General features: G+C 66.3%; 87 protein-coding genes, 1 other RNA gene and 1 riboswitch (2 of these 89 running past the window's edge). Of the genes, 47 read left to right on the forward strand and 41 right to left on the reverse strand.

Going from position 1 to position 115,343, the window contains the following annotated elements; genetic code table 11:
• Together EO141_RS16530 and EO141_RS16535 are read right to left on the reverse strand one after the other, a co-directional pair.
• Positions 1 to 2,096 carry the 5' portion of a PAS-domain containing protein gene (locus tag EO141_RS16530; RefSeq protein WP_127169778.1) on the reverse strand. 550 nt of this gene lie to the left of the window's left edge, so only the first 2,096 of its 2,646 coding nucleotides appear in the window; it begins with the start codon at positions 2,094 to 2,096; the stop codon falls past the left edge of the window.
• Between the two features lie 217 nt (positions 2,097 to 2,313).
• The gene (locus EO141_RS16535; protein ID WP_127169715.1) at positions 2,314 to 3,486 is read right to left on the reverse strand and encodes a porin; all 1,173 of its coding nucleotides are present in this window, start codon (positions 3,484 to 3,486) and stop codon (positions 2,314 to 2,316) included.
• Between the two features lie 286 nt (positions 3,487 to 3,772).
• Between EO141_RS16535 and EO141_RS16540 the strand changes: the two genes are divergently transcribed.
• Positions 3,773 to 5,119, forward strand: a complete 1,347-nt coding sequence (locus EO141_RS16540; protein ID WP_104584014.1) for a dicarboxylate/amino acid:cation symporter — start codon at positions 3,773 to 3,775, stop codon at positions 5,117 to 5,119.
• A gap of 198 nt (positions 5,120 to 5,317) precedes the next feature.
• A complete protein-coding gene (locus EO141_RS16545; RefSeq protein WP_104584015.1) occupies positions 5,318 to 7,627 on the forward strand; it encodes an NADP-dependent malic enzyme in 2,310 nt (769 codons plus the stop codon).
• A 322-nt stretch (positions 7,628 to 7,949) separates the two neighbouring features.
• On the opposite strand, the gene EO141_RS16550 is transcribed toward EO141_RS16545, so the two are convergent.
• Complete coding sequence (locus EO141_RS16550; RefSeq protein ID WP_127169716.1) at positions 7,950 to 11,312, reverse strand: GH92 family glycosyl hydrolase; 3,363 nt, start codon at positions 11,310 to 11,312, stop codon at positions 7,950 to 7,952.
• A gap of 314 nt (positions 11,313 to 11,626) precedes the next feature.
• Here EO141_RS16550 and EO141_RS16555 point away from each other — a divergent pair, with 314 nt between their 5' ends.
• Genes EO141_RS16555 through EO141_RS16565 form a run of 3 tightly spaced genes read left to right on the forward strand, consistent with a single transcriptional unit; the run spans position 11,627 to position 14,262 of the window.
• Positions 11,627 to 11,824 (forward strand): zinc-finger domain-containing protein, encoded by a 198-nt coding sequence (locus tag EO141_RS16555; RefSeq protein ID WP_006451050.1) that lies wholly within the window; start codon positions 11,627 to 11,629, stop codon positions 11,822 to 11,824.
• Positions 11,825 to 11,834: 10 nt separating this feature from the next.
• Positions 11,835 to 12,947: a glycosyltransferase gene (locus EO141_RS16560; protein WP_127169717.1), complete on the forward strand. Its 1,113-nt coding sequence runs from the start codon at positions 11,835 to 11,837 to the stop codon at positions 12,945 to 12,947.
• Positions 12,928 to 14,262 carry an O-antigen ligase gene (locus EO141_RS16565; RefSeq protein ID WP_127169718.1) on the forward strand — a complete coding sequence of 445 codons (1,335 nt, stop codon included), beginning with the start codon at positions 12,928 to 12,930 and terminating at the stop codon, positions 14,260 to 14,262. Before EO141_RS16560 ends, EO141_RS16565 begins: the two co-directional genes overlap by 20 nt.
• Before the next feature lie 60 nt (positions 14,263 to 14,322).
• Here the strand turns inward: EO141_RS16565 and EO141_RS16570 are convergent, their stop codons facing one another.
• Entirely contained in the window at positions 14,323 to 15,243 is a 921-nt protein-coding gene (locus EO141_RS16570) for an LpxL/LpxP family Kdo(2)-lipid IV(A) lauroyl/palmitoleoyl acyltransferase (RefSeq protein ID WP_104584018.1), read from the reverse strand.
• A 76-nt stretch (positions 15,244 to 15,319) separates the two neighbouring features.
• Here EO141_RS16570 and waaA point away from each other — a divergent pair, with 76 nt between their 5' ends.
• Positions 15,320 to 16,636, forward strand: a complete 1,317-nt coding sequence (gene waaA, locus EO141_RS16575; RefSeq protein WP_104584019.1) for a lipid IV(A) 3-deoxy-D-manno-octulosonic acid transferase — start codon at positions 15,320 to 15,322, stop codon at positions 16,634 to 16,636.
• 265 nt (positions 16,637 to 16,901) lie between these two features.
• Here the strand turns inward: waaA and EO141_RS16580 are convergent, their stop codons facing one another.
• The 3 genes from EO141_RS16580 to EO141_RS16590 form a co-directional block, all read right to left on the reverse strand.
• A complete protein-coding gene (locus EO141_RS16580) occupies positions 16,902 to 18,284 on the reverse strand; it encodes a TolC family outer membrane protein (RefSeq protein ID WP_104584020.1) in 1,383 nt (460 codons plus the stop codon).
• 26 nt (positions 18,285 to 18,310) lie between these two features.
• A complete protein-coding gene (locus EO141_RS16585; protein ID WP_104648815.1) occupies positions 18,311 to 18,967 on the reverse strand; it encodes a protein-L-isoaspartate O-methyltransferase in 657 nt (218 codons plus the stop codon).
• A gap of 128 nt (positions 18,968 to 19,095) precedes the next feature.
• Entirely contained in the window at positions 19,096 to 19,749 is a 654-nt protein-coding gene (locus EO141_RS16590; RefSeq protein WP_104584022.1) for a TetR/AcrR family transcriptional regulator, read from the reverse strand.
• 267 nt (positions 19,750 to 20,016) lie between these two features.
• On the opposite strand from EO141_RS16590, the gene EO141_RS16595 reads away from it, so the two are divergent.
• A complete protein-coding gene (locus EO141_RS16595; RefSeq protein WP_164739268.1) occupies positions 20,017 to 23,028 on the forward strand; it encodes a ligand-binding sensor domain-containing diguanylate cyclase in 3,012 nt (1,003 codons plus the stop codon).
• Positions 23,029 to 23,064: 36 nt separating this feature from the next.
• Here the strand turns inward: EO141_RS16595 and EO141_RS16600 are convergent, their stop codons facing one another.
• The gene (locus EO141_RS16600; protein ID WP_104584023.1) at positions 23,065 to 23,949 is read right to left on the reverse strand and encodes a LysR family transcriptional regulator; all 885 of its coding nucleotides are present in this window, start codon (positions 23,947 to 23,949) and stop codon (positions 23,065 to 23,067) included.
• Between the two features lie 120 nt (positions 23,950 to 24,069).
• Between EO141_RS16600 and leuC the strand changes: the two genes are divergently transcribed.
• The 3 genes from leuC to leuB all read left to right on the forward strand — a co-directional run bounded on the left by leuC (position 24,070) and on the right by leuB (position 27,377).
• The gene (gene leuC, locus EO141_RS16605; RefSeq protein ID WP_127169720.1) at positions 24,070 to 25,509 is read left to right on the forward strand and encodes a 3-isopropylmalate dehydratase large subunit; all 1,440 of its coding nucleotides are present in this window, start codon (positions 24,070 to 24,072) and stop codon (positions 25,507 to 25,509) included.
• A 71-nt stretch (positions 25,510 to 25,580) separates the two neighbouring features.
• Positions 25,581 to 26,228 carry a 3-isopropylmalate dehydratase small subunit gene (gene leuD / locus EO141_RS16610; protein ID WP_104584025.1) on the forward strand — a complete coding sequence of 216 codons (648 nt, stop codon included), beginning with the start codon at positions 25,581 to 25,583 and terminating at the stop codon, positions 26,226 to 26,228.
• Between the two features lie 75 nt (positions 26,229 to 26,303).
• Positions 26,304 to 27,377 carry a 3-isopropylmalate dehydrogenase gene (gene leuB, locus EO141_RS16615; RefSeq protein ID WP_127169721.1) on the forward strand — a complete coding sequence of 358 codons (1,074 nt, stop codon included), beginning with the start codon at positions 26,304 to 26,306 and terminating at the stop codon, positions 27,375 to 27,377.
• Positions 27,378 to 28,492: 1,115 nt separating this feature from the next.
• Here leuB and EO141_RS16620 read toward each other — a convergent pair.
• The 5 genes from EO141_RS16620 to ilvC all read right to left on the reverse strand — a co-directional run bounded on the left by EO141_RS16620 (position 28,493) and on the right by ilvC (position 34,252).
• Positions 28,493 to 30,055 carry a 2-isopropylmalate synthase gene (locus tag EO141_RS16620; protein WP_127169722.1) on the reverse strand — a complete coding sequence of 521 codons (1,563 nt, stop codon included), beginning with the start codon at positions 30,053 to 30,055 and terminating at the stop codon, positions 28,493 to 28,495.
• Positions 30,052 to 31,170, reverse strand: a complete 1,119-nt coding sequence (locus tag EO141_RS16625; protein ID WP_104584029.1) for a threonine dehydratase — start codon at positions 31,168 to 31,170, stop codon at positions 30,052 to 30,054. The genes EO141_RS16620 and EO141_RS16625 overlap by 4 nt, the downstream gene beginning before the upstream one ends.
• A 75-nt stretch (positions 31,171 to 31,245) precedes the next feature.
• Positions 31,246 to 31,503, reverse strand: coding sequence for an ACT domain-containing protein (locus EO141_RS16630; RefSeq protein ID WP_104584030.1), 258 nt, complete (start codon positions 31,501 to 31,503; stop codon positions 31,246 to 31,248).
• Positions 31,487 to 33,208 (reverse strand): acetolactate synthase 2 catalytic subunit, encoded by a 1,722-nt coding sequence (gene ilvG / locus EO141_RS16635; protein WP_115677366.1) that lies wholly within the window; start codon positions 33,206 to 33,208, stop codon positions 31,487 to 31,489. Before ilvG ends, EO141_RS16630 begins: the two co-directional genes overlap by 17 nt.
• A 42-nt stretch (positions 33,209 to 33,250) precedes the next feature.
• Positions 33,251 to 34,252 (reverse strand): ketol-acid reductoisomerase, encoded by a 1,002-nt coding sequence (gene ilvC, locus EO141_RS16640; protein WP_024940100.1) that lies wholly within the window; start codon positions 34,250 to 34,252, stop codon positions 33,251 to 33,253.
• A 644-nt stretch (positions 34,253 to 34,896) separates the two neighbouring features.
• Here ilvC and ggt point away from each other — a divergent pair.
• The gene (gene ggt / locus EO141_RS16645; RefSeq protein ID WP_127169723.1) at positions 34,897 to 36,606 is read left to right on the forward strand and encodes a gamma-glutamyltransferase; all 1,710 of its coding nucleotides are present in this window, start codon (positions 34,897 to 34,899) and stop codon (positions 36,604 to 36,606) included.
• An 80-nt stretch (positions 36,607 to 36,686) separates the two neighbouring features.
• A complete protein-coding gene (locus tag EO141_RS16650) occupies positions 36,687 to 38,525 on the forward strand; it encodes a methyl-accepting chemotaxis protein (RefSeq protein ID WP_164739256.1) in 1,839 nt (612 codons plus the stop codon).
• 9 nt (positions 38,526 to 38,534) lie between these two features.
• Here EO141_RS16650 and EO141_RS16655 read toward each other — a convergent pair whose 3' ends face one another.
• Positions 38,535 to 40,508, reverse strand: a complete 1,974-nt coding sequence (locus EO141_RS16655; RefSeq protein ID WP_127169724.1) for a prolyl oligopeptidase family serine peptidase — start codon at positions 40,506 to 40,508, stop codon at positions 38,535 to 38,537.
• A gap of 649 nt (positions 40,509 to 41,157) precedes the next feature.
• A riboswitch (TPP riboswitch) is annotated at positions 41,158 to 41,255 on the forward strand.
• A 115-nt stretch (positions 41,256 to 41,370) separates the two neighbouring features.
• On the opposite strand from EO141_RS16655, the gene thiC reads away from it, so the two are divergent.
• From thiC to EO141_RS16675, 4 genes are all read left to right on the forward strand, one after another.
• A complete protein-coding gene (gene thiC / locus EO141_RS16660) occupies positions 41,371 to 43,248 on the forward strand; it encodes a phosphomethylpyrimidine synthase ThiC (protein ID WP_102585234.1) in 1,878 nt (625 codons plus the stop codon).
• Between the two features lie 423 nt (positions 43,249 to 43,671).
• A complete protein-coding gene (locus EO141_RS16665) occupies positions 43,672 to 46,005 on the forward strand; it encodes a winged helix-turn-helix domain-containing protein (protein ID WP_127169779.1) in 2,334 nt (777 codons plus the stop codon).
• 110 nt (positions 46,006 to 46,115) lie between these two features.
• On the forward strand, positions 46,116 to 47,009 hold the full coding sequence (locus EO141_RS16670; protein WP_127169725.1) for a helix-turn-helix transcriptional regulator: 894 nt from the start codon (positions 46,116 to 46,118) through the stop codon (positions 47,007 to 47,009).
• A gap of 48 nt (positions 47,010 to 47,057) precedes the next feature.
• The gene (locus EO141_RS16675; RefSeq protein WP_164739257.1) at positions 47,058 to 49,946 is read left to right on the forward strand and encodes a TonB-dependent receptor; all 2,889 of its coding nucleotides are present in this window, start codon (positions 47,058 to 47,060) and stop codon (positions 49,944 to 49,946) included.
• A gap of 343 nt (positions 49,947 to 50,289) precedes the next feature.
• Here the strand turns inward: EO141_RS16675 and EO141_RS16680 are convergent, their stop codons facing one another.
• Positions 50,290 to 51,438 (reverse strand): HDOD domain-containing protein, encoded by a 1,149-nt coding sequence (locus EO141_RS16680; RefSeq protein WP_164739258.1) that lies wholly within the window; start codon positions 51,436 to 51,438, stop codon positions 50,290 to 50,292.
• 113 nt (positions 51,439 to 51,551) lie between these two features.
• On the reverse strand, positions 51,552 to 52,088 hold the full coding sequence (ppa, locus tag EO141_RS16685) for an inorganic diphosphatase (RefSeq protein ID WP_002804918.1): 537 nt from the start codon (positions 52,086 to 52,088) through the stop codon (positions 51,552 to 51,554).
• 198 nt (positions 52,089 to 52,286) lie between these two features.
• Here ppa and EO141_RS16690 point away from each other — a divergent pair, with 198 nt between their 5' ends.
• Entirely contained in the window at positions 52,287 to 52,775 is a 489-nt protein-coding gene (locus EO141_RS16690) for a hypothetical protein (protein ID WP_104584040.1), read from the forward strand.
• A gap of 273 nt (positions 52,776 to 53,048) precedes the next feature.
• On the opposite strand, the gene EO141_RS16695 is transcribed toward EO141_RS16690, so the two are convergent.
• Positions 53,049 to 55,076, reverse strand: coding sequence for a sodium-translocating pyrophosphatase (locus EO141_RS16695; protein WP_127169727.1), 2,028 nt, complete (start codon positions 55,074 to 55,076; stop codon positions 53,049 to 53,051).
• A 248-nt stretch (positions 55,077 to 55,324) separates the two neighbouring features.
• On the opposite strand from EO141_RS16695, the gene EO141_RS16700 reads away from it, so the two are divergent.
• Positions 55,325 to 55,846 (forward strand): hypothetical protein, encoded by a 522-nt coding sequence (locus tag EO141_RS16700; protein WP_127169728.1) that lies wholly within the window; start codon positions 55,325 to 55,327, stop codon positions 55,844 to 55,846.
• 443 nt (positions 55,847 to 56,289) lie between these two features.
• Complete coding sequence (locus EO141_RS16705) at positions 56,290 to 56,961, forward strand: hypothetical protein (RefSeq protein ID WP_127169729.1); 672 nt, start codon at positions 56,290 to 56,292, stop codon at positions 56,959 to 56,961.
• A gap of 163 nt (positions 56,962 to 57,124) precedes the next feature.
• Here EO141_RS16705 and EO141_RS16710 read toward each other — a convergent pair whose 3' ends face one another.
• Positions 57,125 to 58,381 (reverse strand): 6-phosphofructokinase, encoded by a 1,257-nt coding sequence (locus tag EO141_RS16710; protein WP_127169730.1) that lies wholly within the window; start codon positions 58,379 to 58,381, stop codon positions 57,125 to 57,127.
• Positions 58,382 to 58,538: 157 nt separating this feature from the next.
• On the opposite strand from EO141_RS16710, the gene EO141_RS16715 reads away from it, so the two are divergent.
• The 4 genes from EO141_RS16715 to EO141_RS16730 all read left to right on the forward strand — a co-directional run bounded on the left by EO141_RS16715 (position 58,539) and on the right by EO141_RS16730 (position 62,443).
• The gene (locus EO141_RS16715) at positions 58,539 to 59,102 is read left to right on the forward strand and encodes an adenylate kinase (RefSeq protein WP_104648828.1); all 564 of its coding nucleotides are present in this window, start codon (positions 58,539 to 58,541) and stop codon (positions 59,100 to 59,102) included.
• Positions 59,103 to 59,450: 348 nt separating this feature from the next.
• Entirely contained in the window at positions 59,451 to 60,821 is a 1,371-nt protein-coding gene (mpl, locus tag EO141_RS16720; RefSeq protein ID WP_206514815.1) for a UDP-N-acetylmuramate:L-alanyl-gamma-D-glutamyl-meso-diaminopimelate ligase, read from the forward strand.
• Positions 60,818 to 61,414: an LON peptidase substrate-binding domain-containing protein gene (locus EO141_RS16725; protein ID WP_104584045.1), complete on the forward strand. Its 597-nt coding sequence runs from the start codon at positions 60,818 to 60,820 to the stop codon at positions 61,412 to 61,414. Before mpl ends, EO141_RS16725 begins: the two co-directional genes overlap by 4 nt.
• Positions 61,415 to 61,558: 144 nt before the next feature.
• Positions 61,559 to 62,443, forward strand: a complete 885-nt coding sequence (locus EO141_RS16730) for a bestrophin family ion channel (RefSeq protein WP_104648831.1) — start codon at positions 61,559 to 61,561, stop codon at positions 62,441 to 62,443.
• A 226-nt stretch (positions 62,444 to 62,669) separates the two neighbouring features.
• On the opposite strand, the gene EO141_RS16735 is transcribed toward EO141_RS16730, so the two are convergent.
• Positions 62,670 to 64,757: a bifunctional DedA family/phosphatase PAP2 family protein gene (locus EO141_RS16735; RefSeq protein WP_127169731.1), complete on the reverse strand. Its 2,088-nt coding sequence runs from the start codon at positions 64,755 to 64,757 to the stop codon at positions 62,670 to 62,672.
• Between the two features lie 143 nt (positions 64,758 to 64,900).
• On the opposite strand from EO141_RS16735, the gene EO141_RS16740 reads away from it, so the two are divergent.
• From EO141_RS16740 to EO141_RS16755, 4 genes are all read left to right on the forward strand, one after another.
• On the forward strand, positions 64,901 to 65,560 hold the full coding sequence (locus tag EO141_RS16740; RefSeq protein ID WP_127169732.1) for a serine/threonine-protein kinase: 660 nt from the start codon (positions 64,901 to 64,903) through the stop codon (positions 65,558 to 65,560).
• A gap of 128 nt (positions 65,561 to 65,688) precedes the next feature.
• Complete coding sequence (locus EO141_RS16745; protein ID WP_104584049.1) at positions 65,689 to 66,504, forward strand: NAD(P)-dependent oxidoreductase; 816 nt, start codon at positions 65,689 to 65,691, stop codon at positions 66,502 to 66,504.
• Positions 66,505 to 66,722: 218 nt separating this feature from the next.
• A complete protein-coding gene (locus EO141_RS16750; RefSeq protein WP_127169733.1) occupies positions 66,723 to 67,712 on the forward strand; it encodes a YiiG family protein in 990 nt (329 codons plus the stop codon).
• Positions 67,713 to 67,821: 109 nt separating this feature from the next.
• A complete protein-coding gene (locus EO141_RS16755) occupies positions 67,822 to 68,763 on the forward strand; it encodes a YiiG family protein (protein WP_232099115.1) in 942 nt (313 codons plus the stop codon).
• A gap of 586 nt (positions 68,764 to 69,349) precedes the next feature.
• Here the strand turns inward: EO141_RS16755 and EO141_RS16765 are convergent.
• Complete coding sequence (locus tag EO141_RS16765; protein ID WP_127169734.1) at positions 69,350 to 70,222, reverse strand: ion transporter; 873 nt, start codon at positions 70,220 to 70,222, stop codon at positions 69,350 to 69,352.
• A gap of 72 nt (positions 70,223 to 70,294) precedes the next feature.
• On the opposite strand from EO141_RS16765, the gene EO141_RS16770 reads away from it, so the two are divergent.
• Positions 70,295 to 71,521 (forward strand): acetylornithine transaminase, encoded by a 1,227-nt coding sequence (locus EO141_RS16770; protein WP_127169735.1) that lies wholly within the window; start codon positions 70,295 to 70,297, stop codon positions 71,519 to 71,521.
• A gap of 480 nt (positions 71,522 to 72,001) precedes the next feature.
• Here the strand turns inward: EO141_RS16770 and EO141_RS16775 are convergent, their stop codons facing one another.
• Positions 72,002 to 72,619, reverse strand: coding sequence for an HAD-IA family hydrolase (locus tag EO141_RS16775; protein ID WP_127169736.1), 618 nt, complete (start codon positions 72,617 to 72,619; stop codon positions 72,002 to 72,004).
• Positions 72,620 to 72,916: 297 nt separating this feature from the next.
• Here EO141_RS16775 and EO141_RS16780 point away from each other — a divergent pair, with 297 nt between their 5' ends.
• The 6 genes from EO141_RS16780 (at position 72,917) to azu (ending at position 79,626) form a co-directional block, all read left to right on the forward strand.
• Positions 72,917 to 75,199 (forward strand): TonB-dependent receptor, encoded by a 2,283-nt coding sequence (locus tag EO141_RS16780; RefSeq protein WP_206514818.1) that lies wholly within the window; start codon positions 72,917 to 72,919, stop codon positions 75,197 to 75,199.
• Positions 75,200 to 75,286: 87 nt separating this feature from the next.
• Entirely contained in the window at positions 75,287 to 76,894 is a 1,608-nt protein-coding gene (locus EO141_RS16785) for a flavin monoamine oxidase family protein (RefSeq protein ID WP_164739259.1), read from the forward strand.
• The gene (locus EO141_RS16790; protein WP_127169738.1) at positions 76,891 to 77,316 is read left to right on the forward strand and encodes a cytochrome c; all 426 of its coding nucleotides are present in this window, start codon (positions 76,891 to 76,893) and stop codon (positions 77,314 to 77,316) included. Before EO141_RS16785 ends, EO141_RS16790 begins: the two co-directional genes overlap by 4 nt.
• Positions 77,317 to 77,348: 32 nt before the next feature.
• Entirely contained in the window at positions 77,349 to 77,852 is a 504-nt protein-coding gene (locus EO141_RS16795; RefSeq protein WP_127169739.1) for a RidA family protein, read from the forward strand.
• Positions 77,853 to 77,882: 30 nt separating this feature from the next.
• The gene (locus EO141_RS16800; RefSeq protein ID WP_127169740.1) at positions 77,883 to 79,085 is read left to right on the forward strand and encodes a pyridoxal phosphate-dependent aminotransferase; all 1,203 of its coding nucleotides are present in this window, start codon (positions 77,883 to 77,885) and stop codon (positions 79,083 to 79,085) included.
• Between the two features lie 91 nt (positions 79,086 to 79,176).
• Complete coding sequence (azu, locus tag EO141_RS16805; RefSeq protein WP_127169741.1) at positions 79,177 to 79,626, forward strand: azurin; 450 nt, start codon at positions 79,177 to 79,179, stop codon at positions 79,624 to 79,626.
• Positions 79,627 to 79,932: 306 nt separating this feature from the next.
• Here the strand turns inward: azu and EO141_RS16810 are convergent, their stop codons facing one another.
• A complete protein-coding gene (locus EO141_RS16810; RefSeq protein ID WP_127169742.1) occupies positions 79,933 to 82,701 on the reverse strand; it encodes a LuxR C-terminal-related transcriptional regulator in 2,769 nt (922 codons plus the stop codon).
• Between the two features lie 489 nt (positions 82,702 to 83,190).
• The gene (gene hemL, locus EO141_RS16815) at positions 83,191 to 84,480 is read right to left on the reverse strand and encodes a glutamate-1-semialdehyde 2,1-aminomutase (protein ID WP_127169743.1); all 1,290 of its coding nucleotides are present in this window, start codon (positions 84,478 to 84,480) and stop codon (positions 83,191 to 83,193) included.
• A gap of 307 nt (positions 84,481 to 84,787) precedes the next feature.
• On the opposite strand from hemL, the gene EO141_RS21430 reads away from it, so the two are divergent.
• A complete protein-coding gene (locus EO141_RS21430; RefSeq protein ID WP_164739260.1) occupies positions 84,788 to 87,964 on the forward strand; it encodes a TonB-dependent receptor plug domain-containing protein in 3,177 nt (1,058 codons plus the stop codon).
• A 1,065-nt stretch (positions 87,965 to 89,029) separates the two neighbouring features.
• Here the strand turns inward: EO141_RS21430 and thiE are convergent.
• On the reverse strand, positions 89,030 to 89,653 hold the full coding sequence (gene thiE / locus EO141_RS16840; protein ID WP_126947491.1) for a thiamine phosphate synthase: 624 nt from the start codon (positions 89,651 to 89,653) through the stop codon (positions 89,030 to 89,032).
• Positions 89,654 to 89,676: 23 nt separating this feature from the next.
• Here thiE and EO141_RS16845 point away from each other — a divergent pair, with 23 nt between their 5' ends.
• A complete protein-coding gene (locus EO141_RS16845; protein ID WP_047124717.1) occupies positions 89,677 to 89,916 on the forward strand; it encodes a rubredoxin in 240 nt (79 codons plus the stop codon).
• Positions 89,917 to 90,014: 98 nt separating this feature from the next.
• On the opposite strand, the gene EO141_RS16850 is transcribed toward EO141_RS16845, so the two are convergent.
• The 8 genes from EO141_RS16850 to EO141_RS16885 all read right to left on the reverse strand — a co-directional run bounded on the left by EO141_RS16850 (position 90,015) and on the right by EO141_RS16885 (position 94,421).
• Positions 90,015 to 90,896 carry a SirB1 family protein gene (locus EO141_RS16850; RefSeq protein WP_104584728.1) on the reverse strand — a complete coding sequence of 294 codons (882 nt, stop codon included), beginning with the start codon at positions 90,894 to 90,896 and terminating at the stop codon, positions 90,015 to 90,017.
• A 40-nt stretch (positions 90,897 to 90,936) separates the two neighbouring features.
• Positions 90,937 to 91,386 carry a DUF192 domain-containing protein gene (locus tag EO141_RS16855; protein ID WP_026064588.1) on the reverse strand — a complete coding sequence of 150 codons (450 nt, stop codon included), beginning with the start codon at positions 91,384 to 91,386 and terminating at the stop codon, positions 90,937 to 90,939.
• 163 nt (positions 91,387 to 91,549) lie between these two features.
• A complete protein-coding gene (rpiA, locus tag EO141_RS16860) occupies positions 91,550 to 92,197 on the reverse strand; it encodes a ribose-5-phosphate isomerase RpiA (protein ID WP_104648848.1) in 648 nt (215 codons plus the stop codon).
• Positions 92,198 to 92,294: 97 nt separating this feature from the next.
• A complete protein-coding gene (locus EO141_RS16865; protein ID WP_164739261.1) occupies positions 92,295 to 92,765 on the reverse strand; it encodes an EVE domain-containing protein in 471 nt (156 codons plus the stop codon).
• Positions 92,762 to 93,352, reverse strand: a complete 591-nt coding sequence (locus EO141_RS16870) for a 5-formyltetrahydrofolate cyclo-ligase (protein ID WP_104648849.1) — start codon at positions 93,350 to 93,352, stop codon at positions 92,762 to 92,764. The genes EO141_RS16865 and EO141_RS16870 overlap by 4 nt, the downstream gene beginning before the upstream one ends.
• A 270-nt stretch (positions 93,353 to 93,622) precedes the next feature.
• Positions 93,623 to 93,807, reverse strand: a non-coding RNA gene (gene ssrS, locus EO141_RS16875) — 6S RNA.
• A 96-nt stretch (positions 93,808 to 93,903) separates the two neighbouring features.
• Positions 93,904 to 94,203: a cell division protein ZapA gene (locus EO141_RS16880; protein ID WP_115677338.1), complete on the reverse strand. Its 300-nt coding sequence runs from the start codon at positions 94,201 to 94,203 to the stop codon at positions 93,904 to 93,906.
• Positions 94,200 to 94,421, reverse strand: coding sequence for a TIGR02449 family protein (locus tag EO141_RS16885; RefSeq protein WP_024938110.1), 222 nt, complete (start codon positions 94,419 to 94,421; stop codon positions 94,200 to 94,202). The genes EO141_RS16880 and EO141_RS16885 overlap by 4 nt, the downstream gene beginning before the upstream one ends.
• A gap of 237 nt (positions 94,422 to 94,658) precedes the next feature.
• Between EO141_RS16885 and EO141_RS16890 the strand changes: the two genes are divergently transcribed.
• On the forward strand, positions 94,659 to 95,201 hold the full coding sequence (locus EO141_RS16890) for a YecA family protein (RefSeq protein ID WP_024938111.1): 543 nt from the start codon (positions 94,659 to 94,661) through the stop codon (positions 95,199 to 95,201).
• Between the two features lie 13 nt (positions 95,202 to 95,214).
• The gene (locus EO141_RS16895; protein ID WP_104584740.1) at positions 95,215 to 96,585 is read left to right on the forward strand and encodes an aminopeptidase P N-terminal domain-containing protein; all 1,371 of its coding nucleotides are present in this window, start codon (positions 95,215 to 95,217) and stop codon (positions 96,583 to 96,585) included.
• A 155-nt stretch (positions 96,586 to 96,740) separates the two neighbouring features.
• Here the strand turns inward: EO141_RS16895 and EO141_RS16900 are convergent, their stop codons facing one another.
• From EO141_RS16900 to rph, 8 genes are all read right to left on the reverse strand, one after another.
• Positions 96,741 to 97,139 carry an XVIPCD domain-containing protein gene (locus EO141_RS16900; RefSeq protein ID WP_127169746.1) on the reverse strand — a complete coding sequence of 133 codons (399 nt, stop codon included), beginning with the start codon at positions 97,137 to 97,139 and terminating at the stop codon, positions 96,741 to 96,743.
• 28 nt (positions 97,140 to 97,167) lie between these two features.
• Positions 97,168 to 98,493, reverse strand: a complete 1,326-nt coding sequence (pepQ, locus tag EO141_RS16905; protein WP_127169747.1) for a Xaa-Pro dipeptidase — start codon at positions 98,491 to 98,493, stop codon at positions 97,168 to 97,170.
• Between the two features lie 65 nt (positions 98,494 to 98,558).
• Entirely contained in the window at positions 98,559 to 98,906 is a 348-nt protein-coding gene (locus EO141_RS16910; protein WP_104584744.1) for a PilZ domain-containing protein, read from the reverse strand.
• Positions 98,903 to 101,335: a DUF1631 domain-containing protein gene (locus tag EO141_RS16915; protein ID WP_127169748.1), complete on the reverse strand. Its 2,433-nt coding sequence runs from the start codon at positions 101,333 to 101,335 to the stop codon at positions 98,903 to 98,905. The genes EO141_RS16910 and EO141_RS16915 overlap by 4 nt, the downstream gene beginning before the upstream one ends.
• A gap of 221 nt (positions 101,336 to 101,556) precedes the next feature.
• Positions 101,557 to 102,714 (reverse strand): radical SAM family heme chaperone HemW, encoded by a 1,158-nt coding sequence (hemW, locus tag EO141_RS16920; protein ID WP_127169749.1) that lies wholly within the window; start codon positions 102,712 to 102,714, stop codon positions 101,557 to 101,559.
• Positions 102,715 to 102,730: 16 nt separating this feature from the next.
• A complete protein-coding gene (gene rdgB / locus EO141_RS16925) occupies positions 102,731 to 103,330 on the reverse strand; it encodes an RdgB/HAM1 family non-canonical purine NTP pyrophosphatase (RefSeq protein WP_164739262.1) in 600 nt (199 codons plus the stop codon).
• Positions 103,327 to 103,719 (reverse strand): VOC family protein, encoded by a 393-nt coding sequence (locus tag EO141_RS16930; RefSeq protein ID WP_126944401.1) that lies wholly within the window; start codon positions 103,717 to 103,719, stop codon positions 103,327 to 103,329. Before EO141_RS16930 ends, rdgB begins: the two co-directional genes overlap by 4 nt.
• On the reverse strand, positions 103,716 to 104,441 hold the full coding sequence (rph, locus tag EO141_RS16935; protein ID WP_024938119.1) for a ribonuclease PH: 726 nt from the start codon (positions 104,439 to 104,441) through the stop codon (positions 103,716 to 103,718). Before rph ends, EO141_RS16930 begins: the two co-directional genes overlap by 4 nt.
• Positions 104,442 to 104,550: 109 nt before the next feature.
• On the opposite strand from rph, the gene EO141_RS16940 reads away from it, so the two are divergent.
• The 9 genes from EO141_RS16940 (at position 104,551) to EO141_RS16980 (ending at position 114,639) form a co-directional block, all read left to right on the forward strand.
• The gene (locus EO141_RS16940; RefSeq protein ID WP_024938120.1) at positions 104,551 to 105,411 is read left to right on the forward strand and encodes a YicC/YloC family endoribonuclease; all 861 of its coding nucleotides are present in this window, start codon (positions 104,551 to 104,553) and stop codon (positions 105,409 to 105,411) included.
• Between the two features lie 112 nt (positions 105,412 to 105,523).
• Positions 105,524 to 106,135, forward strand: a complete 612-nt coding sequence (gene gmk, locus EO141_RS16945; RefSeq protein WP_104584754.1) for a guanylate kinase — start codon at positions 105,524 to 105,526, stop codon at positions 106,133 to 106,135.
• Between the two features lie 127 nt (positions 106,136 to 106,262).
• Positions 106,263 to 106,562 (forward strand): DNA-directed RNA polymerase subunit omega, encoded by a 300-nt coding sequence (rpoZ, locus tag EO141_RS16950; RefSeq protein WP_002812428.1) that lies wholly within the window; start codon positions 106,263 to 106,265, stop codon positions 106,560 to 106,562.
• A gap of 127 nt (positions 106,563 to 106,689) precedes the next feature.
• Positions 106,690 to 108,861 carry a bifunctional (p)ppGpp synthetase/guanosine-3',5'-bis(diphosphate) 3'-pyrophosphohydrolase gene (locus EO141_RS16955; protein ID WP_104584756.1) on the forward strand — a complete coding sequence of 724 codons (2,172 nt, stop codon included), beginning with the start codon at positions 106,690 to 106,692 and terminating at the stop codon, positions 108,859 to 108,861.
• A gap of 277 nt (positions 108,862 to 109,138) precedes the next feature.
• Positions 109,139 to 109,519 (forward strand): RidA family protein, encoded by a 381-nt coding sequence (locus EO141_RS16960; RefSeq protein ID WP_042597620.1) that lies wholly within the window; start codon positions 109,139 to 109,141, stop codon positions 109,517 to 109,519.
• A 29-nt stretch (positions 109,520 to 109,548) separates the two neighbouring features.
• A complete protein-coding gene (gene recG / locus EO141_RS16965; RefSeq protein ID WP_127169751.1) occupies positions 109,549 to 111,693 on the forward strand; it encodes an ATP-dependent DNA helicase RecG in 2,145 nt (714 codons plus the stop codon).
• A 173-nt stretch (positions 111,694 to 111,866) separates the two neighbouring features.
• Positions 111,867 to 112,805: a nucleoside hydrolase gene (locus tag EO141_RS16970; protein WP_115677324.1), complete on the forward strand. Its 939-nt coding sequence runs from the start codon at positions 111,867 to 111,869 to the stop codon at positions 112,803 to 112,805.
• Positions 112,806 to 112,876: 71 nt separating this feature from the next.
• Complete coding sequence (locus EO141_RS16975; protein ID WP_024938126.1) at positions 112,877 to 113,119, forward strand: type B 50S ribosomal protein L31; 243 nt, start codon at positions 112,877 to 112,879, stop codon at positions 113,117 to 113,119.
• 230 nt (positions 113,120 to 113,349) lie between these two features.
• Positions 113,350 to 114,639: a citrate synthase gene (locus EO141_RS16980; RefSeq protein WP_039409911.1), complete on the forward strand. Its 1,290-nt coding sequence runs from the start codon at positions 113,350 to 113,352 to the stop codon at positions 114,637 to 114,639.
• 103 nt (positions 114,640 to 114,742) lie between these two features.
• On the opposite strand, the gene EO141_RS16985 is transcribed toward EO141_RS16980, so the two are convergent.
• Positions 114,743 to 115,343: the 3' portion of a hypothetical protein gene (locus tag EO141_RS16985; RefSeq protein WP_127169752.1), read on the reverse strand. Its footprint extends 50 nt past the window's final position; 601 of the gene's 651 nt are visible here — the last part of the coding sequence; its start codon lies off the right edge, out of view — the gene reads right to left on this strand; its stop codon occupies positions 114,743 to 114,745.

Genomic DNA, 115,343 nt, shown 5'->3' on the forward strand with positions numbered 1-115,343 from the left:
AGACCGGCGCCGCGGTCGTTGGCCACGCCGTCGTCCAGGCGCCGGAATTCTTCGAAGATCTCGTCCTGCAAGGCCTCGGGAATTCCGGGCCCCTGGTCATGCACTTCGATGCGCAGCCAGCCGCCGCGACGACGGCAGCCGATCAGCACGCGCCCACGCGGCGTGTAGCGGATGGCGTTGGACAGGAAGTTCTGCAGGATGCGCCGCAGCAGGTTCTCGTCGCTCAACACCACCGCAGAGGTGGGCACCCAGTCCAGCACCAGGCCGCGGTCTTCGGCAAGGATGCCGAACTCGCGGGCCAGGGTTTCCAGCAGCGGGGCGATGGCGAAGTCGCGCACCCGGGTCTTCAGGCTGCCGGCCTCCAGCCGCGAGATGTCCAGCAGGCTGTTGAGGATGGCGTCCTGTGCGGCGAGCGCGCCTTCGATGTTGTCGACCACGCGCGCGCTGCCGGCCTCGCGCACCTGCCCGCGCAGCACCGAGACGAACATGCGTGCGGCGTTGAGCGGTTGCAGCAGGTCGTGCACGGCCGAGGCGACGAAGCGGGTCTTGTAGCGGTTGGCGCTCTCGGCCTCGCGCTTGGCCGCGGCCAGGTCGCGGGTCCGTTCGGCCACGCGGTGTTCCAGCGCATCGGCCAGCGAGCGCAGTTCGCGTGCGGCGTTCTTGTAGCTGGTGATGTCGGCATAGCTGGTGACGAATCCGCCATCGGGCAGCGGATTGCCGCGGATTTCCAGCACCGTGCCGTCTTCCTTCTCGCTCTCGCGCATATGCGGCTTGCCGCTGCGCAAATGGTTCAGGCGGCGCTCGATCGCCGCTTCGATCGGCCCCGGTCCGAGCAGGCCGCGGCGTGCGTTGAAGCGGAACAGGTCTTCGATCGGGCGGCCGATCTTGAGCAGTTCCGGCGGGAAGCGGAACAGTTCCACATAGCGCGAATTCCACGCCACCAGCTTGAGCGCCTCGTCGATCACCACCACGCCCTGCGGCAGGTGTTCCAGGCTGCGGCTCAGGCCGGCATTGGCCTGTTGCGCGGCAGTGACCACGCCATCCTGCGCGGTCCGCAGCTCTTCGGCATGTTGTTGCAGCAGCGTTTCCAGCTCGTGCCGGCTGCGCTGGCGCAGGGTGGACAGGCGCCGCCGCTGCTGCACGAACAACCACAGCAAGGCCAGCGCCAACCATGCACCGGCGGCGGCGATCGCAGCGGCGCGGCCGGCCGCCGCGCTGGCGCGGGTGTCGTGCAGCAGATGCAGGCGCCAGCCGCTTTCGGGCACCTCCAGGGTCTGCCACAGCACCGGGCCGGCGAGCGGTGGGTCGCTGACCTCGGCCAGCACGCCACCGTTGCCGGTCTGCTCGATCAGCCGGCGCCGCAGCGGCAGCAGGCCCTGGTCGGCGTATTGGCGGGTGCTGCGCAATTCGCTGCGGTCGCGCAGGCTCAGCGGCGCCAGCATGCGGTAGCGCCACTGCGGGCGGCTGGCCAGGAACACCACCTGGTGCGCGTCGGAGGCCAGCACGATGTCCGGGGTCTGCAGCCACTCGCGTTCCAGCGCGGCCAGCGCGATCTTGATCACCACCACGCCCTGCACCTGGCCGCCGGCGTCGACGATGGCCTGCGACAGGAAGTAACCCGGCTCGCTGGTGGTCATGCCGATGCCGTAGAAACTGCCGCTGCCGTTGGACAATGCCTGCTGGTAATACGGGCGGAAGGCGTAGTCCACGCCCACGTTGCTGCGCGCCCCGCGCCAGTTGCTGGCAGCCAATGCCAGGCCGTCGCGGTTGATGAGCGTCAGCGTGGAGGACTGGGTGACGTTGTTGGCGCGCTCGAGTTTGCGATTGAGCCGTTCCACCTGCGCGGCCGACAAGGGCCCGGAGACGGCCGCGCGCAGTTCCGGGTCCAGCGCCAGGATCTGCGGCAGGGTGCGATAGCGATCGACGCGTTGCTGCAGGGCCTGCGCGTACAGGCGCAGCTGACGCCGCACGGTGGCGCTTTCCTCGTGCAGGGCGTTCTGTTCGACGAAGTGCCCGGCCGCCACCATCGCCACCAGCATGCCGCCCAGCACGATGGTCAGGGTGAGCAGCAGACGGCGGCGTTGCGAGGCGTACATGCCGACAAGTATGGCGGTGCGCCGCTGCATCGTGCAGCTATCGGCACAGGGCCTGCGCCAGGCGCCGACACCGCCGCAGCCACAAACGCCTGCGGCCGCCTCCCCGAAAGGAGGCGGCCGCAGGGGCACGTGCGCTGGTGTGGGTTGCCGCCTTGGCGCGTCGAAGCGAAGGCAGCGCGCGGCCGACCAGGCCCGGGTTAGCTGTGCGCCATCACGCTTAGAACTGCACCTGCGCGCGCAGCTCCATCACGTGCGGGGTTTCATGCACGCCGTTGCGGGTGGCATCCACCCAGCTGTAGTTGGCCTGGAACTTGAAGTGGCTGGTGAGGTACCAGTTGGCGCCGATGGTGGTGTCGTGCTGGCGGCCGCCGCTGACGCGGTTGTCTTCCAGGTCCAGGCGGCTGTAGCGGGCGGTCAGCTCGACCGCGCCGTAGTCGTGCGCCGGCTTGATGTTGCCCGGTACGCCGCCGGCATAGCTGCGCGACTCGCCGGTCAGCGTCCAGGTGCCGTAGAGGTACTGGCCCTGCGCGATGTAATGCGGCTGGTTGTCGTTACGTGCCACCTCGGCGCGCAGCGCTTCGCTCTGCAGCGAGAACGGGCCGTGGATCCACACCGCTTCCACGCCGGCGCGGATCACGTGGTCCACGTCGAGAATGGTGCCGGTTTCGATCAGGCGCACGTCGGTCAGGCCGGCCTCCGGGCGGGCACGCAGGCGCACGCGCGGGCTGAACGACACGCCGCGGCCGTCGCTGAAGCCACGCGGGTTTTCCACCGAGCCGGCCAGGCCCAGGTGCAGCACATTGCCTTCGGCCTTGAACGGGGTCCAGGCGGCATGCACGGCCTGGGTGGTGCCCGGGTTGTCGCCCTGCAGATCCTTGCCGCCGTACGCGCCGGCCTGCAGCAGGTACTGCTGGCGCTCCAGCGTCCATTCCACGCCGGTACGACGGCCCTGGAACACCGCCTGGACCGGCAGGCCCAGTTCCATGAAGCTGCCCGCACGCGAGCTCTGCACCGCTTCCAGGCCCACCGGCACCTTCATGTAGCCCAGCCGCACGCGACCGTAATCCTGGCCGAACACGGCCTTGGTCTCGACGCGGAAGAACACGTCCAGCCACAGCTTGGCTTCGAAGTCGAAATACACCATGGCGTCGTAGACGCCCTTCTTCTTGAGGGTGGCGCCGAACTCCTTGCGGCGGAAGTCGGTGCGGTCTTCCAGGCGGTCGTCGCCGGAGAAGTTGTTGTCGTCGTAGGCGTAGTTGCCGGTCAGGCCGAGCTCGGTGCCATCACCGAAGGTGTACTTGGTGGGCCAGTTTTCCAGCGAGGTGGCCGCATTGGCGGCTGCGGGCGCGGCGGCGATGGCCAACGCGAGAACGAGCGGATTGAGGCGCATAGGTGTGGTCTTCGGCAAGGAGAAAGGGCCGGGCGTCCTGCCATGGCGGTCGCACTGAACAGCTTCAGCAAGCGCGCAGGTTCCGGACGGCCAACGACACAACAATCGGTGTCTGCGTTAAATGGAATTAACGGCCGGTGGCGACGCCGCTGAAGTGTAAGGCGACGTTCAGCCCGGCGACAGTGCGTAGTACCAATGGGCTATCGGCCCGGGCTGCGACGTACGGCCAGAATGCCCGCACCGGGTGCCTGCTCAGGCCCCCTCTATGTTCCCTCGGAGTGGTGTCATGCACATCAGCAAGCCTGCCGGCCCCTTGCCGGCGCCCGTCCCCTTTTACCGTCAGCTGTATTTCCAGGTGGTGGTGGCGATCGTCCTGGGTGCCCTGCTGGGCCACTTCGAGCCGGCCTTCGCCGAAAGCCTCAAGCCGCTGGGTGATGCCTTCATCAAGCTGGTGAAGATGATCATCGCCCCGGTGATCTTCCTGACCATCGTCACCGGCATCGCCGGTATGACCCACCTCAAGACGGTGGGCCGGGTCTTCGCCAAGTCGATGACCTACTTCCTGTTCTTCTCCACGCTGGCGTTGATCGTGGGCATGATCGTGGCGCACGTGGTGCAGCCCGGCGCCGGCATGAACATCAATCCGGCCGAGCTGGACCAGAGCGCGGTCAACACCTACGTGCAGAAGTCCCACGAGCTGAGCCTGGTCGGCTTCCTGATGGACATCATCCCGGCCACGCTGGTCAGCGCGTTCGTCGATGGCAACATCCTGCAGGTGCTGTTCGTGGCGGTGCTGTTCGGGATCGCGCTGGCCCTGGTCGGCGAGCGTGGCCAGCCGGTGCTGAGCTTCCTGGAAGCGCTGACCGCGCCGGTGTTCCGCCTGGTGCACATGCTGATGAAGGCCGCGCCGATCGGTGCATTCGGTGCGATCGCCTTCACCATCGGCAAGTACGGGGTGGAATCGCTGGTCAACCTGGCCTGGCTGGTGGGCTCGTTTTACCTGACCTCGCTGTTCTTCGTGCTGGTGATCCTGGGCATCGTCTGCCGTCTGTGCGGCTTTTCGGTGCTCAAGCTGATCCGCTATCTCAAGGCCGAGTTGCTGCTGGTGCTGGGCACCTCCTCATCGGAGTCGGCGCTGCCCTCGCTGATGGAGAAGATGGAAAAGGCCGGCTGCGAGAAATCGGTGGTGGGCCTAGTGGTGCCGACCGGCTACTCGTTCAACCTGGATGGCACCAACATCTACATGACCCTGGCCGCCTTGTTCATCGCCCAGGCCACCAACGTGGACCTGACCCTGGGCCAGCAGATCACCCTGCTGGCGGTGGCGATGCTCAGCTCCAAGGGCGCGGCCGGCGTGACCGGCGCCGGCTTCATCACCCTGGCCGCCACGCTGTCGGTGGTGCCGGACGTGCCGGTGGCCGGCATGGCGCTGATCCTGGGTGTGGACCGCTTCATGAGCGAGTGCCGCTCGCTGACCAACTTCATCGGCAACGCGGTCGCCACGGTGGTGGTGTCGCGCTGGGAAAATGCGCTGGACCGCGATCAGCTCAAGCTGGTGCTGGATGGCGGCTCGCCGCCGCTGCAGGCACCGGTGGCCTCGACTGACGTCGTCGCCCCGATCAGCGCGCGCTGATGCTTCCTACGGCCCTGCATTCCGTCGGCGCTGCCGGCGGGATGCAGGGCCGTTTCCACATCCAGCCAGCACTGGCCGCAATGCATGCCGCGTTGTGGCATGCGATCTTCCTGCCGCCGCGACAGCTGCGCGACAGGCCCATGTTCAGGCAGGGGGGTAGAATTCAGCCCTCCTGCGCCTTCGAGACCCACAACGCCGATGTCCAACGACGACTTCAAACAGGCCGCCCTCGACTACCACCGCCAGCAGCCGGCCGGCAAGATCAAGGTCACCGCGACCAAGCCGATGCTGACCCAGCGCGACCTGTCGCTGGCGTATTCGCCGGGCGTGGCCTTCGCCTGCGAGGCGATCGTCGAAGAACCCACCCAGGCCAGCGAGCTGACCGCGCGCGGCAATCTGGTGGCGGTGATCACCAACGGCACCGCGGTGCTGGGCCTGGGCAACATCGGCCCGCTGGCGTCCAAGCCGGTGATGGAAGGCAAGGGCGTGCTGTTCCAGAAGTTCGCCGGCATCGACGTGTTCGACATCGAGATCAACGAGAACGACCCGGACAAGCTGGTCGACATCATCGCCAGCCTGGAGCCGACCTTCGGCGGCATCAACCTGGAAGACATCAAGGCGCCGGAGTGCTTCATCGTCGAGCGCAAGCTGCGCGAGCGCATGAACATCCCGGTGTTCCATGACGACCAGCACGGCACCGCGATCATCGTCGGCGCCGCCGTGCTCAACGCGCTGGTGGTCACCGGCAAGAAGATCGAAGAGGTCAAGCTGGCCACCACCGGCATGGGCGCGGCCGGCATCTCCTGCGTCAACATGCTGGTCTCGCTGGGCCTGAAGCCGGAGAACATCCTGGCGCTGGACCGCGATGGCGTGATCCACACCGGCCGCACCGACCTGGATCCGGACAAGCAGCGCTACGCGCGCGACACCGACAAGCGCACCCTGGCCGAGATCGTCGAGGGCGCGGACATCTTCCTGGGCCTGTCGGCGGCCGGCATCCTCAAGCCGGAAATGGTCGCCACGATGGCGCGCCAGCCGGTGATCTTCGCGCTGGCCAATCCCAACCCGGAAATCACCCCGGAAGCGGCCAAGGCGGTGCGCCCGGACTGCATCATCGGCACTGGCCGGTCCGACTACCCGAACCAGATCAACAACGTGCTGTGCTTCCCGTACCTGTTCCGCGGTGCGCTGGACGTGGGCGCCACCGGCATCAACGAAGAAATGAAGATCGCCTGCGTCAAGGCGATCGCCGCGATGGCACGGCGCGAGGCCTCCGACCTGGGCGCGGCCTATGGCGGCGAGACCCCGAGCTTCGGCCCGGAATACCTGATTCCGCGTCCGCTGGACCCGCGCCTGCTGGTGGAGCTGTCGTCCGCCGTTGCGCAGGCGGCGATGGATTCGGGCGTGGCCACGCGCCCGATCGCCGACATGGAGGCCTACCGCGACAAGCTCGGCCAGTTCGTCTACCGCACCAGCCTGATGATGAAGCCGGTCTACGACCGTGCGCGCGCCGACAAGCAGCGCGTGGTGTATGCCGAAGGCGAAGAGGAAGTGGTGCTGCGCGCGGTGCAGAACGTGGTCGACGAAGGCCTGGCCTTCCCGATCCTGATCGGCCGCCCCGACGTGATCGAGGCGCGCATCGAGCGCATGGGCCTGCGCCTGACCGCCGGGGTGGATTTCGAGATCACCAACATCCTTGACGATCCCCGCTTCAACGAGTACTGGCAGTACTACCACGCGCTCACCGAGCGTCGCGGCGTGACCGTCACTGCCGCCAAGGAGCTGATGCGTTCGCGTCCGACCCTGATCGCCGCGGTGATGGTGGCGCGTGGCGAAGCCGATGCGATGCTGTCCGGCGTGGTCGGCCGCTTCCACAAGAAGCTGGGCTACGCACGCAGCGTGATTCCGCTGGAACCGCGGGTGAGCTCCACCTCGGCGATGACCGGCGTGATCAACCAGCTGGGCGTGTTCTTCTTCCTGGACACGCATGTGCAGGAAGACCCGACCGTGGAGCAGGTGGTCGAAGCGACGCTGCAGGCCGCGTACCGCCTGAAGCTGTTCGGTATCGAACCCAACATCGCGCTGCTGTCGCACTCCAACTTCGGCAGCCACGACTCGCGCGATGCGCTGAAGATGCGCCAGGTGCGCGAGGCCCTGCTCAAGCGCAAGCCCGAGCTCAACATCGATGGCGAAATGCAGGGCGACACCGCCTGGGACGAAGCACTGCGCAAGCAGATCATGCCCAACAGCACGCTCAAGGGCCGCGCCAACCTGTTCGTGCTGCCGAACCTGGAAGCGGCCAACATCGCCTACAACCTGGTGCGCGTGTTCACCGACGGCGTGGCGATCGGCCCGATCCTGATGGGCATCTCCAAGCCGGTGCACATCCTCACCACCAGCGCCACCTCGCGCCGGGTGATGAACATGACCGCGATCGCGGCGGTGGATGCGCAGATCCGCCGGCAGCGCGATGCCGAGAAGAACGCCAGCGAAAAAAATAGCGGTTGAGATCCCCCCACCGGGAAAACATCAAAGACCGATCCGCTAGCGGCACCAGACGCACCGCGCCCAACCCCTCTCCCCTGGGGCGACAAGGCACTGCTTGCGCGCCACTGGCACGCGTGCCTTGAAGCGCCCGCGCCGCAAGCGCGGGCCGGGGCGCGGAGCGGGGGTTGGGGCGAGGGTACGGCTCACCAGCGCGGCTGACATTGCGGTGAGACCTCGCTCCGGCAGCACCCGTGCGAATCCGTCGATTGCGTGAGCGGGTGCCTGCAGCCTGCAGTCGCCTGCCTGCAGAAAGCAGCACAATCAGCGCTGCGAGACCGGCGCCTCAACGCACCGCAGGTTCCGCCCCCAGCAACTCGATCTCCGCCAGCTGCACTTTCGCGGGCGCACTGAATCGCAGCCGATACTCGGTATACGCACCAGGCGTGGCAATACGAAACGGCCGCGTCTGCAACGGCCAGTCGAACGCTTCCTCACGGCGCTGATCGACCACCGTCCACGCACCATCGGCCGTACGCGCTTCCAACGTCCAGCCACTGGCCGCAATGGCCGCGTTGCCGTTGGTCAGTGTGTAGAGCGTCGGCGTGCCGCGCGCCATGCCACTGAGCGTCAGCGTCGATGTCGATGCAACTGCAGCGACGGTTCCCGCATCGTCGTCATGCAGGGCAGCGACCTCGCCACCATCGGCCAGCGTGATGCGCGCCGTGTCTCCGAGCACATCACGTAACGGGGCAGGGCGCTTGCCCGCAGGGGTCAGCGACGGTGGCGCATCGTTCGGTCCGGTGCCCCAGCGCGAGGGCGCAGGCCCCATCACGAAGTCCAGCGTCGCCCCCCTGGCGATGTCCGCATGCGGCAACCATGTCTTGCGCCAGGGCTTTCCGTTGACCTTGAGCGATTGCACGTACACGTTCTGCGGCGAATTCTGCGGCGCATTGACCGTCAGCGTCCCGCCATCGGGCAACCGCACGCTGGCATGCTTGAACAGCGGTGAGCCGATCACGTATTCCGGCGCACCCATGCGCAACGGATACAGGCCCAGTGCCGCGAACAGATACCACGCCGACATTTCGCCGTTGTCCTCATCACCGGGATAGCCCTGGCCGATCTCGCTGCCCAGGTACAGGCGCGCCAGGATCTCGCGGGTGATGCGTTGCGTCTTCCACGGCTGCCCCGCGTACAGATACATCCAAGGGATATGGTGGGCGGTCTGGTTGCTGTGCGCATACATGCCCATCCGCACATCGCGCGCTTCGGTCATCTCGTGAATGGTGTTGCCGTAGGAGCCGGCGAACCTGGCCTCGGCGGTCTCGGGGGTGGCAAAGAACGTATCCAGTTTCGCTGCCAGGCCCGCGCGTCCTCCATACAACGCCGCCAGGCCTTCACCGTCGTGCGGTGCGGTGAATGCAAACGTCCAGCCGCTGGACTCGGTGTAATCGTGGCCCCACACGCGCGGGTCGTACCTTGCCGCGTCCACGCGCCAGTGGCCGTCCGGTGTGCGGCCCTGGAAAAAACCGATCGCCGGATCGAACAACGCCGAATAGCCTGCCGCGCGCTGACGAAAATACACCGCCTCGGTCGTGTAACGCTCGCGCGCCGTGGCCGTCTTTGCCTGCCCGGCCAGCGCCTCGGCCATGTTGGCGATACCGAAATCGTTGAGGGCGCCTTCCATCGACCACGACATGCCTTCGTGCGTGTCGGTATCGGCATAACCGCGAAAGGTCGAACGCGCCATGCCCTTGCGGCCGACGTGCCTGTCGGGCGCCACCACGGTGGCGTTCTTGCGCGCGGCAACGTATGCCTCGGCCGGATCGAAGCCCCGCGCGCCCTTGCGCCAGGCATCGGCAAACGCCACGTCGGAACTGGTGCCGACCATCAGATCGGCATACCCCGGTGACGACCAGCGCGCCACCCAGCCGCCCGCGCGCGACTGCTCCAGAAAGCCTTGCACCAGCGCGCCGGCAGCGTCGGGGGCGAACAAGGCATACGCCGGCCACGCAGTGCGGAAGGTGTCCCACAAGCCGTTGTTGACGTAGACCCGGCCATCGCGGATCGGCGCGAAACTGCGCACCGCGCTGCCGTCGATGTTGTCGTCCGACCAGCTGCTCTGGCTGGCATAACGCCAGTCCGGGGCACTGGCGCTGCCGACGTTCTCATGGCCGGAGTTGGGATACAGGTGCAGCCGGTACAGGTTGGAGTACAGCGTGGTCTTCTGGTCGGCGGTGGCATCGGGCACCTCCAGGCGTCCCAGCAACGCATCCCAGGCGTCCTGCGCCCGCGCGGCAACCTGCTCGAATGTCGCCTGCGGCGCGATTTCCAGGGCCAGATTGTGCCTGGCCTGATCCAGCGAGATCAGCGAGGTGGCAATGCGCATCTGCACTTGCCGGGTGCTGCCTGGATCGAACTTGATCCAGCCGGTGGGCCGGCCGGTGTCGCTCAGGCCGCTGGTTTTCCACGGCGTGTCGAAGCTGGCATGGACATACATGCGCGTGGCCCCGGTCGACAGCCCGCTACGCACATCGGTGTAGCCGGAGAGCGTCTGTGTTGCCGCATCCAGGCGCAGCCCGCCACGCGCGTCCACATTGTCGAACACCAGATTGGCATCGCCCTGCGCCGGGAAGCGAAAGCGGAACAACGCGGCATGGTCGGTCGGCGCAATCTCGGCCTGGATCCCGTTGTCCAGCTGCACCGCGTAGCGATAGGGGCGGGCGGTTTCATTGGCATGCGAAAACGCCAGCGCACGCTGTCGGCGATCGGTTGGCGGCACGCCGGCCGCCAGCGACGGCATCACCTGAAAGGTCTGGCGGTCGCCCATCCACGGGCTGGGCTGATGGCTGAGCGACAACGCCTGCAGGCGCGGGCGATTGTCCGCATCGTTGTGTTCGTTCCAGCGATATAGCCAGGTCAGCGTGCCCGCATCGGTCACCGGCGTCCAGAAGTTGAAGCCATGCGGCACCGCGGTTGCCGGGAAATTGTTGCCGCGCGAGAACGTGCCATTGGACTGCGTGCCGCGCGTGGTCAGCACCCAATCCGACGGACGCGTTGCCGGCGTGAGCGGTACCTCGGCAATGGCGATATCGTCGATCCAGCCGGCACCGGGCGCGCCTGCGGGCGGTGCAACTTCCAGCTCGATCGCACGCACATGGCGCCCACGCAGACCGGCCACGTCACCCAGCCGCACCGCCTTGCGCGCCCATTGCTGCGGATACAGCGTCTTCGACTCGCCTTGCGCCCGCGCACCGAGCGCGACGCCATGTTGATCCCGCGCAGCACTGGCCGACACGCGTGTGCCGTCGTCCAGCAGCAGGTCCAGCGACACATAGGTCGATGCCACATGCTCGCCACCCACGCTCTCGGGCAATACCAGCCAGGACAGCGTGGTATCGGCACCGATCGGGATCTCGCCGGTCAACAAGGTGCGCCGCCCACCTGCGCCACGACTGTCGTACCGCAGGGCATGCGCACCGCTGTAGCCGGCGTTCGGCTTGGCCGCATACGGCGCGGCCGGACCGGTGCCGATGGCAATCTGCACATCGCCCGCCGCCGCGCTCACCGGCAACGGCTGGCCGGCTTCGAACGAGGTCGACAACCCGGTCGCCGCACTCACCGACAACGGCGCAGCGACGCTCAGGGCAACGACCAGCCGGAACCACAGGTCACGCGGATGCAGCAACACAACAGACGAGGTCACGTGGCGATGTCTCCTTGGGTGCGATGCCGCAGGGCAGGTCCGGCCTGCCGAGGTATGCGAGCCGGGCACGCGCACGCCGGGGCGGTGCGCCATTGTCCGGCGATGATAAGCGCGATGTCCGGGTGTGGCTGCCTGGCGCTGCTGGGCCAGCAAGGCCAGGCCAGCCAGGGCTGCCGCATCGCTCCCCGACGCTGCCAGCGCCCGGGCGGCTGTTGAGAGCATCACCACCCGAACCGGTATGGCCGGTCAATGGGCCGATCACCACGCAGGCTGCTAGAATCCGCGCTCTGCCTTGTCTCTACGATCGTGCCGCCATGAGCCAGACCGCCACCGCGCCCGCCAATGCCGAATCGCGCTACACCGTGCATCGCGGCGATCTGCCGCTGAGCTGCCCGACGCCGCAGATGGCGTTGTGGAACTCGCATCCGCGCGTGTATCTGCCGATCGAAGACGAGCCCAACTGCGAAGCCAAGTGCCCGTATTGCGGCGCGCTGTTCGTGCTCGCCGACTGATCCTGGCCGGATGCACCGCCTGACCGTGGTGCAACTGCTGCCGGCGCTGCAGTCCGGCGGCGTCGAGCGCTCCACCCTGGAAATCGCCGCTGCGCTGGTGCGCGCCGGCCACCGCGCGGTGGTGGTCTCGGCCGGCGGCCGCCTGGTCCAGCCGCTGCTGGAGGCGGGCGGCGAACATCTCACCCTGGATATCGGACGCAAGTCGTTGCTGACCTTGCGCCATGTGGTCGGCCTGCGCCGGCTGTTCGCCGAACTGGGGGCCGACATCGTGCATGCACGTTCGCGCCTGCCGGCCTGGCTGGGCTGGTACGCGTTGCGCGGCATGCCGCAGGCCACCCGGCCGCGCTTCGTCACCACCGTGCACGGGCTCAATTCGCCCAGCCGCTACAGCGCGGTGATGACCTATGGCGAGCGGGTGATCTGCGTCTCGCAGACGGTGCGCGAGTACGTCTGCACGCACTATCCTCAGACCGACACCGCGCGCCTGCGCACGATCCCGCGCGGCGTCGATATCGCCCAGTTTCCGCGTCGCCCGCGGCCGGACCGCCGTGCGCGCAGCTGGGCACAGACCGTGCTGCCCGGCTTGCCGGCCGATGCACCACTGCTGCTGCTGCCCGGGCGCGGCACGCGCCTGAAAGGGCATGCCGACGGCCTGCAATTGCTCGCCGACGTGCGCGCTGCCGGCGTGCCGGCCTGGTTGTGGCTGCCAGGCGCGCGCGAGCCGGGCCGTGATGCCTATCTGCGCGAGCTGGAAGCCGAGGCCGCCAGACTGGGCGTGGCCGAGGCGGTGGCCTTCACCGAACCCACCGCACGCATCGCCGAGGCCTATGCCGCCAGCGATCTGGTGCTGCAGCTGTCGCGCAAGCCCGAGGCCTTCGGCCGCACCGTGGTGGAGGCCCTGTCGGTGGGCCGGCCAGTGCTGGGTTGGGCGCACGGCGGCGTCGGCGAGCTGCTGGCCGAGTTGCAACCCGGCGGCGCCGTGCCGGCCTTCGATGCCCATGCCTTGCGCACCCAGGCGCTGCAGTTGCTGCGGCAGGCGCCGACACCGCCCGCCGTGCTCCCCTATACGTTGCAGGCCATGCAAGCGGCCACCCTGAAGGTCTATGACGAACTCCGCCGCTGAGGCCATCCCACCTGCGTCCGCGCTGACCCCCGACGCCGGTCGCTGGGCGCCGCTGTGGGTGCTCCTGTTCGTGGCGCTATGGCCCACGCCCGGGTTGGCCGAGACGGTGTTGTCGCTGGGCGCGCTGTTTGCGGCCTACCGCCTGCTGCATGCGCGGTTCCGTGGCGGCACCCGGCTGCTCAGTGGTGCGGCCTGGGCGCTGACCAGCGTGCTGTTCTTCGCATACTGGTTGCCGCAGATGCTGTCGGCGTTCGATGCGGTGGACGTGGGGCGCGCGCTGCGCAAGTCGGCCACCGATCTGCGCTATCTGCCGTTCATGTGGTTGTGCGCGATCGCGGTGGCCAATGCGCAGCGGCGTCGGCGCACCTTCACCGGCCTGGCGGTGATCGGCGAGGTGTGGACACTGGATGCGCTGCTGCAGGCCGTGTTCGGCAGCAGCCCGTTGTTCTTCGGCCTGGATCAGATCAAGCAGCTGATCAGCGGGCATGGCCTGTGCACGCTGCAGGAGCTGGCCCTGGTCGACCGCCTCAGCGGCGTGCTGGGGCCGTGCAACCTCAAGTTCGGTCAGACGCTTGCGAGCCTGTCGCCCTTCCTGTTACTGGCGCTGGGGCGGCGCAATGCCTGGGCCTGGGCGGGCGCTGCGGCGGCGGTCGGCGTGGTGCTGGTGCTGGCGGGGTCGCGGGCCTCGTGGATCACCTACGGCGTGATCGTGCTGCTGTCCGGCTGGCAGTTGCTGGGTGGCCGCCGCCTGCTTGCGGTGGCGGTGGTCGGCGCGCTGCTGGCGGCCGGGGTGGTGGCGGTGGCGCCGCAGGCGCGCGAGCGGATCCAGCGCACCGCGCTGGCCTTCAGCGATGACCAGCAGGGCGTCGACCAGGCCTTGTCCGGGCGTGCGCAGATCTGGGGCGCAGCGCTGTGCATGATCCACGCGCATCCACTCAATGGGGTGGGCGCCCGCGGCTTCCGGCAGGCGTATCCGGCCTGCAATCCGGCACCCGCGCAGGCGCCGGCCTGGGGCGATGGGCCAGCCTTCCATGCACATCAGATCGTGCTGGAAATCCTGGCCGAAACCGGGGTGATCGGGTTGCTGCTGTGGCTGGCCGGTGCGGCGCAGGCCTGGCGCGCGTGGCGCTATTCCAGCCTGGCCGCGCGCGAGCAGGCACGCCCGGCGATGATCGCACTGGTGGCCACGGTGTTCCCGCTCAACACGCATCTGGCGTTCTATTCCAGCTTCTGGGGCGGGCTGAGCCTGATGCTGGCCGGCCTGTATGCCGGTGCCTTGCTCAACGACGACGCAGATCAGCCGCCGCCGCGCTGATTCTTCCTGCATCTTGCGGTGCTGCGGCGGCACGCGCCGCCTGCATCCAGATACGCGATATCAACGATAAAAATCGCTGCGCCCACCCGGCTGGCGTTTGAAGCGCCGATGGATCCACAGGTACTGGTCCGGCGCCTCGCGCACCATGTCCTCGATCGCCGCATTGACCTGCGTGGTATCGGCGATCACATCGTCGGAAGGGATGTCTGCCAGCGGCGGTGCGATCTTGAGGAGGTAGCGGCCACCTTCGCGCCGATGGAAGTACGGCACCACCGCGCAACCGGTTAGCCGCGCCAGCTGATGGGTGGCGGTGATGGTGGAGGCCGGATGCCCGAAGAACGGCACGAACACGGTGTCCTTGCCGCGCATGTCCTGATCCGGCGCGTACCACAGGAAACCGCCGCGCTTGAGGTGCTTGATGGTGGCGCGCAGATCCTCGTTGGCGAACATGTGCGTGGCATAGCGCAACCGCCCGCGCTTGACCGCCCACTCGAACACCGGGTTGCGATGCCTGCGGTACATGCCGGCCAGCGGCACGTAATCGCATAGCAGCCGCCCGCACATCTCCAGCGTCATGAAGTGGCCGGACACCAGCAACACGCCGCGTTTTTGTTCCTGCAGGCGCTGCAGGTGTTCCAGGCCTTCGACCTGCACGCCCGGGCGGATCGCATCGATGCTGCCCCACCAGGCGCGCGCGAATTCGAACAGGCCCACGCCCAGCGCATCGAAACTGTCGCGCAACAGCCGCGCCCGCCAGGCATCGTCCTGTTCGGGAAAACACAGCTTGAGGTTGACCTCGGCAGCGCGCCGGCGCGTGCCGGCCAGGCGCATCGCGATCCAGCCCACGCCACGCCCCAGCGCACGCTGCAGCATCCAGGGCAGGCGTCCGGCGATCACCATGACGGCAAGGGCCAGGTACATCGGCCAGTGCCTGGGATTGCGCAGGGAAGGGCGGACAGCGACGTTGGCGGGCTCGGACATGGGCCAATTCTAAGGGATCATGCGCGCGCGGCAGCGTGTACATGCGCACGCCGCAACGCTCCCGTATCCTGCACCGATGCGGAAAGACCCGATCGAATGGCTGTTGCGCGGACTGTACTCGGCGCTGTTGTACCTGTTGCTGCCGGTGACGGTGTACCACCTGGTGTGGCGCGGTTTTCGCGTCCGCGAATACTTCAACCGCTGGAACGAGCGCTATGCCTCTTACACGCACGCCTGCGGTCGCCCGCGGGTGTGGGTGCATGCGGTGTCGGTGGGCGAGGTCAATGCCGCCGCGCCGCTGGTCAACGCCTTGCGTGCGCAGCGCCCGGATATCCGTTGGGTCATCACCACCATTACCCCCACCGGCTCCGAGCGCGTGCGCGCGGTCTGGGGCGATGCGGTGGACCACGTGTATCTGCCCTACGACGTGCCCGGCAGCGTCGGTCGCTTCCTGGAGCATTTCCGCCCGCGCCTGGCGTTGATCCTGGAAACCGAGCTGTGGCCGAACATGTTGTTCGGCTGCCGCGACCGCGGGATTCCGGTGTACATCCTCAACGCGCGGCTGTCGGCGCGCTCGCTGCGTGGCTATCGCCTGCTGGCACCGTTGATCAGCCGCGCGCTGCGCACCGTCACCTGCGTGGCGGCGCAGTCGCACGACGATGCCGAACGCTTCGTCACGCTGGGTGCGCGGCCCGACCAGGTGATCGCGCTGGGCAATCTCAAATTCGATATCGCCGCGCCTGCGCAGCTGCAGGCCCTGGTCACGCAGTTCCACACGCACGTGCCGGCCACGCGGCCGGTGTGGATTGCCGCCAGCACGCACGAAGGCGAGGAGGCGGCCGTGGCCGACATCCATGCGCGCCTGCTGCTGCAGTTTCCGGATCTGCTGATGTTATGGGCGCCGCGGCACCCGGAGCGCTTTCCCAAGGTCGAGGCCGTGGCGCGCGAGCGTGGCTGGGCCGTGTCCACGCGTAAAAGCCAGCAATGGCCGCAGGCGCGCGACAAGGTGTTTGTCATCGATACCCTGGGCGAGCTGATGAGTTTCTACGCCTGTGCACAGGTCGCCTTCGTCGGCGGCAGTCTGCAGCCGATCGGCGGGCACAACCTGCTCGAGCCGGCGGCAGTCGGCACGCCGGCCGTCACCGGCCCGCATCTGCACAATTTCTCGGAGATTTCGCGGCGCATGCGCGAGGCCGAGGCGGTGACCATCTGCGAAGATGCCGACAGCGTGTACCACGATCTGGCGCGCCTGCTCGGCGACCCTGTCCAGCGTGAGGCGATGGCCGCGGCAGGGCTGGCACTGGTCGCCAACGGCAAGGGCGCGGTGGCGAGGACGCTGGTGCAGATCGCGCCGCACCTGCCGCCGGTGGTGAGCGAGGGTGCCGTGTCCTGAGGATGTCACTGCGGCTGCGTCGCAGTGTGCAGTGCCCCTGGAGCAGGCACGCCGACCCTCCTTGATGATCCTTGTCAACCAGCGTCGCAAGGCCTTGTGCGGCATGGATGCCGCCACGGACTTCCGGCGTGTTCCGTGATGATGGGCGGGCAAGGCTCCGCAGCCAATCCGCGGATGATCGGCCGACACGCGATCGCATCACATCGCGTCACGCACAAAAAAAGGCGGGCCTGCGCCCGCCTTTTCAGTCACCTGTCGGCTTGCGTTACTGCAGCGAGCCACTGCCCTGCAGCTTGGACTCGGCATCCTGCGACAGCAGCCGGTTCACATCCTGCAGGTCGGTGATGTTGAGCTTGCCGATCGCCTGGCCCAGCAGCAGGCGGTTCTGCAGGAAGGTGTAGCGCGACTGTGCATAGTTCAGCTGCGCCTGGAACAGGGTGCGCTGGTTCTGTACCACGTCCAGCACGGTGCGCGTGCCGACTTCCAGGCCGACCTGCGAGGCGTCGTATGCGGCCTGCGCGGAGACCACGGCCAGGCGACGGGCTTCCACTTCGCTGATGCCGGCAACCACGGTCTGGTAGGCATTGCGTGTATTGCGGTCCAGCGCGCGCTTCTGCTGCTCGTAGGTGTCCTGCTGGATATCGCGGCGTGACAACGCCTGGCGCACGGCCGACTGGGTGGCACCGCCGGCAAAGATCGGAATCGACAGCGTAAGGCCGATCGAGTCGGTGTCGATATCGCGACCCTGCGTGGTGAAGTTGCCTGCGGCCTGATCGATGGTGCCTGCGCCTCCCCAGCTGTTGCTGCGGCCGACATTGGCACCAAGGTTCAAGGTCGGGTAATGGCCCGCACGTGCGGCATTGACCTGTGCCTCGGCCGCGCTGACCTGCAACTGCTGCGACTTCAGCGCCGGGTTGTCGGCGATGGCAGTGGCCACCAATTGATCGACATTGCTGTACGCCGCCGGGACTTCGGGGCGGAAGTCTTCGGGAAGTGCGCGCAAGGACGTGACCGGCTGGCCGGTGAGTTCGGTCAAGGCCTGGTAGTAATCCTTCAAGGTGTTGCGCGCGTTGATCGTGTCGGCACGCGCCTGGTCGTACTGGGCACGCGCTTCATGCACGTCGGTGATCGGGGCCAGGCCCACTTCCAGCCGCTTGTCGGCGTAATCGAACTGCTTCTTGGCGGCCGCTTCGTTGGTCTCTGCCGCCGCCAGCGATTCGATGCCAACCAGGACCTGGAAATATGCCGCCGAGGTGCGGGTGATCAGGTCGTTGTTGGCCGATTCCAATGTGAAGTCGGCTGCCTTTGCCACTTCGCGCTGCGCACGCAGGTTGGCGAACTGCGCCCAGTTGAAGATGGTCTGGCTGCCCTGGATCGCGTACTGACGCTGCTTGGTGGTCGAGCGCCCATCCACACCTTCCAACTCGCGGTGCGACTGGGTGTACCCGGCGGTGCCGTCCAACTGCGGCAACAGCGCCGCACGCGCCTGCACTTCGCCCTCCCGATTGACCAGCCGGGTGGACTCGGCCACTGCCAGCTGCGGATCGCCGTTGCGGGCCATTTCGTAGACCTGCAGCAGATCGGTGGCGTTCGCGGCCATCGGAGACAGGGCGGCGGCCAGCGCCAGGACGAGGGATCGGCGGATCATCGGGGAAGCTTCCTTGGGAATCAGAATCAGAATTGGAATCGGGGCGTCGGTGCGGCGCCCTGGAGATAGGCAAGGTCGGTTTCGAACAACGATTCGATGCGCGGAGCGTTGACGTCGCCACGGACCAGGACCGCTTCCATCACCGGTTCGTGACCGCGGACCACGAACAGGCGCCCGTTCGGCCGCAGCCATTGCAGCCATTGCGTCGGCAGCGTATCGACCGCGCCGGTCACGCAGATGGCATCGAAGCGGCGCTCGCTCTGCCAGCCGAACACGTCGGCGGTTTCGATCCGCACGTTGCTGCCCAGGCCGCTGCTGTCCAGATTGGCGCGGGCAGCGGCGGCCAGGGCCGGATCGATCTCCAGGCTCAGCACTTCGCGGGCCAGCGCGGCCAGGCAGGCGGTGGAAAACCCGCTGCCGGTGCCGATTTCCAGCACGTCTTCGCCCGGCTGCAGGTCCAGTGCCTGCAACATGCGGCCTTCCACCACCGGCTTCATCATCTTGTGGCCGGCCGACAGCGGAATTTCCACATCGACATAGGCCAGGGTCTTGTAGGCCTCGGGCACGAAGGCCTCGCGCGGCAGGCGCGCCAGCACGTCGAGCACGCGCAGGTCCAGCACGTCCCACGGCCGGATCTGCTGTTCGACCATCTTTTCGCGGGCCTGGGAGAAATCGATCGTCATGGTGCGGTTATCCAACGCGGTGGGGCAGGCATTTTACCGGTGCACGGGGCAACTGGCGCATCTAGCATCGCTGCGCGCCGGCAAACGACGCAGTGCCGGAAGTCATCGCCACCAAAGGCCGGGGGCGGTCAGCGCGGCGCATACGCCCTCAAGAAGAAATCCACGCTGGCCTGCAAGTGCTCGTCCACCTGCGCGCGGGTGGGCTGGCCGTGCAGGCCGCACATCATCAGCGCATACAGCTCGCCCTTGAGCAGGCAGAAGAACTGGGACGCGGCGCGTGCCACATCGTCGATCTTCAGCTGCCCGTCGGCCACGCGTGCGGACAGGAAATCGGCCAGCGCCCGTTGGGTTCGCTTGGGGCCGGCATCCCAGAACATCTCGCGCACATGTACGTCGCCGGTACCGGGTGCCATCATCATGCGGTGGGTGGCAATGGCCGACTCGGTGCTGACCATGGCGAAGAAGGCGTCGGCGATTTCGATCAGCTGATCGCGCAGCGCGCCCTCGGGAGCATGATCGAACAGGTCGTCCGGCATCATATGCTGGCATTGCGCACGGATCGCCTCGGAAAACAGGCTCTCCTTGTCGCCAAAATGGCTATAGACAGTGAGCTTGGAAACGCCCGCCTGGGCGGCGATGCCATCCATGCTGACCCCGGCATACCCCTGCTCCATGAACATGGTGCGGGCAGCGCCAAGAATGGCGGCGCGTTTCCCAAGATCCTTGGGCCGTCCGGGGCCGTTGCTCCTGGCCTTGGACTTGAGGGGGGGCGAGCTGGACATGCTGCCAATACTAGACCATCGGGTTCTATATTTATACTCGCTGCCGGTGGAATGCAGGCAAGCGCTCAGGAACGGCCGCGCCCAGGCGTTAGCTGCGCACCAGCTTGGTTATGGCCGGTAATTGTTTCGGCTGAATGCCTCCCGGTGTCATGGTGCATCCCATCGGTGTGGGGAATCCACCTAGCGCGTTGAAAAACCCCCGGTGATAGATTGGCTAACGGTCTGTCGGCGCACGTCGGCAGCCCCTTTGGCCAGCACAACGAGGGGATGGGGAGCGTGGACAGGGTCGGGGCGCATGCGCAAACGGGCTGCGTCCGCAGCACATGCGTGCGGCGGACCGGGCTGCTGTGGCGATGGGCATTGCTGGCCTGCGTGCTGTTCGGCGTCTGGCCGGCCGGCGCCCAGCCGCCGACCCATACCGCGTACCACACCGTCACGCGCTGGAGCATGGACGACGGCCTGCCGCACAATCTGGTGCATGCGGTGGCGCAGGGCGCCGATGGCCTGATCTGGCTGGGCACCTGGGAAGGTGTGGCGCGCTTCAACGGCCGCGACTTCACCGTGTATGACCGTCAGAACACACCGGGTGTCGAGCTGGGGGGCGTGTTCGTGGTGACACGCGACAGCGCCGGCGGGATGTTGTTCGGCACCGCCTTCGATGGGGTCTACCACTACCAGGACGGCCACTGGCAGCAGTTGGGCGATGCTTCGGCACGGCACCTGGCGGTCAGTGCACTGCTGCGCTGCGCCGATGGCGCATTGTGGGTGGGCACGCCGCAGACGCTGCACCGCATCGAACCGGACGGGCGGGTGGTGGACGTCGGGCGCCAGGCCGGCCTGCCGCGCGCGCGCATCACCGCGCTGGCGGCCGATGCCGATGGCGATTTGTGGGTGGGCACTGAAGTCGGGCTCTATCGTCTGCCCCGCGGTGGCATTGTGGCCGAGGCCTGGGGCAAGGCACATGGCATGCGCGCCGCACCGGTGCGACGGCTGGCCAGCGATCGTCAGGGCGGCCTGCTGGTCGCTGGCGACGACGGCGTGTGGTGGTGGAGCCGCGGTGGCGGACTGCAGCGTTTCCGGCAAGGCCAGCGGGTGGATGCATTGCTGCTGGATCGGCGCGGGCATCTGTGGATGAGCCTGCCGTCGGGCACGCTGGTGGTGCATGGCGGCGCGGGTACGCCGGACGAACAGATCGCCATTTCGGGCGTCGCCAGCCCGGCGTTGCTGGAAGACGCCGAGGGCCTGATCTGGGTCGGCAGCACGCACGGCCTGTTCCGCATTGCCGAAGGCGCCGCGCATGGCGTCACCCACGAAGACGGCCTGGCCTCGGACTACGTGCGCACGGTGTTGCAGACCGGCAACGGCACCGTGTGGGTGGGCAGCGCGGTGGGCCTGGACCGCTGGCACAACAACCGGATCAGCCGCGTGTCGGTGGTGCCAAACGAGGGCGGCCGCGTGCTGGAGCAATCGGTGCTGGCCCTGGCCGATGCCGGCGATGGCGGCGTCTGGGCCGGCACGTACAGCCAGGGTGTGGTGCGCCTGGATGCGCAAGGGCGCGTGCTGGCGCGCATTGGTGCGGCCGACGGCCTGCCGTCGCTGTCGGTACGCGCGGTGTTGCCCGATGGCCAGACGCTGTGGATCGGCACCACCGCCGGGCTGGTGCGCTGGCGCGACGGCAAGGCACGCCGCTTCACCGCCGCCGACGGCGTACCCGATGGCTCGGTGCAGGTGCTGTATCGCGATACGCAGGGCAATGTGTGGATCGGCACCGATCGTGGCATGACCGCACTGTCGGCAAACGGCAGTACGCGCGCATGGCTGGGCGAGCAGGATTTCCCCGGGCAGAACGCGTTCGACTTCCTGCGCGATACCAATGGCGACCTGTGGATCGCCAGCGATCGCGGCCTGCTGCGCCTGAGTGGAGAGACCTTCCGCGTCTACGACCACCGGGTCGGGCTGCCGCGCGACAAGGTGTTCCGGGTGATCGACGACGGCCGCGGTTATTTCTGGTTGTCGAGCAACCATGGCGTGTTCCGCATCGCGCGCAGCGACTTCGACCAGCTCGATGCCGGCACGCGCGAGCAGTTGAGTGTGGAGGTGGTGGATCGCAGCGACGGCATGCCCGGCAATCAGGGCAACGGCAGCAGCGCGCCGGCCGGCTGGATGACCCAGTCCGGGCAGCTGCTGTTTCCCACCGCTGCGGGCCTGGGCGTGATCGATCCGGCGCGCGTGGGCACCCTGCAAGGCCATCGCGTGCCGATCGTGTTCGAGCGGCTGCTGGTCGACGGCACGGTGCAGCCGCTCAATGGCTTGCATCGCTTCGGCGCAGAGACCCGGCGCATCGCCATTGTCTATGCGGGGCTGAATTATCGTGGCCCGGACAAGGTGCGCTACCGCTACCGGCTGGAAGGCTTCGACCCGGACTGGGTGGACGCCGACAGCGCCAGCGAAGCGGTCTACACCAATCTGTCGCCGGGCCGTTTCCGTTTCCGCGTCCAGGCGATGTCGCTGCCGGTGGACTGGCGGCAGACCGCGCTGGTGGGCGAATCCAGCCTGGTGATCGCACTGGCGCCGCCGTGGTGGCGGCGTGGCGAAGTGATCGCCCTGGGCATCCTCGGGCTGGGCAGCCTGATCTACGGGCTCTATCTGTGGCGCACCGCCAGCTACCGCCGTCGTCAGCGCCAACTCAATACGGTGATCGACGCACGCACCCGTGAGTTGAGCGACAAGAACCTCGCGCTGCAGCAGGCCAGCCAGGAGCGCGAAGCCCTGATGCGCCAGCTCGAATACCGCGCCAGCCACGACGTGCTGACCGCCTTGCCGAATCGGCGCGAGGCCGAGCGCGTCCTGCAGCAATGGTTCGATGATGCGCGCGCCGGTGGTCCCTCGCTGGCGTTGGTGCTGATGGATATCGACCATTTCAAGCGCATCAACGACGAGTACGGCCATGAGGTCGGCGATGCGGTGCTGCGCGCGATCGGCGAAGCATTCAACGAGCAGGATCAGGCGCAGTGCTTCGCCGCGCGCCACGGTGGCGAAGAGTTTCTGCTCGCGGCAGTGGGGGTGGACGTTGCACAGGCACGCGCGCTGTTCGAGCGCATGCGCCAGCGGCTGGCGGCGATCGGCATCGAGACGCAGGGCACGACGGTGCGCTGCACCGCCAGCATGGGCATGGCGATGAGCGATGAAGCACCGAGCCGCCGCGAACTGCTGGCACTGGCAGACCGCCGCCTGTACCAGGCCAAGCGGCTGGGGCGCGACCGCTTGGTGGATCAGTAAGCCTGTCGCGTTGCCAGGGGCATGGCGCTGCCGCGCTTACTCCTGCAACTGGTCCGCCTGCGCGTTCAACAAGGCAACAAACGCCTGCGCGGCGCGCGACAAGGTGCGCCCGCCATGGGTCACGCAGCCCAGCTCGCGCGACAGCGTCACATCGGCCAGCGGCAGCGCCACGATCTGGTGATCGATCATGCGTTCCGGCAATACGCTCCACGCTAGGCCGACCGACACCAGCATCTTGATCGTCTCCAGATAGTTGGTGGTCATGCGCAGGCTCGGCACCAGCCCATGCCCGGCGAACAGACCGGCGACGATGCGATGGGTGAACGTGCCCGGATCCGGCAGCACCGCCGGATGCGCCACCACATCCTCCAGCGACACCGCGCGCAATGCGGCAAGCGGGTGATCGGGCGCCACCACGAACTGCAGGCGGTCATGCCAGATCGGTTGCGCGCGCAGCGGCGCACGCGTGTCCGGTGCCAGCGTGGTGACCGCCAGCTCCACCTCGCCGCGCAGCACCGCGGCATAGGCCAGCTCCGAATCCAGGAACTGGATGTCCAGCGCTGCGTGAGGATGCTCCGCAGCGAAGCGGCGCAGCAGGGCGGGCAGGCGATGCAGGCCGACATGATGGCTGGTGGCCAGGCTCAGCCGCCCGCCGACCGCCGCGCCAAGATGCTCCAGCACGCGGCGGGTGTCCTGCAGCTCGGCCAGGATGCGTTGCGCGCGCGGCAGCAAGGCCTGGCCGGCCTCGGTCAGCACCACCTGGCGGCCCAGGCGGTCGAACAATCGCGCCGACAACTGCCCTTCCAGCAAGGCGATGCGTTTGCTCACCGCCGGCTGGGTGAGGTGCAGGGCCTCGCCGGCGGCCGAAAAGCTGCCGCTTTCGGCGATCGCCACGAAGGCGCTGAGGCTTGCCAGGTCCATTGCCATTCCCAAATTTCATTTGTTGAATAAACAATATGAATTTGCGTTATCGAAGGCAAGCTCCTAGCATCGAACGCAGCCAGGTGGGTGCTCCCACCATCCGCCAACCGGATCGCCGCAATGACTGCCAAGACGCTGTACGACAAGCTGTGGGACCTGCACGAGGTCACGCGCCGCGACGATGGTTCGTCGCTGATCTACATCGATCGCCACATCCTGCATGAAGTGACTTCGCCGCAGGCGTTCGAAGGCCTGCGCCTGGCCGGGCGCAAGCCGTGGCGCATCGATGCCAACATCGCCACGCCCGATCACAACGTGCCGACCACGCGGGCCGAGCGCCAGGGCGGGCTGGAATCGATCTCCGATGAAGTCTCGCGGCTGCAGGTGCAGACGCTGGACGAGAACTGCGACGATTTCGGCATCCTCGAGTTCAAGATGAACGATGCGCGCCAGGGCATCGTGCATGTGGTCGGCCCCGAGCAGGGCGCCACCCTGCCGGGCATGACCGTGGTCTGCGGCGATTCGCACACCTCCACGCATGGCGCGTTCGGCGCGCTGGCGCACGGCATCGGCACTTCCGAGGTCGAGCATGTGCTGGCCACGCAATGCCTGATCGCCAAGAAGATGAAGAACATGCAGGTGCGGGTGGAGGGCACGCTGCCGTTCGGGGTGACTGCCAAGGACATCGTGCTGGCGGTGATCGGCAGGATCGGCACCGCCGGCGGCAATGGCCATGCGCTGGAATTTGCCGGCAGCGCGATCCGCGACCTGTCGATGGAAGGGCGCATGACCATCTGCAACATGTCCATCGAAGCCGGTGCGCGCGTGGGCATGGTGGCGGTGGACGAAAAGACCATTGCCTACGTGCAGGGCCGCCCGTTCGCGCCCAGGGGCGCCGACTGGGAGGCCGCCGTCGCACTGTGGCGCACGCTGGTTTCCGATGCGGACGCGCACTTCGACACCGTGGTGGAGCTGCGTGCCGAAGACATCAAGCCGCAGGTCAGCTGGGGCACCTCGCCGGAAATGGTGCTGGCGGTCGACCAGCAGGTGCCGGACCCGGCAACCGAACAGGATCCGACCCGGCGCGACTCGATCGAGCGCGCGCTGAAATACATGGGCTTGCGGGCAAACCAGCCGATCACCGAGATCCGCCTGGATCGCGTGTTCATCGGCTCGTGCACCAACTCGCGCATCGAGGATCTGCGCGCGGCCGCTGCGGTGGCCCGGGGGCGCAAGGTTGCCTCCACCATCAAGCAGGCGTTGGTGGTCCCGGGCTCGGGCCTGGTCAAGGCACAGGCCGAAGCCGAAGGCCTGGACAAGGTGTTCCTGGACGCCGGCTTCGAATGGCGCGAGCCGGGGTGTTCGATGTGTCTGGCCATGAACCCGGACAAGCTGGGCAGCGGCGAACACTGCGCCTCCACCTCCAACCGCAACTTCGAAGGCCGCCAGGGCGCCGGCGGCCGCACCCACCTGGTCAGCCCGGCCATGGCCGCAGCAGCGGCGGTCAGCGGGCATTTTGTTGATGTGCGTGCGTTGCAGGGAATCGAGAATCGGGAATAGAGAATCGCAACGTCCGTCCCGTCTCCGCTCTGCCAATTCCCCATTCTCTACTCCCAATTCCCGGCCTTTCAATGACCCCTTTCACCCAACACACCGGACTGGTGGCGCCGCTGGATCGCGCCAATGTCGATACCGACCAGATCATTCCCAAGCAATTCCTCAAGTCGATCAAGCGCACCGGCTTCGGGCCGAACCTGTTCGACGAATGGCGCTACCTGGACGTCGGCGAGCCTGGCCGCGACAACAGCCAGCGCCCGCTCAACCCGGAGTTCGTGCTCAATTTCCCGCGCTACCAGGGCGCCAGCGTCCTGCTGGCACGCGAGAACTTCGGCTGCGGTTCCTCGCGCGAACACGCGCCGTGGGCGCTGGACGAATACGGCTTCCGCGCGGTGATCGCGCCCAGCTTTGCCGACATCTTCTTCAACAACAGTTTCAAGAACGGCCTGCTGCCGATCGTGCTGGCCGAAGCAGAAGTGGACGCCCTGTTCGCGCAATGCCTGGCCACCGAGGGCTACCGACTCACCGTGGATCTGGCCGCACAGCGCGTGCGCCGCCCCGATGGCGTGGAATACGGCTTCGAGATCGATGCGTTCCGCAAGCACTGCCTGCTCAACGGGCTGGACGACATCGGTCTGACCCTGCAGGACGCCGATGCGATCGGCCGCTTCGAGCAAGGGCATCGCGCGCGTCAACCGTGGCTGTTCGGCGCGCTGCAGTAATTCCGCCGGCACGTGCCAACGCCCCGGTTGCGTCAGGACGTGCTGCGCTGTGTTGATTTCACTGACGAGGATTGCATGAGCAAGCAGATTCTGATTCTTCCCGGCGACGGCATTGGCCCGGAGATCATGGCCGAAGCGGTCAAGGTGCTGACGCGCATCGATGCGCAGCATGGGCTGGGTGTCAGCCTGGTATATGACGAACTGGGCGGTGCGGCCTACGACAAGTACGGCAGCCCGCTGGCCGACGAAACGCTGGAGCGCGCACGCGCCGCCGACGCGGTGCTGCTGGGTGCGGTGGGTGGCCCGCAATGGGACACCATCGATCCATCGCTGCGCCCGGAGCGCGGCCTGCTCAAGATCCGCTCGCAGCTCGGGTTGTTCGCCAACCTGCGTCCGGCGCTGCTGTATCCGCAGCTGGCCGATGCCTCCACGCTCAAGCCTGAGGTGGTGTCGGGGCTGGATCTGTTGATCCTGCGCGAGCTCACCGGCGGCATCTATTTCGGTCAGCCGCGTGGCACGCGCACGCTGGAAAATGGCGAGCGTCAGGCCTACGACACGCTGCCCTACAGCGAAAGCGAGATCCGCCGCATCGCCAAGGCCGGCTTCGAGATGGCACGCCTGCGCGGCAAGAAGCTGTGCTCGGTCGACAAGGCCAACGTACTGGCATCGAGCCAGCTGTGGCGCGCGGTCGTCGAAGAGGTGGCCAAGGACTATCCGGACATTGCGCTGTCGCACATGTACGTGGACAACGCGGCGATGCAGTTGGTGCGCGCGCCCAAGCAGTTCGATGTGATCGTGACCGACAACATGTTCGGCGACATCCTGTCCGACCAGGCGTCGATGCTCACCGGCTCGATCGGCATGCTGCCTTCGGCCTCGCTGGATGCCAACAACAAGGGCATGTACGAGCCATGTCATGGCTCCGCGCCGGACATCGCAGGCAAGGGGATTGCCAATCCGTTGGCCACCATCCTGTCGGTGGCAATGATGTTGCGCTACACCTTCGCGCAATCGGCTCCGGCGGACGCCATCGAGCAAGCGGTCGGCAAGGTACTCGACCAGGGCCTGCGCACCGCCGATATCTGGTCGGAAGGCACGACCAAGGTCGGCACCATGGCAATGGGGGATGCAGTGGTGGCCGCGCTGTAACAGCGCTCGCATTCCTGACGCGTTCTGGTGCGCAGGAGTGGCCGGCATGCGGGTGTTGGTCGGTAGTGCAATGCCGCATCCCTGTCCTCAGCTGGCGACAGCAACTAGTGGTGCTTGCGCGCGTGCCGGCTTGGGACCTTGAGCGGCATGGATGCCGCGCCAGCGCCTACATGGACGTACTTGCGGCGTGTCCCACGCCGCTACGCGTGCAAGCGCCCGCAGCAGACCGAAGCATTCGCGTGGAACTCTAGATGTGGTGCACAAGAATAATCGGTATGCGGAGTCGATCGGCGGCGCGGCGCCGCATCCGGTGTCGGGACACGCCGTGAATCCATCCCTGGAGGCTCGGTGGCGGCATCCATGCCGCCACACGATCCCGCCCCCGGACGCGACACCACGCTCCCAATATTGCCGCCGCTGATCGGCAAGCAATGCTTTTAAGTTCGCGTGGAACGCCAGATGTCGTGCGCAAGATTGATCGGTAAGCGGAGCTGGTCGGCAGCGCGGTGCCGCATCCGGTGTCGGGACACGCCGTGAATCCGTCCCTGGAGGCTCGGTGGCGGCATCCATGCCGCCACACGGTCCCGCCCCCGGACGCAACACCACGCTCCCAATATTGCCGCCGCTGATCGGCAAGCAATGCTTCAAGCACGTGTTGATGCCTGTGGACTTCGTGGCCGATGTAATCGGCACGCCATCTATCTGCTCTCATGGCGCCAGGATGGATGCTCCGAAGGACCTCCAGCCCAGCATGCCCTCTGCATTTCGTTCCGCAGCCGATAGCAATTGGTGGTGCTTGCGCGCGTGCCGGTGTGGGACCTTGAGCGGCATGGATGCCGCGCCAGAGCCTACAAGGACGTACTTGCGGCGTGTCCCACGCCGGTACGCGTGCAAGCGCCCGCAGGAGACCGGAGCACTCGCACAGAACCCGCAGACACCGCCGCAAGGCCGGTGGCACGGCGCCGCATCCCGTGTCGGTAGGTACACAGGCGCCCGCAGAAAGCTGACGCACTTGCAAGAAAGCTGGAACACCAAACATCAGCACCAAACACCAAAACGGCCAGCAGATCACTCTGCCGGCCGTCAGGTTTGCATTGTCCAGCGAATGAGCGGTGCTACGCCACCGCAGCCGTCTTACCCGCGACCACGCCGCGCTCGCGCTGACGCAACAGGCGGTTGGCCACATCCAGCCAGGCCAGTGCGCTGGCTTCGATGATGTCCTTGCTGGTGCCGGTGCCTTCGTATTCCACGCCGTCGTGGCGCACGCTCAGGCTGGCTTCGCCACGTGCGTCCGCGCCGATGCCCACGCTGTGCACCTGGTAGCTGTCCAGCTCCAGCTTCACACCGGTGGCCGAGGCCAACGCGCCGAATAGCGCGTCCACCGGACCATTGCCCTGCGCGGTTTCGGCCACGCGGTTGCCTTCCGGATCGGACAATTCCACCAGCGCATTGGCACGGCTGCCGACATCGCTGATGGTCATCGACGCCAGCCGGTACCCTTCCTGCACGGTGGCGTCCTGCATCAATGCCTGCAGGTCCGCGTCGGTGACCACGCGCTGCTTTTCGCACAATGCCTTGAACTGCTCGAAGACCAGCTTGACCTCTTCTTCCTCCAGCAGATATCCCAGGGCACGCAGGCGCTGCTCCACTGCCGCGCGGCCGCTGTGGCGGCCCAGCACCATCTGCGAGGACTCCCAGCCCACGTCTTCCGGACGCATGATTTCGTAGGTGCCGCGATGGCGCAGCATGCCGTGCTGGTGGATGCCCGACTCGTGCGCGAACGCATTGCCGCCCACCACCGCCTTGTTGCGCTGCACCGGCATGCCGACCAGGCGTTGCAGCAACTGCGAGGTGGAGACGATGCGTGGGGTGTTGATGTCGGTGTCGATGTTGTAGAACGCACCGCGCACCTTCAGTGCCATGGTGATTTCTTCCAGCGCACAATTGCCGGCGCGCTCGCCGATGCCGTTGATGGTGCATTCGACCTGGCGTGCGCCGCCTTCGATCGCCGCCAGCGAATTTGCCACCGCCAGGCCCAGGTCGTTGTGGCAGTGCGCACTGAAGATGACGCTGTCGGCACCTTCCACGTTGGCGATCAGGCGCGAGAACATGCCGCGGATTTCTTCCGGCGTGGTGAAGCCCACGGTGTCCGGCAGATTGATCGTGGTGGCACCGGCGGCGATCGCGACGCGCGCGACCTCGGCCAGGAAATCCTCTTCGGTGCGCGTGGCGTCCTCGGCGGAGAACTCGACATCGTCGATATAGCCGCGCGCCAGCGTCACATGCCTGTGCACCGATTCCAGCACCTGCTCGCGGCTCATGCGCAGCTTGTGCTCGCGATGCAGCGGGCTGGTGGACAGGAAGACATGCAGGCGCGGATTGGCGGCCGCGTCCAGTGCACGTGCGGAAGTTTCGATATCGGCCTGCAGGCAGCGCGACAGCACCGCCAGCGTGGGGCGACGCAACTCGCGGCCGATCATCGCCACCGCCTCGCGGTCGGAATGCGAACTGGCCGGGAAACCGGTTTCGATGATGTCCACGCCGAGCTCGTCCAGCGCGCGCGCCATCACCAGCTTTTGCTGGGGCGTCATGCTGCAACCGGGGGATTGCTCGCCGTCGCGCAGGGTGGTGTCGAAAATTCGGATACGCGGGGTCTGGTTGGATACGGTCGTGTTCACCAGGATGACTCCTCTACGGCGATGGCGGTGACAGGCGTTGAAGCGACTGCGGATGGGCGGGAAAGAACGGGTGTTTCGGGAAGTGACTTGGCGCTGCGTTCGTTGCGCAGTCGCTCGGTATTGCGACGACGCGGCTTGCGTGGCGGCCGCGGCCGCACCTCGGACAAGAGTGTGGCCAGAACAGTTGCGTCGATATTACCGCCAGAGACCACCGCGCACTTGCGTTTGCCTGACACGCGACGACCGGCAGCCAGTGCCAGCGCGCCAGCGCCCTCGGCGATGACGTGTTCCTCCAGCGCCAGGCGCACCAGGGTCTCGCGCAATTCGGCCTCGCGCACGATCACCACATCGTCAAGCAGGCTCGAGCACAGGCGGCGGGTCAGAAAGCCGGGAATCTTGACCTTCACGCCATCGGCCAGCGTGGGGACCGGAGTGATTTCGCGGAAGTCGCCGCGCACGGCACGGGCCATCGAATCGACGCCCTCCACCTGCGCGCCGACGATGCGCACACCTTGCGATTTCAGTGCCAGCGCCACACCGGAGGCCAGCCCGCCGCCGCCAATCGGCACGATCACCACGTCAGGGGCATGCGCAGCCAGTTCGATGCCGACCGTGCCTTGCCCGGCGATCACGTCCGGGTCGTCGAAGGCGGACAGAAAGCGGTAGCCGTTCTGCTCGGCCAGCTCACGCGCGAACGCAAACGCTTCGTCGTAGCTGTTGCCATGCTGGCGGACGGTGGCACCCCAGTGCGCGACGCCGGCGATCTTGGTCTGCGGCGCGCCGTAGGGCATCACCGTGATGGCCTGCACGCCCAACCGATATGCCGACCACGCCACGCCCTGCGCATGGTTGCCGGCCGATGCGCAGATCACCGGGCGCTCGTCGCCGCGTTCCAGGCCCGCCAGCAACGCGTTCAATGCGCCGCGCACCTTGTAGGAGCCGGTGCGCTGCAGATTTTCCAGCTTCAACCACACACCGAAGCGCTCGGCGTAATGCAGCGGCGTGGGCGACAGGTACTTGCGCAGACGTGCCTGTGCGGCCAGCACATCGGCCACGCTGACGGCCACGTCGCCTACGTCTGGCTCCTGCGGGGAGGGGCGGCCGGAATCAGGCATTGCGGCACGCGCACGGCCGATCCGGAAGAAGACACCTCCGGATGGCGATTTGCTGGTCGCGCGAGGTCTGGGCGTTCATGCCGCAACCTCGACCGAGTCCAGCGCGGTGATCACCACCGACTCGCAGTCGTACACTTTTTCCAGCTGCAGGCGCAGCGTCTCCGGCGGGCGCGTGCTGTCCACGTCCAGTTGCAGATGCCAGCGGCCGGCATCGTCCGGTGCGCAGGCGCCCTGGATGGCACAGGGGCGAAAGCCGCGTCGCTCGGTCATGCCGAGCACGCGCACCAGGGCGCCTTCGGCCGGCGTCAGCACCAGATCAAGCCGGTAACGCATGCGATGTCTCCTTGGCCGCGTGTGCGGGATTGCTGTCCAGCATGGTGCTGTTGGCGTTGTTGGGCGGCACCAGTGGCCACACATTGGCGCGTGCGTCGATGGCCACGTGCAGCAGGCCGGGGCCGGGTTGCGCCAGCAATTCGGCCAGCGCCGCGTCCACGTCGCCGCGCGCGATGATGCGCCTGGCCGGGATGCCGAAGACCTGCGCCAACGCCGCAAAATCCGGATTATCGGACAGGTCGATTTCGCTGTAGCGCTCGGCAAAGAACAGCTCCTGCCACTGCCGCACCATGCCCAGCGAACTGTTGTCCAGCAGCACGATCTTCACCGGCAGCTTGCAGCGCGCGATCGTCACCAGCTCCTGCACGTTCATCATGAAGCTGCCGTCACCGGAGACCAGCACCACGGTGCGGTCGGGGCAGGCAAACTGCGCGCCCATCGCTGCGGGCAGGCCGAAGCCCATCGTGCCGAGCGCGCCGCTGGTGAGGTGATTGCGTGGATCGTTGAAGCGGCAATGCTGGGCCACCCACATCTGATGCTGACCGACATCGCAGGCGATGATGGTGTCGGCCGGGGCCACTTCGCTCAGGCGCTTGAGCAGCGCCGGCGCGTAGATATCGGTGCCGGGCGCGTCGTAACGCGCGCCGAATTTCTCGCGGTTGGCAAAGCAGCGCGTACGCCATGCCTGGCAATTGCCACGTGCTGCGCTCAATGCCTTCAGACTGACCGCCACATCGCCGGGCACGGCGATGTCGGCCGTACGCAGCTTGGAGATTTCATACGCATCGGCATCCAGGTGGATGACGCGTGCGAAGGGTGCGAATTCGCTCAACTTGCCGGTGGCACGGTCGTCGAAGCGTGCACCGACCACCACCAACAGATCGCATTCCTGGATCGCCATATTGGCCGCACGGGTGCCGTGCATGCCGAGCATGCCCAGATAATCCGGATGCGCATGCGGCAACGCGCCCAGGCCGCGCAAGGTCAGCGCGGTGGGAATGCCGGTGGCTTCGACAAAGCGCCGGAATGCCTCCACCGCACCGGCCAGGGCGATGCCTCCACCGCCGTACACCACCGGGCGTTCGGCACTGGCGATGGCCGCCAGGGCCTGTGCCAGTTTTGCATCTTCCGGCGCCGGGGGCGGCAACACCGCCGCCGGCACGTGATCGGGCAGATGCGACGCGTCGGCAATCTGCACGTCCTTGGGCAGGTCGATCAGGACCGGCCCGGGACGCCCCTCGCGCGCGATGCGGAACGCTTCGCGCACCATGCCCGGAAGATCCTCCACGCGCCGCACCAGGAAGCTGTGCTTGACGATCGGCATGGTCATGCCAAACACATCCAGTTCCTGGAACGCATCGGTGCCCAGCAGCGGCGTGGCGACCTGGCCGGTCAGGCACACCATCGGGACCGAATCGAGCATCGCATCGGCGATGCCGGTGACCAGATTGGACGCGCCCGGGCCGGAGGTGGCCACGCACACGCCGACCCGGCCGCTGGCACGGGCGTAGCCGTTGGCGGCCAGGGCGGCGCCCTGTTCGTGACGGACCAGGATGTGCTTGAGCCTGGAATCCACCAGGGCGTCGTAGAACGGCATGATGGTGCCGCCCGGATAACCGAACAGCGTTTCCACGCCCTCGGCTTCCAGGGCCTGCGTCAGCCAGCGCGCGCCGTTGCGGGGCGTGCTGTGTGCGGAGGTGTTCATGCGTTGCGGACCTTCGGTGTTAGCGGTGGGGGTGCGGCGGCATTACGCCGCTTGTTGATTCGCGGGTGCGGCGGCGGCTTGTTGCTGCCCGTTGAGCCACACCATCTTGGCGCGCAGCTTCTTGCCCACTTCCTCGATCGGGTGCTCCAGATCGGCCTGCTTGAACTTGGTGTAGTTCGGCAGGCCCGCTTCGTATTCGGCCACCCAGTTCTTGGTGAAGGTGCCGTTCTGGATGTCGGTCAGCACGTCCTTCATGCGCGCCTTGGTGCTGGCGTCGATCACGCGCGGGCCGCTGACATAGTCGCCGTATTGCGCGGTTTCGGATACGAATTCCAGCATGCGGGTAATGCCGCCTTCGTAAAACAGGTCCACGATCAACTTCAGTTCGTGCAGCACTTCGTAATACGCGATCTCCGGCTGGTAACCGGCTTCCACCAATACTTCGAAACCGGCCTGCACCAGCGACGAGGCGCCGCCGCACAGCACCGCCTGCTCGCCGAACAGATCGGTCTCGGTCTCTTCCTTGAAGGTGGTCTTGATGATGTTGGCACGCGCCCCGCCCAGGCCGCCGGCATAGGTCAGCGCGAACTGCTCGGCCTTGCCGCTGGTGTCCTGGTAGACCGCGTAGATGCACGGCACGCCGCGACCGATTTCATACTCGCGACGTACCAGCGCGCCCGGGCCCTTCGGTGCGACCAGCACCACGTCCAGGTCGGCGCGCGGGGTGATCATGTCGAAATGCACGTTCAGGCCATGCGCGAACAGCAGGCAGGCGCCCTGTTTCATGTTCGGGGCGATGACCTCCTCGTAGAGCTTCTTCTGCACCATGTCCGGGGTCAGGATCGCGACCAGGTCGGCACTCTTCACCGCCTCGGCCGGCGCCACCACGGTGAAGCCGTCGGCCTGGGCCTTGGATTCGGTCGGGCCACCGGCACGCAGGCCGACGGTGACGTCGAAGCCGGAATCGCGCAGGTTCAGCGCATGCGCGCGGCCCTGGCTGCCGTAGCCGATGATCGCGATTTTCGGTTGGGTGTCGTTGCTCATGGAGTAGTCCTTGCGGGGTTTGGCAGTGGGAAAGAAATCAGCCGGCGGTGCAGACACTGGCCGGCCAGGCAAAGTGGGGATGGACGATGGCACTGCGCATGCACGCGCAATCACCAGCGCGCCGGTGGGCACGCGTGATGGGCATTGCGGCGATGTCAGTGATGTCGTTCATGTCATTCGAAACTTTTGGTGGTCCCTGAAACGCGAAACCCCGCGCCGTTGCCGGTGCGGGGTCTGATCGAAGCCTTGTGTGTCTGTTGCCTACACGAAGTCCCGTCCCGCACCGGTTGGCGAGGTAATAAGTACGAGCACGAGAAGCGACGCTGCCGACGCACCGATGGGTGCGGACACTGGGGCGTTCGAGGTGGTGTGGCGGTGCGGCATGAGACCGAGATAACCATCGCTGCTGGTGGGGTGTCAACCCTTGCGCGTGAAACGGCCGCGTCAATGGGCGCTGTGTCGCGCAAAACCGCGTGGCAGCAGCATGGTTGCTGTTGAAACCGGATCGGTACGGGCCAGCGGCAGGCGCTACGCGTCACTAAATGCGCGGCATTTGTGCTGACAGGCAGTGCGTGCCGAACGATGTGGCCTGACCCGCTGGTATGGTTGACCACTCACATGTGGTGTTTCGGGGATCGTCTGTCATGCGTCGCGTACCTGTGTTGTTGGTGTCTGCCTTGGCGCTGCTTGCGCCACCTCTGAGTGCTGCCGACCGGATCACCGGGCAGCCGTTTGCCACCCGCTCGGAAGTCATCGCCCCGCACGCAATGGCGGCGACCTCGCAGCCGTTGGCCACCCAGATCGCGCTGGATGTGATGAAGAGCGGCGGCTCGGCGGTGGATGCGGCGATCGCCGCCAATGCCGCGCTGGGGCTGATGGAGCCGACCGGCAACGGCGTGGGCGGGGATCTGTTCGCCATAGTCTGGGATCCCAAGACCAGCAAGCTCTACGGCTACAACGGCTCGGGCCGCTCGCCGAAGTCGCTGACCCTGGCCGAGTTCCAGCGCCGCGGGTTGAAAGACATTCCGCCGACCGGCCCGTTGCCGGTGTCGGTGCCGGGCGCGGTGGATGGCTGGTTCGCGTTGCATGAGCGCTTCGGGCGCAAGCCGATGGCGCAGAACCTGGCCCCGGCCATCCGTTATGCCCGGGAAGGCCATCCGGTGGCCGAGACCATCGCCTATTACTGGGACCGCTCGGTGCCGCGCCTGTCGCAATACCCCGGCTTCAAGGAGCAGTTCACCATCGACGGCCATGCCCCGCGCAAGGGCGAGCTGTGGAAGAACCCCAACCTGGCCAACACCTTGCAGCAGATCGCCGAAGGCGGCCGCGATGCGTTCTACAAGGGCGATATCGCCCGCACCATCGGCGCCTATTTCAAGGCCAATGGCGGCTACCTGAGCTACGAGGATCTGGCCAGCCACACCGGCGAGTGGGTGGAGCCGGTGTCCACCAACTACCGTGGCGTTGATGTCTGGGAGTTGCCGCCCAATAGCCAGGGCATTGCCGCGCTGCAGATGCTCAACATCCTGGAGGGCTACGACTTCTCCAAGATCCCGTACGGCTCGGCCGAGCACGTGCACCTGTTCACCGAAGCCAAGAAGCTGGCCTTCGCCGACCGCGCGCGTTTCTATGCCGACCCGGCGTTCCAGCCGGCACCGCTGGCCAGGCTGATTTCCAAGGACTACGCCGCGCAGCGTCGCGCGCTGATCTCCATGGACAAGGCGCTCAAGGAGGTGCAGCCGGGCACGCCCAAGCAGCTGGAAGAGGGCGACACGATCTACATGACCGTGGCCGATGCCGACGGCATGATGGTGTCGTTGATCCAGTCCAATTACCGCGGCATGGGCAGCGGCATGGCCCCGCCGGGGCTGGGCTTCATCCTGCAGGACCGTGGCGAGATGTTCGTGCTGAAGAAGGATCACCCCAACGGCTATGCGCCGGGCAAGCGGCCGTTCCAGACCATCATTCCCGCCTTCGTCACCAAGGACGGCAAGCCGTGGCTGAGCTTCGGGGTGATGGGCGGGGCGATGCAGCCGCAGGGCCACGTGCAGATCGTGATGAACCTGGTGGACTTCCACATGAATCTGCAGGAAGCCGGTGACGCGCCGCGCATCCAGCACGAAGGCTCCACCGAGCCGACCGGCCAGGCCACCGCGATGAGCGATGGCGGCGAGGTCAATCTGGAAACCGGCTTCTCCTACGACACCATTCGCGCGCTGATGCGCAAGGGCCACCGGGTGATCTTTGCCGATGGCCCGTATGGCGGATATCAGGCGATCGCGCGTGATCCGGCCAGCGGGGTGTATTACGGCGCCTCGGAAAGCCGCAAGGACGGGCAGGCCGCCGGTTACTGAGCAGGCGCCTGCGGATGCATGGCGCTGCTCAATTGCAGCTGCGACGCGCCGCTAATGATGGTGATGGATTAGGAACGCCCATGAGCTCGATGCAACAGCCCGGTCCGCCGTCGCAAACGCAGGCGGCGCTGCTCCCCGATGCACCTGTCGCGCTGCTGCGGCTATCGGCCGAGGCCTGCGTGGTGGCCTGCAACCGCGCAGGCCTGGACGTCCTGGGCAAGACCGCCAGCGAGCTGCAGGGCGCGCCGGTGTCGGTGGTGTGGGGATTGAGTGCAGCCGATCTGGCCGGCGAAGACGGCGTATGGGCCGCCCCCGGCGACGACCCGGCCCGGCGCGTGCGCTATGTGCGCGACCGCGAGCACGGGGGCTGGATGCTGTCGTTGCCGCATGTGGAAACCGCGATCCTGCTGCGCGAAGCCACCCGTCTGGCCGAAGACAGCCGGCCGGTGCCGATCTCGCCGCTGCTGCAGCCATTGGTGGCGCGCCTGCAGGCCGAGCATGAAGACCGCACCGTACTCGAGCGCACCGCCCAGGCACTGGCCGGCTGCGAGCTGGAGCTGTTGCTGCCGCCCGGTCTGTCTGAGACCGACATGGGGCGCCGGCTGCAGGCCGGCTTCGGCAATCTGGCCGAAGCGATCCGTCAGGCAGTGGCGTTGTCGGTGCAGATCGCTGCCGAAGTGCCGCCGCTGGTGGCCGAAAACGACGAGATGGTACGTCAGTCGCAGGCGCAGACCGACGCGCTGGATGGCGCGCGCACGGCGGTGGAGCGCCTTGCTGCGAGCCTGCAGGACGTCAACGCCGATCTGGCGCAGGTGATTGCGTTGGCCGCCAGCGCCGACGAAAGCGCACGTCAGGGCGTCGCTGCCGCACATGCGCTGGGCCAGGCCATGCACGAGGTGGAACGTCGTGCGGCGCGTGCCGGCGAGGTCATCGAAGTCATCGACTCGGTGGCGTTCCAGACCAATATCCTGTCGATCAACGCCAGCATCGAAGCGGCGCACGCCGGCGATGCCGGGCGCGGCTTTGCGGTGGTCGCCACCGAGATCCGCCGCCTGGCCGAACGGGCCGCAGCGGCAGCGCGCGACGTGCGCGCGATCCTGGCCGAAACCAGCGCCGCGGTGGGCGAGGGCGCGGCCTCGGCGCGCGGCACCGAAGCGGTGCTCGATGGCATCACCCGCGTGCTCGGCCAGGCCAGCAGCGCGATGACCACGGTGGCCGGGCGGATCCAGGCGCAGGACGGCGAGATTCGCGGCATCGAACGTGCCGTCGATGGCGTGGTGGCGCTAGGTCGCAGCAACCTGCAGCATGCCGCGCACGTGGCCGAACGCAGCGAGGCGCTGGAGCGCGGCACCGAGACGCTGCGCGACTGCGTGGGCCTGTTCCGTCTGCCGGCCGATCCGCTGGCAGTTCCCCGCCACGCGCGCGTCAAGGAACTCGCCGTGGCCGCCGCCGCTCGCATCGGCACCGCCCTGGCGCAGGCCATCGCACGCGGCCAGATCGACGAAGCGGCGCTGTTCGCACGCACCTACACGCCGATTGCCGGCGTGGAGCCCGCCAAGTTCAGCACCGACTTCGATGCGCTTTGCGACGCGGTGTTGCCTGCCTTGCAGGAGCCGCTGCTGGATGCGCATCCCTGGATCGTGTTCGCGATCTGCGCCAATCCCGATGGTTATGTGCCCACGCACAACCTGCGCTTCACCCAGCCGCTGACCGGCGATCCCAAACGCGATCTGATCGGCAACCGCACCAAGCGCAAGTTCACCGACCGTGTCGGCCGCAGCGTGGGCGCGCACACCGACCCGTACCGCCTGCAGGTCTACCGCCGCGACACCGGCCAGATCATGTTCGACCTGTCGGTGCCGATCTACGTCGGCCGCAGGCACTGGGGCGGTTTGCGGGTGGGCTATACGCTGGACTAGCGCGCCGCGTCACTGCGGCGCGGCGGATACGGCACTGGACGTCGCCGTCGCAGTGTCGCCACCCAACTGCTCGGCAAGAAAACGTTCCAGGGTGCGATAGAACGTGATCTGGTTGGCCTCCTTGTAGAAACCGTGTCCCTCCTTGGGAACGGACATCCATTGCGGCGCGTTGCCGCTGCGCGTCAATGCCGCGCGCAGGCTCTTGGCCTGTGCGAAGGGAGCTCGCTCGTCCTCTTCGCCGTGCACGAGCAGCACCGGTACCTTGATGCGATCAGCCAGCATCACCGGGGAGTGCGCCGCCAGTTCAGCCGTATCACGGCCAATGGCGCGCTCCAGATAATTCAGCCCGTAGTCGCTGCGATTGATGTCGCCCTTGCTGTACATCATCTGCAGGTCGTAGATGCCGGCCACGCCCACCGCGCAGCGGAACAACTCCGGCGCCTTGACCTGCACCATCATGGCGGCATACGCGCCGAAGCTGGCGCCATAGCTGCAGATGCGCGTCTGATCCGCGAGTCCCTGGCCCACTGCCCAGCGAACGCCGTCGACCAGATCGTCCTGGATACGCTCGCCCCATTGGCGATACCCGGCGCGCTCGAACCGGTTGCCACGCCCCAGGCCGCCGCGGTAATTGACCTGCAGCACCAGATAGCCGCGGCTGGCCAGGAACTGGGCGTCGGTATCGAAGGCCCAGCCATCGCCATCTGCATGCGGGCCACCGTGCGGCAGCAGGATCATCGGCAGCCGTTCACCGCGTGCGGCGGTGCCGGGGACGGTGAGCACGCCGTCCAGGATCAACCCGTCGCTGGCCTGAAACGTCACCATGCGCCGCTCGTTCATCTGCGCCGCCGGCAATGCACTGCGTGCCTTGATGACAAGTTTCAGCGTGTTGCTCGGCCGGTCGAAGATGTACCAGGCACCTGCATCGCGGTCGCTATAGGCCCGTAGCAGCAGGCTGCTGCCGTCCTCGGTGAAATTGACGAAGTCCACGTACTGGCCGGCCAGGGTCTGGCTCAGGCTCCGGTGCAGTTGCGCTTCGGCAGTGTCCTGCTCGAAATAGCGCAGCGTCGGTCGCCCTGGTCCAAGTCGTGCAGCAAATGGCGTCTGCGGCGCCGGACCCCACTGCAGATCGTCCACGCTGTAGAACGGGTCCGACGCGAGCACGCTGCGCTGCTGGCCGTCGGGATCGCTGGCCACCAGGACTGCAGGGCCACCGGCCTCGCTATACCAGCCGTAGACGCGGCCCGGCTGTCGTGCAAATGCGATCGGTCGCCAGTTGGCCTGGACCTGGGACATCGGCGACCAGCCATTGCCCGATCGGCGGAACAGCAACGGGTTATCGTTGTCGTCGGTGCCGTACGCGTATTGCGCCACACCATCGTGGTCGAGCACGAAGCGCAGATCGGGGACGTCGACGTCTGCCATCAGGCGATGGGTAGTGGTGCTGGCGTCGACGTCATAGAGCATCGAGTGGCGCGAGTCCAGCGACAGGCGTCGCATGTAGAAGTGCCCGTTGCGGCGACTCGGCAGGCCCTCGATATAGCCGAACCCGCGCTCCAGCCCCGCGTTGCGGGTGCTTTGCAGGTAGCCGTACACATAGCGCTGATTGCTGCCATCCAGATCGGTGGCGATGATCTCGCCCATCGGCATGGGCTCTTCCAGCGAGCCGAGTTTGCGCCCCTTGCCGATCACCAGCCGGCGGTCGCTGACCCAGGCAATGCGCACCGGCAATTCATAGCGCGGCAGGCGCAGCATCGTGGTGGACTGCATGCCGGCAATGCGGTAGACCACCAGCGCGTAGTTGCCATCGCCCAGGTCCGCGCTGACCGCCAGATGCTTCCCATCGGGCGACATCGCCGGCGAGGAGATCGGGCCGGATTCGACGAAGGCCTCTACAGGCGGCGGGGACGCGGCCTGCGCAGTCCCTGAAAAAACCCCCATCAGCAGCATCGCTGCCCAGCCAAACCGGTGCATCCCTTGCATCTGCGTCATCCATTCCCCTGTTTCACAGAAAGATAACGAACCGGCGATAGCTGTGGCAAGTGGATAAAAAAAAGCCGCCGAAGATCGGCGGCAGGGAGAGAGAGCAGTTTCTTGTTGTGGTGACTGCAGGCTAGCGGTGTGATGTGCCGTGGAAATGTCCGTGCATGGCACCACCGCGCTGCTGCGTGCCAGGCGGCCGGTGACGTGGCAGTCCTGGCACGTGGACAACGACTTCCCAAAAGTGGTCGTTGTGACAACCGGCGTGTCCAGGCAGCGGACCGGCGGGTCATGGGTGCGATCAGAAGCGCTGGGCGTCTACGTGTGGCTGCAGCATCCCGGGATGGCCCAGGCCGAATCGAACGCGTTGGCAGACGCGCTGTTCGCGAATGCGCGTTGTGTTGCAGTGCGAGGCGTGCAGTGCGAGGGCGCTCTTGTAGCGCCGCAGCGACGCTGCGCGTGTGCTGCCGACCTGCGCTGCCATACACGGACAACGGTCGCTGCCGAAGGTGACAACGCAGCGTTGGTCATCGCCAGGCGAGCGCGGCCGCTGCACGCAGCGGCCTGCACCGAGCGTGCATCTCATCGTCGAGCGCGGTGCCGACAGCTGGCGACATTTTTTAGCCGCGCAGGGTGCGATGTGGTTTAATCGCCGCCGAAGTGGGGGTACCGCAGTGCGCTGCGGTTGAGATAGTCCCTTCGAACCTGATCCGGCTGATACCGGCGTAGGGAAGCTTCGTTAGATGCGATGGTCCGTGCCGTGCACGGGCGCATCGCCATTGAGCGCCGCCGCTTCGTCCGCCTGCGACTCCTTCGCAGAGCCAGCGCCGTGGGTGCTGGTTTTCCAGCACACAGGACGAACGCCATGAATGCCGCGCCTACCGTTTTGCAGCAACAAGCCCAGTCGCTGTCCGAGGCTGTGACCCAGCCGATTCCAGGGTCCCGCAAGATCTTCGTGCAGGGCTCGCGCGCCGATCTGCAGGTGCCGATGCGCGAGATCGCATTGACCCGCACCCCCACCTTGTTCGGCGGTGAGGACAATGCGCCGCTCAGTGTCTATGACACCTCCGGGCCATATACCGACCCGCACGCGGCGATCGATCTTGCCGCCGGTCTGGCGCCGCTGCGCGCGCGCTGGATTGCCGAGCGCGACGATACCGTGGCGCTGGACGGCCTGAGTTCCAGCTTCGGCCGCGGCCGCGAGCACGATGCGCGCCTGGATGCCGTGCGTTTTCCTGCGCGGCGCCTGCCGCGCGTGGCACGCGACGGTGCCAATGTCACCCAGATGCATTACGCGCGGCGCGGCATCATCACCCCGGAAATGGAGTTCGTGGCGATTCGCGAAAACCAGCGCCTGGAAGCGGTGACCGACGCGATCCTGTGCAAGCAGCATCCGGGCGAGGCCTTCGGCGCTGCGATCCAGCACCGCATCACGCCGGAATTCGTCCGCGAGGAAATCGCCCGCGGCCGCGCGATCCTGCCCAACAACATCAATCACCCGGAAAGCGAGCCGATGATCATCGGTCGCAATTTCCTGACCAAGATCAACGCCAACATCGGCAACAGCGCGGTGTCGTCCGGGATTGCAGAAGAGGTCGAAAAGCTGGTGTGGTCGATCCGCTGGGGCGGCGACACGGTGATGGACCTGTCCACCGGCAAGCACATCCACGAGACCCGCGAATGGATCATCCGCAACTCGCCGGTGCCGATCGGCACGGTGCCGATCTATCAGGCGCTGGAAAAGGTCGACGGGCGCGCAGAAGAGCTGACCTGGGAGATCTTCCGCGACACCTTGATCGAACAGGCCGAGCAGGGCGTGGACTACTTCACCATCCATGCCGGTGTGCTGCTGCGCTATGTGCCGCTGACTGCCAAACGGGTTACCGGCATCGTCTCGCGCGGCGGGTCGATCCTGGCCAAGTGGTGCCTGGCCCACCACAAGGAAAACTTTCTCTACACGCACTTCGAAGACATCTGCCAGATCATGAAGGCCTATGACGTGGCGTTTTCGCTGGGCGATGGCTTACGCCCGGGCTGCATTGCCGATGCCAACGACGCAGCGCAGTTCGGCGAGCTGGAAACGCTGGGCGAGCTGACCAGGATCGCCTGGAAGCACGATGTGCAGACCATGATCGAAGGCCCGGGGCATGTGCCGATGCAGTTGATCAAGGAAAACATGGACAAGCAGCTGCGCGAATGCGGCGAGGCGCCGTTCTACACGCTGGGGCCGCTGACCACCGATATCGCGCCCGGCTACGACCACATCACCAGCGCGATCGGTGCGGCGATGATCGGCTGGTTCGGCACCGCGATGCTTTGCTATGTCACGCCCAAGGAGCACCTGGGCCTGCCCAACCGGCAGGACGTACGCGACGGCATCATGGCCTACAAGATCGCCGCGCATGCCGCGGACCTGGCCAAGGGTCATCCCGGTGCGCAGGTGCGCGACAACGCCTTGAGCAAGGCGCGTTTCGAATTCCGTTGGGATGACCAGTTCCATCTCGGGCTGGATCCGGAAAAGGCCAAGGAGTTCCACGACGAAACCCTGCCCAAGGACGCGCACAAGCTGGCGCACTTCTGCTCGATGTGCGGGCCGCATTTCTGCTCGATGAAGATTACCCAGGACGTGCGCGATTACGCGGCCGAGCACGGTATGGGCGAAGCGCATGCCTTGTCGGCGGGAATGGAGGAAAAGTCGGCGCAGTTCCTGGCGCAGGGTGCGCAGGTGTATCGCGCCACCTGACACGCGCCAGCAATGTTGCGTTGCAGCGGGCCGATAGTTCGCTTAAGAAAAATTCAGCTTCGGCTTAGGCAGATCGCAGCGTGGTGCGCAAGTGCCGCGCTGCGACTGCATTGCAAGCGGTTACAGCCGGCAAGCATTTCAGCGCATTTTTCTGAATCGCAGATAAAAAAATCGCGCCAGAGGCGCGAAGGGGACATCGTAATTATTTGAATTCGTCGGCGAGAGAGAGAGAGCCTGACGTCGCCACCTGTAGTAGGGAAGCAACGGGGCATAGAGTAAAATTTGCACCAAATGGATGCATGACACAGTTGGTTGTGGTCCTTTGCTGAATTTGGCGCTTCGCGCGAAGTGCGTGATGCGTTCTTTGTAGTCCTTGCATGCCGGTGCGTGTTCTTGCCGATGAGTGTTCCTCACACTAATGCGATGCCATCGGGCCGGTTGCGTGTCGGCCAGTGCGTGGTCGATGTTGCCTCGCGCGAAGTGCATGCGCCCGGCGCCAGGCGCGCCGCGCGTCTGGCGCCGAAATCCCTGGCGGTGTTGCTGACGCTGGCGCGGCAGCCGGGCCAGGTGGTGACCCGCGAGCAGTTGTTGGCCGAGGTCTGGCCCGACACCTTGCCGACCAACGACGTGGTGACCCAGGCGGTCACGCAATTGCGCAAGGCGTTGGCCAGCAATGGCAGCCAGCGCTTCGAGCATATCGAGACCATCGCCAAGACCGGCTATCGCCTGCTGGCGCCGGTGGCGTGGGAGCAACGCTCGGACAGCTCCGCCGATACCGCCGCGGGCCCATCGGTGGCAACGGTATCGAGCACAGTACTTGAGGATCGCGATCCCACGGCCGGCATCGCGGCCGCTGCCGCCCTGGAGCGTGACGCGGCAACTCGGCAGCCGCTGCCGTTGGTTCGGTCCGCACCGGCGGCCGCGCAGCGGCGCCGCTGGATGGCACTGGCGGTGGCCGGCGTGACCTTGCTGGTGGTGCTGGGGCTGGCGGCACGGACGCTGTGGATGCGTGCGCCAGCCAGCGATACCGCCGCGGCCTCGGCAGTGCTGGGCAGCCCCAAGCGCCCGTATCAGATCATCACTGCAGGCGGCGGTTTCGATCTCACGCCCAGCCTGTCGCCGGACGGGGCGATGGTGGCCTACGCCTCGCTGACCAGCGATCGCGCAGGCACCTCGATCCTGGTCAAGACCACCAACAACGCCTATCCGCGCGTGCTCGATACGCCGACGGCCGGCATCTCCGATCGGCTGCCGGCCTGGTCGCCGGACGGGCGCGAGATCGCCTTCTCGCGGCAGGCGCCCGATGGCGGCTGCCGCGTCATGATTGCCGCCGCCAGCGGCCCGGCTGCCGCGCGCGAGGTGGCGCGCTGCGACGGCGCGGACATGCTGAGTTTCAGCTGGTCGCCAGACGGCCGTGCGTTGCTGTTCGGCAGCATGACCGGCGCGCACGGGGCGCCGCACATGCGGCGGCTGGATCTGGAAACCGGTCAATGGCAGCCGCTGAGCTACAGCGCGCAGCCGAGCGACTTCGACTACACGCCGCGCTATTCGCCGGACGGCCACTGGATCGTGTTTCTGCGCAATCCGCAGCTTGGCGACCTGTGGCGCATTCCGGCAAGCGGCGGAACCGCCGAACGGCTGACCCATGACAACGCGGATGTCCGCGGCTGGAGCTGGTTGCCCGACGGCAGCGGCCTGATCTTCGGGCGTCGTGTGGACAGCGAGGCGCGGCTCTACCGGCTCGATCTGGTCGACCGCAGCCTGCATGACCTTGGTGTGGACGATGCGCAGGCGCCGGATGTGGCGCATGGCCATCTGGTGTTCGTGCAGCGTAAACCGCAATTTGGCGTGTATCAGGTCATTCACGACCCCATGAATGGCGGCTACATCCGCCGCCGGCTGTTTCCCTCCAGCGGGCGCGACGACCAGCCGATGATCGCGCCGGACGGGCACCAGCTGATCTTTGCCTCCAACCGCTCCGGTGCGTACGGCCTGTGGTGGGGCGATGTCGGCAAACCTGGCTCGGTGCGCCTGATCGAAGGCCTGCGGCCGGATGCGCGGCAGGCCGCCGACTGGTCGGCCGACTCGCAACGCGTACTGGTCAGCGGCAGCGATGCGCAAGGGCATGCGGCCTTGTTCGAAGTGACCCCAGGCACGGGCAGGGTGCTGCGGCTGCCGGTGCCGCAGGCGCGACCGTTGCAGGCGATCCATCTTCCCGATCCCGACCGGTTGCTGGTCGTGGCCGCAGCGGATGACGGGCGCACCTTTGCCACGCTCTACGACAGACGCAGCTCTCCCTGGCGCGCGCTGGCGTCGCTGCAGGACGTCTCGCAGTTGCGGCTGGATCGCGTCGGTGGCCAGGTATTGCTGACGCGCCTGACCGGCGGCGGGTTATGGCAGGTCGCCCCGTCGCTGGCGGCCGACACCTTGCAGCAAGTCGATCCGCAGCAGCCATCGCGCTGGCGTTATCGCAGCTGGGCGCCCGGTGCGCGAGGCCAGTTGCATTACCTGTCGTCCACCGACACCTGTGCCACCCACGACAGCGACCTGCGCGCCGGCGCCGGGCGGTGCCTGGATGCGGCCAAGTACACCACCATCAACGGCTTCAGCGTGGATCAGCGCAGCGGCGCGCTGTATGTGGCATTGGCGGAAGAAGATGGCAGTTCGATCGCCTTCATGCCGTTGCCGGAACGCATGGCAACGCCCCTGGGTGTGGTATCCAACCTGTTGATCGTGCTGAGAAAAATCGCCTCGTAAGTTCTTCGGAAAGACTTCGTCGCAATTTCGGCAGACCTTCGTCGGAACTTCCTGACTCACGCCAGATTCGGCAAAACACTACGCCCTCTTTTGTACAGGGGGCTGCCACCATGCAACAGGTCATCACCGCAGATCGCGGGCTCGCACTCTCACTGGACGGCACCAGCGAGCCGACGTCGACGACCTGTCTGGCCGTCTCGCGCCTGGGCAGTATCCGCACTGCCGCCGCCACCTTCACGCTGTGGGTGCAGTTGCGCGGCCGCGCCTGGGTGGAGTCCAAGGAAGGGCGTTTCCGTCTGCGCGCCGGCGACTGGATCGCCTTCGACAAGGAATCGCATCCCACCGTACAGGCCGACCGCAGTGCGCTCTGTGTCGGCGTCAGCCTCGATGGCGACAGCCTGCAATCCCTGGCCGAACTGACCGACGCCACGTTGTATCCGGGGCGCAGCCAGCTGTCGCGTGGCGATCTGCGGATTGCACTGCGCTTGTGGCGCAACGCGGCCGTACAGAGCGGCAGTGCGTCGGCACGCCCCCTGTTGCTGCATCTGGCCGCGATGCAGCGCGACTTCATCGCGCAGGAGCAGCGCTGCCCGGGCCGTTCGCGCAGCCGTCGCCGTCAGGTGTTCGGTCGCATGCAACGCGCCCGGCTGTATCTGGAAGGCAACAGTGACCGCGTGGTGCGCATCGCCGAGCTGGCGCAGCTGACCAACTTCTCCAGCTGGTATGTGTCCAAGACGTTCCAGAGCCTGTACGAGGAAAGCCCGCAGGCCCTGTCGGCACGTCTGCGCCTGGAGCGCGCCTCCGATCTGCTGCGCGATACCTCGATGATGATCGGTGAGGTTGCGGCCGCAAGCGGCTTCGACAATTGCTGCAGCTTCGCGCGTGCGTTTCGCGCGCGTTTTGGAGTCTCCGCATCGCATTACCGGGACCAAACGACAAATCCGCCAGATTCGGCAAAGCCACGGAACGTGACGCGCAAAGCGACGATGTTCACGCAATCGTAATTTGCACAGGGGCGCTTAACGCGCCACTAACGAACCCTGGAGAGATTGATGAACCTTCGCACCTCCGCAGTGCGGCTGGGCCTGTTGCCCGCCGGTATTGCGATCGCGTTGACGCCGGCTTTTGCCGCCAATGCACAAGAGCAGTCCGCCCCGTCGACCACGACGCTGGACCGCATCGAAATCACCGGCTCGCGCATCCGCTCGGTCGACGTCGAAACCGCACAGCCGGTGTTCACCGTCTCTCAGCAGGACATCCAGAAGTCGGGCCTGGTCAGCGTTGGTGACATCCTGCAGAACCTGTCGATTGCCGGTACGCAGTCCTACAGCAAGGCTGCCGTGCTGACGTCCGATTCGGAGCAGGGCGGACAGTACGTCAATCTGTACAACCTGAATGAAAACCGCACCCTGGTATTGGTGAACGGCAAGCGTTGGACCAGCAGCCTGAACGGCCTGACCGACATGTCCACCATTCCCAGCTCGCTGATCGAGCGCATCGAAGTCCTCAAGGACGGCGCCTCGGCGATCTACGGCTCCGACGCCGTGGCCGGTGTGGTCAACATCATCCTGCGCCAGAACTACGACGGTGCCGAAGCGTCGGCCTACTTCGGCCAGAACGGCCGTGGCGACGGTTCCAAGGAGCAGTACTCCTTCACCGCCGGCACCACCACCGACCGCTCTTCGCTGGTGTTCGGTGCCAACTACACCAACGAAGATCCGGTGTGGGCCAAGGATCGCGCGCTGACCCGTTACTCGGCCGGCCCGAACCATATCGAAGACAGCCTGAGCGCGACCGGTCCGTGGGGCCGCTTCACCGCCAATGGCGACACCTACATCCTCAACCACACCGGTTCGTTCGACGGCCGTGGCGTGGGCGCCGATTCGCGCAACATCGCCAACTACCACAACGACATCACCACCGACGACTACTACAACTCCGTCGACCAGATGATGTTGCAGCAGTCCAGCCGCAACAAGTCGATCTTCACCACCGGCAGCTACAACATCACCGACAGCATCACCTTCAAGTCGACGGCGATGTACTCCGAGCGCGACTCGAACCGTCAGATTGCCGGCTACCCGCTGCAGGCTTCTTCGCAGCCGCAGTTCCCGGTGGCGATCAGCGGTGCCAGCTACTACAACCCGATCGGCCAGGACATCAACAGCTGGTTCCGTCGCACGGTTGAACTGCCGCGCACCACCGAAAGCAACGTCAAGACCCTGCACTTCGATGCGGCGCTGGAAGGCGTGTTCGACGTTGGCAGCCACGGCTGGAACTGGGACGTGGGCTTCAACTACAACAAGTACGATGTGACGCAGGTTTCGCGCGGCAACATCAACCTGCTGGCGCTGCAGAAGGCACTGGGCCCGTCGTTCCTCAATGCGCAGGGTCAGGTGCAGTGCGGTACCGCAGCGGCCCCGATCGCGCTGGGTACCAGCAATGCGCTGGGCCAGTGCACCCCGTTCAACATCCTGGGCGGCCCGTCGGCCTCCACGCCCAACGCGCTGCAGTACATCAATGCGCTGGGTCAGTCCACGCAGCAGAGCCTGAGCAAGCAGTGGACCGCCAACGTCACCGGCGGCCTGTTCGACCTGCCGGCTGGTGAACTGGGCTTCGCCGCAGGCGTCGAACACCGCGAAATCAGCGGTTACGACTATCCGGATCAGCTGTCCAGCGCCGGTTACACCACCGACCTGGCTGCACAGGCAACCGAAGGTCGCTACCAGACCAACGAAGCCTACCTGGAGCTGTTGATCCCGGTGTTGAAGGATCTGCCGGGCGCCAAGGAACTGTCGTTCGACGTGGCCGCGCGTTACAGCAACTACAGCCGCTTCGGCAACACCACCAACAGCAAGTTCAGCTTCACCTGGAAGCCGATCGACGACCTGCTGGTGCGTGGTACCTACGGCACCGGTTTCCGTGCGCCGACGCTGTCGGACACCTTCGGCGGCGGTTCGCAGACGTTCGATACCTTCACCGATCCGTGCGATGCGACCTTCGGCTCGCTGGGCAATGCAGGCGTGGCAGCACGCTGCGCCGGGGAAGGCCTGCCGGCAGGTTTCCGTCAGACCGATACCGCGGGCAACCCGGTGACGCGTCGCGACGTGCAGGGCAACGCGCCGTTCAACTCGGGCGTGGGTAACGACGAGCTCGAGCCGGAATACAGCATCACCCGCACCGTGGGCATGGTGTACAGCCCGCATTGGGTGCAGGGCCTGGACTTCTCGCTGGACTGGTACCGCATTTCGATCTCCAACATCATTACGTCGCTGACGGCCAATGATGTGTTGAACAACTGCTACCTCAACAGCCTGGCCAGCTACTGTGCCGACTACGGCCGCGATGCGGTCACCGGCCAGGTCACCACGCTGAGCCGCGGCAACGTCAACCTGGGTCGTCTGGAAACCGAAGGCTACAACTTCGGCGTGCGTTACCGCATGCCCGAAACCGCCTACGGCAAGTTCGCCGTCAACCTGGACACCAACTACCTGGCGACCTACAAGTCGCAGGCCGAAGCGGGCGCCGAATGGGCCAACTCGGCTGGCTACTGGAACTTCCCGCGCGTGCGTGCCACCTTGGGTCTGGATTGGTCGCTGGGTGCATTGTCGGCCAACTGGAACCTGCGCTACTACGGCGGTTTCCGTGATTACTGCTGGGATGCAGCCGCAGGTATCGAGTGCAACAACCCGAACTACCAGACGCCCAATCCGGGCTGGGCCGGTGGCACCGGTTCCAACAAGAAGGGCTCGATCTCCTACCAGGACGTTTCGGTTACCTGGCAGGCTCCGTGGGATGGCAGCGTGACCGTTGGTGCCCGCAACATCTGGAACAAGCAGCCACCGATCACCTACTCGATCACCAACAGCAGCACCGCTGCGATCGATCCGATGCTCGACTACGACCGCTTCCTGTTTGTGCAGTACAACCAGCGCTTCTGATCATCGAAGTGTCGTAAAGAAAAAACGGGCCGAAAGGCCCGTTTTTTTTTGTTTCCGGAGATCGAGTAAGGAACAAGGCCTGGCAAACATTATTGCTGCCATGTGCATTGTGTCCCTGCTTGCCTGATCAGCTGCTGCGCGCGCTGGGATGACAAGCGTGCTTGATGGTTTGCTGCACGTCGCCGCGCGCGTCATGTTGCGATATCTGTGCAGATCGCAAGCGCCGCGATGCATGCGCAGACAAGTCGCATTGCGCCATGTCTGCGTGGGCGTTTCGCAAACAGCCAAAGAAAAAGGCGCGACCACGTCGCGCCTTTCCTGCTGCATCAACCTGGTACTGCTCTCAGGCCTCGGCAAGCCCCAGCAAGGTATCGGCCTGTTCGCGCCAGGCCGGCAGGCGGGTAAGCACGCCGACCTTGGACAGGTACTCTTCGTCCACGGTTTCGCCGCTGGCCAATGCGGTCGCCACATGCACCGCGCCGGTCACCCAGAAACTGCGCAGGCTGGAGCGCTGCGGGTGGCGATGGAAGGCCACCGCTTCGATGATCGGCATCGGCAGGCCCCACAGGCCGAGCAGGTACGCGCCGGCCTCGGTGTGGCCCAGGCGATCGTCACCGCCTTCCAGGCCCGGTTCGCGCTCGTCGCGCACACCGGGCAGCAGTAGGCCGATGTCGGCCAGCAGGGCGGCGGTGGAGCCGAGTTCTGCGCTGGTCGGCGGCAACACCTTGGCCGCCAGGCGCGAAGAGAGCAGGGCGCGGCGCTGCATCGCATTGCGCTCGGCCGGGGTCAGGGTCTGCACCGAGAACACTTCGCTGGCCAGGACCAGGTCGCGCAGCGTGGCCACGCCCAGGCGGGTCACTGCCGTGCGCAGATCGGTGATGCTGCGGCCGCCGGAGAAGAACGCCGAATTGCACAGCTGCAGTACCTTGGCCGCAATCGCCGGATCGCCGGCGATCAGCTTGGCGATATCGGCCGCATCGGTGCCTTCGTCCTCTTCCAGGGCATGCATCAGGCTCAGATACAGGTGCGGTGGCGACGGCAGTTTTTCGATCCGGCCGATCGCAGCGCGCAGACGCGGATTGCTGAGCAGATCGCGCAGCTCTTCCAGGCTGGTGATGGCTTCGAGCAGGACTTCCGGGGCCAGCGGCATCGGCAGGAAGCGGTGCGCCACGCCAATGATGCGCGCCGGCGGCGTGCGCTGGCCATCCCGGGCATCGATCAAGGCGATGCGGATGGTGTCCGGGCGCAGTGTACGGATCTGCCCCAGCAGCGTGGCGGAAGTAAGATCGGGCAAGACGGGGGCGACGATGACCGCATCGAACGGCGACAACGCAGCCGCTTCGATGGCCGAATTACCATCGGCCACCTGCTGCACCTGCCATTGATCACCCAGATCAGCGACGTAGTCGCTCAGTTCGGACGGAAGACTGGCTTCGTCCCCAACAAACAGAATACGCAAGACACTTCCCCAAGAGTCACCGGTGGCAGACACCGGCCAAACGCTGTCGGCAATGTACCCAATCTGCCGCTGGCGGTCACCGGGATCACGCCAAAAGCGTGATCCCGATCGCCCCGCGGTTGCGGGTCTGCATCACGGTCGTTGAATCAGGGTGCGTCGGAATTATAGCGTTCCACCGACTCCACCAGGATGCGCTTGGCCTCGGCCGCGCCGCCCCAACCATCCAGCTTGACCCACTTGCCCTTCTCCAAGTCCTTGTAATGCTCGAAGAAATGACCGATGCGCTCCATCCAGTGGCTGGACACCTGGTCGATATCCTCGATATGCGCGTAGCCGGAGAAGATCTTCTCGATCGGCACCGCCAGGATCTTCTCGTCGCTACCGGCCTCATCGCTCATGCGCAGCACGCCGACCGGACGGCAACGCACCACCGAGCCGGGCACCAACGGCAGCGGCAGCACCACCAGCACGTCGGCCGGGTCGCCGTCGCCACACAGGGTGTTGGGCACATAGCCGTAGTTGCAGGGGTAACGCATCGGGGTGGACAGGATGCGGTCGACGAAGATCGCGCCGCTGGCCTTGTCCACTTCGTACTTGACCGGCTCCGAATCCTTTGGAATTTCGATGACGACGTTGATTTCTTCCGGCAGATTCTTGCCGGAGGTGACCAGTTCAAGACCCATGCGCGTAACTCCCGAGACGTCATCTAGTGTGTGGAGCGCGATTCTACGCGTTCGGCTGTTGCGGTGCAGCGACACTGAATGGGCAATGTTCTGACCGCCACATGCGGCATAGCCCGCATTCATCCCGGGGAGCTCTCCGATCCACGCGGCACGCAGCGCGGCGCACGCTGGAGGCTCCTCCACTGCTCGGGAACTGCCATGTTCAAGCCTGTGCGTTTGCTTGTTGTGCTGCTGCTCTGCGGTGCCGCCCAGCTCGCTGGTGCGGCGACGCCTGCGTCACCGCCGGTCTTCGTCGACGCGGTGGACTGGCCCGCCAACGGCGAGGGCTGGGAGGCCTTTGTCGATCTGGAACAGCGCCTGGAGCACGACTTCGACCAGATCTGCGGCGATACCTTTTGCGGCGGCGAATTCAGCGACTACCAGCCGCTGCGCTTCCGCTGCTCGGTGCATCGGGTGAGCGGGGTGGTGCGCAGCTGCATCTGGACCTTCGGCGCCAGCGAGGTCAGCGTCGACCCCCAAAGCGGGTATCTGCGCTCGGACAGCCGGGTCTGGCGCTGCACGGCGCCACTGAAGGCCGGGACGCGCCTGGACGAGATGTATCGCACCCTGTCGGTGAACAATCCGCTGTTCGAGCCACTGCCCGGTGGCGCGCCGCCGATCTATGACGGCCTGATCGGTTGCCTTTGAGTACATGCCGCACCGCAGGCTGTTGCGCTGCGGGCTGCTTGGTGCAGTGACTGCGTCCGGGCAGCAGCGGGGCAGGCGCGGCTTTGGCGATCGAGCTATGCAGCACGCCAGCATCGCAGGCGCAGGCCGATGAGGCTTGTCCGCGGTGGTCAGGTAAGCGCCGCAGGCAGTCGTCGGGCCTGGCGCGGCGTATGGGACCCGGCGCGTGCGTCGGCACGTTCCGGGCCCCGCCCCGTCACCTTCGGTCAGCCCGCGGCTTGCGGCACATCGCCCTCAAAGCAGCGGTACCAGCAGCAAGGCCACGATATTGATGATCTTGATCAGCGGATTGATCGCCGGCCCGGCGGTGTCCTTGTACGGGTCGCCTACCGTATCGCCGGTGATGGCGGCCTTGTGCGCTTCGCTGCCCTTGCCGCCGAAGTGGCCGTCTTCGATGTACTTCTTGGCGTTGTCCCAGGCCCCGCCACCGGTGGTCATCGAAATCGCCAGGAACAGGCCGGTCACGATCGTGCCGATCAACAATCCGCCCAGTGCCCGCGGCCCCAGCAGCAGCCCGACCACCACCGGCACCACCACCGGCAGTAGCGAGGGCAGGATCATTTCGCGGATCGCCGAGCGGGTCAGCATGTCGACCGCGCGGTCGTATTGCGGCCTGGCGGTGCCGGCCATGATCCCGGGGATCTCGCGGAACTGGCGACGCACTTCCTCGACTACGGCGCCTGCCGCGCGTCCCACCGCTTCCATCGCCATCGCACCGAACAGATACGGGATCAAGCCGCCGATCAACAAACCGATGATCACGGTGTGGTCGGACAGGTCGAAGGCGAATACCTGGCCGGGATTGGCCGCCTGCAGGTTATGCGTGTAGTCGGCAAACAGCACCAGCGCAGCCAGCGCGGCCGAGCCGATCGCATAGCCCTTGGTGACCGCCTTGGTGGTGTTTCCCACCGCATCCAGCGGATCGGTGATGTTGCGTACTTCCGGCGGCAACTCGGCCATTTCGGCGATGCCGCCGGCGTTGTCGGTAATCGGCCCGTACGCATCCAGCGCCACGATCATGCCGGCCATCGACAGCATTGCAGTCGCTGCGGTCGCGATGCCGTACAAGCCGCCAAAATGAAACGCGCCCCAGATTGCCGCGCACACCGCGATGACCGGCAACGCAGTGGATTTCATCGAGACGCCAAGCCCGGCAATGATGTTGGTGCCGTGGCCGGTGGTGCTTGCTGCGGCAACGTGCTGCACCGGCTTGTACTGGGTGCCGGTGTAGTACTCGGTGATCCAGACGATCAGGCCGGTGAGCACCAGGCCGATCAAGGCGCACGCATACAACGCGGTGGCGCCATGCGTATTGTCGCGCATCAGCGACTGGGTGATCGGCCAGTAGGCCAGTGCGGCCAGCACGCCGGAGACGATCACGCCCTTGTAGAGCGCGCCCATGATCGAGCCGCCTGCTTTGACCTTGACGAACGAGGCGCCCACGATTGAAGCGATGATGGAGACACCACCCAGCACCAGCGGGTACAGCACCGCCTGCGGCCCGGTTTCGGCCAGCGTCAGGCTGCCCAGCAGCATCGTGGCGATCACGGTGACTGCATAGGTTTCGAACAGATCCGCCGCCATGCCGGCGCAGTCGCCGACATTGTCGCCCACGTTGTCGGCGATCACCGCCGGGTTGCGTGGATCGTCCTCGGGGATACCGGCTTCCACCTTGCCGACCAGGTCTGCGCCCACGTCCGCACCCTTGGTGAAAATACCGCCACCCAGGCGCGCGAAGATCGAAATCAGCGACGAGCCGAATGCCAGCCCCACCAGTGCATGCAGGTTGCGCTCCAGCGGCAGTCCTACCGCTTGCAACAGCGCGTAGTAACCGGCGACACCGAGCAGTCCCAGGCCGACCACCAGAATGCCGGTGATGGCACCGCCACGGAACGCCACATCCATCGCAGGGCCGATGCCATGCCGCGCGGCCTCGGCCGTACGGACGTTGGCACGGACCGACACGTTCATGCCGATATAGCCGGCCAACCCCGACAGCACCGCGCCGATCGCAAACCCGACGGCGGTGTACCAACTCAGGAACAACCCGACCAGGACGAACAGCACGCCGCCGGCAATCGAAATGGTGAGGTATTGCCGGTTGAGATACGCGCGTGCGCCTTCCTGGATTGCGGCGGCGATCTCCTGCATGCGTGCATTGCCGCTCGGCTGCGCGATCACCCAGCGTGCCGACACACCGCCATAAACGATTGCCAGGACTGCACAGCCCAGCGCAAGTAGTAACCCGTAGTGTTCCAGCATGACCCCTCCCAGAGAATGGATGTCGTCCGGTCGGACGAACCAAGGGCGATGCACGCAGCGAGTGGAGTGGCGAATACGGACTCGACGGCCATGGGGACCGTAATGCGCGTCGCGATGTTCAGGTGGCCGGATTGCGGGCGAGTATGCGCCGCGGCTTGCGCCGCTGCCACCACTGCGGCTTTGGCGCGTCGTTCAGTTGCGGCATGACAGCCTGCGGCCAACGTGATCGAGCCGATCCAGGAGTGACGATGTCGAACCATGCCGCAAAATATGCCGTGACGATCGCTGCAGTCTTGCTCAGCGCCCAAGCGCTCGCTGCCGAACCGACGCCGGAATTGAAGCAGCGTCCAGCCGGCACCGCGCAAGCGGTCGGCGCCGTGCACACCCTGCGCCAGATTCCCGAGGCCTGCGCGCGCCTGGAAGGCGTGTTCACCGGCAATGCCGCGCAGCCGTATACGTTGTCGGTGGTGCGCAGCAGTCCCACCTGCCAGCCGCGTGCACGCTTCGTGGATTTCGCCAAGGCCGCGCCCAGCGTCGCGTCTGGCTGGATCTTCAACGATGTGATCCGCGTCCCCAGCGCCGCCTGCCCCGCGCAGCAGGCGGTGGTGCGCGTCTGGCGCAAGCCGGTGGATGCCAAGCCGCAGCTCGATGGCCAAGGCCAGTCGCGCATCTACCTGGAAGATGCCAAGCAACAAGCCGCCGCCGGCAAGATCCCGCAGGTACCGATGTTCGCGGCGCAGCAGACGATGGAAGGCAAGGCCTGTCAGTGACAGGTGCGGCATGATGCGGGCGTGTTGCTGCTGTTTGAGGTACAGAGGTCCGCATGGCATGACGCTCCGTAGCCGCATGCCGTGCGGGTGACGCGCATCGACAATAGAGCGATGCCGGTGTTGCTATCGATGCCGCGGGCTTGTGTGGCATCCACATCGAAGCAGTGATCCAACCATTGCTCAGGCTTTAAGAAACACAGTCGCGCCAGCTTGCATGTTGCGCACGGTTACCGCCCCGTGCATTGGGAGCGACCACCGCCACTGCGAAGCAACTGCGTGCCGCAGGTTCGCGGCGCCGGTGGTCGGCATCGGCTTGTGCCACGCATATACTCCTGACCCGGCACGCCAATTGCCCGCATCTGATACGCGCTGGCAACGATTGTCGCTGCGCTCGGCGCTATACCGAGTCGCGCAGCAACTCCGCTGATGTCTTGAGAACGTCTATGAAGGTATTGCGATACTCCCCAAGCCTGCTTGCCTTCTTCGCATTGTGGCACCCAGTACCCGTGCGCGCGGCGGCGAGCATGGTGGTCGACGATGCCGGGGTGACACCGCGTGGCCAATGCCAGCTGGAAGCCTGGTGGCGTGCAACGCCAGGTGGTGCATCGGCCACGGCGGTACCTGCCTGCAATGTCCTGGGTACGGAATTTTCTTTAGGAGTGACCGATGTCCGGCATGGATCTACCGCGTTCGATATAGGGGCCAAACACACGCTGCGTGATCCAGAGCAGCATGCCTGGGGGCTGGCAGTAGCGGTCGGGCTGCAGCGTACCTGGCACGAACCGCAGCAACGCGCGCGCTATCTCACCGTCCCGCTGACGTGGTCGCTTGGAGCAGATGCGGCCACGCGGATTCACGTCAACCTTGGTTTCGTCGCGCTGCATGCCGGGTCCGATGCCACCACTGCGGGAGTGGGGCTGGAGCGGACACTCACGCCCAAATGGACACTCTTGGCCGAAGCCTCCGGAGACGATCACAACGGGCAGGGCGCACAAGTTGGCATGCGCCGGCTGATGGGAAAGGCGTCCAGCGTCGACATAGTTGTCGGGCGCGACCACGCGGTAGCGCCACGTGGATGGATCACGCTGGGGGTCAATCTGGCAATGTCGCCGTGATCTTTCTTATCTCAGCGCAAGGCAGTAGCGCCTGGCGTCCATCCGCACGTGCGGTGCCGGCTCGTTAAAGAGTGCATTCGGAGATTCCGCAGACAGCCCGGCGCCGGTTAGCGTGGGTGTCCCGGCATAGACGCGCCAGCGAGGGCGCCTGCACTTGGGTGGCTTACCCTTCCCACGCGGGCAATTTCTTCGCCACCGCCACATTCTTCAACGTCACGTACTTGGGCAGGCCGTCGCTGCCGTAGGCCAGCGGCGCTTCGCCCTTGATCAATGGGGCAAAGTAGCGGCGGGCGCGCTCGGTGATGCCGAAGCCGTCCTTGCGCAGGAAGCTGGGCGGCATCTTCTTTTCGTGGTTGGCCACCTTGTGCAGCGGGGCGGATACGATCTTCCAGCGGTACGGCGCGTCGCTGACGCGTTCGATCACCGGGATCACCGCGTTCATGCCCTTGAGGGCGTATTGCACCGCCGCCTTGCCCACGGCCTGGGCCTGTTCCCAGTCGGTCTTTGACGCCAGGTGGCGTGCGGAACGCTGCAGGTAATCGGGCAGCGTCCAGTGCACCTTGTAGCCGAGTTCCTGCTTGACCTGCGCGGCCAGGAACGAGGCCACGCCGCCGAGTTGCGCATGGCCGAACGAGTCGGTCGCGCCGCCGGCATCGGCGACGAAACGGCCCTGCGCGTCCTGGATGCCTTCGCTGGCCACGACCACGCACCAGCCGACTTTTTCCACTACCTGCTTGACCTTGGCCAGAAACACCGCCTGGTCGTAGGCGCGCTCGGGCAGCAGGATGACCTGCGGTGCATCGTCCGGGCCCTGGCCAGCCAGGCCTGCGGCGGCGGCGAGCCAGCCGGCGTGGCGGCCCATCGCCTCATAGATGAAGACCTTGGTGGAGGTGTCGGCCATGGCGGCGACATCCAGTGCGGCCTCGCGGACCGACACCGCGGTGTACTTGGCCGCCGAGCCGAAGCCGGGGCAGGTGTCGGTCACCGCCAGATCGTTGTCGATGGTCTTGGGCACGCCGATGCAGTGCAGCGGGTAACCATAGGCCTTGGCCAGCTGCGAGACCTTCCACGCGGTGTCGGCCGAGTCGTTGCCGCCGTTGTAGAGGAACCAGCGCACGTCGTGCGCGCGCAGCACATCGAGCAGGCGCTCGTATTTGGCACTGTCTTCTTCCAGCGACTTGAGCTTGTAGCGGCACGAGCCGAACGCGCCGCCCGGAGTCTGCGCCAGTGCGGCGATCGTGGCGGCGGACTCCTTCGAGGTGTCGATCAGCTCCTCGCGCAAGGCGCCCAGGATGCCGTTGCGTGCGGCCAGTACCTTGACCTTGCGTGCGCGCGCCTCGGTGATCACACCGGCGGCGGTGGCGTTGATGACGGCAGTGACGCCGCCGGATTGGGCGTACAGCAAGTTGCCAGTGGACATAGGGGACGGGCTCCTTACATGGGCGATGGCGCAGGGGACAGTGCCGGGACATTCCCCGGATGCGGTAAGCTGCACGACCATACGGTCAGCGCTGGCGAAGACCTGAGTCTAACGCCGCCAACCGCAACGCGTTTTTATTCGAAAGTGGAGTCCACTGATGCGATTGGTTCTGTTGGGACCGCCCGGTTCGGGCAAGGGCACCCAGGCGACACGTCTCAAAGACAAGTTTGGGATCCCGCATATTTCCACCGGCGATCTGCTACGTGCCGAAGTGGCCGCCGGCTCACCGCTGGGCCTGAAGGCCAAGGAAGTGATGGCACGCGGCGATCTGGTTTCCGACGAGATCCTGCTCGGCATGCTGGAGGCGCGGCTTGGTCAGGCCGATGTCGCCAAGGGCTTCATTCTCGACGGCTATCCGCGCAACGTGGCGCAGGCCAATGCGCTGGACGACCTGCTCGGCAAGATCGGTCAGCCGCTGGATGCGGTGGTGCAGCTGGATGTGGCCAGCGAATTGCTGGTCGAGCGCATTGCCGGCCGCGCCAAGGCCGAGGGCCGCGAGGACGACAATCCCGAGTCGGTGCGCAAGCGCCTGCAGGTTTATACCGACTCCACGGCGCCGGTGATCGGTTTCTACGAACAGCGCGGCAAGCTGGCACGCGTGGACGGGGTGGGCACGCTGGATGAAGTGCTGGAGCGTATCGGCACCGCGCTCGGTCGCTGAGCCGGGGTGGGTGGGCCCGGCAGTACGCCTGGCCCGCACAGATGCGCGCCGGCGGCCGGCATGGCGTCACAACCCATTGATTGCGCAAAAGAAAAACCCCGGGCGTACAAGACGACCGGGGCAGAATAACGCCAGTAATGAGCTTGCTCAGAGCCCCACAGCATGAGCTCCCTGGGGATTTGGCCTCTTGGGGAGTAGGACCAAAGGGGTGCTGCGACTGGCGTTCAGCATGGTGATGGATGTGACGCAGTTCTCATATCAGGAAATTCCTGACAGTGCGGTAGGGGTTTCCTGACAACACGGTCGGCGGTTGCGTGGAATGGCCCGCAACTCCGGCGATCGGCGACAATGCGGCTCATGACCAAACTCCATATCCTCGGCATTGCCGGGACCTTCATGGGCGGTGTCGCCGCCCTTGCGCGCGAACTGGGCTGGCAGGTAGAGGGCAGTGACCAGGCCATCTATCCGCCGATGTCCACCCAGCTGGAAACCCTTGGCATCGCGCTGGCACAAGGCTACGCGCCGTCCAATATCTCGGCAGATGCAAGCGATGTCGTCATCGGCAATGCCTTGTCGCGCGGCAACCCGGCAGTGGAAGCGGTGCTCGACGCGGGCCGTCGCTATAGCTCCGGTGCGCAGTGGCTGGCCGAGCAGGTGTTGCCGGGCCGCGACACCCTGGCCGTTGCCGGCACCCACGGCAAGACCACCACCACCACCATCCTGAGCTATCTGCTGGACGCCGCCGGGCGCGCACCGGGTTTTCTGATCGGTGGCGTGGCCGAAGACTTCGGCGTGTCGGCCCGGCTGGGCCAGGGGCGCGAGTTCGTGGTGGAAGCCGACGAATACGACACCGCCTTTTTCGATAAGCGCAGCAAGTTCGTGCACTACCGGCCGCTGGTGGCGATCCTCAACAACCTCGAGTACGACCACGCCGATATCTTTCCGGACGTGGCCGCGATCCAGCGCCAGTTCCACCATCTGGTGCGCACGGTGCCGGCGCGCGGGCGGCTGATCGTCAACGGCGAGGATGCGCGCCTGGCCGAGGTGCTGGCGATGGGCTGCTGGACGCCGGTGGAGCGCTTCGGTTTCGATGCGGCGCTCGACTGGAGCGCACGCTTGATCGCCGCCGACGGCAGCGCGTTCGCGGTGCTGCAGCGTGGGGTGGAGATCGGCCAGGTGCAGTGGCCGCTGGTCGGGCGGCATAACGTGCTCAATGGATTGGCAGCACTGGCGGCTGTGCATGCGGTGGGCGTGGATCCGGCGACGGTGATGCCGGCGCTGGCGCGCTTTCAGAGCGTCAAGCGGCGGTTGGAGCTGCTGGGGCAGGCAGGCGACATCACCGTGTACGACGACTTCGCCCATCACCCCACCGCGATCGCGACCACCTTGCAGGGCCTGCGTGCGAAGGTCGGCGCGGCACGCGTGCTGGTGGCGATGGAGCCGCGCAGCAATTCGATGCGGGCGGGCGCGCATGCGCAGGCGTTGGCGCCGTCGTTGCGCGATGCCGATGCGGTGGTGTTCCTGCATCGGCCCGAACTGGCATGGGATGCCGCACCGATCATCGCGCAGGTGCGCGGTGATGCGCATGTGGCGCATGACGTGGAAGCACTGCTGCAGACCCTGGGCGAGATTGCGCAGCCGGGCGACCATGTGGTGTTCATGTCCAATGGCGGTTTCGATGGCGCGCCGCGTCGCTTTCTGGCGCAATTGTCCCGATGACCGACCTCACGACCACCGCCGACACCAGCGCCCTGCCACTATTTCCGTTGCACAGCGTGCTGTTGCCGGGTGCGGCGATGGGCTTGCGTGTGTTCGAGCGCCGCTATCTGGATCTGGTGCGCGAGAGCGGCCGCACGGGCAGCAGCTTCGGTGTGTGCCTGATCCTGGATGGCACCGAGGTCGGCGTGCCGGCAACGCCGGCTGCATTCGGCACCGAAGTGCGTATCGAGGATTTCGATGTCGGCGCCGACGGCGTGCTGGTGTTGCGCCTGCGCGGGACGCGTCGCTTTCATGTACGGCGTTCGCGCATCCGCGACAATGGGCTTGTGGTCGGCGAGGTGAGCTGGTGCGAACCCGACAGCGACGACGAACTGCGCCCCGAGCATGGCCTGCTGGCAACCGTGCTCGAGCGCCTGCTCGAACAGGTCGGCGGCGAATTTGCCTCCGCCGGGCCTGAGCTGCTGGACCAGGCGGCATGGGTCGGCTGGCGGCTGGCCGAACTGCTGCCATTGACCGAGCAGCAGCGTCTGTCGCTGTTGCAGCAGGACGATCCGCACCGGCGCCTGGACCAGTTGCTCGCCTGGATGCCGTGACACTAAGACAACGGCGCGCGTGACCCATCACCGCGCTTGCACCCTTGCAACGGCACACTCGCCACGCTTGAGTGCGCTCCCGATGGCATCCCTGCAGTGGATGCGCGCATTGGCGTCACTCGTTATCGATCCACGGAGTGTGCCTTGATCATCGATGTCAAACCGCGTGTGGCAGATGTGTTCAGTCAGGTCTGGCGGACCCTGGCGGTGTTGTTCGTATGGGACGTGTTGATCACGATCATCTACTACGTGCTGCCGTTCCGCGCGCCTGCATTGCCGTTGACCATCTTCGGCTCGGCGCTGGCGTTGTTCCTGGGCTTTCGTGCCAACTCGACCTACCAGCGCTGGTGGGAAGGGCGGGTGCTGTGGGGCCAGATGATCAATGCATCGCGCAATCTGGTGCGTTTGAGCATCAGCATCCTGTCCGCGCCGGAAGCGGCAGCGCTGGGCCGCAGCATTGCGTTGCGCCAGATCGCCTACGTCAATGCGTTGCGGTGCCAGCTACGGCGGCTCCCGGTGGCGATGGCGCTGGAGCCGCGCCTGCATGCCGACGAAGTGGCCGCGGTGATCACGCGCACCAATGTCGCCAACGGCCTGCTCGACGCCACCGGACGCAACGTCGAGCAGGCACGTCGCGATGGCTGGATCGACAGCATTCAACAAGCCAGTGTCGAGCGTATCCTGGTGGATATCGCCAACGCGCAGGGCGGCATGGAGCGGCTGAAGAATACGCCGTTGCCGTATCAATACCGGTTCTATCCAAACCTGTTTACCCGGCTGTTCTGCGTCCTGCTGCCGATCGGCCTGGTGGAGACGCTGCAATACGCAACGCCGGTGGGGTCGACCGTGGCCGGCCTGATGTTCCTGGCGGTGCTCAAGATCGGCGATGAATTGGTCGACCCGTTCGCCAATACCATCCACGACCTGCCGCTGGACAGCATGTGCCGCACGGTGGAAATCGACGCGTTGCAGGCAATCGGAGAACAGGCGCCGGAACCGATGCAGCCGGTGGATGGCGTGTTGTGGTGAGTGCATCGCGCCTCGACCAATGCGGCTTGTGCGTATCCAAGCGGCGCTGAAGCGCAAGCTTTCAGGTAATCGAACGGTGCGGATGCGTCGGTTGTAGAGCGGCTGACCTGCGGCTTGGCTGCAGGGGCCCTTTGCCCGCCTACCAGCGCGGGACATGCTGCAAGTAGCTCTTGTCTACAGTACTGCACGCGCGGTCGCTGGCCGATCGCTGCTGTAGCCCGATCGATCAACGGCGCTGGTGTGACGACGCCGATGCCGCCGGGTCGGATGCGGTGGTTTCCGGCTGCGGTGCAGCGTTGTCCTTGTCCTCTGGCGGCAGTGCATTTCCCGACCTGCTGTCGATCAGGATCACGGGCACCTGCGAGCGTCGACGTTGTTCCAGGCGATGCGGCAGGGGGGGCAGTGCCTGGCGCAACGCGCTCAGTGCCGGGTCGACCCCGCGCAGCGGATACCACAGGCCGATCAGGCTGAAGTGCCGGCTGTAGCGCAGGGTCTGGGTGCTGCCCACCCACAAGGGTTGGGCGCCGGGCTGCAGGCGCGCGGCCGCCGGCCACAGGCGCAACACATGCACATGGCCGGGCGCCGCGTGGCGCACCATCAGCAGGGCTTCGACCTGCGTGTCCAGCGTGGCCGGCAGAATCGGCACCTCGTCCGGGCGGCCGCTGACATCCAGCAGGTGCAGCGCCTGTTCCCAGCCGGCCTGCGGTTGCACCCGCCAGCCGCGTGCTTCCAGCTGGCGCTGCAGCGGTGCCAGCGGGCCGGCTAGCTGCACGTCCAGCGGCCAGCGCTGATCGTCGTCGAATTCGTTGCGGCGTGCGGGCAGCAGGCGCCACTGGCCGTTCCACCAGTCATTGGCGGGCAATTCCATCAGCAACGGCGGCGGCGGTTCGAACTTGGCCAGTTTGGTGTCCAGATTGCGCGGCGCGAACACGATCGCGCAGGTCAGGAACACACCGTAGAAGATCCACGAGACCGGCTTGACCCAGAACGCGCGGGTGGCCCGGCGGCGATAGGCGATGCCCAGCACCAGCAGCCAGAAGATGCCGAACAGCATGCCGCCGACCACGTCGCTGAGCCAGTGTGCGCCCAGGTACAGGCGCGCAAAGCCGATCAGCGACACCATCGCGCCACTGACCAGATACGGCCACACCCGGCGCCGGCCCGGCAGCTCGCGCGCGATCAGCAGCGCGAAGAAACCAAAGCCGATCGTGGCCATGGTGACCGCCACCGACGGAAACCCGAAACCGCTGCTGGCCGCCGGCGGGCGCACCACCTGCACGGTGGCGCCCAGCAACTGGGTCAACGCCAGGCCGAAGGCCAGCGCGATCACCCAATGCGTCACCGCCATCCAGCGGCGCCGCCAGGCCAGGTAGCCCATGGCCGCCGCGATCGCCGGCAGCAGCACCTGCCAGTCGCCCAGCGAGGCCAGCGCCACCATCGGGTAGTCGGCCAGCGGGTTGCGCAGCGCCAGCATCAGATCGTGCACGGCCAGGTCCACGCGCAGCGGCTCGCCATGCGCCAGCACCACCATCAGCAACACGAACCAGCCCCAGCCCAGCAGCAACAGCATCAACGCCATCATCGCCAGCGGCACCGACTCGCGGCGGCGCGGGTCGAACACGCTCACCGACCAGTTGCCCAGGACCGGATGCCGGTGCGACCACTCCAGCAGCCGCGCCAGCAGGGCATCCAGATGGCCGGCCGACCAGCGGTAGGAGTACAGCACCATCGCCCAGGCCAGGCCGATCACTGCGGCCAGCAAGGTGACAACCACGAACAGGCGGCCGGCCACCGCGGCCACCGCGTCGTAGGCGGTGCCCAGCACCCAGCCGGGCACCAGGAACAGCAGCGCCCACGAGATGCAGGCCAGGCCGCTGGCGACCAGATAGCGCTTGAACGGCATGTGCGACATGCCGGCGATGGCCGGCACGAACGGCCGCACCGCGCCCACGTAACGGGCGATCAGGATGCTCTTGAAGGCATTGCGCCGAAACAGCAGCTCGCCACGCTCCAGCAACTGCGGGTAGCGGCGGAACGGCCAGTAGGTGTGCAACTGGTGACCCCAACGGTGGCCGACCCAGAAGCTCAGCGTATCGCCGGCGAAGGCGCCCAAGGCGGCGCAGGCCACCGCATACGGCCCGTTGATCTGGCCCAGCCCGATCAGCACGCCGATGGCGAACAGCAACGGCAGTGCCGGCACGATGGCGCCGAGCACAATCACCGCATCGGAAAATGCAATGGCAAAGATCGCCACGCCAGCCAGGGTGGGGTGGTGTCCGATCCACTCCAGCGTGGCGTCGATCCATGAATTCATCCCACGATTATAGGTGGGCATGGCGACGAGGTGACTTCGCCGTCATCACATCGGCCCGGCCGCTTCACCTCAGGTTGCGAGCGGACAAGACCGCAGGGGCAACGCGCGCTGTGGCGGTGCGGGCGGCCCGCCTACAATGGGGGATGAGTGACGATCCCGCCGCCAATCTGCCGCTGAAGTCCGATACCTTCGGGCGCATCCTGTTGATCCGCGAGGCCGACCGCCTGTTCGTGCGGCGCGACCTGAGCGTGGCGCCGTGGCTGTTGCGCGGAGTGGCCTGGTGGCTGGCGCGGCGCGAAGCGTTGGCCCTGCGCCAGCTGGATGGCTTGCCACGCACACCGCGGCTGTTGCGCTGGGACGGGCGCCATCTGGATCGCAGCTATCTGGCCGGCGATGCGATGTACCGGCGCCCGCCGCGTGGCGATCTGGCCTACTTCCGCGGCGCGCGCAGGTTGTTGCAGCAGTTGCATCGGCGCGGCGTGACGCATAACGATCTGGCCAAGGAGGCCAACTGGCTGGTGCAGGACGACGGCAGCCCGGCGGTGATCGATTTCCAGCTGGCGGTACGCGGCAATCCCCGTGCGCGCTGGATGCGCCTGCTTGCCCGCGAAGACCTGCGCCACCTGCTCAAGCACAAGCGCATGTATTGCCCGGCCGCGATCACCCCGGTGGAACGCCGCGTGCTCAAGCGCACCTCCTGGGTACGCAAGCTGTGGTTCGCCACCGGCAAACCGGTCTACCGCTTCGTGACCCGCCGCGTGCTGCACTGGGAAGACAACGAGGGGCAGGGGCCAAAGCCCTGAAGTGCCGGGATTGGGGAATCGGGAGTAGGGAATCGGTAGGGCGCATCGCGGCAGCTGATCGTGCGTCGGCTGCTGGACGTACAAGGCGCTAAGCTTTTGCGATTCCCCATTCTCGACTCCCGATTCCCATGACCTTAAACGGCAAAACCCTCTTCATCACCGGTGCCTCGCGCGGGATTGGCTTGGCGATTGCGTTGCGGGCGGCGCGGGATGGGGCCAATGTGGCGATTGCGGCCAAATCGGCGGTGGCCAATCCCAAGTTGCCCGGCACCATCCATAGCGCGGCCGCGGCGGTGACGGCGGCCGGTGGGCAGGCGCTGGCACTCAAATGCGATATCCGCGACGACGACCAGGTGCGTGCGGCCGTGGCCGCCACGGTCGATGCCTTCGGAGGTATCGATATCCTGGTCAACAATGCCAGTGCGATCTGGTTGCGTGGTGCGTTGGACACGCCGATGAAGCGCTTCGATCTGATGCAGCAGGTCAACGCACGCGGCAGTTTTCTGTGCGCACAGGCGTGCCTGCCGCATCTGTTGCAGGCGCCCAATCCGCACATCCTCACGCTGGCGCCGCCACCGTCCTTGAACCCGGCGTGGTGGGGCGCGCATACCGGCTACACCCTGGCAAAGATGGGCATGAGCCTGGTGACCCTGGGGCTGGCAGCCGAGTTCGGCCCGCAAGGCGTGGCGATCAATGCGCTGTGGCCGCGCACCGTGATCGCTACCGATGCGATCAACATGATCGACGGCGTGGACGCGGCCGCGTGTCGCCGACCGGAGATCATGGCCGACGCGGCGCATGCAGTGCTGACGCGCAAGGCGGCTGGATTCCATGGCCAGTTCCTGATCGACGACGATGTCCTGGCCCAGGCCGGCATCACCGACCTGAGTGGTTATGCGGTCGACCCGTCGCGTGCGCTGTTGCCGGATCTGTTTCTCGACTGAGCGCGGCCAGCATCGCGGCCCGCGCTCGTTGGCGGGAGACGGGGGGCAACCGGGCCTCGGCGCGCGCAGCTGCCGCGCTTCAAGGCGTGGGTGCGGCCCACCAGCAGTCGCGCCGTGGAGGCCCGGCTGCGGCCGGACCTGGGGCGAGCACACCCAGTTCACAGTCGGGTTTGCTATCGTGTGTAGCTGAAAACGTTTCCAACAAGGATGTACCGCGCGTGTCTCCGAAGTTTCGTGTGCTTGTTCTGGCGGTCTGCGTGTCCGCCCTGGTGGCCGCCTGTGGCGGCAAGTCGCAGCAGCCTGCAACCGGTGCCGACAGTGCCGATACCAAAACGACCGGAGGACAGCTGGATTCCCTGCAGGGCGTGACCGCCAAGCTCGGCGCCTATATCGACTGCTTCAACCGCGTCAACGCGAAGGTGCACGCCGGCGCCAGGTACTACACCGGCTGGATGCAGGACCCGTTCGCCGGCCCGACCGGTGACGAGTCCGGCATGACCGGCCCGTACGATATCGACGATGGCGACATGCAGCAGTGCGACGCACCGGTCAGCGCGGCCGCTGCGGCGAAGCCAGCGCTGCCGGCGCTGGACAAGGCAGCAAGCGACTATCGCGCGGCATTGAAGGCACTGCAGCCGATCAGTCACGCAGTGGCCGATTACTACACCCGCCAGGATTACGAGGACGACCAGTTTGCCAAGGGCAAGCAGCTGCACCCGCAGCTGATGGAGGCACTGTCCACCTACGCCGATGCCAGCACCGCCTTCAGCGCCGAACTGGACGTGCAAAACGACGCGGCGCAACGCGAAAAACTCAAGACGCTGGAGCAGGGCGAAGGCCGCACGCGCGAGTACTACCGGCTGGCGATGATGCTCGACGCCAAGCAGATCGCCGATACGCTGGAAGAGGAGCAGTTCGACGTGCCGCGTGCCAACGCGCTGCTGGACGGCTTCAACCGTCTCTCCGATGAAGCGCACGCCAAGGTGGCCGACCAGGAGCCGGGCAAGCTGGACTGGAACAGTTTCGAGACCGCTGCAGAAACCTTCCGCAGACAAGCCAAGGCGCGGGTGAAGCGCGTGGTCGAAAAAACGCCCTACAGCAAGATGGAGCAGGGCTGGCTGGATAGCCCCTCGCTGGCGCCCGAAGGCTCGCCGCGCAAGTTACTCAACACCTACAACGCGCTGGTGTTCCAAAGCAATCGTCAGTAATCACTGCTGTTTCCAGCCATCGCGCGCGTGCCGGGCGACCGGCTGCGCCGGATGCCTTTCGGCCGCACGCTGCGGCGCCACCTTCTTCAACCTATCAATGGAACGCAAGATGACCCATCAACTTCGTTATGCGCCGCTCGCCGCGGCGATCGCGTTCGCCGCACTGCTTGCCGGCTGCCAGAAAGACGCGCCCGCCGCCGCAGTGGAAGGCGCCGACAAGATCAATGCCTACATCACGTGCTTCAACGGTGTCGAGCAGCCGATCCATGAGAGCTACCAGCAATACATCGGCTGGATGCAGGACCCCGAGGCCGGCCCGACCGGCAAGGAGAGCGGTATCCATGCACCGGGCACGGTGCTGTCGCATCACGTGGACGAATGCGGGGCGCCGATGACCGCGGCACTGGCGCAAACGCCCGCCAACCCCCAGCTCGATCCGGTGGCCAAGACCTATCAGGAACGTTTCACCACGCTCAACGAGCGTATCGGCGAAGCGGTGCGCTACTACGACCGCGAGGATTATCTGCGCGATGACGGCAAGGGCATGAAGGCGCTGCACGCGCCGTTGATGCAGGCCTATCACGCGTTCTTCGAGGCCGGCGAAGCCATGAATGCCGCACTCGAACGCAACGAAGACATGCGTCGCCAGGCGCAGATCGATGCGATCGAAAAGGAAGAGGGCCGCAGTGCCTCCTGGTATCACCTGAAGATCATCGGCGAAGGCAAGCAGCTGGTGCAGGTGCTCGACAGCGACACGCCGGATCTTGCTGCAGCGCAATCCCAGCTCGCACGCTACCAGGGCATTCTGGAAGAGGCACAGAAGGCCAAGGTCGGCCAGGGCGATGCGATGTGGGGCCACATGGAACGTTCTGCCGACAAGCTGGCGCGCGAGTCGGGACGGCTGGTCGAGCGTATCCGCACCAAGACACCATTGAACAAGAGCGAGCAGATGCTGCTGGAAAGTGGCTCGCTCCCACCGGGCGGCACGCGCCAGGCCGTGCTGGCCAGCTACAACGATCTGATCGACATGAGCAATCGCATGTCGCATTGATGCTGCGCACGCATCTGTGTCGCATTGCGTAAGCGCATCGAGCAGATGATTGTGCAAGCCTCAAAGATGCTGAAATCCTGACCTTCGGCGTCGTTAGATGGTCTCAAGCAGAACTGGTCGAGGGCGCGGTGCCCTCACCGGCTGCGGGACACGCCGTGAACCCGTCCCTGGGGGCTCGGTGGCGGCATCCATGCCGCCACACGGTCCCGCAAGCGGTGAGGACACCGCACCAGACGGTTGGTCGGCGCTCATCTGAAAACTGTCTGTCGTGCGGCTTGCCTAGCCGTGGAGCCGATGCGTCATGATCGAACGAGGCGCATCCAGCACTGCTCTTACCTTGCGCACCGACTATCCCGACTGGTCCTTGCCCGCTCACCGTCGCGGGACCTTGAGCGGCATGGATGCCGCGCCAGAGCCTACAAGGACGTACTTGCGGCGTGTCCTGCGATGGTGGGCGGGCAAGGGCACTGCAGCCAAGTCCCAGATCATCGGCGCTACAGCTGATCTACTAGGCCGTCTATCAGCTGCTCTATCTGCGGCCACTGATCGGTGGCCGCAGGCGGCGCGTCAAGTCCACAGCACCGCGTCAGCCGTTGGAGCTCTCCGGCAGCGGCTCGGCACATTGCCGGCAATAACGCGCATCCGGCGCGTGGCCTTCCAGCCCGCACCGCGGGCAGTTGCGGGTATCGCGCTTGCCGGCGTGGCCGCCTTCGCGCAGCGTGCTGGCCAGTTCGGCGGTGTAGATGCCGGTGGGCACGGCGATGATGCTGTAGCCGATCAGGATCAGGGCCGAGGTGACGAAGCGGCCCAGCGTGGTCTGCGGCACCAAGTCGCCGAAGCCCACCGTGGCCATGGTCACGATGGCCCAGTACATGCTGGTCGGAATGCTGGTGAACCCATGTTGCGGGCCTTCGATCACATACATCGTGGCGCCGGCAATCACGGTGATGGTGAGCACGCTGAACAGGAACACCAGCACCTTGCGCCGGCTGCGCCAGAGCGCGTCCACCAGTTGCCCGCTTTCCTCGATGTAGCGGGTGAGCTTGAGGATGCGGAACAGGCGCAGGATGCGCAGCACGCGTACCACCAGCAGCGTCTGCGCACCCGGCACGAAGAACGACAGATAGCTGGGCAGGATCGACAGCAGATCGATCACGCCCCACACGCTGAGCGCGTAATGCAGCGGGCGCCGCACCACCGCCAGGCGCAACCCGTATTCGACCGTGAACAGGACCGTGAACGCCCATTCCAGCGGCACCACCCAGTGCGCCGAATGCGAGTGGATGCGCGGCACGCTGTCGATCATGATCACCATCACGCTGGTGAGGATCGCCACCACCAGCATCAGGTCGAAATTGCGCGACGGACGGGTGTCGTGCCGGTAGATGATGTCGAACCATTGCCGGCGCCAGCCGTGGTCGGTGGCGGGAGTGAGCTGGGGATCGGAGAAAGGGCGCATCCGCGCATTGTGCCGCAGGCCGGCGAATGCGCGAGAATGCGCGTTCTCCCTCCGCTTCTGCGACCCACCATCATGAGCACCGCTGCCGATTCGCCCCTGTCCCTCGCGCATTACTACCTGCCGGTGTACCGCCCGCGCCAGGTGGTGCTGGAGCGTGGCCAGGGCAGTCGCGTGTGGGACGACCAGGGCCGCGAGTATGTGGATCTGTCCGCCGGCATCGCGGTCAACGGGCTGGGGCACAACGATCCGGATCTGATGGCCGCGCTGACCGAACAGGCCGGCAAGCTGTGGCACACCAGCAACGTGTTCTTCAGCGCACCGCCGCTGCAGCTGGCCGAAGAGCTGGTGACCGCTTCGCGCTTCGCGCACAAGGTGTTCCTGTGCAACTCGGGGACCGAGGCCAACGAGGCGGCGATCAAACTGGTACGCAAGTGGGCCAGCAGTCACGGCCGCCCTGCCGACAAGCGCGTCATCGTGACCTTCCGCGGCAGCTTCCACGGGCGCACCCTGGCCGCGGTCACCGCGACCGCGCAGCCCAAGTACCAGGAAGGCTACGAGCCGCTGCCCGGCGGGTTTCGCTATGTGGACTTCAACGACGTGGCGGCGCTGGAGGCGGCCATGGCCTCGGGCGATGTGGCCGCGGTGATGGTCGAGCAGATCCAGGGCGAGGGCGGGGTGATGCCGGCCGCGCCGGGTTTCCTGAGCCGCGTGCGCGCGCTGTGCGACCAGCACGATGCACTACTGGTGCTGGACGAGATCCAGTGCGGCATGGGCCGTACCGGCACGCTGTTCGCGCATTGGCAGGAGCAGGTGACGCCGGACATCGTGACGCTGGCCAAGGCGCTGGGTGGCGGCTTCCCGATCGGCGCAATGCTGGCCGGCCCGAAGGTGGCCGAGATCATGCAGTTCGGCGCGCATGGCACCACCTTCGGCGGTAATCCGCTGGCAGCGGCGGTGGCGCGGGTGGCGCTGCGCAAGCTGGCTTCGCCGCAGATCGCCGAGAATGTGGAGCGTCAATCGGCGGCCCTGCGCGCCGGCCTGGAGGCGCTCAACGCCGAGTTCGGCCTGTTCACGCAGATCCGCGGACGCGGCCTGATGCTGGGCGCGGTACTGGCGCCGGCGCATGCCGGGCAGGCCGGCGCGATCCTGGATTTCGCCGCCAACCATGGCGTGTTGCTGTTGCAGGCGGGGCCGGATGTGCTGCGCTTCGTGCCGGCACTGAATCTGACCGATGCCGAGTTGGCCGATGGCCTGGCGCGCCTGCGCCTGGCCGTTGCCGAGTACGCCGCGCAGAAGTGATCGACCTCTGCGCTTCCTTGCGCCATCGCGACCGGCGCTGTGCCGGCGAGCGCGGTTGGGGAGGAGGCGCAGGTCGTTGTGTTTCCCGATTTGCGCCAGGCCCTGTCAGGGCACGTGGCGTTGTTGCCGCAGGTACCTGCGCGGCTGTTGCAGGATCTGCATGAAGACCGCGTTGCGTAGCTGATGCGGATTGCGTAGCGCGCGATGCAGCCCTCTTGCGGCAGCGATTGGATAACGGCGGGGGGCATGGAGGTTTGGGTTTTATCGCTCTACCGTACCCTCACCCCAACCCCTCTCCCGACGGGAGAGGGGCTCGCTTCTGCGTTCGCCGTTAACCCGACACCGACTCAAGGCGCCAACGCTGTCCCTGACCGTGGACGCCGACGCGTTCAATGCTGCGAGCAGCGTCTTGCGTCACCCCGAGAGAGTGACAGGTGTTCCGCGATGCTCAACGATTCCCCAATCCCCAATCCCGGCCCTTCACCCCAGCCCATACCGCTTCAACACCCGCCGCAAGCCGCGCGCATCGCGCACCGTGTCCGCCTGCAGGCCGGCGGCACGTGCGCCGCGCACGTTGACGAACAGGTCGTCGACAAACAACGTGCGTGACGCGGCCGCATCGAGCCGGGCGAGCGCGCGCTGATACACCGGCAGCTCCGGCTTGCGGCCGCCGAGGGCGCCGCTGCACAGCACGCGGTCCTGCAATAGCGGAAACAGCGCTGGCACGATCCGCTCGATCGCTTCCGCCATCAACGGCCCGTTGTTGGTGAGCACCGCCACCGCGGTCGTTGCCGACACCGCCAGTACCTGCGCCACTACCGCCGGCTCGGCGCGGCATGCCGCCACGCGCGCATCGATCCAGGTGGCGCGATCGATCACGCAGCCAAGCCCCTCGCCGAGCTGCGCCAGATAGGCCGACGTGTCGATCACGCCGGCATCGTAGGCACGCTCCAGGCCCTGCTCGAACAAGACCTGTTGCACACGTTGCGGCGTGCATCCCGCCGCACTGGCAAGCGCAGCCAGACGACGCGGTCGCGAATAGCTGGCCAGCACGCCGTCGAAATCGAGCAGTAACAGGGACGGTGCGGCAGGCGGCATGGGTGGACTCGGAATGCGGCTGCGCAGCGTTGTCGATTCGGCGCGGCATGGCAAGTGCGCAAGACCTGGTATGTCCGGATGGCGGCAGGTGGGTGGGGGCAGTCCCTATTCAGATCGTTGAATCCGGCAGCTACCTACCCACCCGCGCCGCCCCTACCCTCCGCGCGGCGCGTGCAGCGGAACTGTGCTGGGTATGGTCGATGCATGCCGCATCCGCGGTGTCAGCCGGTCTTGGGGAGCGGGCCCGGTCACTCAGCACGTCACACCATCCAGGGGGTCGATTGCATGCGCAAGCGCTTGAACACCGATCAACTGGCGGCGTCGGTTGCCGCCATTCTCACCACCGCCACGCGTGGTCGCACGCTGGCTTCGATGACCTTGGTGCTGGCTGGCGCCCACAGCCTGCCGGTCCTGGCACAGGAAGCACGCACGCTGGACGCGGTCAGCGTGGTCGGCACCGGCTCCACGCGCACCACCGCCTCCATCTCCGTCGACGACATCCAGGCACAGGTGCCCGGCGTGGCACCGCAGCAGCTACTGGCGAGCCTGCCGGGCGTGAATGTGCAGACCACCGATCCGTTCGGGCTGTACGAGTTCGGCGACTCGATGACCATCCGCGGCTTTTCCGCCAACCAGATCGGCGTGACCCTGGACGGCATCCCGATCGAAACCTTCGACACCCGCGAAGGCGGCCCGATCACCCGTTACGTGTCCAGCGAGAACCTGCTCGACGTCACCGTGTCGGCCGGCTCCGGCGATGTCACCCAGCCTTCGTACCACGCACTGGGCGGCGCGATCCGTTACACCAGCCTGCCACCGAAGGGCGGCGACAGCTGGAGCGGCAACCTCACCCAGACCATCGGCTCGGACGATCTGGTGCGCAGCTTCGTGCGCCTGGATACGCCGGATTGGTGGGACGGCGGCCCCAGCGCGTATCTGTCTGCCTCGCGCACGCAGGGCGGGGTGTGGGACATGGAGCCGGCCACGCAGAAGAGCGATCACTTCGAAGCCAAGATCCGCCAGGCCTGGGACGTGGGCAGCCTGAGCCTGGGCTGGATCTACAACAACCGCAAGGACTACGACGTGCAGTCGTACAACTCCGACGGGTCGGTGTCGTGGGATCTGCATGAACGCATCACCGGCAATCCGGAAGTGGATGCCGAGCATTACAGCGAATGGCAGAACGGCCGCCGCGATTCGCTGCTCAGCCTGCACGGCGATTTCCTGTTCAACGATGCGATCGGTGTCACCTTCACTGGCTACTACGAAAACAAGCATGGTTATGGCGTCGGCGGCACGCCACCGAGCACGGCCACCGGCCTGTACAACGACGCCATCGCCGGCACGCCGGGTCGCACCGATATCGCCATCAACGACCCGCAGATCGTCGATGCCAACGGCAATGTCATCCGCGTCGGTGCGATGACCCGGCGCGAGGAAATCATGGGCGGCGATCGCTACGGCGTAACCAGTGCAGTGTCATGGGAGACCGAGCACAACAAGCTCGAAGTCGGTGCGTGGTACGAAAACTACGACTTCGATCAGGTGCGCCCGCTGTACAACCTGGACCCGGCCACCGGCGCGCTGCTGAAGGGCTCGCTGCCGATCGTGGTCTATTACGACAATCACTTCTCCACCGAGGTGAAGCAGCTTTACATCAAGGACACGCTGCGCCTGCTCGATGACCGGCTCACCATGGAATTCGGTGCCAAGGGGCTGGATGTCAAACGCGATTACAACGGCATCGCCAATCTCGATGATTTCAATGTCGGCGTGCGCCGCGACGTCACCATCAAGAACAGCGACTGGTTCCAGCCCCAGGTCGGCGCCAGCTTCCAGCTTGCCGAGGGCGTGCAGGTGTTCGCCAACTACGCGGAAAACTTCAGCTCGGCACCACGGCTGGCGCTGACCTCGGGTGCATTCAATCCGGATATCGCGCCGGAGGAATCCACCAATATCGATATCGGCATCCGCGCCGAATCCAGCCAGTGGAGCGGCTACATCGCCGCCTACAAGATCGATTACGAGAACCGCATCATCGCGCTGACCGATCCGGACCCGCTGGTGGTCGCGCCCACCGTCTACGCCAACGTCGGCGACGTGCAGACCTACGGGGCGGAAGTGTCCGGCATGTGGAAGCCGGCACCGGGCTGGCGATTGGGGGCATCGCTGACCTGGAACAAGTCCGAGTTCCAGGACAACTATTTCGGCCCGGTCAGCGGCAGCCTGGTGCAGGTGGAAGGCAACGAAGTGCCGGACTCGCCCAAGGTGATGTTCAGCCTCAACGGCGGTTGGGAAGGCGAGCATTTCTTCGCCAACCTCGACACCAAATACACCGGCAAGCGCTACGGCGACACGCTCAATACCGACCAGGTCGATGCCACCTTCATCGTCAACGGCAGCGTCGGCTATCAGGGCGAGGATGCCGGGTTTCTGGCCGGTGGGCGGCTGCAGTTGTCGGTCTACAACCTGTTCGACAAGGACGATGCGATCGGCGCGGTGTTCCCGAACGAAAGTTCCGGTTCGTACCAGTTGATCGCACCGCGCCAGCTGTTCGCCAGCCTGGCCTACAAATTCTGAGGCAGTGATGCGGCCGGCAGCGTTGCCGGCCGCGCCATCGGTGGTGTCCGTCGGACTCGATCCATGACATGCAAGGACTAAGCGTTGATGCAAGGCAATCACTCTGGGGCGATGACACGGCGGCAACTGCTGGCGCGCATCGGCATGACCGCTGGCGGCGCGATGATGTATCAGGCGATGAGCAGCCTGGGCATGGCGGCCGAATCCGATTTCAAGGGACCGCTGCAGCTGGATGGCGACCCGAAAGGCGCCTCGGTGCTGATCCTGGGGGCGGGGCTGGCCGGCATGGCGGCGGCCTTCGAACTGCGCAAGGCGGGGTACCGCGTGCAGTTGCTGGAATACAACGACCGCCCCGGCGGGCGTAACTGGACGCTGCGCGGCGGCGACCGCTACACCGAACTCGGCGGGGCGATGCAACATTGCCAGTTCGACGACGGGCTGTACCTCAACCCCGGGCCGTGGCGCATCCCGCATCACCACAAGGCGGTGCTGGGTTACTGCAAGCAATTCGGTGTGGCGTTGGAGGCGTTCAACCAGGTCAACTACAACGCGCTGTTGCACAGCCAGCATGGCTTCGGCGGCAAACCGCAGCGCTTTCGCGCCATCGATGCCGATTACAAGGGGCACGTGTCCGAGTTGCTGGCCAAGTGCACCCAGCAGCAGGCGCTGGACACCACCGTGAGCCGCGAAGACCAGGAAGTGCTGCTGGAATCCCTGCGCACCTGGGGCGCGCTCGACCACAAGTTCGGCTACGTCAAGGGCAAGGACAGCAGCGAGCGGCGCGGTTTTGCGCGTTATCCCGGCGGCGGCCTGTCGGGCAAGCCCGAGTTCTCCGATCCCTTCAGCGTGCAGGACGTGTTGTACTCGCGTCTGTGGACCACGCTGGCGGCCGGCAACAACTACGAAATGCAGACCACCATGTTCCAGCCGGTGGGCGGCATGGACCAGATCGGTAAGGCATTCGCGTCCCGGCTCGGCGACGCCATCACCTACAACGCCAAGGTCACCAGGATCGATCAGGATGGCAACGGTGTGCGCGTGTCCTGGCAGGACGCCGCGCACGGCGGCGAAGAACGCATCGCCAGCGCCGATTGGTGTATCTGCACGATTCCGTTGTCGGTGCTCAGCCGCATTCCGGTCACCGCCAGTGACGCGATGACCACCGCGATCGGCCAGGTGCCGTATGCGGCATCGGTGAAAGTGGGCCTGCAATTCAAGCGCCGCTTCTGGGAAGAGGACGAGGCCATTTACGGCGGCATCAGCTACACCGATCTGCCGATCACCTTGATCAGCTATCCCAGCACCAACTATCACAGCCCCGGCAAGGGCGTGCTGCTCGGTGCGTATGTGTGGGGACTGGATGCCTACCAGTTCACCTCGATGTCCCCGGAGCAGCGCGTGCGCAAGGCGGTCGAATACGGCACACAACTGCATCCGCAGTATCCGCGTGAATTCGAGAACGGCATTTCGGTCGGTTGGCACCGCGTGCCGTTCACGCACGGCTGTTTCGGCATGTGGAGCGAGCAGGCGCGTGCCGAACACTACACGCCGCTGTGCCAGATCGACGGGCGCCTGGCGCTGGCCGGTGAACACGTCTCCTATATCCCGGCCTGGCAGGAAGGCGCGATCTTGTCCGCGCACGATGTCGTGGGCCGTCTGCATCGCAAAGTGCTGGCCGGAGGAGGTCGCGCATGAGCCTGTTATCACGGTTGGCCGCGGCCAGCTTTGCCGTTGTGATGGTTGCGTTGCTGGTGCCGCCAGGCACATACGACGCGCGGGCGCAGAGCTCCGATGCCACCCAGCTGTTCCCGCAGCAGGGCTTTGCCAAGGCATCCGGCCAGGACGTCTATCAGGCGATCTGCCAGGGCTGCCACATGCCGGGCGGGCGCGGTGCGCAGGGCGCGGGCGAATATCCCGCGCTTGCCGGCAACCCGAAGCTGGCCGCCGGCCCCTACGTCACCATGATGGTGCTCGACGGCCATGCGGGCATGCCCGGCTTCGGCGCCATGCTCAACGACCGCCAGGTGGCCGAGGTGGTGAGTTATGTGCGCACGCACTTCGGCAACGATCACGCCGAGCGCGTCACCATCGACGACGTCAAGTTGCTGCGCCACTGATTCTCCCTTTCTCTCTCATGCAAGGAGTTGCCATGTTCCGTCCAGTGACCACCGTTCTCACTGCTGCCCTGCTGTGGTCTGCAGGCCTCGCCGCTGCGCATGCGGCCGACGTGGTCCGCCACAAGATACCCAACAGCGATTTTCCCATTGCTGCTGCCGTGGAGATTCCCGCCGGCAAGGCCACCGTCTACGTCAGTGGCAAGGTGCCGGCGGTGGTGGATGCCAGTGCGCCCAAGGACTCGATCGCCGCCTATGGCGACACCAAGGCCCAGACGGTGAGCGTGTTGAACCAGATCAAGCAGCAACTCGCGACCCTCGGCCTGGGCATGGGCGATGTGGTGAAGATGCAAGTGTTTCTGGTCGGTGATCCGGCCATGGGCGGCAAGATGGATTTCAACGGTTTCATGGACGGTTACCGCCAGTTCTTCGGCACCAAGGAGCAGCCCAATCTGCCGGCGCGCTCGGCCTTCCAGATCGCCGCGCTCGGCAATCCGTTGTATCGGGTGGAAATCGAAGTGGTCGCCGTTCGTCCTTGAATCCGTGCTGTCGTCCTGCTGGAGGTTGTCATGAAAACTGCTCTTTCGCGCCGCATGTTTCTCCGCGACTCCGCGCTGTTTGCCGGCGCCGCCGGTGCGAGTGCGCTGCCGCTGCTGGCCAGTGCCGCCGAACGTTCTGCCGCCGTCGCGCCAACACCGGCCAGTGCGTTGTCGCCGGTGATGATCGGCTCCAACGAGTTTCCCGATGGCCCGTCGGCTGCTGCGGTCAAGGCCATCGCGCAGATCGCGCCGCAAGGCGGACGCTACCTGCGCGATGTGCAGATGGAGCTGATGGAGACCCTGGCCGCCGAGCTCAAGCTGCCGGTCAACCACCTGATGGCCTACGCCGGCTCCACCGAGCCGCTGGACTACACGATGCTGGCGTTCACCTCGCCCAGCGCCGCGCTCGTCACTGCCGATCCCACCTACGAATCCGGTTGGCGCGCCGCCAGCCGCAATGGCGCAAAACTGATCAAGGTGCCGTTGCGCAAGGACTTCTCGCACGATGTGCAGGCGATGTGCGCCGCCGACGCCAGCCCCGGCGTGATCTACATCTGCAATCCCAACAACCCCACCGGCTCGGTCACCGCGCGCAAGGACCTGGACTATGCACTGGCGCACAAGCCCAAGGGCAGCGTGCTGGTGGTCGACGAGGCCTATATCCACTTTGCGCAGAGCACCAGCAGCGTGGTCGACATGGTTGCCGCGGGCGAAGACGTGGTGGTGCTGCGCACCTTCTCCAAACTCTACGGCATGGCCGGCATCCGCCTGGGCTACGCGGCCGCACGCCCGGACCTGCTGGCCAAGCTGATGTTCTACAGCGTCAACAGCCTGCCGGTGACCGCGGCTGCCGCAGGCCTGGCCAGCCTGCGCGATCCCGCACTGGTGCCGCAGCGGCGCGCACGTACCGCGGCCACACGCAAGGACGTGATGGCGTTTCTCGCCAAGCAGGGCTATGCCTGTACCACCTCGGAGAGCAACTGCTTCATGGTCGACGTGAAGCGGCCGGCCGCCGGCTTCAAGGACGATATGGCCACCCATGGCGTGTTCATCGGACGCAGCTGGCCGGTGTGGCCGACCTGGTCGCGGATCACCGTCGGCACCGATGCGGAGATGGCGCGCTTCAAGCAGGCCTTCGTGCAGGTGATTGCCGGCAAGCGCGGCCCGCTGCCGCTGCCGGAGGCCACGGCCGATGTGCATGATCCGATGGATGCTTTTTTCCGCTACGCATGAGGCGTTACTCTGGCAACATCGGCGCTTGCAGATGCGCTGGTGTGACCAGGCGCGCTGGGCGTCGCGCATCCCTTATTGCAGGAGTGTTCCTTTGAAAGTGTTTTCGACAGTTGCCGTGATTGGATTGGTGCTGCTGGCGCCGTCGGCATGGGCGCGCACCTGCGCGGTGACCATCACCGGCAACGACCAGATGAAGTTCGACCAGAGCGCGATCAAGCTGGCGCCCGACTGCACGCAGGTGGACCTGACGCTCAAGCACTCCGGCAAGATGGCCGCCACGGTGATGGGCCACAACTGGGTGCTGACCAAATCCGCCGACTTCCAGGCAGTGGCCAATGCCGGCGTACGCTCCACCATCGCTGACAGTTATCTGCCCAAGGCCGACGCGCGCGTGATCGCACACACCAAGGTCATCGGCGGCGGCGAGAGCACCACGGTGAGCTTTCCCACCAGCAAGTTGAGCAAGGGCGGCGGCTATACCTTCTTCTGTTCGTTCCCCGGCCACTGGGCGATGATGAAGGGCACGCTGAGTTTTGGATGAGGTATCAGCTGCCGCAGGCGCATGGCCGCGGCAGGAGCGATAGGCGAGGGAGCTGGCACGCGGTCACGCCGCGTGCTCCAAGCAATTGTGAGCGGAGCGGACGGCAGCGCCAGCGACCGTCGTAGACGGTGCGCGGAGAACTGCGCTTAAAGGAAGGCGCGCTGTTGTGGCAGGCTCCATGTGTTGTCGTGACCGGGCCGCTTCTGGATGCCGAGATAGACCAGCTTGCCGCAGCGTGCAGGTGTCATCACCGCCTCCGGCCGCCCGAAGTGGCGTCTTGCCGCGCGTCAGCGCCGTAGCTGGAGGTCAGCCCGGCACCGTTTCCGAATTGCCTGGTGGATCGGCTGCGCGCAACAACCCGCGTTGCAAGGCCTGAGCCAACGCGCTTTCGCGGCTGCGTGCATCCAGCTTGCGATAGAGATTCTTCAAATGGAACTTGACCGTGTTTTCCGACAGATGCAAACAGCGTGCGATCTGCTTGTTGGAATACCCACGTGCCAGTTGCGCGAGCACTTCCAGCTCGCGCTCGCTGAAGATGTCGCCGGCCGGGTCTTCGTCGCCGCTGAGGCGTTCGAGCAGGGCCTGGATGGTGAGTGCGCGTGTGGTGCCGCCGACGGTATGCGGGTCGTGCTGGCGCAGCGAGCGCAGCATCGCCTTGGCCGGCAGGCCGAGTTCGACGATCGCCTGCCAGCTTTGCGTCAGTGCCACATGGTCGAGCGCGCTATACAGGTGCGGTAGCGCCGCGACCAGTTCGCCGCGTTGCTGCAGCACCAGGGCGATGCGCGCGCGGGTGCGCGCGAGGTGGCACAGGTTGTCGTTGGCCAGGCAGGCCTGTTCGATCTGGCCCAGGATGGTCAGCGCGGCGCTGCTGCGTCCGGCCAGCCGATGCCAGCGTGCCAGCGCAAAGCCCATCGCCGCGCGATCGCGCCAGCGGTGGGGCGAGCGCAGCGTATGCGCCAATCCGGATTCGCCGCCGGTGCGTGCGATCAGCACATCGATGGCGGCATTGCCCGGATGCTCCAGCAACAGCATCAAACGCCATGCTGCAGCCAGTTCCGACAGGCGCGTCAGCTTGCGCCCGTGCGCGATCTGCTCGACGTGTTCGAGCAGCGCCAAGGCACTACGCCCGCTGTGGTCGCGCACACGCTCCAATCCCAGCGCGGTGTCGTAGGCGGCGGCCAGCACGTCCATGCCGCCATCGTGCTGTTCCAGCAATTCCAGTGCCGGATGCAGCAGGTCGGCCGCGTCGTCGTGGTGGCCGCGTTCGTAATGCAGTTGTGCGAGCAGGCACTGGCCGGCGGCCTCCAGCACGCGATCCAGCTGCGGGGAGCGGGCGCACCAGTGCAGGGCCTGCCGGTAACAGGCTTCGGCGTCACCGAGCTGTCCGCGATAGAAAAAACTCTGGCCCAGCGCCAGCAGCGCCTGGCCCGCGCCTGGTTCGCTGCCGCCGCGCTGCATCGCATCGCGTGCGTTCAGGGCGTAGCGTTCGGCAGTTGCAAAGGCACCCTGCGCAATGGCGGTGGTGGCACAGATGCACAGCAGCATGCCGCGGCCCAGGTGGTCGTCCTCGTCCAGCGCGGAGGCTTGCGCGGCGATCTGGGTCAGACCATGCGGATTGCCGCAGATCTCGTCGAGGCGATCACGCAACAGCGCCACCACCACCGTGTAGTCGCGTTGCAGGGGCTCGCGCAGCGCAGCCGGAAAGTCGCGGAAGCGTTCCAGCAGCAGGCGCGCATGGCTGAATTCGCCGAGCTTCGCGTGCAGATGTGCCTGGGTGAGATTCAGCGCCGGGGTGTCGCGGATGGTGCGGTGTTCGAAATGCCGCAGCAGAGCGCGTACCGCGTGCGTGCCGTGGGTCAGCACTAGTTGCCAGGTACCGGCGCGCGCGATGTAGCTGGCGGCCAGGTCGCCGCAATCGGCACGCGATGCGTGCCGCACCGCTTCGGCCAGGTACCGATGATCGCCAAACCAGCGTGCGGCCCGTTGATGCAGTTGGGTGGCCTGACCGGGGTGTTCGCGATCGAGCAGTTGCTGCAGGAAGTCGGCAAACAAGGGGTGATAGCGGAACCACTCGCGCTCGCCATCCATGGGCACCAGCAGGCCGTGGAAATGTTCCAGGCGCGCCAGCAGCCGGCCGCTGTCGTCGCACTGACGCACCGCATCGGCCAGCGCTGCGTTGACGCGCTCCAGGGGGCTGGTCCGCAACAGCAGGTCGCGCGTGTCGGCATCCAGGTCGTTGACCACCTGCTCGGCCAGATACGCGGCAATCTGCGCGCTGCGGCCGGAGAAGCGCGCGGCCACCTCCTGTTGACGCTGCGCGCCGCCTTCCAGCCACAAGCGCGCCAGATGCAGCGCCACCGGCCAGCCTTCGGTGTAGCGCAGCAATTCGTCCACGACCGGCGCCGGCACCTGGGGGCCCAGCAACGCCTGCGCTTCGGGCTCATCCAGTGCCAGCTGCGCGCTGCCGAGACGGCTGAGCTGCGCCTGCAGGTCCAGCCGCGCCAGCGGCAGTGCCGGTACGCGCCGGGTCGCCAGCAACAGGTGCAGGCGTCCGCCGCCGTGTTCGACCAGGCGCAGCACCAGCTCGTCGACGATGCCGCTGCCGAGCCGGTCGTAATCGTCGAGGATCATGCTGATGCGCCGGGGCGCAGTGCGTAGCGCGCGGAGCAGCACCGTCACCGCCTCGCGCGGATCCTGGTCGCGGTTGTGCAGCACCGCCGCACACAGTGCCGGATCGGCGCCTGCGTGCTGGAGCGCCAACGCCAGGTGGCCAAGGAAGCGCGTGGCATCGGTGTCCTCTTCGTCCAGCGACAGCCAGGCCACGGCGTGGTCGCGCGCGCGCAGCTGCGCATGCCACTGCGCCAGCAGTGTGGTCTTGCCGAATCCGGGCGGTGCCAGCAGCAGGGTGAGCGGCCGGGCTTGCGCCTGATCCAGCGCCGCCAGCAAGGTGCTGCGCACCACCGCTCCGGGACGCGGCAGCGGCGGCTCCAGCTTGCTGGCGAGCAGCCAATCGGGAACAGCGGAATCGCGCGGCGGTGAGGGGCGCGGCGTGAGCAACGCAACAGGCTTGAGCATGAGGCGAGGGCGGCCCTGGCAAGCGTCGGCAGCGCGCCGGCTCGACACGCTGCAGATCGTGATGAAACAGCGGCGATGCACAGGCGTCACCGTGACCGGCGACAACGTCCATCGGCTGCTTCGAGGGTCCCCACCCATGCCCGTCCATGGACACCTTTCAGAAAGGTATGACAGCCACAAGACAAAAGCAAAGCCTGTCGCTACGCCGCCGCCTGAATGGAGCTTGCAGTGGCGCGGGGTGTGCGCCATTGCTAGGAACGGCCGGGCCCGTCTGGACGCCATCGAGCCGGTTGCAGCGCCGGCGCCGCGCCTGTTCAGCGTCGGCGCGGGCCTAAACAGGCGTCTCAGGCCCGCACCGATGCCGGGCGTCTTGCGCGGCCAGCGTCACCAGCGGCCACCGCGACGCAGGCGATGACACCTCGCCTTCAACGCACCACAAAGGTCAGCGTTGCCGGGCCCATCGCCGGCAACGCAACGCCTGGATGCGCCTCAGTGCGCCACTTCCGCAAACGCCTCGCGCGCGGCGGCCAGCGTGGCATCGATCACCGCCGCATCGTGCGCGCTGGACATGAAGCCGGCCTCGTACGCCGACGGCGCCAGATACACGCCCCGCTGCAGCATCGCGTGGAAGAAACGGTTGAAGGTGGTGATGTCGCAGGCGGTGGCTTGCGCGTAGTTCTCCACGATGTCGTCGGTGAAGAACAACCCGAACATGCCGCCGACCTGGTTGGTGGTGACGGCAATGCCGGCCGCGCGCGCGGCATCTTCCAGTCCTTCGCACAACACGCTGGTGGCCTCGCTCAGGCGGGCGTGGAAGCCCGGCTCCTGCACCAGCTCCAGCATCGCCAGGCCGGCCGCCATCGCCACCGGGTTACCCGACAAGGTGCCGGCCTGGTAGATCGGGCCGGCGGGAGCGATCTGCTCCATCAAGTCGCGCCGGCCACCGTACGCGCCCACCGGCATGCCGCCGCCGATGATCTTGCCGAAGGTGCTCAGGTCCGGGGTCACCCCGTAATGCGCCTGCGCGCCACCGAGCGCGACGCGGAAACCGGTCATCACCTCGTCGAAGATCAGCAGCGCGCCATGCCGCGTGCACAGCGTGCGCAGGTGCTGCAGATAACCGGCCTGCGGCGGAATGCAGTTGGCGTTGCCGACCACCGGCTCGATGATCACCGCGGCCACGTCGGCGCCGATCTCGTCGAACATGGCGGTGGCGCCTTCGAAGTCGTTGAAGGAGAGGGTGGCGGTCAGCTCGCTCAGGCCGGGCGGCACGCCCGGCGATGTCGGTACGCCCAGGGTCAGCATGCCGCTGCCGGCCTTGACCAGGAACGAGTCGCCATGGCCGTGATAACAGCCCTCGAACTTGATGATGCGGCTGCGCCCGGTGGCGCCGCGGGCCAGGCGCACCGCCGACAGCGTGGCTTCGGTACCGGAATTGACCATGCGCACCATCTCGCAGGACGGCACCAGCCGATGGATCGTCTCGGCCATGGTGACCTCGGCCGCACACGGCGCGCCGAACGACAGGCCATCGCGGATCGCGCGCTCCACCGCTTCGCGTACTGCGGGGTGATTGTGGCCGGCAATCATCGGCCCCCACGAACCCACGTAGTCGATGTAGCGGTTGTCGTCCACGTCATACAGATACGGGCCATCGGCGCGCGCCACGAAGAACGGCTCGCCGCCGACCGACTTGAATGCACGCACCGGTGAGTTGACGCCGCCGGGTAGCAGCGTCTGCGCCTGGGCGAACAGGGCGTGGGAGCGGGTGTGGTTCATGCGCGCAGATCCTTGAGTGGTACCGATTGGGGGCGGCGCTGCCCGACTGCGGGCGGCGCACCCGCCATTGTCAGGCTTGCGGCCCCCGTCCGCCTACCCACCAGATGCCTGCCTACCCGTCGGAGCGCACGGGTAGGGCGATCCGGCTGCCTATGATCGAACGCAAGGGTATCGACGGTTTGGCATGAGCAAATGACCGGTGGTCATTGGTCTGCTGCGGCAGATGTTCAGAGAGTGTGATTCCGGTAGCCATTGGCGCCGTTCATTTTTGTCGCGTTGCCGACAGTTCCAGACTGGGGGAGAAAACATGAACCGTAGTATCCAGAAGCGTGCCTTGGCGTTGGCACTGGTCGTGGCCATGGGGAGCGTCCACGCGCAGTCCACCAGCGGCAGCATCGTCGGCAGCGTGGGACAGAGCAGCGGCACCAGCGTGCTGGTGGAAAACAACAGCGGTTTCAGCCGCGAAGTGCCGGTGGATGCACGCGGCCGGTACACCGCCGGCAATCTGCCGCTGGGCACCTACAAGGTCACGGTCAAGCGCGATGGCGCGGTGGTGGAAACCCGCGAAAACGTCGCGATCACCGTCGGCGCCAACACCGACGTCTCGTTCGCTGCCGCTTCGGGGAGCGGCATGCAGACCCTGGACAGCGTCACCGTCACCGCCGCGGGCCTGACCACCATCGACGTCAGCAGCGTGGACACCCGCACGGTGGTCACCGCCGAGCAGCTGCAGCAGCTGCCGCTGGGCCGCACTGCCGAGGCAATCGCGCTGCTGGCACCGGGCGTGGTGGTCAACAGCGGCGGCTTCGACAATGGCCCGCTCGGTGGCTCACTGCCCAGCTTCGGCGGCTCGGCCGCCAGCGAAAACGCCTATTACCTCAATGGTTTCAACACCACCACCATCAGCAACAACCTGGGTGGTCTGACCCTGCCGTACGGCGCCATCGACCAGCAGGAAATCTTCACCGGCGGCTATGGCGCGCAGTACGGCCGCGCCAATGGCGGCGTGATCAACCAGATCGGCAAGCGCGGCACCAACGAGTGGAAATTTGGCGCGGCGGTGATCTGGGAACCCAATGGCCTGCGTGCCAACCAGCGCGATATCTACTGGCGCCCGGACAGCCAGGGCAGCACGATCAACAACGCCGCCTACCGCTATGCGCGCGCGGCCAATGGCCTGTACCAGCCGGCCAGCGAGGCCGAAGCCAACCAGACCACCTACAGCGCCTATGTCGGCGGACCGATCCTCCAGGACAAGCTGTTCTTCTTCCTGGCTGCCGAGCAGGTGGATTCGGACGGCGTACGCGTCGGCACCAATCGCGACACCGACAACGGACGCACCGGCGGCCTCACCGATTACGACTACAAGCAGAAACGCTGGTACGCCAAGGTGGACTGGAACATCACCGACAACCACCTGATCGAGGTGACCGGCGCCAGCGACGAGGCGGAGACCAACGGGTCGATCTACCGCTACGACTATGTCAATCGCCAGCGCGGCAGCTATTTCACCGACGAATCCACCTGGAAGACCGGCCCGACCTTGTTCACCGGCAAGTACACCGGCTATCTCAGCGACAACCTCACCGTGACCGCGCTGTACGGCAAGATGAAGACGCCCGACGAGCTGACGCCCTTCAACTACGACGCGGCCGGCGGGCCGGTCATCAACAGCGCTGCGTTGCAGAATCCGGCCTACACCGGCGGCACCCCGCGCATCGGCAATCAGCTGGTCACCTCGGTCAGTTCACCGGACCGCGAATACAAGAAAGACAATCAGCGCCTGAATCTGGAATGGCGTATCGGCCACCACACGCTCAACTTCGGTATCGACAACCAGAAGTCCGAAGGTATCGATGTGGGTTCGGTGCTGTCCGGCCCCGGCTTTGCGTGGACCTACGGCCAGACCAACGATCCCAATGGCGTGCGGACGGGCGGACTGGTCAGCCAGTCGGCCAACGAAGCCGGCGGCATCGGCGCGCCGAGCCCGGGCCTGGTCGATCCGGTCAATGGGTCCAGCGGCTACTACGTGGTGCGCAACATCAACACCAGCCTGTACTCCTACGAGGCCAAGCAGCGCGCCTACTACATCGAAGACAAGTGGCAGGTCACCGACAACCTGTTGTTGAGCATCGGCCTGCGTAAGGACGAATTCACCAACTACACCCCGTTCGGCGACCCGTACATCGAAGTGGATAACGCCTGGGCGCCACGCCTGGGCTTCAGCTGGGACGTCAACGGCGATTCCAGCCTGAAGGTGTTCGGCAACGTCGGCCGTTATTACCTTGGCCTGCCGCTGTCGGCAGTGAGCCTGTTCACCCCGGCCACCACCACCGATACCTACTTCACCTACAGCGGCATCAATGCCGATGGCACGCCGGTCCTGGCGCAGCAGCTGGGGTCGGCGGTGTCGGCCAACTCGCGCTTCGGCCGCATCGCCGATGTGCGCACTGCAGTGGTCAAGGACATCGAGGGCGAGAACCAGGACGAAGTCATCCTCGGTTTCACCAAGCAGCTGGAGACCGGCTGGGTGCTGGGCGTGCGCGGCACGCATCGCCGCCTCAATGCGGGTATCGACGATCAGAACTACGACGTCTCCAATACCGCATTGATCGCCGCCGCCGCAGCGCAGGGCGTGACCATCGATTTCTCGCAGGTTGCCGGCGCATCGCTGATCAACCCCGGCCAGACCAATACCTGGGGCGTGATCGGTACCGATGGCCAGTTCCATGAGGTATCGGTGAGCCGCGAAGCGGCGGGTTTCCCGAAGTTCAAGCGCAACTACTCGGCAGTCGAGTTCAACCTGGAACGTCCGTTCGACGGCAAGTGGTACGCCAAGGTCAACTACGTCTGGTCGCATAGCTACGGCACCACCGAAGGCCAGGTGCGTTCTGATCTGTGGCGCACCGGCGGCGCCTTGGGCAGCTACCAGGGCCAGGCCTCGGTCTCCACCACGCAGAGCTGGGACCACGCGGCGCTGATGGAACACTTCAACGGCGATCAATCCAACGATCACCGCCATCAGCTCAAGTTGTTCGGCTTCTACCAGTTCACTCCGCAATGGGGGGCGTCGGCCAACTTCAGCCTGATCTCGGGCGCACCACACAATTGCCTGGGCAACTACTACGGCGACAACTACACCGGCACCGATCCGGCCGGCTACGGTGGCAGCGCGATCACCGGCGGTCCTTACCACTACTGCTACAGCCCGGAAACCGGCACCGGCGTGGCATCGCCTCCCGGCTCGCAGGGACGGCTGGGCTGGATCGCGCAGCTCGACATGGGCGTGACCTACAAGCCGGCATTCGCCGCCGGCAAGCTGGCACTGCGTTTCGACGTGTTCAACATCACCAACGAGCAGACCGCAACCAACATCTATCCGTTCTCGCAGCTGCCCGACAACACCACCAACCCGCTCTGGGACCAGGTCGTGGCCTATCAGGCACCGCGCTCGGGCCGGGTGACATTGAGCTACGACTTCTGATCGAGGCAGGTAATAAGGTTAGCGCCGGCAGCGACGCGTGATGGCACGCGTCGCTGCCTTGTTTTTGGCGTTTGGGTGCTGGCGCTCAAGCCGCTCAGTCATCTGACGTACGACGCGCGGCAGGTGTAGAGCGGTTGATCTGCGGCTTGGCTGCAGGGCCCTTGCCGCCCACCGTCGCGGGACACGCTGCAAGTACGTCCCTGTAAGCTCTTACGCGGCATCCATGCCGCGTAAGGTCCCGCGACGGTGGGCGGGCAAGGACCTGTCGAGATGGTCGGTGTGCGTGGTCAAGAGCGGAGCATGACGTGCGCTGGTCGTATCACGTTGCCTCAGGAAATCCCGCATCGCAGTTCCAGCGGCACGCAGGCTTTCCACAAGCGCACTCCGAGTTTCTCACTCAACGCAGGTCTCGCAACCCCCAGGGTTTGCCTGACCACCGACCAATTGCCTGGTGCGGTGTCCTCGCCGATTGCGGGACTCCTGGCGGCCTGGATGCCGCCACGCAGCCTCCAGGGACGGATGCACGGCGCGTCCCGCGAGCGGTGAGGGCACCGCGAACACGACGCTGCGAGTTGGCTGCACGGCCCTTGCCCGCCCACCATCGCGGGACGCGCCGCAAGTACGTCCATGTAGGCTCCGGCGCGGCATCCATGCCGCTCAGGGTCCCGCGACGGTGAGCGGGCAAGGACCAATCGAGATGGTCGGTGTGCACGGTAAGAGCGGTGCTGGATGCGCCTCGTTGGATCGTGGAGCAACGGCTTCACGTCTTAATGCATACCGCACGAGAGAAAGCTTTTTACAAGAGCGCCGACCGACTGTCTGGTGCGGTGTCCTCACCGATTGCGGGACTCGTGGCGGCATGGATGCCGCCACGGAGCCTCCAGGGGCGGATGCACGGCGTGTCCCGCGAGCGGTGAGGGCGCCGCGCACTCGACGCACTCGGCTTGTGACTGCATCTGATAAACGACGCTTCGACTCGAATCCCGGTTTCTTGTGTCTTCGCGTGCGCGTGTCGCCGGTAACTTCTGTTATCTGTTATCTGTTGTCTGTTACCTGCCAGCCACGCTACCGTGCAAACCCGGCCCGATAGGCCTGCACTGCCGCGAGCGGATCCGGCGCGGCATAGACGCCGCTGACCACCGCAATCAACTCGGCGCCCGCAGCCACCAACGCGGGCACCTGCGCAGCCGCGATGCCGCCAATCGCCACCCGTGGTACTCCCAGCGCTCCAGCTTGCTGTAGCAACGCAGGCGTTGCGCGACGTGTGGTCACCTTGGTGGTGGTGGGGAAGAACGCACCGAAGGCCACGTAGCTGGCACCGGCCGCGACCGCTGCGTACGCACGTGCGATCTCGTCGTAGCACGACACTCCGATGATGGCCTGCTCGCCCAACAGCGCACGCGCCGCCGCCACCTCGCCATCGTCTTCGCCCAGGTGCACGCCCTGCGCGCCCACCTGCAATGCCAGCTGCGCATCGTCGTTGATGATCAACGGCACGGCGTGCGCGGCGCAGGCCTCGTGCAGCGCACTGGCCTGCTCCAGGCGCAGCGCCGCGCTGGCCTGCTTGTTGCGGTACTGCAGCCAGGCGACAGCGGGCAGCAGCGGCAAGGTGCGCGCGATCAGGCGCGCGGTGTCGGGCTCGTCGGGTGTGATGAGGTAGACGCCGCGGGCGTTGTGCAGGTCGGGCATGGCAGCGCTTCCGGAAGCGGTGGGTGGGATGGGACAATGCAGTCCCACCGTTGCGTGACCGCGATTATCCGATGAGCGAGACATCCACGACCACCTACCGCACCTGGATGTGCGTCGTCTGCGGGTTTCTCTACCACGAGGCCGACGGCATCCCCGAAGAAGGCATCGCCCCGGGCACCGCCTGGCAGGACGTTCCCGACACCTGGACCTGCCCCGATTGCGGTGTGACCAAGGACGACTTCGAGATGGTCGAGATCGACTGAGGCGCTGCCCGTTCAGCTGGATTGGTGCGTTTTGCGCGCCACAACATCGCCTGCCTCCATTCGGGCGGGCGCTGGTGACGACGCGGCAAGCTGTGGTTTCAGTGCGCGCGCGCGCGCTGACTGCTCAGTTCGACCAGGTGCTCATGCAGATTGGTCGCATCCTGCGCACCGGGATTGAGCTGCAGGTAGCGCGATAAGTCGTGGCGTGCGCCGTTGCGGTGGCCCAGATGCAGATAGGCCATGCCGCGATCGCGTAACGCCTCGGGCTGGTCCGGCACCAGCTTCAGGATGCGGTCGGCGCTGCGCGCGGCGCGGTCCCAGTGCTCGGCATCGGCGTAGACGCCGTGCAGATTGCGCAGGATGCGGATCAGGATCGCGCGGTGCGGCGCGGGGTCGAGGATCTGCGCCAGGGCGCGGTCGTCGGGAATCTCACCCCCCAGATGTGGGCGCGCACGCTCGCGCAGCTCGTCCACGCCCAGCGGGCGGCCGCCGTTGAACGGGTCCATGACCAGCACGCCGTCGTCCACCGGCAAACGCACCAGGAAATGCCCGGGAAACGACACGCCCGCCAGCGGAATGCCCAGCCGGCGCGCGACTTCGATCTGCACCATCGCCAGCGAGATCGGGTTGCCCAGGCGACGCTCGAAGACCTGGTTGAGGTAGCTGTTGCGCGGGTCGTAGTACTCGTCGTGATTGCCCGAATAGCCCAGCTCGTCGAACAGGTAGCGATTGACCGCGGCCATCTTCAACGGCCACAGGTCGATCGCCTCCACCTCGCGGCGCAGATGCTCGACGTGGCTTTGCACCAGCGTGTCGTACAGCTCGGCGTCCAGCTGCGGATACTCGTCGCGCGCGATCAGCAGCGCGGTGGACATCAACGGCACGGCGTCGTCGTCCAGGCTGGCGAGTGCGGTCCAATGGGGAAGTGGGAGCATGTCGACCATGCTGCCAAGAGTGTCGGCAACTGGCGCGTGGTTCAAGTCCGGTACTTCCTGACAGCAAGGGCCTGCCGTGTGAGATTTACTTGAGCTTTGGGATGTCCGGGCTCAGGGTCAATGTGGCGCCGTCCTGCAGGTTGATCCTGGCGGCCTGGCCGGCGTTGAGTTCCAGCACGTAACGGGCCGGGCGCTTGCTGGGGTAGGGCGGGCAGGCATCGCCGGCCGAGCAGGGCGGCACGTCGCGCTGCTGCGAGACCAGCCGGCGCTCATCGTCGAAATACAGGATGTCCAGCGCGATCTTGGTGTTCTTCATCCAGTACGCCAGCGGTTCCTGGCGGTCGTGGACGAACAGCATGCCGTGATCGTCCGCCATCGCATCGCGAAACATCAGGCCCTTGGCGCGATCGGCATCGTTCTGCGCCAGCTCCACCTGGTAGCGGGTACCGGCCAATTCCACCCAGCTACCGCCGCTGCTGGCGCAGCCGCCGAGCAGGATCAAGGACGCAAGGGCGAGGAGGCGAAGACGGCGCATACGGCATACCAGCGGGCGGGGATGCCGCACCATCTGCCAAGCGGCCGCGTGCGTCAAGCGGCTGTGGCGTGTTGAGCGGATCATTGCGTGCAATCAGGGCCCGCTCGCCATTACGTCGCAATGCAGGCCGGAAATGCGTGTGCGCGTGCCCGTGTGCGATCGCTCAGATCACCCGTGGCGGCTCGCCGCCGACGATCACCACATCGGCCGGGCGACGCGCGAACAGGCCCACGCAGACCACGCCGGGGATCTGGTTCACGCTGCGCTCCAGCGCCACCGGGTCGGTGATCTGCAGGTTGTGCACGTCCAGCACCACGTTGCCGTTATCGGTGACCACGCCATCGCGCCATACCGGCTGGCCGCCGGTGAGCGCCAGGATCTGCCGGGCCACCAGGCTGCGCGCCATCGGAATCACTTCCACCGGCAGCGGGAACTTGCCCAGCACCGGCACCTGCTTGCTGGGGTCAACGATGCAGATAAAGCGTTCGCTGGCCTCGGCGATGATCTTCTCGCGCGTCAACGCAGCGCCGCCGCCCTTGATCAGGCAGCGGTTCGGGTCGCACTCGTCGGCGCCATCCACATACAGCGACAGATTGCCGGTGTGGTTGAGGTCCAGCACCTCGATGCCATGGCGCCGGAGTTGCGCGCTGCTCTGCTCGGAGCTGGACACCGCGCCCTTGATGCGATGGCTGATGCGGCCCAGGGCATCGATGAAGTAGGCCACCGTCGAGCCGGTACCGACGCCGACGATCATGCCGTCTTCCACGTAATCGATCGCTTTTTCGGCGGCCAGGCGTTTTGCTTCGGACATGGGTTAAGAGCTCGGGATTAGTGATTGGGGATTCGGGATTCGTCAAAGCGGTGCAACGCGGGCGGGCAGTGGGCCAATCCCCAATCCCCAATCCCGGCTATTCCATCGCCAGCAGCAATTTCCACTGCGCGGCGGTCACCGGCAGGATCGACAGGCGGTTGCCGCGGGCGATCAGCGGGAAGCCTTCACCCAGCGCATCGGCCTGCTGCTTGATCTCGTCCAGTGCGATCGTGCGCTTGAGCTTGCGTTCGAAGGCCACGTCCACCAGCATCCAGCGCGGATCTTCGCGGGTGGCCTTGGGGTCGTGGTAGTCGGACTTGGGATCGAACTGGGTGTCGTCCGGATACGCGTCGCTGGCGACCTTGGCGATGCCCACGATGCCCGGGACCTTGCAGTTGGAGTGGTAGAAGAACACTCCGTCGCCGACATGCATGCCGTCGCGCATGAAGTTGCGTGCCTGGTAATTGCGCACGCCGTTCCACGGCTCGGTGCCGACACGCTCCAGATCATCGATGGAAAACGTGTCCGGCTCGGACTTCATCAACCAGTAGCGCTTGCGGGCAGTCATACGGAAACGGCGTCGTCCTTCAGGAAGGTGGCGTGTTCGGTGCAGATCGCATCCACTGCCACGTCCCAGGATTCGGTGGGCAAGGTGGGCAACTGCTGCGCGGCGAAGCCGGCGCCGACCAGCCAGGGCGGCGGCGTCTGGCGATGCCGGAACGCGAAGCTGCGATCATACCAGCCGCCCCCCATGCCCAGCCGCCGGCACTGCGCATCGAAACCGGTCAGCGGCGTGACCACCAGCGCCATCTCCTCGGCTGCCAGCAGGTCGGCGCGTTCCACGTCCGGTTCGGGGATGCCGTAGCGATTGCTGACCAGGCCCTGGCCTGGCCGCCACGGCGCAAAGCGCAACACGCGCCCGTCCAGCACCGGCAGGCAGTAACGCACGCCGGCCGGCAGACTCAGTTGCCAACGGTGCAGCGCGATTTCGCCATCCATCGCCCAGTACCCGGCCACCGCACCGGTCTGCGGCGCAAACGGCAGCGCCAGCAGGCGCTCGGCCAGCGCATCGGCGGCCGCCAGTCGCTGCGTCGCCGGCAGGCTGCGGCGCAGCGCGCGCAACTGCTGGCGCAGGGCGTCTCGGTCGTCGGTCATGGTGTCTCGCAGCGATAGGTGGGCCGGTATTGTCGATGGCGTGGATGCGCCTGCCTAGTGCGTGTGTATCGACGGATTTCCAGCTCCTGCACGGCTCTGGCCTGTCGCTGGGCGCATGTGCGTGAAGCGGTGGCCGGGTTGCGCGTCGCGCATGCGCGCATCATGTCCGGGCGCAGTGATCGCAGCAGTGGCGCAGCCACGCTGCGTGCACATGCCGGATGTTTCAGGCCCACAAAAAGAAACGGCGCCCGAAGGCGCCGTTTCAGATTTGCATTCTCCGCCGTGAACGATGCGGGCGAAACGACCTTGAACCCGGGGTTCAAGTGGGGACGTTGTGAGGCCATCGGGCTTCCCGCTACAAGGCGGACTTGCACTCCCGGCTTCGTCGCGCCCCCGTGGTCGTAATTAAGGGACAAGGCGAATGTTTTGCACGCTGTCGTTTACAGCAGAGAACGCAGGTGAAGTATAGACCTCTGCTGCGCGATGGCTAGCCCATTCGTCGGCCGGCGCAATTGAAAGTTCATATTTGCGACGACAGTGCGAACCGCACCTCAACGCGGTGTGTCGGAGACGCTGTCCAGGCGGCGATTCAAGCTGTCCAGCGTATTGGCCAATTCACGGTCGTAGAGCGCTTGCTGATCGCGCAGCTGTTGCAATTCGTGCGCCAGATTGAGTGCGGCCAACACCGCCACGCGATCTACCGCCGCCATGCGATTGCTGCCACGAATCTCGCGCATGCGCAGATCCAGCAGGCGCGCGGCGGCGGTGAGGCTCTCGCGTTCCTCGGCAGTGACGCCAACCGTGTATTCACGATCCAGGATGCGCACGCTGACCGGCTCGTTGGTGCTCACGTGTGCTGCTCCAGGGATTTCAGGCGGACGATCATGGCTTCCACGCGCGAGCGCGCCTGCTCGTTCTTGGTCAGCAGCTGCGCGCGCTCGCCGATCAGCTGTTCCTGCTGATGGCGCAGGCTGCGGTTCTCGTCGGTCAACCGCTGGCTACGCTCGACCAGGGCCTCCACACGGGCGGCAAGTGCGCGGATCTGGGCGAGGGCAGCGGCGTTGTCCATCTGCTCACGATAGGGGCGCGCGCGCGCGCCGGTCAAGCGCCCGGTTGCCGCCCGCTCACCTGCCGTCGGGCCAATCCCGACAAGGGCTGCCACGGGCCTCGCCCCAGCCGGCGTCATGTGCGTGGAACGCTACATGGAACGTACCGCTGGCGGCCGATGCAGGGTGCCTTGATACACTGAGGAGTCACATCGCCGGCGCCCGTGCCGGTACCTTCCGTTCTCAGCCTGGATGACCCGATGGATCTGCCCGATGTAACCGCCGTGCAAAACGAAAGTCGCCAGCTGGAGCTGGCTTCCTCCGCAGCGGAGTTGCATGGTGGATTGTGCGGGTGGCTTTCCGGCGGGGGTGCCGACAGCGGCGACTGGCTGGCGCGCATCCTGGCCGACACCGCGCAGGTGGCGCCCAGGCAGGGCGGGGCGCTGGACCAGATGCGTCAGGCCACGGTGGCGCAGCTGGAAGACCGCGATTTCGCCTTCGAGCTGCTGTTGATCGACGACGGTGCACCGCTGGCGGCGCGCACCGATGCCTTGTTCGACTGGTGTCGCGCCTTTCTGGGCGGCTTCGGCCTGGCGGCGCAGCAGCGCCCGGCACTGACCGAAGAGGGCGAGGAGGCGCTGCAGGACCTGGCGCGGCTGGCGCAGGCGTCCAGCGACGATTTCGATGCGGCCGATGAGGACGACACCGCCCTGGCCGAGATCGAAGAGTTCGTGCGCGTGGCGGTGCTGTTGCTGCATGGCGACTGCGTGATGGGGCCGCGCTTCCGCCAACGGTTGAACTGACCGCGTCTGCGCCATGAAGAAGCTCACCGGGATCGGCGCGGCCGAGTACGCGCGTCGGCGCAAGCAACTGATGCAGATGGCCGGCGATCAGGCCATCCTGATCCTGCCGGCCGCACCCGAGCGGGTGCGCAGCCACGACACCCACTATCCGTACCGGCAGGATTCGGATTTCTGGTACCTGAGCGGCTTTCCCGAGCCGGAAGCAGTGCTGGTGCTGGTGCCGGGCCGCAAGCATGGCGAGGCGATCCTGTTCTGCCGCGAGCGCGATGCCGAGCGCGAAGCCTGGGATGGCCCGCGCGAGGGCCAGGAAGGCGCGGTGGAGCGCTACGGCATGGACGATGCGTATCCCATCGACGATGTCGACGAGATCCTGCCGGGCCTGCTGGAGGGGCGCAGCCGCGTCTATTACCACTTCGGGCGCGACGTGGATTTCGATCTCAAGCTGATCGGCTGGCTCAAGCGCGTGCGCGAGCAGGTGCGCCACGGCGCGCAGCCGCCGCACGAATTCCTCGAGCTCGGGCATCTGCTGCACGAGCAGCGGCTGTTCAAGTCGCGCGACGAGATCGCGTTGATGCAACACGCTGCCGACATCAGCGTGCGCGCCCATCGTGCCGCCATGCGGATGGCGCGGCCGGGCATGCATGAGTACGAACTGCAGGCCGAGGTGGAGCGCGCGTTTCGCGCCGCCGATGCATGGCCGGCGTATGGCAGCATCGTGGGCACCGGCAGCAATGCCTGCGTGCTGCATTACCGCGCCAACAATGCGCGCAGCCGCGATGGCGAGCTGGTGCTGATCGATGCCGGTGCCGAATACCGCGGCTACGCGGCCGATATCACCCGCACCTTCCCGGTCAACGGCCGTTTTACCCCCGCGCAACGCGCGCTGCATGATCTGGTCGGCGCGGCGCAGGCTGCCGCACTTGCACAGGCGCGCCCCGGCGTGGCCTACGAAGCCGGGCATCTGGCCGCGGTACAGACCCTGACCGAAGGGCTGCTGCAGCTGGGCCTGCTCAAGGGCAAGCTGGAGCGCAACATCGCCGATGGCCATTACAAACGCTTCTATCGCCACAAGACCGGCCACTGGCTGGGGCTGGATGTGCACGATGTGGGTGACTACCGGCTGGCCGGCGACTCGCGTCTGCTCGAGCCCGGCATGGTGTTCACCATCGAGCCGGGGCTCTATATCTCCGCCGACGACACCACGGTGGAGGCCAGGTGGCGCGGCATCGGCATCCGCACCGAAGACAATGTGCTGATCACCGCCGACGGCCATCGGGTGCTGACCGATGCCTTGGCACGCAGCGCCGAGGAGATCGAAGCGGAGATGGCGGACCGCGACGCGTTGGGTGCAGGGCGCGGCAACACCGATGGTGGGCGGACCTGACGCGGATCGTTGCATTGCGCTGCAATGCAACGCGCGCGCTGCAGGTGGTGTTCCGATTGCCCGGCGCGTGCGATTGCGCCGGCGTTGTTACTCAAGACACGCTCTGCCCGGCGCCGCACAGGCATGCCGCGCCGGGCCGTCTGTTGCGAGGCGTGCTATTGACTGAGCTGCGGTGTCTGGATGCGCTCGGGCTGCTGGACCTGCTCGCTCGATGCGGAAATCTGCTGCGCGCGCGCGAACGACTGCTCTTCCGGCGTGCGCAATGCCTGCTCGGTCTTCATGTGCGCGCGCAGATGCGCCGGGTTGGCCGGATCGCCCTGCACCACGAACACGTTTTCGCCGCCGTGCACGCCGCGGTGGTTGGCCTCGCTCATCAGCACGTGGTCCACGCGCGACAGGCCGCCTTCCTTGGCCAGTGGCAGCAGCGCTGCGCTGAGCCGGTCACTGGTCTGGTCGGGTGCGCGTCCATGTGCCGCATCGATTGCATGCACGCCGCGCTGGATCTGCTGGTACATCGGGTGGTCGGGATGCGAGGGTTGACGTGGATCGTGCATGGCAATGCTCCGTGCTGTGCAAAATAACTCAGGGGGCGGCAAACACCGGGCGGGTCAGGTTTTCAGGGGCGCCATCGGTGCATACCACCTCGTCTTCGATGCGGATGCCGCCGTAGGGTGTGAACTGCGCAACGCGTGCCCAGTCGATGCTGGCGGCGTGGCCGTTTTTCTTCACTTCGTCCAGCAGCATGTCGATGAAGTACACGCCCGGTTCGATGGTGACCACCATGCCCGGTTCCAGCACGCGGGTCAGGCGCAGATACGGGTGGCCATCCGGGCGTTCGATGCGCCCGCCGCGGTCACTGGCCGCAAAACCGGCCACGTCATGCACCTGCAGGCCGATCAGATGGCCCAGGCCGTGCGGGAAGAACGCGGCGCTGACGCCGGTGGCGAGCGCAGCTTCCGGCGACACGGTAAGGATGCCGAAGTCCTTGAGGATGCCCATCAAAGCCAGGTGCGCATCCACATGCAGTTGCCTGTAATCCACCCCGGCGCGCACGTTCTGGCCCATACGGATCTGCGCGGCATCGACCGCATCGATCAGCGCCTGGAATTCGCTGCCGGGGTCGGCGGCATAGGTGCGGGTGATGTCGCTGGCATAGCCGTAGGCCGAAGCGCCGGCATCGATCAGGAAGCTGCGCAGCGGCTGCGGCGGCTGCTGGCCGAGCTCGGTGTAGTGCAGCACTGCACCGTGTTCGTTGAGCGCGATGATGTTGCCGTACGGCAGCTCGGTGGCGTCCTGGCCGACGGCGGCACAATAGGCCATGTGGATGCCGAATTCGCTTTGGCCGGCGCGGAAGGCCGCTTCGGCCGCACGATGGCCGCGTACCGCCAGTTGCTGGGCGATGCGCAGCAAGGCCAGTTCGTAGGGCGTCTTGAAGGCGCGCTGATATTCCAGGTAATCGAGCACCGGCTGCGGGTTGTTCGGCACATAGGCACCGAGCGCGCTCTGCGCCTCGCCCAGGATGGCGCAACGTTCGATCTGCCTGGGCAGCAGCGCCACTGCCTGGTCCGGGGTGCGGATGATGTGGATGTCGCAGTGTTCGACCCACCAGCCACTGGGGGCGTCGGGCACCACATGCCAATAGTCCAATGGCTGGCAGAAGATCAGCGTCGGGCGCTTGCCCGGGGTGTAGACCAGCCAGCTGTCGGGCACCCGCGTCAGCGGCACCCAGGCCTTGAACTGCGGATTGACCGCGTACGGGTAATCGCGGTCGTCGAACACCTGGTAATGCAGGCTGCCGCTGGGCACGACCAGGTGGTCGAAGCCGCCGCGTTGCAGCGCCTCGTCGGCGCGCGCGATCAGCGTGCGCAGGTGGTCGGAATACAGGTGGCTCAAGGACGGCTGGGGCATGCGGGACTCGATCGGCAATGCAAAGACAGGGCGCGATTTTGCCGTAATCGTGGTGATGCTGTCCTTCAGCCCAGCATGTGTTCTTCGGCGATCCAGGCGCGCAGGCGTTGGCGATGCGGCTCGGACATGGTCAGGAAGCGGAAGCCGGCCCAGGCCTGTCCGGGTGCGTGCGCGGCTTCGGTCCACAACAGATGCACGCCGACGTCGATCTCCGTGGCGCGGCCGATGCGCTCGGGCAGGCTGAAGCGCAACTGGTACAGGGCATCGTCCTGCAGCGGAACCGAGGCCAGCAGCAGCATGCCGGTTTCCGAGACATTGCCCACCCGGCCGATCTGCGCCTCGCTGAGCATGTCGGTCACCGGTACCAGGTCCGACGGCTGGCGGCGCGGTGCGCGGCGGGTGTCCTGGATCATCGGGTGGCCTCGGCAGCGGGCGACTGGCCGGCCAGGCTGCGCAGCGTGCGCACGGTGGCATGCCAGGCGCGGTCGATCAGGCGCGATTTCTCTTCGACCAGCAGGCGTGCCTGGCCACCGGCCATCAGCCGCGACAGGCCATCGAGCGAGTGCTCGCCGACCTTCTGTCCGCGCTGATTGACGAACAACGCGTTGTCGGTCATCGGGCTATACCAGGACAGCCGTTGCCGGCGCAGGTCGCCCTGCTGGTTGATGACGAATTCGAACCAGCTGCCGAACGGCAGGCTGCGCAGCTGCACGTAGCACGCCTCCTCGGCTGGCGAACGCGCGGTGGCGATATCCCTGCGCGGCGCACTGTCGCCCTGGTCACCCAGCCGCGTGCGCGTCTTGAGCCTGGCGGTGAGTTCGGTGCGCGAGGTCATCTCGTCCTCGCCACCGGGCGTGGACAGGCGCCGCGCGATCGCCGCCGCTTCATCGTGGTGGTAGCCAACCTGCAGCAGCGCGGTGTCGATCTCGGTGCCGAGCGCGATGTCGGCGGGTTGCCCCTTGCTGCGGCAGGTGACTTCGGCAATGCGGGTGGTCAGCGCCTGACGCTCGTCCCATTCGGGCGACTGCTCGCCCTGGCGCAGCAGCGTCAGCGTCAGCACGTCCGACCAGGCCTGACGCAGCAGCGCCTGCACGAAGCGCGGCGGGGCGCTCTGCTCGCACAGTTGCTCGATGCGCGCCTCGGCCTGCTGCTTGGCCGACTCCAGCCGCTCCTTGCCGCGCGCCGCATCCACATGGCGCCGCTCGGCGACCTCGGCCTTGCGGGCCAGCGTGCGCAGATGCGTCTGGATCTCGTCATTGGCCGCGGCGAACACGGCCTCATCGCCCTGATAGTCGTTGACGATCCTGTCCACCGCGCTGCCCAGCTTGTGCAGCAGTTGCGGGTCGACATCGTCCTCGCCCAGCCAGACCGCGCCGGACTCGGCTACGGTGTTGAGCAACTCGCGCACCGGGTGCTGGTCGCGCACGAAGAAATGCGTATCGGCCAACGCCGCGCGCACCACCGGGACCTGCAATTTGGCGAGCAGGGCCTGCGCCGGGGTCTGCGGGCGGACCTCGCGTTGCATCTGCGCGTAGAGCAGGCCGAGCAGATCGAAGGTGTCGGTGTCCTGCGGCGACAGCGCGGCCCCGGGGCCGTGTTGGCTCCGCAGCAACGCCAGCACCTGGCGCTGCACCGCATCGATGCCGGCAGGCTGCGGCGATGCCGCTGCCTGGGCCGCCAGCGCGCCCTGCAGGCTGGCCAGTGCGTCGCTGACGGCGGCCTTGGGCACGGCCGTGGAGGCACGCTGGGCCGATGCTTTCTCAGGTGTTGCCTGCGCGCCTGTCGCAGGCGCTGCGCCGTGCTGTGCAGCGTCTTGAGTCGCCGCTGCGCCGACCTCGCCGGCCGCCTGCGACTGCCGCGCCGACGCCATCAGGCCGCCCAGCGCCAGCACTGCATCGCCCAGTGCAGGTGTCGCCTGCTCACCGTAGGTGGCCGTTGCCAGTGTCATCGGAACAGCGGGCGGATCCAGCAAGGCGCTCTGCCATGGTGTCGGTGCGGACTGCCCGCTCCAGCCGGTTGCAGGTCGCCCGCCGCGCGGCGGCATCGCGCGCCCACTGGTGGCCGCAGCATCCTTCGCTGCGCTGGCTGATGCAGGCGCGGCGCGCCGGGTCTGCACCTGGGTGGGTTTGACTAGATACGGGTGATAGATCAGTCCCGGCAGGATGCCTTCCTGCGCCAGTGCGCCGTTGGCACGCTCGTACAGATCGTTCAACCGTTCGATCACCTGACGCTCGAACACGCGGTAGAGCGTCAGCTGCCCATCCAGGCTCAATCCCAACGTTTGGCCGCACTGGCGCAGCACGCGGCACACGGCGTACGGGCCCAGCGGCACGGCTTCCAGTTCGAATTCGGGCACCGCGCCGATTACTGCCAATCGCTGTGCCAGCAATTGCAGCGCATCGGCGCGGCGGGAGGTCTCGCGGCGCGCGATCTCGCTGAGCACGATATCGCGGTCGATATCGGTGTCTTCCACCAGGGTGAGCATCTGCGGATGCGCTTGCGCTGATGCTTCGGCTGCCGGCGTCAGTGACGGGCGATCGCGCAGCGTGGCCAGGTCCTGCGCCAGCTGCTGCAAGAACGCCTGCGGAAACAGGTCGATGTGATCGCGCAGGCCGCGCATCTGTGCATAGGCTTCGGCCTGGATCTGGCTGCTGCGTGCATGCTCGGCCTGATGCAGCAGCTCACGTTCCAGCTCCACGACGGTCAGCCGCAGCGGCCCGCTGAGCGCCTGCACACAGTGCGCGTGCAGCGCGGCAAGCAGGCGCCGCCCGCGCACGGAAACCGGCGCATCGGCGATCGGACCGCTGGGCGTGTGCTGCAGGGAAAAGGCGGGAGTGGACATCCGTGACGGCGGGCTCGGTGCGAGGCGTGCGTTATGTAGCATGTTTTCCCATCGGTCAGCGACCGCGCGGCTGCGAGACGTGCCTGGCAAGATCCGGTCGCCACTCTGACGCGGACGGCGCGCATGACACGACTCGCTGGATCTGCGCGCCAGTGCCGTCGCGTGCGCTACCGATCATGGCGCGGCGTGCTGGCTGCCGTGCCGCGCCGCGATCGCCGCGATCAGGCAAGAAACAGCTCGACCACGTCATTGGTGAAGCGGCGGCCCAGCTCGGTCGGCACCACGCGTCCGTCCTGCGCGGTCATCCAGCCTTGCGCAATCGCGCGCGCCACCGGCAGCTCGATGACCGACGCCGCCAGCCCGGTGGAGACTTCGAAGTCGCGCAGCGCGAAGCCCTCGTGCAGGCGCAACAGGTTGAGCATGTATTCGAACGGCAGCCGCTCGCGCGGCACGATCTCGTCGCCGCCAATCGATGCCGTGCTGCCGGCGCTGGCCAGGTAACTCTGCGGGTGCTTGTGCTTCCAGCGTCGCAACACATGCTGTTCGGCACCGGAGCTGATCTTGCCGTGCGCGCCGGCGCCGATGCCCAGATAATCGCCGAAGCGCCAGTAATTGAGGTTGTGCGCGCACTGCCGCCCGGGCCTGGCGTAGGCGCTCACCTCATACTGCGCATAGCCGGCCTCGGCCAGCAGGCGCTGGCAATGTTCCTGGATATCCCAGGCCGCATCGTCCTCGGGAATGCCCTTGGGCGGCCGCGCGAAGAACACCGTGTTCGGCTCCAGCGTGAGCTGGTAATGCGACAGATGGGTGGGCTGCAACGCGAACGCGCGTTCGAGATCGCGCTCGGCCTGCGCCAGGGTCTGCTCGGGCAATGCATACATCAGGTCGATGTTGAAATTGTCGTAGCCGGCATCCTGCGCCAGCGTGATTGCACGCTCGGCCTGGGCACTGTCGTGGATGCGACCCAGCCGCTGCAGCGCCACGTCGTCGAAGGTCTGCACACCGAAGCTCAGCCGGTTCACCCCGGCGGCGCGATAGCCGTCGAAGCGGCCATGCTCGGCGGTGCCTGGATTGGTTTCCAGGGTGATCTCCAGATTCGGCGCAAAGCGCAGCCGCGCGGCGGCGGCCTGCAGGAAGCGGTCGATCGCCTCGGGCGGGAACAGGCTCGGGGTGCCGCCGCCGAAGAACACCGAATGCACCACGCGCCCCCACACCAGCGGCAGGTCCGCATCCAGGTCGCGGATCAACGCATCCACATAGTCTTCGAATGGCAGCACGCCCTTGGCCGCATGCGAATTGAAGTCGCAGTACGGGCACTTGCGCACGCACCAGGGCAGGTGCACGTACAGCGACAGCGGCGGTGGAATCAGGTCGGGCACTGCATCAGGCCATGGTTCACAGCGACAGGGCGTGCAGCTTGTGCTGCAACGTGGCCAATGCCACCGCACGGTGACTCAGCCGATTCTTCAACGCGGTATCCATTTCCGCAGCGGTCAGGCCATGCACCGGATCCAGAAACACCGGGTTGTAGCCGAAGCCGCCCGTGCCGCGCGGTTCGGTGGTGATCACCCCTTCCCAGCTGCCTTCGGCGATCAGCGGTTGCGGATCTTCCGGGTGACGCAGCAGCACGATCACCGCGTAGAACCGCGCGCTGCGGCGCTCGGCCGGCACCTCACGCAGGGCATCGAGCAACTTGGCGTTGTTGGCCTGTGCATCGGTCGGGCTGCCGGCGTAGCGCGCGCTGTACAGGCCGGGTGCGCCGCCGAGCGCATCGACGATCAGGCCGGAGTCGTCGGCCAGGGCGGGCAGGCCGGTGACCGCGCTGGCATGGCGCGCCTTGATCAAGGCGTTCTCGACGAAGGTCAGGCCGGTTTCCGGCACGTCCTCCACACCGAGCTCGCCTTGCGCCACGATGCGCAGCGGCAGGTCGGCGAGCATGGCGCGCAGTTCTTCCAGCTTGCCGGTATTGCCGCTGGCCAGGACCAGGTGTTTCATTGCTTGGGCTCCAGCAGGTCCCACTTGGTACCGTACAGGTCGCGGAACACCACGACCGTGCCGTACGGTTCCTCGCGCGGGGTTTCCAGGAATTGCACGCCGAACGCCTGCATTGCCGCGTGGTCGCGCCAGAAGTCGTCGGTGTAGAGAAAATGATCCACCCGCCCACCGGTCTGGTCGCCGATGCGCGCGCGCTGGGCGTCGTCGCCCGGCTGCGCGAGCAGCAGCGCGGCGTCCTGTGCGCCGCCCGGGCCGATCACCACCCAGCGCTTGCCATCGTCCAGCGGGCGGTCCTGCAGCACCTGGAACCCCAGCGCGCCGGTGTACCAGGCGATCGCCGCATCGTAGTCGGCGACCAGCAAGGTGGTCAGGGCAATGCGTCGGCTCATCCGGCCAGCGCAGCGCGTTGCAGGGCGAACAATTCGCTCATGCCTTGTTCGGCGAGGGCGAGCAGCGCGTTGAGTTCGTCGCGGCGGAAGGCGTGGCCTTCGGCGGTGCCCTGCAGCTCGATGAAGCCGCCGCCGTCGTTCATCACCACATTCATGTCGGTGTCGCAGTCGCTGTCTTCGGGGTAGTCCAGATCCAGCACCGGCTCGCCGCGATAGATGCCCACCGACACCGCGGCCACGGCGCCGATCAGCGGATGCTTCTTGATGTCGCCGCGCTTGAGCAGCAGGTTCACCGCATCGGCCAGCGCCACGTAGGCGCCGGTGATCGCGGCGGTGCGGGTGCCGCCATCGGCCTGCAGCACGTCGCAGTCCAGGGTGATGGTGCGTTCGCCCAGGGCATTGCGATCCACGCAGGCGCGCAGTGCGCGGCCGATCAGGCGCTGGATTTCCAGCGTGCGCCCGCCCTGCTTGCCGCGCGCGGCTTCGCGATCGGACCGGGTATGGGTGGAGCGCGGCAGCATGCCGTATTCGGCGGTCACCCAGCCTTCGCCCTTGCCGCGCAGGAACCCGGGCACGCGGTTTTCCACGCTGGCGGTGCACAGCACGCGGGTGTCGCCGAAGCTGACCAGCACCGAGCCTTCGGCGTGACGGGTGAAGGCGCGTTCGATGCGCACCGGGCGCAGCTGGTCGGCCGTGCGGCCGCTGGGACGGGAAAAGGTCATGCGATGAGTCCGGAAGTCGGGAGGTGGGTCTGGGGCGGCGCGTGGCGGGGCGGTCAGCCAGCGCGGGCCGCTAGGGTACCATTCGCGCTTTGAAGGTACGGGACTGACGATGATTCGAAGCATGACCGCGTTTGCGGGTGGCGAACGCATCACGCCCTGGGGCACGCTCGGTTGCGAGCTGCGCTCGGTCAACCATCGGTTTCTGGAAGTGGGCGTGCGCCTGCCCGAAGAACTGCGTGCGCTGGAGCCGCTGCTGCGCGAGCGCGTGGCGGCGAAAAACAGCCGCGGCAAGCTGGATCTGGCGCTGCGCCTGCGCGCGCCGGACAACGCGCAGACCCTGGCCGTCAACGAATCGCTGCTGCAGGAACTGGGCGCACTGGCCACCCGCCTTGACGGGATGTTCCCCAAGCTGCAGGTGGGTTTCACCGATCTGCTGCAGCTGCCCGGGGTGCTGCAGGTGCAGGACGTGGACGCACCGGCGTTGCAGGCCCAGGCCCTGGCATTGCTGGACGAGGTGGTGGACAGTTTCGTGGCCGCGCGCGAGCGCGAAGGCGGCAAGCTGGCCGATGCGATCAGCGAGCGGGTCGATGCGATCGAACGCATCGCCGCCGAGGTACGCACGCTGATTCCCGTCATCCGCGAAGGTCAGCGCGCCAAGCTGGCCGCACGCCTGGCCGATCTGCCGCATCCGGTGGACCCGGGTCGCGCCGAACAGGAACTGGTGCTGTGGCTGCAGAAGCTGGACGTGGACGAAGAGCTCGACCGCCTGTCCAGCCACATCGCCGAGATCCGCCGCGTGCTCCGGCAGCGCGAGCCGGTCGGCCGCCGCCTGGATTTCCTGCTGCAGGAATTCAACCGCGAAGCCAATACGCTCGGCTCCAAGTCGGTGGACAGCCGCACCTCCAACGCCGCCGTGGATCTGAAGGTGCTGATCGACCAGATCCGCGAGCAGGTGCAGAACATCGAATAGCCGGGAATAGGCAATCGGGAATGGGGAATCGTCAAAGCAGGTACGATTCACCCTTGGCCTGCTTGCTTGGCGCGGTGCCCCATTCCCTATTCCCGACTCCCTATTTCCTAAAATGCGCGGCACTCTCTATATCGTTGCGGCCCCTTCCGGCGCCGGCAAGAGCAGCATCGTCAACGCCACCCTGGCGCGTGATCCCAAGATCGCCTTGTCGATCTCGTTCACCTCGCGCGCGCCGCGGCCGGGCGAACGGCATGCCGAGCACTACCATTTCGTCTCCGCCGACGAGTTCCAGGGCATGATCGAGGCGGGTGACTTCTTCGAGTATGCGCTGGTGCACGGCGACTGGAAGGGCACCGCGCGCCAATCGGTGGAGCCGCAGCTGGCCGCCGGGCACGACGTGCTGCTGGAGATCGACTGGCAGGGCGCGCGCCAGGTGCGCCAGAAGGTGCCCGACGCGGTCAGCGTGTTCATCCTGCCGCCATCGCGCCAGGCGCTGGACGAGCGCATGCGCAAGCGCGGCCAGGACAGCGAGGACGTGATGGCGCAGCGCCTGGCTGCCGCCCGCGAAGAGATGCTGCACTTCGAGGAATTCGATTACGTCATCATCAACGAGACGTTCGAGACGGCTGTCTCGGAGATGTGCGCGATCTTCACCGCCAGCCGGCTGCGCCGGCAGGCGCAACAGCAGCGGCATGCGGAGCTGATCCGGGCCCTGCTGGACTGAGCGGCTCAAACCCCTGATTCCAAAGGAAACTGAATAGGCCCAGGTTGCCGTGACGGCGGCCGGGGCGTACACTCCGCCCCCTTTCCCTCATTCGATGCGCGGCCGTTGCTGGTCGCCGGGAGCCCGCATGGCCCGCATTACCGTAGAAGATTGCCTGGAAGTCGTGAACAACCGTTTCGAGCTGGTCATGATGGCGTCCAAGCGCGCCCGTCAGCTCGCCAACGGCGTGCAGCCGTTGATTGAAAATGCCGACGCCAGCGACAAGCCCACCGTGATGGCACTGCGCGAAATCGCCGCACGCCGGATCGACAACGCACTGATCGACGAGGTCGAGAAGGCCGAGCGCGAGCGTGCCGAGCGCGAAGCGCTGGAGTGGGCCGCTGCCGAAGTCGTCGCCGACGAAGACATGTCCAAGAACGACGATTGATCGTCCGCATCGCTGCGATCGATCTGAACAGCCCGCCACGTGCGGGCTGTTTCCGTTTCAGGCCCGCGTTGCCGTGTGCAGCGTGCAAACGTTTGCCGTGACTGCGTTGCTGGCATAGTCTTCCGGCATGAACCCAGGCCCCACTGCCCAGGCGACCGTCGTGACGTCTCCGTCTTCCGACCAGGCCATCCCCGACTACGTCCTGCACCTCGAACGCGCGGCCAGCTACCTTCCCAAGGAGCAGCTGCCGATCCTGCGGCGTGCCTGGGAAGTGGGCGCCAGCGCGCATGCCGGCCAGACCCGCAAGTCGGGCGAGCCCTACATCACCCATCCGGTCGCGGTGGCCGGCGTGCTCGCCGAACTCGGCCTGGACATGGAATCGCTGATCGCCGCGATCCTGCACGACACCATCGAAGACACCCCGCTGACCCGCGAAGAGCTGGCCTCGGAATTCGGCGAGGCGGTGGCCGAGCTGGTCGATGGCGTCACCAAGCTGGACAAGCTCAAGTTCCGCGACCGCCAGGAAGCGGCGGCGGAAAGCTTCCGCAAGATGCTGCTGGCGATGTCGCGCGACCTGCGCGTGATCATGATCAAGCTGGCCGACCGCCTGCACAACATGCGCACCCTGGGCGCGCAGAGCAGCGAAGCGCGCGGCCGCATCGCGCGCGAAACGCTGGAGATCTACGCGCCGATCGCCCAGCGCCTGGGCATGAGCCTGATCAAGTCCGAGCTGCAGAACCTGGGCTTCCGCGCGCTGTATCCGTGGCGTCACGCCATCATCGAAAAACATATCCGCAGCCAGCCGGTGGTGCGGCGCGAATCGATGGCGCAGGTGGAAGTGCAGCTGTCGCAGCGGCTGGCCAAGGAAGGGCTGGAACATCGCCTGGTCAGCCGCATCAAGACGCCCTGGAGCATCTATTCGAAGATGCACGAAGAGAACAAGTCCTTCGACCAGGTGATGGATGTGTTCGGCTTCCGCCTGGTGGTGCGCTCGGTGGCCGACTGCTATCACGCGCTGGGCGCGGTGCATGCCACCTTCAAGCCGCTGGACGGGCGCTTCCGCGATTTCATCGCCATTCCCAAGGCCAATGGCTATCAGTCGCTGCACACCGTGTTGTTCGGCCCGTACGGCTCGCCGATCGAGGTGCAGATCCGCACCGAGGAGATGGACCTGATCGCCGAGCGCGGCGTGGCCGCGCACTGGACCTACAAGGTCGGCTCGGCCTCGCCCAACAGCGCGCAGAGCCGTGCGCACGACTGGATCGTGGAGCTGATCGATTCGCAGCGCGCCGCAGGCTCGTCGCTGGAGTTCCTGGACAACGTCAAGGTCGACCTGTTCCCGGACGAGGTCTACCTGTTCACGCCCAAGGGCAAGATCCTGGCGTTGCCGCGCAACTCCACCGCGCTGGATTTCGCTTATGCGGTGCACACCGACGTGGGCAACCGCGCGGTCGCCTCGCGGGTGGACAAGAAACTGGTGCCGCTGCGTACCAAGTTGGTCAGCGGCCAGGCGGTGGAGATCATCACCGCGCGCTCGGCCACGCCCAAGCCGCAGTGGCTGGAGTTCGTGGTCAGCAGCAAGGCGCGTACCGCGATCCGCCACCAGCTCAAGCAACTCGAACACGAAGATGCCGTGCAGCTCGGCCACCGCATGCTCGATCGCGCGCTGGAAGCGATGGACAGCTCGCTGGAACGCTTGCCCAAGGGGCGCCTGGATGCCTTCCTTACCGAGCATCGCTATCCACGTCTGGAAGCGCTGCTGGCCGATGTGGCGCTGGGCAACTGGATGCCGACCCAGGCCGCGCAGGCGCTGATGGCCTACGCCGAATTGCGCGGTGGCGGCCACTCCAAGCATTCGCACGAAAAGATCCTGATCGACGGCAGCGAGCGTGGCGTGATCAGCTTCGCCAACTGTTGCCAGCCGATTCCCGGCGACGAAATCATGGGCTACCACACCGCCGGCAAGGGCATCGTGGTGCACCGCCTGGATTGCCCGAACCTGGCCGAGCTGCGCAAGTCGCCCGAGCGCTGGGTGCCGATCGACTGGGATTCCAGCGTCAGTGGCGACTACGACACCGCCCTGATCGTCGAGGTGGAAAACCGCACCGGCGTGCTGGCCCAGCTGGCCGCGGCGATCGCGCAAAGCCAGTCAAATATCGAGCGGGTGGATTACCTGGACCGCGACTTCAACGCCGCGGTGCTGCGCTTCAACATCCAGGTGCGCGACCGCCGCCATCTGGCCGAGGTGATGCGCCGGCTGCGGCGGCTGCATGTGGTGCAGAGCGTGGGGCGGCAGTAAGGATTCCATATCCTGCCGACAGGCAGCACCGAGGCCGCGCCAGGGAAGGGCGTGCGTTGAGAGTCGACCCCCTCACGTCTGGTGCGACAGCACGTCGCATGCGTCGTACGCGTGCATGGTCCAGCTCCACGCCGCCATTGCCGCGCAATCTGTCTGACATGGCAGCACGGTGTCCAGCGAGCTTTGCAAGACGCGTCGCAACAAGATCGTGCGCAACAGTCGAGCAAATCCGCACAAACGCCTAAACTGCTGCACACACCTTTGCAGTGGAGTTCCCATGTCCCAGATCATCCATACCGATCAGGCGCCTGCCGCCATCGGTCCGTATTCCCAGGCCGTGCGCGCCGGCAACACGGTGTATTTCTCCGGGCAGATCCCGCTGGACCCGGCCACCGGCGAGATCGTGCCCGGCGACATCGGCGCGCAGGCACGCCGCGCGTTCGACAACCTCAAGGCCGTTGCGGAAGCGGCCGGTGGCTCGCTCGACAGGATCGTGCGACTGGGCCTGTACCTCACCGATCTGGGCCAGTTCGCCGCCGTCAATGCGGTGATGCAGGAGTATTTCCAGGCGCCGTTCCCCGCGCGTTCGACCATCGAGGTCTCCGGCCTGCCCAAGGGCGCCGGCTTCGAGGTCGATGCGGTGATGGTGCTCGACTGATCCAGCTCGGCTGACCCGAGCGCCCTGCCGTGCCGCGCGCAGCGACCCTCACCCCGCGCCTGGCCGTCGCAGGCCAGGCCTCGCTTGCCAGCCTGCCCGGCGTCGGCCCGAAAGTGGCCGAGAAATTTGCTGCGCGCGGCATCTTGACGCTGCAGGATCTGTGGCTGCATCTGCCCTTGCGCTACGAGGACCGCACGCGGCTGACCACGATCGCGCAGTTGCAGAGCGGTGTGCCGGCGCAGATCGAGGGGCGCGTGGACGCGGTGGAGCGCGGCTTCCGCTTTCGCCCGGTGTTGCGCGTGGCGGTCTCGGACGAGTCGCACGGCAGCGTGGTGCTGCGCTTCTTCCATTTCCGCGCCGCGCAGGTGGCGCAGTTCGCACCGGGCACGCGGTTGCGGGTGTTCGGCACGCCCAAGCCGGGACAGAATGGCTGGGAAATCGTGCATCCCAGCTACCGTGTGCTGGCACCTGGCGAGGATGCCGTGCTGGGTGACAGCCTGGACCCGGTCTATCCGGTCCTGGAAGGCGTGGGCCCGGCCACGCTGCGCAAGCTCATCGGCCAGGCGCTGGAGCGGTTGCCGGAAGAGGCCGCGCTGGAACTGCTGCCGCCGCACTGGTTGCAGGACCAACAACTGCCCTCGCTGCGCGCCGCGCTGCTGACCATGCATCGCCCGCCGGTGAACACCGACCCGCAGCAACTGCTCGCCGGTGGGCATCCGGCCCAGCAGCGTCTGGCGATCGAAGAACTGCTGGCGCATCAGCTCAGCCTGCGCCGCCAGCGCATCGCCCTGCAGCGCTTCCGCGCGCCGCTGCTGCCGGGCAACGGCACCCTGGTGCAGCAACTGCGTGCGGCATTGCCGTTCCAGCTCACCGGCGCGCAGCAGCGGGTGTTCGCACAGATTGCCCGCGACCTGGCCAAGCCATCGCCGATGCTGCGGCTGGTGCAGGGCGATGTCGGCAGCGGCAAGACCGTGGTTGCGGCATTGGCGGCGATGCTGGCGGTGGAGCAGGGCAAGCAGGTCGCACTGGCCGCGCCGACCGAGCTGCTGGCCGAGCAGCACCTCACCAATCTGCGTGGCTGGCTGGAACCGCTGGGCGTGCGCATCGTCTGGCTGGCCGGCAAGGTCACCGGCAAGGCGCGCGCCGCGGCGATGGCCGAGGTGGCCTCCGGCCAGGCGCAGGTGGTGGTCGGCACGCATGCGCTGATGCAGGAGGCGGTGGTCTTCCACGATCTGGCGCTGGCCATCATCGACGAGCAGCACCGCTTCGGCGTGCATCAGCGCCTGGCCTTGCGCGACAAGGGCGCAGCTGCCGGCAGCGTGCCGCATCAGTTGGTGATGACCGCCACGCCGATTCCGCGCACCCTGGCGATGTCTACCTATGCGGACCTGGATGTTTCGGCCATCGACGAACTCCCGCCCGGGCGCACCCCGGTACAGACCATCGTGCTCAGTGCCGAGCGTCGGCCGGAGCTGGTCGAGCGCATCCGCGCCGCCTGCGCCGAAGGGCGTCAGGCCTACTGGGTCTGCACCTTGATCGAAGAAAGCGAGGAGCCCGGCAAGGACGCGCCCAGCGGCCCGCCAAGGATCGAAGCGCAGGCGGCGGAGGTCACCTTCCAAGCCCTGTCCGCGCAATTGCCCGGGGTGCGTGTGGCACTGGTGCACGGGCGCATGAAAGCGGCCGAAAAACAGAAGGCCATGCTGGATTTCAAGCAGGGCCGCACCGACCTGCTGGTCGCCACCACGGTGATCGAGGTCGGCGTGGACGTGCCCAACGCCTCGCTGATGATCATCGAAAACGCCGAGCGCCTGGGCCTGGCGCAGTTGCACCAGTTGCGCGGCCGGGTCGGGCGCGGCGCGGCCGCGTCCAGTTGCGTGCTGCTGTATCAGGCGCCGCTATCGATGATGGCGCGGCAACGCCTGGAAACCATGCGCCAGACCAACGACGGCTTCGTGATCGCGGAAAAGGATCTGGAGCTGCGCGGCCCCGGCGAATTGCTGGGCACCCGCCAGACCGGCCTGGCCAGCTTCCGCATCGCCGATCTCACCCGCGATGCCGGGTTGCTGCCGCGCGTGCAGGTGCTTGCCGAGCGGCTGCTGGCCGACGCGCCGGAGATTGCCGACCGTGTGGTCGCGCGCTGGATCGGCAGCGCGGTGCGCTACGCCGCGGCTTGAGCGGCGGGGATTGGGGAATCGGGATTGAGGAATCGGGAATCGTAAAGCCAAGGCTGCTGCCGCCTTGGCGTCCCGGTGATTCGCGTGCTTCGCTGATCCTTGCGAAGATGCGGCGACGAATCCCGAATCCCGAATCCCGAATCCCGAATCCCGAATCCCGAATCTCCAATCCCATGACCAAAAAGATACCGCTGCTGATCGACACCGACCCGGGCGTGGACGACGCGCTGGCCTTGCTGATGGCCTTCAACGACCCCCGGCATGAGGTCGTTGGCCTGACCATCGCCGCCGGCAACGTCGGCCTGGAGCACACCGTGCGCAATGCCTTGAAGGTCTGCGAGATTGCCGGGCGTGAGGATGTGCCGGTCTACGCGGGCTGCCCGCAGCCGTTGCTGCACCCGTCGGTGGACGCGGCGCATGTGCATGGCATCGACGGTTTCGGCGATGTCGGCCTGGCGCCGGCCAGGCGTACTGCCGAGACCGAGCACGCCGCGCTGGCCATCCTGCGCCTGTCGCACGAATACGCCGGCGAGCTGCTGCTGGTGGCGCTCGGTCCGCTGACCAATCTAGCGCTGGCGCTGACGCTGGATCCGACCCTGCCGCAGCGGGTGGCGCGGCTGGTGGTGATGGGCGGGGCGCTGACCGGGCACGGCAACATCACCGCGGCGGCCGAATTCAACATCGGCTTCGACCCGGAAGCGGCGCACATCGTGTTCCGCGGCTTTCCGCAGTTCGACGTGGCCGACTGGGAAGCCACCATCGCCCACGGCCTGCTGCATCGCGATGTCGAGCAATGGCTGGCGGCCGACTCGGCGCAGGCGCGGTTCTACGAGGAAATCTCGCGCAAGACCCGCCTGTGGTCCGAAGACAGCCGCGGCGAGTACTGGTACGCCGCCGATGCACTGGCGATGGCGTTCGCGCTGCACCCGGAAGGTGCCCAGCGGCTGGAGCAGCGTCCGGTCCATATCGAGTTGACCGGTACGCATACCCGCGGGATGACCCTGGTGGACTGGAACCGGCAGGGTGGCGCGCCCGACAATGCCAACCTGCTGCTGGAGTACGACCGCCGGCAGTTCTACGGTCTGGTCGGGGCGGCGCTGGCGGCGGGTTAGGGCGATCTTGCGCCGGGCGTCTGGAGGCCGCTATAATGCCCGGCTTATCCAGGCAGCCCGGCGCCAAGTCCATGAAAGATAACGTTCATCCCAGCTACAACGACGTCGTCTTCCACGACGTGACGTCCGATTTCAAGATTCTGACCCGTTCCACCATGAGCTCGAAAGAGACCGTGAAGTGGGAAGACGGCCAGGAATACCCGCTGATCAAGGTGGATATCTCCTCGGCATCGCACCCGTTCTATACCGGCAAGCACAAGGTGATCGACACCGGCGGCCGGATCGACAAGTTCCAGAAGCGCTACGCGCGCTGAGCTTGCAGGACGGGCTGTACCGGCAGCGGCCGCGCATTGCGCGGCCGTTGTTTTTTGGGGCCTTGGCAACTTCGTTTTCACGCCTTCGGCAGGGGCGTCTACGACTTCTGTCCAAGCGACGGCCAAAATGCTGCTGTGCGATAATGACGTGATCCGGGGCGATGCCCTGGACTTCCATCACGTGCCTGCCCATCCGGTGACAGGCGCCTTCCACTGAAGGAGCGTACACAGTGTCCGATCTTGATCAGGTCACGCTCAACGCCGGCGACAAGTCGGTCGTTCTGCCGGTTCTCAAGCCCACGCTTGGCAATGATTGCGTCGATATCTCAAAGCTGACCAAAGAAACCGGTCTGTTCACCTACGACTCGGGCTTCACCGCCACCGCCAGCTGCAAGTCGGCCATCACCTACATCGATGGCGACAACGGCGTGTTGCTGTATCGCGGCTACCCGATCGAACAGTTGGCCGAGAAGTCCAGCTTCCTCGAAGTCTCGTACCTGCTGATGAACGGCGAGCTGCCGACCGCGGACGAGTTCAAGAAGTTCGACCACGAAGTGACGCATCACACGATGATGCACGAGTCGCTGAAGAACTTCCTCGGTGGTTTCCGCCATGACGCCCATCCGATGGCCATGCTGGCCGGTTCGGTCGCCTCGCTGTCGGCGTTCTATCACGACACCCTGGACCTCAACGATCCGGAGCAGCGCCGTCAGGCCGCCATCCGTCTGATCGCCAAGGTGCCGACCCTGGCTGCTGCCGCGTACCGCTATTCGATCGGCTGGCCGATCCGCTACCCGCGCAACAACCTCAACTACGTCGACCGCTTCCTGCACATGATGTTCGAAGTGCCGAGCGAGCCGCTGGAGATCAATCCGGTGGTGGCCAAGGCGCTGGATCTGCTGTTCATCCTGCATGCCGATCACGAGCAGAACGCCTCGACCTCGACCGTGCGTCTGGTCGGTTCGACCGGTGCCAACCCGTACGCCTCGGTCGCCGCGGGCATCACCGCGCTGTGGGGCCCGGCACACGGCGGCGCCAACGAAGCCGTGCTGAAGATGCTGGAAGAGATCGGCACCGCCGACAACGTCGAGTCCGCCGTGGCCAAGGCCAAGGACAAGAATTCCTCGTTCCGTCTGATGGGCTTCGGTCACCGCGTCTACAAGAACTTCGACCCGCGCGCCAAGATCATCCGCGAGATGACCCACAAGGTGCTGGGCGAGCTGGGCGTCAACGATCCGCTGCTGGAAGTGGCGTTGAAGCTGGAAGAAGCCGCGCTGAAGGACGACTATTTCGTGCAGCGCAAGCTGTACCCGAACGTCGACTTCTATTCCGGCCTGATCTACAAGGCGCTGAATATTCCGGTGGAGATGTTCACCGTGATGTTCGCCATTGCACGCACCGCCGGCTGGGTGTCGCATTGGCTGGAGCAGCAGGTCGACCCGGAAATGAAGATCGGCCGTCCGCGCCAGATCTACACCGGCTACGACAAGCGCGACTACACCGACAGCGCCAAGCGTTAAACGCCTGCGGTTGTCTGCTTGAACGAACGCCCCGCATTGCGGGGCGTTTGCTTTTTACGGGGCGGGCGTCATGCCCACGGTCGCGCGTAATGGCGTACGGCGATCAGCGCGCGTGTTGCGGGGCGTGGCCACCGTCGTCTTCTGCCAACAGCTGACGCAGCTGGGCGGCCGAGGCGCGCTGCATCGGCTTTTCGTCCAGCTGCGACAACGGTGCCTGGCGCAGGGCGTCATACGGCAGCACGGTCAGGTCGAAGGTCAGTTCCTCGGCACTGAACAACCAGACTGGAAACTCGGCAGTCCGCTCGCGGTCCAGGCGCAGCCGGCGCGTCCGCAATTCGGCAGGAATGCGGTGTTCTTCCAGAAACCGCTGCACGGCATCGGCATCGTCGCTGTGCAGCTGCAACTGCACCGGCGCATTGGCGTCAGCCGTGCCATCGAGCACCGGGCCGGCCAGGCGCGGCTGGAACGGGCCGAGAAACTCCAGCGCGCGCAAGGCCGCTTCGCGGCGTTGGCGCAAGCGCAGCCCGTGCGCCGGTCCGGCGAACAGGCGCTGGTGCTCGCGCAGGGCGTCTTCGATCTCGCGATTGCGCGGCAGCGATGCATCGTCGTGGATGCCCAGCCGGCTGGCCGCCTTGAGCTTGGCCTGATGAAAATCGCGGATGCCGCCTTCGGCCATCAGCCGGGCCGCCTCGTGCGCCAGGCGG

Source organism: Xanthomonas sp. BRIP62415, assembly GCF_003993515.1.
Taxonomy (GTDB): Bacteria; Pseudomonadota; Gammaproteobacteria; order Xanthomonadales; family Xanthomonadaceae; genus Xanthomonas; species Xanthomonas euroxanthea.

Coding starts and splice junctions, on each gene's coding strand:
- EO141_RS16535 (WP_127169715.1), bottom strand. CDS start 3,486: ATGCGCCTCAATCCGCTCGTTCTCGCGTTGGCCATCGCCGCCGCGCCC.
- EO141_RS16540 (WP_104584014.1), top strand. CDS start 3,773: ATGCACATCAGCAAGCCTGCCGGCCCCTTGCCGGCGCCCGTCCCCTTT.
- EO141_RS16545 (WP_104584015.1), top strand. CDS start 5,318: ATGTCCAACGACGACTTCAAACAGGCCGCCCTCGACTACCACCGCCAG.
- EO141_RS16555 (WP_006451050.1), top strand. CDS start 11,627: ATGAGCCAGACCGCCACCGCGCCCGCCAATGCCGAATCGCGCTACACC.
- EO141_RS16560 (WP_127169717.1), top strand. CDS start 11,835: ATGCACCGCCTGACCGTGGTGCAACTGCTGCCGGCGCTGCAGTCCGGC.
- EO141_RS16565 (WP_127169718.1), top strand. CDS start 12,928: ATGACGAACTCCGCCGCTGAGGCCATCCCACCTGCGTCCGCGCTGACC.
- EO141_RS16570 (WP_104584018.1), bottom strand. CDS start 15,243: ATGTCCGAGCCCGCCAACGTCGCTGTCCGCCCTTCCCTGCGCAATCCC.
- waaA (WP_104584019.1), top strand. CDS start 15,320: ATGCGGAAAGACCCGATCGAATGGCTGTTGCGCGGACTGTACTCGGCG.
- EO141_RS16580 (WP_104584020.1), bottom strand. CDS start 18,284: ATGATCCGCCGATCCCTCGTCCTGGCGCTGGCCGCCGCCCTGTCTCCG.
- EO141_RS16585 (WP_104648815.1), bottom strand. CDS start 18,967: ATGACGATCGATTTCTCCCAGGCCCGCGAAAAGATGGTCGAACAGCAG.
- EO141_RS16590 (WP_104584022.1), bottom strand. CDS start 19,749: ATGTCCAGCTCGCCCCCCCTCAAGTCCAAGGCCAGGAGCAACGGCCCC.
- EO141_RS16595 (WP_164739268.1), top strand. CDS start 20,017: ATGGGGAGCGTGGACAGGGTCGGGGCGCATGCGCAAACGGGCTGCGTC.
- EO141_RS16600 (WP_104584023.1), bottom strand. CDS start 23,949: ATGGACCTGGCAAGCCTCAGCGCCTTCGTGGCGATCGCCGAAAGCGGC.
- leuC (WP_127169720.1), top strand. CDS start 24,070: ATGACTGCCAAGACGCTGTACGACAAGCTGTGGGACCTGCACGAGGTC.
- leuD (WP_104584025.1), top strand. CDS start 25,581: ATGACCCCTTTCACCCAACACACCGGACTGGTGGCGCCGCTGGATCGC.
- leuB (WP_127169721.1), top strand. CDS start 26,304: ATGAGCAAGCAGATTCTGATTCTTCCCGGCGACGGCATTGGCCCGGAG.
- EO141_RS16625 (WP_104584029.1), bottom strand. CDS start 31,170: ATGCCTGATTCCGGCCGCCCCTCCCCGCAGGAGCCAGACGTAGGCGAC.
- EO141_RS16630 (WP_104584030.1), bottom strand. CDS start 31,503: ATGCGTTACCGGCTTGATCTGGTGCTGACGCCGGCCGAAGGCGCCCTG.
- ilvG (WP_115677366.1), bottom strand. CDS start 33,208: ATGAACACCTCCGCACACAGCACGCCCCGCAACGGCGCGCGCTGGCTG.
- ilvC (WP_024940100.1), bottom strand. CDS start 34,252: ATGAGCAACGACACCCAACCGAAAATCGCGATCATCGGCTACGGCAGC.
- ggt (WP_127169723.1), top strand. CDS start 34,897: ATGCGTCGCGTACCTGTGTTGTTGGTGTCTGCCTTGGCGCTGCTTGCG.
- EO141_RS16650 (WP_164739256.1), top strand. CDS start 36,687: ATGAGCTCGATGCAACAGCCCGGTCCGCCGTCGCAAACGCAGGCGGCG.
- EO141_RS16655 (WP_127169724.1), bottom strand. CDS start 40,508: ATGCAAGGGATGCACCGGTTTGGCTGGGCAGCGATGCTGCTGATGGGG.
- thiC (WP_102585234.1), top strand. CDS start 41,371: ATGAATGCCGCGCCTACCGTTTTGCAGCAACAAGCCCAGTCGCTGTCC.
- EO141_RS16665 (WP_127169779.1), top strand. CDS start 43,672: ATGCCATCGGGCCGGTTGCGTGTCGGCCAGTGCGTGGTCGATGTTGCC.
- EO141_RS16670 (WP_127169725.1), top strand. CDS start 46,116: ATGCAACAGGTCATCACCGCAGATCGCGGGCTCGCACTCTCACTGGAC.
- EO141_RS16675 (WP_164739257.1), top strand. CDS start 47,058: ATGAACCTTCGCACCTCCGCAGTGCGGCTGGGCCTGTTGCCCGCCGGT.
- ppa (WP_002804918.1), bottom strand. CDS start 52,088: ATGGGTCTTGAACTGGTCACCTCCGGCAAGAATCTGCCGGAAGAAATC.
- EO141_RS16690 (WP_104584040.1), top strand. CDS start 52,287: ATGTTCAAGCCTGTGCGTTTGCTTGTTGTGCTGCTGCTCTGCGGTGCC.
- EO141_RS16695 (WP_127169727.1), bottom strand. CDS start 55,076: ATGCTGGAACACTACGGGTTACTACTTGCGCTGGGCTGTGCAGTCCTG.
- EO141_RS16700 (WP_127169728.1), top strand. CDS start 55,325: ATGTCGAACCATGCCGCAAAATATGCCGTGACGATCGCTGCAGTCTTG.
- EO141_RS16705 (WP_127169729.1), top strand. CDS start 56,290: ATGAAGGTATTGCGATACTCCCCAAGCCTGCTTGCCTTCTTCGCATTG.
- EO141_RS16710 (WP_127169730.1), bottom strand. CDS start 58,381: ATGTCCACTGGCAACTTGCTGTACGCCCAATCCGGCGGCGTCACTGCC.
- EO141_RS16715 (WP_104648828.1), top strand. CDS start 58,539: ATGCGATTGGTTCTGTTGGGACCGCCCGGTTCGGGCAAGGGCACCCAG.
- mpl (WP_206514815.1), top strand. CDS start 59,451: ATGCGGCTCATGACCAAACTCCATATCCTCGGCATTGCCGGGACCTTC.
- EO141_RS16725 (WP_104584045.1), top strand. CDS start 60,818: ATGACCGACCTCACGACCACCGCCGACACCAGCGCCCTGCCACTATTT.
- EO141_RS16735 (WP_127169731.1), bottom strand. CDS start 64,757: ATGAATTCATGGATCGACGCCACGCTGGAGTGGATCGGACACCACCCC.
- EO141_RS16740 (WP_127169732.1), top strand. CDS start 64,901: ATGAGTGACGATCCCGCCGCCAATCTGCCGCTGAAGTCCGATACCTTC.
- EO141_RS16745 (WP_104584049.1), top strand. CDS start 65,689: ATGACCTTAAACGGCAAAACCCTCTTCATCACCGGTGCCTCGCGCGGG.
- EO141_RS16755 (WP_232099115.1), top strand. CDS start 67,822: ATGACCCATCAACTTCGTTATGCGCCGCTCGCCGCGGCGATCGCGTTC.
- EO141_RS16765 (WP_127169734.1), bottom strand. CDS start 70,222: ATGCGCCCTTTCTCCGATCCCCAGCTCACTCCCGCCACCGACCACGGC.
- EO141_RS16770 (WP_127169735.1), top strand. CDS start 70,295: ATGAGCACCGCTGCCGATTCGCCCCTGTCCCTCGCGCATTACTACCTG.
- EO141_RS16775 (WP_127169736.1), bottom strand. CDS start 72,619: ATGCCGCCTGCCGCACCGTCCCTGTTACTGCTCGATTTCGACGGCGTG.
- EO141_RS16785 (WP_164739259.1), top strand. CDS start 75,287: ATGCAAGGCAATCACTCTGGGGCGATGACACGGCGGCAACTGCTGGCG.
- EO141_RS16790 (WP_127169738.1), top strand. CDS start 76,891: ATGAGCCTGTTATCACGGTTGGCCGCGGCCAGCTTTGCCGTTGTGATG.
- EO141_RS16795 (WP_127169739.1), top strand. CDS start 77,349: ATGTTCCGTCCAGTGACCACCGTTCTCACTGCTGCCCTGCTGTGGTCT.
- EO141_RS16800 (WP_127169740.1), top strand. CDS start 77,883: ATGAAAACTGCTCTTTCGCGCCGCATGTTTCTCCGCGACTCCGCGCTG.
- EO141_RS16810 (WP_127169742.1), bottom strand. CDS start 82,701: ATGCTCAAGCCTGTTGCGTTGCTCACGCCGCGCCCCTCACCGCCGCGC.
- hemL (WP_127169743.1), bottom strand. CDS start 84,480: ATGAACCACACCCGCTCCCACGCCCTGTTCGCCCAGGCGCAGACGCTG.
- EO141_RS21430 (WP_164739260.1), top strand. CDS start 84,788: ATGAACCGTAGTATCCAGAAGCGTGCCTTGGCGTTGGCACTGGTCGTG.
- thiE (WP_126947491.1), bottom strand. CDS start 89,653: ATGCCCGACCTGCACAACGCCCGCGGCGTCTACCTCATCACACCCGAC.
- EO141_RS16855 (WP_026064588.1), bottom strand. CDS start 91,386: ATGCGCCGTCTTCGCCTCCTCGCCCTTGCGTCCTTGATCCTGCTCGGC.
- rpiA (WP_104648848.1), bottom strand. CDS start 92,197: ATGTCCGAAGCAAAACGCCTGGCCGCCGAAAAAGCGATCGATTACGTG.
- EO141_RS16865 (WP_164739261.1), bottom strand. CDS start 92,765: ATGACTGCCCGCAAGCGCTACTGGTTGATGAAGTCCGAGCCGGACACG.
- EO141_RS16870 (WP_104648849.1), bottom strand. CDS start 93,352: ATGACCGACGACCGAGACGCCCTGCGCCAGCAGTTGCGCGCGCTGCGC.
- EO141_RS16885 (WP_024938110.1), bottom strand. CDS start 94,421: ATGGACAACGCCGCTGCCCTCGCCCAGATCCGCGCACTTGCCGCCCGT.
- EO141_RS16890 (WP_024938111.1), top strand. CDS start 94,659: ATGGATCTGCCCGATGTAACCGCCGTGCAAAACGAAAGTCGCCAGCTG.
- EO141_RS16895 (WP_104584740.1), top strand. CDS start 95,215: ATGAAGAAGCTCACCGGGATCGGCGCGGCCGAGTACGCGCGTCGGCGC.
- EO141_RS16900 (WP_127169746.1), bottom strand. CDS start 97,139: ATGCACGATCCACGTCAACCCTCGCATCCCGACCACCCGATGTACCAG.
- pepQ (WP_127169747.1), bottom strand. CDS start 98,493: ATGCCCCAGCCGTCCTTGAGCCACCTGTATTCCGACCACCTGCGCACG.
- EO141_RS16910 (WP_104584744.1), bottom strand. CDS start 98,906: ATGATCCAGGACACCCGCCGCGCACCGCGCCGCCAGCCGTCGGACCTG.
- EO141_RS16915 (WP_127169748.1), bottom strand. CDS start 101,335: ATGTCCACTCCCGCCTTTTCCCTGCAGCACACGCCCAGCGGTCCGATC.
- rdgB (WP_164739262.1), bottom strand. CDS start 103,330: ATGAAACACCTGGTCCTGGCCAGCGGCAATACCGGCAAGCTGGAAGAA.
- EO141_RS16930 (WP_126944401.1), bottom strand. CDS start 103,719: ATGAGCCGACGCATTGCCCTGACCACCTTGCTGGTCGCCGACTACGAT.
- rph (WP_024938119.1), bottom strand. CDS start 104,441: ATGACCTTTTCCCGTCCCAGCGGCCGCACGGCCGACCAGCTGCGCCCG.
- EO141_RS16940 (WP_024938120.1), top strand. CDS start 104,551: ATGATTCGAAGCATGACCGCGTTTGCGGGTGGCGAACGCATCACGCCC.
- gmk (WP_104584754.1), top strand. CDS start 105,524: ATGCGCGGCACTCTCTATATCGTTGCGGCCCCTTCCGGCGCCGGCAAG.
- rpoZ (WP_002812428.1), top strand. CDS start 106,263: ATGGCCCGCATTACCGTAGAAGATTGCCTGGAAGTCGTGAACAACCGT.
- EO141_RS16955 (WP_104584756.1), top strand. CDS start 106,690: ATGAACCCAGGCCCCACTGCCCAGGCGACCGTCGTGACGTCTCCGTCT.
- EO141_RS16960 (WP_042597620.1), top strand. CDS start 109,139: ATGTCCCAGATCATCCATACCGATCAGGCGCCTGCCGCCATCGGTCCG.
- EO141_RS16970 (WP_115677324.1), top strand. CDS start 111,867: ATGACCAAAAAGATACCGCTGCTGATCGACACCGACCCGGGCGTGGAC.
- EO141_RS16975 (WP_024938126.1), top strand. CDS start 112,877: ATGAAAGATAACGTTCATCCCAGCTACAACGACGTCGTCTTCCACGAC.